This is a genomic window from Pseudomonas sp. B21-031 (assembly GCF_024748985.1).
GTDB lineage: Bacteria > Pseudomonadota > Gammaproteobacteria > Pseudomonadales > Pseudomonadaceae > Aquipseudomonas > Aquipseudomonas kermanshahensis.
The window spans coordinates 1373322-1488664 of sequence record NZ_CP087181.1; the positions used below are offsets into that span (position 1 = coordinate 1373322).

The 115343-nt window shown below is 61.5% G+C and carries 93 protein-coding genes and 1 pseudogene (2 of these 94 cut by a window edge); 60 read left to right on the forward strand and 34 right to left on the reverse strand.

The features are described from left to right. The 3 genes from LOY53_RS06250 to nirD all read left to right on the forward strand — a co-directional run. Positions 1 to 2972, forward strand: the 3' portion of a protein-coding gene (locus LOY53_RS06250) for a bifunctional nitrate reductase/sulfite reductase flavoprotein subunit alpha (protein ID WP_258703723.1). Its footprint begins 1060 nt before the window's first position; only the last 2972 of its 4032 coding nucleotides appear in the window; its start codon lies off the left edge, out of view; its stop codon occupies positions 2970 to 2972. 286 nt (positions 2973 to 3258) lie between these two features. After that, positions 3259 to 5811: a nitrite reductase large subunit NirB gene (gene nirB, locus LOY53_RS06255; protein WP_258703724.1), complete on the forward strand. Its 2553-nt coding sequence runs from the start codon at positions 3259 to 3261 to the stop codon at positions 5809 to 5811. After that, complete coding sequence (gene nirD, locus LOY53_RS06260; RefSeq protein WP_099453195.1) at positions 5811 to 6173, forward strand: nitrite reductase small subunit NirD; 363 nt, start codon at positions 5811 to 5813, stop codon at positions 6171 to 6173. The genes nirB and nirD overlap by 1 nt, the downstream gene beginning before the upstream one ends. A gap of 70 nt (positions 6174 to 6243) precedes the next feature. Here the strand turns inward: nirD and LOY53_RS06265 are convergent, their stop codons facing one another. The 4 genes from LOY53_RS06265 to LOY53_RS06280 all read right to left on the reverse strand — a co-directional run bounded on the left by LOY53_RS06265 (position 6244) and on the right by LOY53_RS06280 (position 10184). Next, positions 6244 to 7194 carry a 2-hydroxyacid dehydrogenase gene (locus LOY53_RS06265; protein WP_252826992.1) on the reverse strand — a complete coding sequence of 317 codons (951 nt, stop codon included), beginning with the start codon at positions 7192 to 7194 and terminating at the stop codon, positions 6244 to 6246. 25 nt (positions 7195 to 7219) lie between these two features. Next, a complete protein-coding gene (locus LOY53_RS06270; RefSeq protein WP_085272779.1) occupies positions 7220 to 7984 on the reverse strand; it encodes an SDR family oxidoreductase in 765 nt (254 codons plus the stop codon). 17 nt (positions 7985 to 8001) lie between these two features. Then, positions 8002 to 8712 (reverse strand): fumarylacetoacetate hydrolase family protein, encoded by a 711-nt coding sequence (locus LOY53_RS06275; RefSeq protein WP_085272780.1) that lies wholly within the window; start codon positions 8710 to 8712, stop codon positions 8002 to 8004. Between the two features lie 128 nt (positions 8713 to 8840). Beyond that, on the reverse strand, positions 8841 to 10184 hold the full coding sequence (locus LOY53_RS06280; RefSeq protein WP_027595897.1) for an MFS transporter: 1344 nt from the start codon (positions 10182 to 10184) through the stop codon (positions 8841 to 8843). 349 nt (positions 10185 to 10533) lie between these two features. Between LOY53_RS06280 and LOY53_RS06285 the strand changes: the two genes are divergently transcribed. Together LOY53_RS06285 and pcaQ are read left to right on the forward strand one after the other, a co-directional pair. Next, on the forward strand, positions 10534 to 11463 hold the full coding sequence (locus LOY53_RS06285) for an AraC family transcriptional regulator (protein ID WP_027595898.1): 930 nt from the start codon (positions 10534 to 10536) through the stop codon (positions 11461 to 11463). A gap of 10 nt (positions 11464 to 11473) precedes the next feature. After that, the gene (gene pcaQ / locus LOY53_RS06290; RefSeq protein ID WP_258703725.1) at positions 11474 to 12406 is read left to right on the forward strand and encodes a pca operon transcription factor PcaQ; all 933 of its coding nucleotides are present in this window, start codon (positions 11474 to 11476) and stop codon (positions 12404 to 12406) included. Between the two features lie 7 nt (positions 12407 to 12413). Here the strand turns inward: pcaQ and LOY53_RS06295 are convergent, their stop codons facing one another. Next, a complete protein-coding gene (locus LOY53_RS06295) occupies positions 12414 to 13709 on the reverse strand; it encodes a hypothetical protein (RefSeq protein WP_258703726.1) in 1296 nt (431 codons plus the stop codon). 334 nt (positions 13710 to 14043) lie between these two features. On the opposite strand from LOY53_RS06295, the gene LOY53_RS06300 reads away from it, so the two are divergent. The 4 genes from LOY53_RS06300 to LOY53_RS06315 all read left to right on the forward strand — a co-directional run bounded on the left by LOY53_RS06300 (position 14044) and on the right by LOY53_RS06315 (position 16317). Beyond that, on the forward strand, positions 14044 to 14790 hold the full coding sequence (locus tag LOY53_RS06300) for an FKBP-type peptidyl-prolyl cis-trans isomerase (protein ID WP_027595900.1): 747 nt from the start codon (positions 14044 to 14046) through the stop codon (positions 14788 to 14790). 279 nt (positions 14791 to 15069) lie between these two features. Further along, positions 15070 to 15510 carry a YkvA family protein gene (locus LOY53_RS06305; protein WP_027595901.1) on the forward strand — a complete coding sequence of 147 codons (441 nt, stop codon included), beginning with the start codon at positions 15070 to 15072 and terminating at the stop codon, positions 15508 to 15510. A 100-nt stretch (positions 15511 to 15610) separates the two neighbouring features. After that, positions 15611 to 15952 carry a helix-turn-helix transcriptional regulator gene (locus LOY53_RS06310; RefSeq protein WP_085272782.1) on the forward strand — a complete coding sequence of 114 codons (342 nt, stop codon included), beginning with the start codon at positions 15611 to 15613 and terminating at the stop codon, positions 15950 to 15952. Next, a complete protein-coding gene (locus LOY53_RS06315; protein ID WP_027595903.1) occupies positions 15949 to 16317 on the forward strand; it encodes a hypothetical protein in 369 nt (122 codons plus the stop codon). The genes LOY53_RS06310 and LOY53_RS06315 overlap by 4 nt, the downstream gene beginning before the upstream one ends. 176 nt (positions 16318 to 16493) lie before the next feature. On the opposite strand, the gene LOY53_RS06320 is transcribed toward LOY53_RS06315, so the two are convergent. After that, positions 16494 to 18575, reverse strand: coding sequence for a carboxy terminal-processing peptidase (locus tag LOY53_RS06320; RefSeq protein WP_172961350.1), 2082 nt, complete (start codon positions 18573 to 18575; stop codon positions 16494 to 16496). A 140-nt stretch (positions 18576 to 18715) separates the two neighbouring features. On the opposite strand from LOY53_RS06320, the gene LOY53_RS06325 reads away from it, so the two are divergent. Beyond that, positions 18716 to 19678, forward strand: a complete 963-nt coding sequence (locus tag LOY53_RS06325; protein WP_252826993.1) for an NAD(P)H-quinone oxidoreductase — start codon at positions 18716 to 18718, stop codon at positions 19676 to 19678. Positions 19679 to 19747: 69 nt separating this feature from the next. On the opposite strand, the gene LOY53_RS06330 is transcribed toward LOY53_RS06325, so the two are convergent. From LOY53_RS06330 to LOY53_RS06355, 6 genes are all read right to left on the reverse strand, one after another. Then, positions 19748 to 20401, reverse strand: coding sequence for an HAD family phosphatase (locus LOY53_RS06330; RefSeq protein ID WP_099453201.1), 654 nt, complete (start codon positions 20399 to 20401; stop codon positions 19748 to 19750). Positions 20402 to 20415: 14 nt separating this feature from the next. Continuing rightward, on the reverse strand, positions 20416 to 21405 hold the full coding sequence (locus LOY53_RS06335; protein WP_027595907.1) for an ABC transporter ATP-binding protein: 990 nt from the start codon (positions 21403 to 21405) through the stop codon (positions 20416 to 20418). A 1-nt stretch (position 21406) separates the two neighbouring features. Continuing rightward, positions 21407 to 22201, reverse strand: coding sequence for an ABC transporter permease (locus tag LOY53_RS06340; protein WP_027595908.1), 795 nt, complete (start codon positions 22199 to 22201; stop codon positions 21407 to 21409). Continuing rightward, the gene (locus tag LOY53_RS06345) at positions 22191 to 23030 is read right to left on the reverse strand and encodes an ABC transporter permease subunit (RefSeq protein ID WP_027595909.1); all 840 of its coding nucleotides are present in this window, start codon (positions 23028 to 23030) and stop codon (positions 22191 to 22193) included. The genes LOY53_RS06340 and LOY53_RS06345 overlap by 11 nt, the downstream gene beginning before the upstream one ends. Then, on the reverse strand, positions 23027 to 23833 hold the full coding sequence (locus LOY53_RS06350; protein WP_027595910.1) for an alkaline phosphatase family protein: 807 nt from the start codon (positions 23831 to 23833) through the stop codon (positions 23027 to 23029). Before LOY53_RS06350 ends, LOY53_RS06345 begins: the two co-directional genes overlap by 4 nt. A gap of 143 nt (positions 23834 to 23976) precedes the next feature. Then, a complete protein-coding gene (locus tag LOY53_RS06355; protein ID WP_252826994.1) occupies positions 23977 to 25041 on the reverse strand; it encodes an ABC transporter substrate-binding protein in 1065 nt (354 codons plus the stop codon). A 328-nt stretch (positions 25042 to 25369) separates the two neighbouring features. On the opposite strand from LOY53_RS06355, the gene LOY53_RS06360 reads away from it, so the two are divergent. Beyond that, a complete protein-coding gene (locus tag LOY53_RS06360) occupies positions 25370 to 26083 on the forward strand; it encodes a UTRA domain-containing protein (RefSeq protein ID WP_099428539.1) in 714 nt (237 codons plus the stop codon). A gap of 38 nt (positions 26084 to 26121) precedes the next feature. On the opposite strand, the gene LOY53_RS06365 is transcribed toward LOY53_RS06360, so the two are convergent. From LOY53_RS06365 to minC, 7 genes are all read right to left on the reverse strand, one after another. Continuing rightward, on the reverse strand, positions 26122 to 28275 hold the full coding sequence (locus LOY53_RS06365; protein ID WP_027595913.1) for a mechanosensitive ion channel family protein: 2154 nt from the start codon (positions 28273 to 28275) through the stop codon (positions 26122 to 26124). 44 nt (positions 28276 to 28319) lie between these two features. Continuing rightward, on the reverse strand, positions 28320 to 28487 hold the full coding sequence (locus tag LOY53_RS06370; protein WP_167334464.1) for a hypothetical protein: 168 nt from the start codon (positions 28485 to 28487) through the stop codon (positions 28320 to 28322). Positions 28488 to 28697: 210 nt separating this feature from the next. After that, entirely contained in the window at positions 28698 to 29987 is a 1290-nt protein-coding gene (locus LOY53_RS06375; RefSeq protein WP_027595914.1) for a M18 family aminopeptidase, read from the reverse strand. A gap of 153 nt (positions 29988 to 30140) precedes the next feature. Then, complete coding sequence (locus LOY53_RS06380; protein ID WP_027595915.1) at positions 30141 to 30776, reverse strand: RluA family pseudouridine synthase; 636 nt, start codon at positions 30774 to 30776, stop codon at positions 30141 to 30143. 156 nt (positions 30777 to 30932) lie between these two features. Further along, positions 30933 to 31187 (reverse strand): cell division topological specificity factor MinE, encoded by a 255-nt coding sequence (minE, locus tag LOY53_RS06385; protein ID WP_003252572.1) that lies wholly within the window; start codon positions 31185 to 31187, stop codon positions 30933 to 30935. A gap of 3 nt (positions 31188 to 31190) precedes the next feature. Continuing rightward, entirely contained in the window at positions 31191 to 32003 is an 813-nt protein-coding gene (gene minD / locus LOY53_RS06390) for a septum site-determining protein MinD (protein WP_027595916.1), read from the reverse strand. A 99-nt stretch (positions 32004 to 32102) separates the two neighbouring features. Continuing rightward, entirely contained in the window at positions 32103 to 32855 is a 753-nt protein-coding gene (gene minC, locus LOY53_RS06395) for a septum site-determining protein MinC (protein ID WP_027595917.1), read from the reverse strand. 111 nt (positions 32856 to 32966) lie between these two features. On the opposite strand from minC, the gene LOY53_RS06400 reads away from it, so the two are divergent. Together LOY53_RS06400 and LOY53_RS06405 are read left to right on the forward strand one after the other, a co-directional pair. Further along, positions 32967 to 33902, forward strand: coding sequence for a lipid A biosynthesis lauroyl acyltransferase (locus LOY53_RS06400; protein ID WP_027595918.1), 936 nt, complete (start codon positions 32967 to 32969; stop codon positions 33900 to 33902). 127 nt (positions 33903 to 34029) lie between these two features. Beyond that, a pseudogene (locus LOY53_RS06405) lies at positions 34030 to 35177 on the forward strand (patatin-like phospholipase family protein). Between the two features lie 53 nt (positions 35178 to 35230). Here LOY53_RS06405 and LOY53_RS06410 read toward each other — a convergent pair. Together LOY53_RS06410 and LOY53_RS06415 are read right to left on the reverse strand one after the other, a co-directional pair. Then, positions 35231 to 35974 (reverse strand): VacJ family lipoprotein, encoded by a 744-nt coding sequence (locus LOY53_RS06410; protein ID WP_374707410.1) that lies wholly within the window; start codon positions 35972 to 35974, stop codon positions 35231 to 35233. 73 nt (positions 35975 to 36047) lie between these two features. After that, positions 36048 to 37346, reverse strand: a complete 1299-nt coding sequence (locus LOY53_RS06415; protein ID WP_099453207.1) for a serine/threonine protein kinase — start codon at positions 37344 to 37346, stop codon at positions 36048 to 36050. Between the two features lie 191 nt (positions 37347 to 37537). Between LOY53_RS06415 and LOY53_RS06420 the strand changes: the two genes are divergently transcribed. Further along, positions 37538 to 37906: a hypothetical protein gene (locus LOY53_RS06420; RefSeq protein ID WP_027595922.1), complete on the forward strand. Its 369-nt coding sequence runs from the start codon at positions 37538 to 37540 to the stop codon at positions 37904 to 37906. Positions 37907 to 38014: 108 nt separating this feature from the next. Here LOY53_RS06420 and LOY53_RS06425 read toward each other — a convergent pair whose 3' ends face one another. Next, positions 38015 to 39580, reverse strand: coding sequence for a beta (1-6) glucans synthase (locus LOY53_RS06425; protein WP_258703727.1), 1566 nt, complete (start codon positions 39578 to 39580; stop codon positions 38015 to 38017). A 196-nt stretch (positions 39581 to 39776) separates the two neighbouring features. Between LOY53_RS06425 and LOY53_RS06430 the strand changes: the two genes are divergently transcribed. The 3 genes from LOY53_RS06430 (at position 39777) to LOY53_RS06440 (ending at position 42851) form a co-directional block, all read left to right on the forward strand. Continuing rightward, positions 39777 to 40637: a glycine betaine ABC transporter substrate-binding protein gene (locus LOY53_RS06430; RefSeq protein WP_099428543.1), complete on the forward strand. Its 861-nt coding sequence runs from the start codon at positions 39777 to 39779 to the stop codon at positions 40635 to 40637. 241 nt (positions 40638 to 40878) lie between these two features. Further along, the gene (locus LOY53_RS06435) at positions 40879 to 41190 is read left to right on the forward strand and encodes a DUF485 domain-containing protein (RefSeq protein WP_027595925.1); all 312 of its coding nucleotides are present in this window, start codon (positions 40879 to 40881) and stop codon (positions 41188 to 41190) included. Further along, positions 41187 to 42851 (forward strand): cation acetate symporter, encoded by a 1665-nt coding sequence (locus LOY53_RS06440; RefSeq protein WP_027595926.1) that lies wholly within the window; start codon positions 41187 to 41189, stop codon positions 42849 to 42851. Before LOY53_RS06435 ends, LOY53_RS06440 begins: the two co-directional genes overlap by 4 nt. A 69-nt stretch (positions 42852 to 42920) precedes the next feature. On the opposite strand, the gene LOY53_RS06445 is transcribed toward LOY53_RS06440, so the two are convergent. Further along, complete coding sequence (locus tag LOY53_RS06445) at positions 42921 to 43073, reverse strand: DUF3309 family protein (RefSeq protein ID WP_003252624.1); 153 nt, start codon at positions 43071 to 43073, stop codon at positions 42921 to 42923. 206 nt (positions 43074 to 43279) lie between these two features. Here LOY53_RS06445 and LOY53_RS06450 point away from each other — a divergent pair, with 206 nt between their 5' ends. Next, positions 43280 to 44089 carry an SDR family oxidoreductase gene (locus LOY53_RS06450; RefSeq protein WP_258703728.1) on the forward strand — a complete coding sequence of 270 codons (810 nt, stop codon included), beginning with the start codon at positions 43280 to 43282 and terminating at the stop codon, positions 44087 to 44089. A gap of 120 nt (positions 44090 to 44209) precedes the next feature. After that, a complete protein-coding gene (gene csrA / locus LOY53_RS06455) occupies positions 44210 to 44398 on the forward strand; it encodes a carbon storage regulator CsrA (RefSeq protein WP_027595928.1) in 189 nt (62 codons plus the stop codon). A 5-nt stretch (positions 44399 to 44403) separates the two neighbouring features. Here csrA and LOY53_RS06460 read toward each other — a convergent pair whose 3' ends face one another. The 5 genes from LOY53_RS06460 to mnmC form a co-directional block, all read right to left on the reverse strand. Continuing rightward, on the reverse strand, positions 44404 to 44631 hold the full coding sequence (locus LOY53_RS06460) for a YheU family protein (RefSeq protein ID WP_027595929.1): 228 nt from the start codon (positions 44629 to 44631) through the stop codon (positions 44404 to 44406). An 81-nt stretch (positions 44632 to 44712) separates the two neighbouring features. Then, positions 44713 to 45897 carry an osmoprotectant NAGGN system M42 family peptidase gene (locus LOY53_RS06465; protein ID WP_252827003.1) on the reverse strand — a complete coding sequence of 395 codons (1185 nt, stop codon included), beginning with the start codon at positions 45895 to 45897 and terminating at the stop codon, positions 44713 to 44715. 100 nt (positions 45898 to 45997) lie between these two features. Next, a complete protein-coding gene (gene ngg / locus LOY53_RS06470; RefSeq protein ID WP_252827004.1) occupies positions 45998 to 47743 on the reverse strand; it encodes an N-acetylglutaminylglutamine synthetase in 1746 nt (581 codons plus the stop codon). A 3-nt stretch (positions 47744 to 47746) separates the two neighbouring features. Beyond that, positions 47747 to 49534, reverse strand: coding sequence for an N-acetylglutaminylglutamine amidotransferase (locus LOY53_RS06475; RefSeq protein WP_258703729.1), 1788 nt, complete (start codon positions 49532 to 49534; stop codon positions 47747 to 47749). A 367-nt stretch (positions 49535 to 49901) separates the two neighbouring features. Next, positions 49902 to 51869, reverse strand: coding sequence for a bifunctional tRNA (5-methylaminomethyl-2-thiouridine)(34)-methyltransferase MnmD/FAD-dependent 5-carboxymethylaminomethyl-2-thiouridine(34) oxidoreductase MnmC (gene mnmC, locus LOY53_RS06480; protein WP_258703730.1), 1968 nt, complete (start codon positions 51867 to 51869; stop codon positions 49902 to 49904). A gap of 121 nt (positions 51870 to 51990) precedes the next feature. Between mnmC and pap the strand changes: the two genes are divergently transcribed. Beyond that, the gene (gene pap / locus LOY53_RS06485; protein WP_252827007.1) at positions 51991 to 53484 is read left to right on the forward strand and encodes a polyphosphate:AMP phosphotransferase; all 1494 of its coding nucleotides are present in this window, start codon (positions 51991 to 51993) and stop codon (positions 53482 to 53484) included. Between the two features lie 269 nt (positions 53485 to 53753). Continuing rightward, positions 53754 to 54719, forward strand: coding sequence for a DMT family transporter (locus LOY53_RS06490; protein ID WP_099428549.1), 966 nt, complete (start codon positions 53754 to 53756; stop codon positions 54717 to 54719). Positions 54720 to 54852: 133 nt separating this feature from the next. Here LOY53_RS06490 and LOY53_RS06495 read toward each other — a convergent pair whose 3' ends face one another. Next, entirely contained in the window at positions 54853 to 56247 is a 1395-nt protein-coding gene (locus LOY53_RS06495; RefSeq protein WP_099453215.1) for a class II fumarate hydratase, read from the reverse strand. Positions 56248 to 56401: 154 nt separating this feature from the next. Between LOY53_RS06495 and LOY53_RS06500 the strand changes: the two genes are divergently transcribed. From LOY53_RS06500 to LOY53_RS06530, 7 genes are all read left to right on the forward strand, one after another. Next, the gene (locus tag LOY53_RS06500) at positions 56402 to 56926 is read left to right on the forward strand and encodes a DUF2059 domain-containing protein (protein ID WP_027595937.1); all 525 of its coding nucleotides are present in this window, start codon (positions 56402 to 56404) and stop codon (positions 56924 to 56926) included. Between the two features lie 10 nt (positions 56927 to 56936). After that, a complete protein-coding gene (locus LOY53_RS06505; protein WP_085272798.1) occupies positions 56937 to 57233 on the forward strand; it encodes a BolA family transcriptional regulator in 297 nt (98 codons plus the stop codon). A 193-nt stretch (positions 57234 to 57426) separates the two neighbouring features. Continuing rightward, positions 57427 to 58359 carry a rhodanese-related sulfurtransferase gene (locus tag LOY53_RS06510; protein ID WP_252827009.1) on the forward strand — a complete coding sequence of 311 codons (933 nt, stop codon included), beginning with the start codon at positions 57427 to 57429 and terminating at the stop codon, positions 58357 to 58359. A gap of 3 nt (positions 58360 to 58362) precedes the next feature. Next, positions 58363 to 58995 (forward strand): DsbA family protein, encoded by a 633-nt coding sequence (locus LOY53_RS06515; RefSeq protein ID WP_252827010.1) that lies wholly within the window; start codon positions 58363 to 58365, stop codon positions 58993 to 58995. Next, positions 58988 to 60820, forward strand: a complete 1833-nt coding sequence (locus LOY53_RS06520; RefSeq protein ID WP_027595941.1) for an ABC transporter ATP-binding protein — start codon at positions 58988 to 58990, stop codon at positions 60818 to 60820. The genes LOY53_RS06515 and LOY53_RS06520 overlap by 8 nt, the downstream gene beginning before the upstream one ends. Positions 60821 to 60951: 131 nt before the next feature. Beyond that, the gene (locus tag LOY53_RS06525; protein WP_252827011.1) at positions 60952 to 63408 is read left to right on the forward strand and encodes an EAL domain-containing protein; all 2457 of its coding nucleotides are present in this window, start codon (positions 60952 to 60954) and stop codon (positions 63406 to 63408) included. 62 nt (positions 63409 to 63470) lie between these two features. Beyond that, complete coding sequence (locus LOY53_RS06530) at positions 63471 to 64256, forward strand: TenA family transcriptional regulator (RefSeq protein ID WP_099453217.1); 786 nt, start codon at positions 63471 to 63473, stop codon at positions 64254 to 64256. A 125-nt stretch (positions 64257 to 64381) separates the two neighbouring features. On the opposite strand, the gene LOY53_RS06535 is transcribed toward LOY53_RS06530, so the two are convergent. From LOY53_RS06535 to ubiG, 3 genes are all read right to left on the reverse strand, one after another. After that, complete coding sequence (locus LOY53_RS06535) at positions 64382 to 65122, reverse strand: YciK family oxidoreductase (RefSeq protein ID WP_027595944.1); 741 nt, start codon at positions 65120 to 65122, stop codon at positions 64382 to 64384. Positions 65123 to 65276: 154 nt separating this feature from the next. Then, a complete protein-coding gene (gene mupP, locus LOY53_RS06540; RefSeq protein ID WP_027595945.1) occupies positions 65277 to 65948 on the reverse strand; it encodes an N-acetylmuramic acid 6-phosphate phosphatase MupP in 672 nt (223 codons plus the stop codon). A 2-nt stretch (positions 65949 to 65950) separates the two neighbouring features. Beyond that, the gene (ubiG, locus tag LOY53_RS06545) at positions 65951 to 66649 is read right to left on the reverse strand and encodes a bifunctional 2-polyprenyl-6-hydroxyphenol methylase/3-demethylubiquinol 3-O-methyltransferase UbiG (RefSeq protein ID WP_027595946.1); all 699 of its coding nucleotides are present in this window, start codon (positions 66647 to 66649) and stop codon (positions 65951 to 65953) included. Between the two features lie 110 nt (positions 66650 to 66759). Between ubiG and mtnA the strand changes: the two genes are divergently transcribed. From mtnA to rpsA, 7 genes are all read left to right on the forward strand, one after another. Then, complete coding sequence (gene mtnA / locus LOY53_RS06550; protein WP_252827013.1) at positions 66760 to 67836, forward strand: S-methyl-5-thioribose-1-phosphate isomerase; 1077 nt, start codon at positions 66760 to 66762, stop codon at positions 67834 to 67836. A gap of 356 nt (positions 67837 to 68192) precedes the next feature. Further along, positions 68193 to 70955 carry a DNA gyrase subunit A gene (gene gyrA, locus LOY53_RS06555; protein ID WP_258703731.1) on the forward strand — a complete coding sequence of 921 codons (2763 nt, stop codon included), beginning with the start codon at positions 68193 to 68195 and terminating at the stop codon, positions 70953 to 70955. A 263-nt stretch (positions 70956 to 71218) separates the two neighbouring features. Next, complete coding sequence (gene serC, locus LOY53_RS06560; RefSeq protein ID WP_027595949.1) at positions 71219 to 72304, forward strand: 3-phosphoserine/phosphohydroxythreonine transaminase; 1086 nt, start codon at positions 71219 to 71221, stop codon at positions 72302 to 72304. Further along, the gene (pheA, locus tag LOY53_RS06565) at positions 72304 to 73398 is read left to right on the forward strand and encodes a prephenate dehydratase (RefSeq protein WP_027595950.1); all 1095 of its coding nucleotides are present in this window, start codon (positions 72304 to 72306) and stop codon (positions 73396 to 73398) included. Before serC ends, pheA begins: the two co-directional genes overlap by 1 nt. A 157-nt stretch (positions 73399 to 73555) precedes the next feature. Continuing rightward, positions 73556 to 75796, forward strand: coding sequence for a bifunctional prephenate dehydrogenase/3-phosphoshikimate 1-carboxyvinyltransferase (locus tag LOY53_RS06570; RefSeq protein ID WP_252827014.1), 2241 nt, complete (start codon positions 73556 to 73558; stop codon positions 75794 to 75796). Next, positions 75793 to 76479: a (d)CMP kinase gene (cmk, locus tag LOY53_RS06575; RefSeq protein WP_027595952.1), complete on the forward strand. Its 687-nt coding sequence runs from the start codon at positions 75793 to 75795 to the stop codon at positions 76477 to 76479. The genes LOY53_RS06570 and cmk overlap by 4 nt, the downstream gene beginning before the upstream one ends. A gap of 123 nt (positions 76480 to 76602) precedes the next feature. After that, complete coding sequence (gene rpsA / locus LOY53_RS06580) at positions 76603 to 78279, forward strand: 30S ribosomal protein S1 (RefSeq protein ID WP_003252673.1); 1677 nt, start codon at positions 76603 to 76605, stop codon at positions 78277 to 78279. A gap of 147 nt (positions 78280 to 78426) precedes the next feature. Here the strand turns inward: rpsA and LOY53_RS06585 are convergent, their stop codons facing one another. After that, positions 78427 to 78882: an REP-associated tyrosine transposase gene (locus LOY53_RS06585; RefSeq protein ID WP_258704157.1), complete on the reverse strand. Its 456-nt coding sequence runs from the start codon at positions 78880 to 78882 to the stop codon at positions 78427 to 78429. A 571-nt stretch (positions 78883 to 79453) separates the two neighbouring features. Between LOY53_RS06585 and ihfB the strand changes: the two genes are divergently transcribed. From ihfB to LOY53_RS06710, 25 genes are all read left to right on the forward strand, one after another. Next, complete coding sequence (gene ihfB, locus LOY53_RS06590) at positions 79454 to 79750, forward strand: integration host factor subunit beta (RefSeq protein ID WP_003252675.1); 297 nt, start codon at positions 79454 to 79456, stop codon at positions 79748 to 79750. A gap of 18 nt (positions 79751 to 79768) precedes the next feature. Further along, complete coding sequence (locus LOY53_RS06595; RefSeq protein ID WP_258703732.1) at positions 79769 to 80032, forward strand: lipopolysaccharide assembly protein LapA domain-containing protein; 264 nt, start codon at positions 79769 to 79771, stop codon at positions 80030 to 80032. Positions 80033 to 80135: 103 nt separating this feature from the next. After that, positions 80136 to 81578: an MBL fold metallo-hydrolase RNA specificity domain-containing protein gene (locus tag LOY53_RS06600; RefSeq protein WP_258703733.1), complete on the forward strand. Its 1443-nt coding sequence runs from the start codon at positions 80136 to 80138 to the stop codon at positions 81576 to 81578. 254 nt (positions 81579 to 81832) lie between these two features. Beyond that, positions 81833 to 82885, forward strand: a complete 1053-nt coding sequence (locus LOY53_RS06605; RefSeq protein ID WP_258703734.1) for an LPS O-antigen chain length determinant protein WzzB — start codon at positions 81833 to 81835, stop codon at positions 82883 to 82885. 336 nt (positions 82886 to 83221) lie between these two features. After that, on the forward strand, positions 83222 to 84535 hold the full coding sequence (gene wbpA / locus LOY53_RS06610) for a UDP-N-acetyl-D-glucosamine 6-dehydrogenase (protein ID WP_258703735.1): 1314 nt from the start codon (positions 83222 to 83224) through the stop codon (positions 84533 to 84535). A gap of 71 nt (positions 84536 to 84606) precedes the next feature. After that, complete coding sequence (gene wbpB / locus LOY53_RS06615; RefSeq protein WP_258703736.1) at positions 84607 to 85557, forward strand: UDP-N-acetyl-2-amino-2-deoxy-D-glucuronate oxidase; 951 nt, start codon at positions 84607 to 84609, stop codon at positions 85555 to 85557. A gap of 73 nt (positions 85558 to 85630) precedes the next feature. Continuing rightward, positions 85631 to 87523: an acyltransferase family protein gene (locus LOY53_RS06620; protein WP_258703737.1), complete on the forward strand. Its 1893-nt coding sequence runs from the start codon at positions 85631 to 85633 to the stop codon at positions 87521 to 87523. Continuing rightward, a complete protein-coding gene (wbpD, locus tag LOY53_RS06625; RefSeq protein WP_258703738.1) occupies positions 87520 to 88107 on the forward strand; it encodes a UDP-2-acetamido-3-amino-2,3-dideoxy-D-glucuronate N-acetyltransferase in 588 nt (195 codons plus the stop codon). The genes LOY53_RS06620 and wbpD overlap by 4 nt, the downstream gene beginning before the upstream one ends. Further along, the gene (locus tag LOY53_RS06630) at positions 88104 to 89192 is read left to right on the forward strand and encodes a DegT/DnrJ/EryC1/StrS aminotransferase family protein (RefSeq protein WP_258703739.1); all 1089 of its coding nucleotides are present in this window, start codon (positions 88104 to 88106) and stop codon (positions 89190 to 89192) included. Before wbpD ends, LOY53_RS06630 begins: the two co-directional genes overlap by 4 nt. A gap of 60 nt (positions 89193 to 89252) precedes the next feature. Further along, a complete protein-coding gene (locus LOY53_RS06635; protein WP_258703740.1) occupies positions 89253 to 90599 on the forward strand; it encodes a lipopolysaccharide biosynthesis protein in 1347 nt (448 codons plus the stop codon). A 12-nt stretch (positions 90600 to 90611) separates the two neighbouring features. Continuing rightward, positions 90612 to 91856 (forward strand): hypothetical protein, encoded by a 1245-nt coding sequence (locus LOY53_RS06640; RefSeq protein WP_258703741.1) that lies wholly within the window; start codon positions 90612 to 90614, stop codon positions 91854 to 91856. Continuing rightward, positions 91853 to 92743: a glycosyltransferase family 2 protein gene (locus LOY53_RS06645; RefSeq protein ID WP_258703742.1), complete on the forward strand. Its 891-nt coding sequence runs from the start codon at positions 91853 to 91855 to the stop codon at positions 92741 to 92743. The genes LOY53_RS06640 and LOY53_RS06645 overlap by 4 nt, the downstream gene beginning before the upstream one ends. A 22-nt stretch (positions 92744 to 92765) precedes the next feature. Beyond that, positions 92766 to 93902 carry an N-acetyl sugar amidotransferase gene (locus LOY53_RS06650; protein ID WP_258703743.1) on the forward strand — a complete coding sequence of 379 codons (1137 nt, stop codon included), beginning with the start codon at positions 92766 to 92768 and terminating at the stop codon, positions 93900 to 93902. Beyond that, complete coding sequence (gene hisH / locus LOY53_RS06655; protein WP_027595966.1) at positions 93899 to 94513, forward strand: imidazole glycerol phosphate synthase subunit HisH; 615 nt, start codon at positions 93899 to 93901, stop codon at positions 94511 to 94513. Before LOY53_RS06650 ends, hisH begins: the two co-directional genes overlap by 4 nt. 14 nt (positions 94514 to 94527) lie before the next feature. Next, entirely contained in the window at positions 94528 to 95310 is a 783-nt protein-coding gene (locus tag LOY53_RS06660; protein WP_027595967.1) for an AglZ/HisF2 family acetamidino modification protein, read from the forward strand. Between the two features lie 31 nt (positions 95311 to 95341). Beyond that, the gene (locus tag LOY53_RS06665) at positions 95342 to 96376 is read left to right on the forward strand and encodes a polysaccharide biosynthesis protein (RefSeq protein ID WP_099428565.1); all 1035 of its coding nucleotides are present in this window, start codon (positions 95342 to 95344) and stop codon (positions 96374 to 96376) included. Between the two features lie 3 nt (positions 96377 to 96379). Continuing rightward, positions 96380 to 97492, forward strand: coding sequence for a UDP-2-acetamido-2,6-beta-L-arabino-hexul-4-ose reductase (gene wbjC / locus LOY53_RS06670; RefSeq protein WP_099428566.1), 1113 nt, complete (start codon positions 96380 to 96382; stop codon positions 97490 to 97492). 27 nt (positions 97493 to 97519) lie between these two features. Beyond that, positions 97520 to 98650, forward strand: coding sequence for a non-hydrolyzing UDP-N-acetylglucosamine 2-epimerase (gene wecB / locus LOY53_RS06675; protein ID WP_258703744.1), 1131 nt, complete (start codon positions 97520 to 97522; stop codon positions 98648 to 98650). Positions 98651 to 98663: 13 nt separating this feature from the next. Next, positions 98664 to 99917 carry a glycosyltransferase family 4 protein gene (locus LOY53_RS06680; RefSeq protein ID WP_258704158.1) on the forward strand — a complete coding sequence of 418 codons (1254 nt, stop codon included), beginning with the start codon at positions 98664 to 98666 and terminating at the stop codon, positions 99915 to 99917. Next, on the forward strand, positions 99914 to 100879 hold the full coding sequence (locus tag LOY53_RS06685; protein ID WP_258703745.1) for an SDR family oxidoreductase: 966 nt from the start codon (positions 99914 to 99916) through the stop codon (positions 100877 to 100879). The genes LOY53_RS06680 and LOY53_RS06685 overlap by 4 nt, the downstream gene beginning before the upstream one ends. Then, positions 100876 to 101895, forward strand: coding sequence for a glycosyltransferase family 4 protein (locus LOY53_RS06690; protein ID WP_258703746.1), 1020 nt, complete (start codon positions 100876 to 100878; stop codon positions 101893 to 101895). Before LOY53_RS06685 ends, LOY53_RS06690 begins: the two co-directional genes overlap by 4 nt. A gap of 54 nt (positions 101896 to 101949) precedes the next feature. Continuing rightward, the gene (locus tag LOY53_RS06695) at positions 101950 to 103947 is read left to right on the forward strand and encodes a nucleoside-diphosphate sugar epimerase/dehydratase (protein WP_258703747.1); all 1998 of its coding nucleotides are present in this window, start codon (positions 101950 to 101952) and stop codon (positions 103945 to 103947) included. Between the two features lie 370 nt (positions 103948 to 104317). Then, a complete protein-coding gene (locus tag LOY53_RS06700; RefSeq protein ID WP_258703748.1) occupies positions 104318 to 111820 on the forward strand; it encodes a type I polyketide synthase in 7503 nt (2500 codons plus the stop codon). A gap of 8 nt (positions 111821 to 111828) precedes the next feature. Then, positions 111829 to 113181, forward strand: coding sequence for an aminotransferase class I/II-fold pyridoxal phosphate-dependent enzyme (locus LOY53_RS06705; protein WP_258703749.1), 1353 nt, complete (start codon positions 111829 to 111831; stop codon positions 113179 to 113181). A gap of 294 nt (positions 113182 to 113475) precedes the next feature. Further along, positions 113476 to 114219, forward strand: a complete 744-nt coding sequence (locus LOY53_RS06710) for a hypothetical protein (RefSeq protein ID WP_258703750.1) — start codon at positions 113476 to 113478, stop codon at positions 114217 to 114219. Positions 114220 to 114598: 379 nt separating this feature from the next. On the opposite strand, the gene LOY53_RS06715 is transcribed toward LOY53_RS06710, so the two are convergent. Then, positions 114599 to 115343, reverse strand: partial view of a phytanoyl-CoA dioxygenase family protein gene (locus tag LOY53_RS06715; protein WP_258703751.1) — the 3' portion only. Its footprint extends 299 nt past the window's final position; the window shows 745 of its 1044 coding nt (coding positions 300–1044); the start codon falls outside the window, past its right edge — the gene reads right to left on this strand; the stop codon is at positions 114599 to 114601.

Sequence of the window (115343 nt, forward strand, 5' to 3'; positions counted from 1 at the left end):
CGGCGTTGGTGGCGGCCGACCGCGCCTTTGTCGAAAACCAGTGGCAGCTGGCCCCAGGCAGCCTGCGCAGCGAAGGCGGCGAGGGCACCGTGGCGCTGTTCGAGCAGATGAAGCGCGGCGAGGTCAAGGCGTGCTGGATCATCTGCAGCAACCCGGTGGCCAGCGTCGCCAACCGCCAGCAGGTGATCGACGGCCTGCGCCAGGCTGAACTGGTGATCACCCAGGATGCGTTTCTCGACACCGAGACCAACCGCTACGCCGACATCTTGCTGCCGGCCGCGCTGTGGGCCGAAGGCGAGGGCGTGATGATCAACAGTGAACGCAGCCTGACCTTGATGCCCCGCGCCGTGGCACCCCCAGGCCAAAGCCTGCCGGACTGGCAGATCATCGCCCGCATCGCCTGCGCCATGGGCTATGCCGAAGCCTTCGACTACCCCAATGCCGAAGCGGTGTACGACGAAATCCGCCGTTTCCACAACCCGGCAACCGGCTACGACCTGCGCGGTATCGGCTACACCGAGCTGCGCGCGCAGCCGCGCCAGTGGCCCTGCGCGCCAGGCCATGAGGCCCCGCGCAGCCCGCTGCGTTACCAGAACGACGGCAGCAGCCAGCCGCTGTTGCTCGATGCCCAGGGCAAGCCCCCGGCGCTGGCGTTTCCGACGGCCAGTGGCAAAGCGCGCTTCTTCGCCCGCCCATGGCTGCCTGCGCCCGAGCTGCCCGACGCGGACTACCCAATGGTGCTCAACACCGGCCGCGTGCAGCACCAATGGCACACCTTGACTAAGACCGGCAAGGTGCCTGCGCTGAACAAACTCGAGCCCGGCCCCTTTGTCGAGCTGCACCCTGACGATGCCGCGCGCCTGGGTATTCGCGACAAGGACCAGGTGGCCATCCGCTCGCGGCGGGGGCAGGCGCTGTTGCCGGCGCGGGTCAGTGATCGGGTCATGCCGGGCAACTGTTTCGCCCCCTTCCACTGGAACGATGTGATGGGCGATCAGTTGGCGATCAATGCCGTGACCTGCGATGCCGTCGACCCGCTGTCGCTGCAGCCGGCCTTCAAACACTGCGCCGTGGCCCTGCAGCGGGTTGCCGGCGAACGTATCGACGCCGTTGACCTGAGCGCCGCCACTGCCAACCCGGAGCCTGCCCGCATGCCGACCGCCACCCTGTCCCGTCTGCTTGGCTTGGACACCCTGCCAGCCCCGGTGCTGGCCGAGGAGGAGCGTCATTACGTGCAGGGCTTTTTGCTCGGCCTGGACCAGGCCCGCGCTGAAGGTGTGCCCAGCCTGCCGACCAGTGCGCCGCTGGCCGCAAGCCGGCGGCTGTTCGTCGATGGGCTATTGGCGGGGTTGTTCGCCCAGCCTTCGGTACAGCCCAGCCCGGCGCTTGCGGCGCCCCAGCATCAGGTGCTGTGGGCCTCGCAAACCGGTAACGGTGAGGCACTGGCCGAACGCTGTGCCGAACGCCTGCGTGGCGCCGGCCTCGCCGTGCAGCTCAGTTGCATGGCAGCGGTCAGCCCGCAGCAGTTGCACGGCGCGGCCAGTGTCGTACTGATCGCCAGTACGTTCGGCGATGGCGATGCGCCCGACAGTGCGACGGCGTTCTGGCAAGCCCTGCAAAGCGAGGAGGGCGCCCATTGTGCCGACGTGCCTTATGCCGTGTTGGCCTTGGGTGACTCCAGTTACGACCAGTTTTGCGGGTTTGGCCGCAAGCTCGATCAGCGCCTGGCCGAGCTGGGCGGGCGGCGGTTGTTGCCACGGGTGGACTGCGAGCCGGACTTCGATGAGGCATTCGCCACCTGGCTCGACGCCTTGTCATCACAGTTGGGCAGCGCCGCCGCGCCCCAGGCAAGCAGCGCACCCGCGCCCGTGGAGGCCTACAGCAAGCAGCAACCCTGGTCGGCCACCTTGCTGGAAAACCGCGTGCTCAACGCCCCAGGTGCCAGCAAGGAGACCCGCCAACTGGTGTTCGATCTGTCGGGCAGCACGTTTACCTACCAGCCGGGCGATGCCTTGGGCGTATGGCCGCGTAACTGCCCGGCGTTGGTCGAGGAGTTGCTGGCACTGATGCGCCTTGATGGCCAGGCCCTGGTTGAGGTCAAAGGCCAGCCTGCGCTGCCGTTGGCCGTTGCCATGCAAGCCCACCTGGAAATCGCCAAGGTCACCCCTGCGCAGTTGCAGGTGTTCAGCCAGACGGCGGCGGGCCTGCGCCGGCTGCTTCAGCCTGAGCACAAGGCCGAGCTGCAGCGCTGGTTGTGGGGGCGGCAGTTGGCAGACGTACTGCGTGAGTTCCCGCAAGACCTGCCATTGGCCACCTGGCTTGACCTGCTCAAGCCGTTGCAGCCGCGCTTGTACTCGATCAGTTCCAGCCCGTTGGCGCACCCCGGCCAGGTTCACCTGACGGTCTCGACGGTGCGTTACGGGCAGCGCAAAGGGGCCTGCTCGACCTTTCTGGCCGACCGTGCGCAAGGCATCAAGGTGGCGATCTTCCCGCAGGCATCGAAGCATTTTCGCCTGCCTGAGGACGACAGTGTGGCGGTGATCATGGTCGGCCCAGGCACGGGTATCGCGCCGTTTCGGGCGTTTCTGGAAGAACGCGAAGCGCGTGGGGCCAGTGGGCAGAACTGGCTGTTCTTCGGTGAGCAGTCTGCCGCCAGCGATTTCTATTACCAAGCGCAGTTGCAAGCTTGGCAGGCGACCGGCCATGTGCGCCTGGATACCGCTTTCTCGCGCGACCAGGCCGAGAAAATCTATGTGCAGCAGCGCATGCACGAGCAGGGCGCTGACCTCTGGCGGTGGCTGGAAGCGGGCGCGTTCTTTTATGTGTGCGGCGATGCCCAGCGCATGGCCAAGGATGTGGACAGCGCCTTGCGCGCGATCGTCGCGGAGCATGGCGGTATGAGCGGGGCTGCGGCGGATGCGTATGTAGAGGGGTTGAGCAAGGCCAAGCGCTATCGGCGCGATGTGTATTGAGTGCACCGGGATGGGGAGGGGTGCACCTTGGCTGTGCGGTTAGGGGTGCCTGTACCGGCCTTTTCGCAGCACAAGGCTGCTCCTACAGGGGGCGCAGAACCGGTAGGAGCAGCCTTGTGCTGCGAAGAGGCCCCACCAGGCAGTCTTTGGCACACTCCCTGCTTTACCAGCTTCACAACACGCCCCACTGATCAACGGCGATCAACCAGGGGCACACCCTGATGAGTACAGGCAAAGGCGCCTGGAGCTTCGGCTCCAGGCGTTTTTTTTTGATCGAGGATCGGCTATGAAGGCAACAGCGAACGGCGGACAACGCGAGAAACTGGTCATTGTCGGCAACGGCATGGTCGGCCACCACTGTGTCGAGCAACTGATCGAGCGGGGCGCTTTGGAGCGGTTCGAGGTGCGGGTGTTCGGCGAAGAACGCCAACGTGCCTACGACCGTGTGCACCTGTCCGAGTACTTCGGCGGCAGCTGTGCCGAAACCCTGGCCCTGTGCGAGCAAGGCTTCTATACCCGCCAAGGCGTGCACCTGCACCTGGGCGAGCCTGTGCTGGAGATCGACCGCGCGCGCTGCGAAGTGGTCACCGCCGAAGGCCGCTATGGCTACGACCAGTTGATCCTGGCCACCGGCTCATACCCTTTCGTGCCTCCGATCGAAGGCTCCAGCGGCAATGCCCGCTTGGTCTACCGCACCCTCGACGACCTCGACGCCATCCGCGCCGCCGCCCAGGGTGCCCGCCGAGGCGTGGTGGTCGGCGGGGGCTTGTTGGGCCTTGAAGCAGCCAATGCGCTGAAATCGCTGGGCCTGGAAGCCCATGTGGTGGAGTTCGCCCCTCGGCTGATGCCGGTGCAGTTGGACGGCGAGGGCGGCGCGGCGCTCAAGGCGCAGATCGAGGCCTTGGGCGTGGGCGTGCACCTGTCCCGCGCCACCCAGTCGATCAGCGCCGGTGAGGCGTATCGCTACCGGATGAACTTCGACGGCGGCGAGCACCTGGAAACCGACCTGATCGTGTTCTCTGCCGGTATCCGCCCGCAAGATGCCCTGGGCCGCGCGTGCGGGCTGGAGATTGCCGCCCGTGGCGGGGTGGTGATCGACAATCACTGCCGCACCCATGACGCCCGCATCTTCGCCATCGGCGAGTGCGCCTCATGGAATGGCAGCGTGTTCGGCTTGGTCGCGCCGGGCTACAGCATGGCGCGCAACCTGGCGGCGCTGCTGGTGGGCGATGAAGCGGTGCCGTTCACCGGCGCCGACATGTCGACCAAGCTCAAGCTGCTGGGCGTGGATGTCGGCTCGATCGGCGATGGCCATGGCGCTACGCCGGGCTCGCGCAGCTACCGCTTCATCGACGAAACCAATGCGGCCTATCGCCGGCTGGTGGTGGATGCCAGTGGCAAGCATGTGCTCGGCGCGGTACTGGTCGGTGACAACAGCTACTACGATACCCTGCTGCAGTACGCGCAAAACGGCATCGCCTTGCCTGCCGACCCAGCCGCCCTGATTTTGCCGCAAACGGGCGGCGCGCCGGCCTTGGGCGCCGATGCGCTGCCCGACAGCGCGACCATCTGCTCGTGCCATAACGTCAGCAAGGGCGCCGTCTGCGCCGCTATCGACAGCGGCTGCAGCGACCTCGCTGCGGTCAAGGGGTGCACCAAAGCGGCCAGCGGTTGCGGCGGCTGCGCGGCCCTGCTCAAGCAGGTGTTCGAGCACGAACTGACCGCCCGCGGCGTGACCGTCGACAAAAGCCTGTGCGAACACTTTGCCTACACCCGCCAGGAGCTTTACGGGCTGGTGCGGGTTGGCGGCATCCGCACCTTCAATGACCTGCTCGCGCGCCATGGCAAAGGCCACGTCGGTTGCGATATCTGCAAGCCGGCGGTGGGCAATATCCTCGCCTCGTGCTGGAACCAGCCGATCATGGACCCGGCGTTGGTACCGCTGCAGGACACCAACGACACCTTCATGGCCAACATGCAGAAAAACGGTACCTACTCGGTGGTGCCGCGCATCCCTGGGGGCGAAATCACCCCGGACAAGCTGATCGTGATCGGCCAGGTGGCAAAAAAGTACGACCTCTACACCAAGATCACCGGTGGCCAACGTATCGACCTGTTCGGCGCCCAGCTGCACGAGTTGCCGCTGATCTGGGGCGAGTTGATCGAAGCCGGTTTCGAGACGGGCCATGCCTACGGCAAGTCGACCCGCACGGTGAAGTCGTGCGTGGGCAGCACCTGGTGCCGTTACGGTGTGCAGGACAGCGTCGCCATGGCCCTGCGCCTGGAAGACCGCTACAAGGGCCTGCGCAGCCCGCACAAGCTCAAGTTCGCGGTGTCTGGCTGCACCCGCGAATGCGCCGAGGCGCAGAGCAAGGACATCGGCGTGATCGCCACGGACAAGGGCTGGAACCTGTACGTGTGCGGCAACGGCGGCATGCGCCCGCGCCACGCCGAGCTGTTTGCCACCGACCTGGACGACGAGACCCTGGTGCGTCTGATCGACCGCGTGCTGATGTTCTACATCCGCACTGCCGACAAACTGCAGCGCACCTCGGTCTGGCGCGAAAGCCTGGAGGGCGGGCTGGACTACCTCAAGCAGGTGATTCTCGACGACAGCCTGGGCCTGGCCGCCGAGCTTGAGGCGCAGATGCAGCATGTGGTCGACCACTATGAATGCGAATGGGCCAATGCCCTCAACGACCCGGAGAAGCTCAAGCGCTTCCGCACCTTCGTCAACGACCACCGCGCCGACCCGGACGTGCACTTCGTCCGCGAGCGCGATCAGCGCCGCCCAGCGGCACCGCTGCACCTGATCCCCACTGCCGAGGAGGCTGTCTGATGAACCTGACCAATACTGCTGTAGCCCACCAGACGAACTGGCAGACAGTCTGCCAAGCGCGCGACCTGGTGGCCGATTCCGGCGTGGTGGTGTGGCACGAGGGCGCCCAGGTGGCGCTGTTCTACTTGCCGGGTCAGGAACAGCCACTGTATGCGCTGGACAACCGCGACCCGCGCTCGGGTGCCAACATCATTGGCCGCGGGTTGGTGGGTAGCTTGCAGGGTGAGTTGGTGGTGGCGGCGCCGCTTTACAAACAGCATTTCAGCCTGCACAGCGGGGAATGCCTGGAAGATGCCGGGCAGCGGCTGCGGGTGTGGCCGGTGCGGCTGAACGGGGAGGCTGTGGAAGTGGCGGTGGCCTGATCCGCATCGTGCAACTGTACCGGCCCTTTCGCGGGCAAGTCGGACCGCGTAAGGGGCCGGTACAGGCCGCTTAGATAACCAACCCCTGTGGTGTACGCCCGGCAAACACATCCACCAGGCTTGCCACCACCATTTCGCCCATGCGCGTGCGGGTCTGCACGGTGGCGCTGGCTCGGTGCGGCTGCAGCACCACGTCCTCGCGCTCGAACAGCGCCTCCGGCACCCGAGGTTCATCGGCAAACACATCCAGCGCCGCCCCGGCGATCTCACCCGCTTCAAGTGCCGCGATCAACGCGGGCTCGTCCACCAACTTGCCACGGGCGATATTGATCAGGTAGCCGTCTGGGCCAAGCGCCTGCAGCACCTTGCGCCCCACCAACGCCTCGCCTTGGTCGGCGGCCGCCGCCAGAATCAGCGCATCGCTGTCTTTGGCCAATTGCTGCAAGTTCGGCTCGAAGCCATAAGGCACGTCCTGTGGCTGCAGGTCGGTGTAGCGAATCGGGCAGCCAAACGCCGCCGCCCGCTGGGCCACCGCGCGGCCGACGCGGCCCATGCCGACGATACCCACACGCATGCCCGACACCTGCCGCGCCAGCGGCAATGGCGCCAGCGGTGTGGCGCTGGTGGCCCAGTGGCCGGCGCGGACGAACCGGTCACCGCTGCACAGCCCTCGGCACACGCCAATCAGCAAGCCGATCGCGAGGTCGGCGACATCCTCGGTCAGCGCGCCGAGGGTTGCAGTCACCTGGATACCCCGATCACGCGCATAGGCCAGGTCGATGGCATCGGTGCCAACGCCATTGACCGCGATCACTTCCAGCTTGGGCAGGCGCGCCATCAGCGCTTGGCTGATGCCGGTATGGCCGCCGGTAACCACGGCGCGGATGTTGTTGCCATGCGCGCTGACATAGGCTTCCTTGTCGGCTTGCTCGTAGTACCGGTGCACGGTGAACAGCGCTTCCAGGCCCTCACGGACTTCAGGGATGAGGATCGGGCTCAGTTGCAGGACTTCAGGTTTCATCGGTCACTCCTTAAAAGGCAAGGTGTCAGCCACGGCCGACGAAGGGCATGTTGCTGGCCATCACGGTCATGTTGAGCACGTTGGCGTCCAACGGCAGGGCGGCGATGTAGCGCACGGCATCGGCCACATGGCGCACGTCGAGCATCGGCTCGGCGGCAATCTCGCCATTGGCCTGGCGCACACCGCGGGTCATGCGCTCGGACAGTTCGGTCAGGGCGTTGCCGATGTCCACCTGGCTGCACACGATGTTGTAGGGGCGGCCATCCAGGGCCAGGGCTTTGGTCAGGCCCAGCACCGCGTGCTTGCTGGCGGTGTAGGGCGCCGTGAAGGGGCGTGGGGTATGCGCCGAAATCGAACCGTTGTTGACGATTCGCCCGCCCTGCGGCTGTTGCCTGCGCATCAGGCCAAAGGCCGCACGGGCGCAGAGGAACACGCCGTCGACATTGGTGGCGATGACATTGCGCCAGTTCTCCAGCGGCAGTTCGTCGATGGGCACGGCAGGCGCGTTGACCCCGGCATTATTGAAGATCAGGTCGAGGCGGCCATGCACCTCCTCGATGGTGGCGAACAGCTGGGCGACGCTCTGTTCGTCGCGCACATCGGTGGGCACCGCGAGGGCCTCGCCACCGGCTGCTCGGGCCTGTTCTGCCAACGCCTGCAAGGGTTCGGCACGCCGACCGGCGAGGACCAGGCTGAAGCCATCAGCCAGCAGCCCCAGGGCGACGGCGCGGCCAATGCCGCTGCCGGCACCGGTGACCAAGGCGATTTTCTTGTTGTGTGTTTGGCTCATCTGTTTGCTCCAGAAATTCAGGCGGCGTGGGCGGTGTGGCGTGCGGGACGAGGGCCAACGCGCAGTTGCAACTCGCCGATGCCGTCGATGCCGGCATGGATCACATCGCCAGGGTTGAGCGGGGCAACGCCTGGCGGGCTGCCGGTCATGATCAGGTCACCGGGGCGCAGCGGCAGTTGCCGGGACAGGCGGCTGATCACCTCGGCCAACGGCCAGGTCTGCTGGCTCAGCCGGGCGCGCTGGCGCTCCTCGCCGTTGACCTTCAGCCACAGCGCAGCGTCCAGTGGCCAGCCCAGTTCGCTGGCCGGCACCAGGGCAGTCATCGGGGCGGAGGCTTCGAATACCTTGGCACCCTCCCAGGGCAGCCCTTCGCTTTTGGCCTGGCGCTGGCGATCACGCAGGGTCAGGTCCAGGCCAGCGGCAAAGCCATAGACGTGCTCCAGAGCGTGCTCTGGGCTGATGTCGGCACCGCCTTTGCTGATCGCCACCACCCACTCGATTTCATGGCAAAACTCTTCAGTCTGCGGCGGGAAGGGCAGTTCGCCCTGTGCCTCAACCACGTTGCTGGCCGGCTTCATGAAAAAGACCGGCTCACGGGGCGCTGGGTCGGTGGCCTGCGGCCATGGGTAGTTGCGGCCCAGGCAGAACACGCGGCCAACCGGGAAGCGCGCGTCGCTGCCTTGGATGGGCAGGCTGACGATGGCTGGCGGGTCGAACAGGTAAGTCATGGGTCAATCCTCTGTGCTGGAGTGGCCAGCCTAGCCAGCGGCTGGCAGGCAAAGTTGGACGATAAAAGGGACGGTTTGGATAAAAACGGGGGATCTGCGGTGGTGCTTCCGGCACTCACCGCGCTTGCTTATGCCGCGGTCTTGAGCTCGATCCGGTACAGCTTGCCGAGCAACAGCGAGTAGGACAGCGTGCCCATCAACGCCACCCCGCCGATAAACCAGAACGCCAAGGCAAAGGAGCCACTGGCCTGCACGATCGCGCCAATCACGATCGGGGTGACGATGCCGCCGATGTTCGCGGCCAGGCTGGTGACCCCGCCGGTCAGCCCGATCAGTTGCTTGGGTGCCACTTCCGAAACCGCTGCCCACGACGACGAGGCGATGCCCTGGGCAAAGAACGCCAGCGTCAGCACGGCGATACACAGCACGTTGGAGTCGGTGAAGTTGACCAGCACGATCGACATGCCCAGCATCGACCCCACCACCAGCGGCAGCTTGCGTGCAAAAGACAGCGAGTAGCCCCGGCGGATCAGCAGGTCGGAAACGATCCCCGCCAGCAAGATGCCGACCGTGGCGCCAATGAACGGCATCACCGCGAAGATGCCGACTTTGATCAGCGTCAGCTGGCGCTCTTCGATCAGGTAGGTGGGGAACCAGGTGAGGAAGAAGTACAGCGCTGAGGTGCTGGCGAACTTGCCTAGGCAGATGGCCCACACCTGGCGGTAGCGGAACAGTTCGGCGACCTGGCGCCAGTCGAAGCGGGTGCGCTCCTGGCTGCTTCTGACCAGCCCGCCGCCGTCCTCGATGTAGGCCAGTTCTTCCTTGCTGACCTTCTTGCAGTTGAGCGGGTCGCGGTACAGGAACAACCACACCACGCCAAAGACGATACCAATCAGGCCGGTGCTGTAGAACACATGGCGCCAGTCATAGGTGGTCGCCAGCCACAGCAATGCCCCAGTGAACAAGGCTGTGCCCAGGTACTGGCCGCACACGTAGATGCTGCTGGCCATGCCCCGTTCGCGGGCAGGGAACCACACGGTGACGGCGCGGCTGTTGGCGGGGAAGGCCGGTGCCTCCATGGCACCGACGGCCAGGCGCAGGCCGAACAGCGAGGTGAAGCCGCTGGCCAGGCCCTGGGCGACAGTGACAGCCGACCAACTGATCAGCGAGACGCCGTAGGTCAGGCGCGAGCCGAAGCGGTCGGCAATGAAGCCGGCGGGCACCAACGCCAGGGCGTAGGTCCAGGCGAACGCGGAGAAGATCAAGCCCATCTCGACTTTGTCCAGGCCCAGGTCCTTGGCCATGAAGGGCGCCGCGATGGAGATGTTGACCCGGTCGACGTAGTTGATGATGGTCGCCAGCAGCAGCAGCGAGAGCATGAACCAGCGACGGCGGGTGGGTAGGCGTTGCGATGCGACCGCGTCCACTGCGAACGCAGGCGCCGCAGTGCGGGAAGTAGGCGTGCTCGACATGAGTCGACCTCGTTTGTTGTTGTTGGTAGAGGTTGGGCTGCAGTCCCTTTTTTAAGGTGGTCGTACAACATCGGAAAATCAACGGCGGTTTTAGACCGTTTTTTTCACTCGGAACGGGGTAGGGCTGCGCTGTCCAAAAAACTCAGCGGGCCGGGTTTTGTCTGCTTTTTTTGCTTTGGGTGGCGGTTTTAAAGGGCTGCGTCGATTTTTGCCGAATGCGTTTTTTGCAGTGGGCTTCAAAATTATGAGTTTCGACGTCGTACAACTCATTGCCAGGCAAGCCGCTTGCCGTTCAGAATTCCCGCATGGCAGGCAACGTCAGCGCCAAGCCCCCAGACCGGAGACCCCCATGCCCCCCAAGCGCGAAGTCCCGACCTACGTCATGCAACAGCGCAGCGAGCTGATGGATTTCTACATCCGCGACCAGCGCGGCCGGCCGGCCGAAACCGCGCCACACCGACACGAGTATTTTCAGATCCAGGTCAATTTCGGCGGCGATACGGTGCAGCACATCGGCAGCGTGCAGCGCCCGTTCAAACGCAACACCCTGGCCTTCATCCTGCCGCACCGGGTGCATGTCATCCCGCACCCGGACGACAGCGATTTCGTGGTCATCAACTTTTCCCAGACATTCCTGCTGCCGCACCTGCCTTGCGACCCCATGGACCTAGAAGAAGTGTCGATACTGCAGGCCCCTGAACTGTCACCGTTCCGCTTCCAGGAGCACCTGGATTTTCACCTCGCCGAGGCCGATTTCAGCGAGGTGCGGCGTATTCTCGGGCAGATGCGTGAACTCGATGCCAACCGCCGCTTCGGCAGCCGTGAAATCCTCAAGGGCCTGCTGCTGCAACTGATCGGCCAGGTGTGTGGCTTGTACGCCGACCCCCTGCGCGAGCTGGCCGAGAGCAATGCTGCGCAACTCAGCCGGCGCGCCGCGTTGGGGCGCATGAGCGAGTACCTGCGCAGGCACATCGACGACCCCGACCTCAACCTGCAGAAGGTCGCCGCCGCCACGTACCTGTCGCCCACCTACCTGACCCATTGGCTGCGCAAGGAAATCGGCAAGACCTTCAGCGAATTGGTGTTGGAGCGGCGCATGCACGCTGCGCGCAATTACCTGCTTAACGGCAGCCGCCCGGTCGGCGAGGTGGCTCGGCTGTGCGGCTTTGCTGATGAAGCGTACTTTTCGCGGCGCTTCCGGCAGATCCATGGCTTGCCGCCGGGGCAGTTTCGCCGCCAGCAGCGCGACCCGGATACACCGCAGGTAGCCATGCGGTAAGCTTGAGGCCATGAACCTCGACACCCGCATCAAGTACCGCCACCTGCTGTGCTTCCTGGAGATTGCCCGGCAGGGCAGCCTGGCCAGGGCCGCAGACATCCTCGCCATCAGCCAGCCCGCGATTTCCAAGACCCTCAAGGAACTCGAAGCGCTGCTGGAAACACGCCTGTTCGAACGCAGCCGGCAGGGCGTCGAGCTGACCCCGGCCGGCACCCGCTTCATGCGGTATGCCGGCCCCAGCGTGCAGGCGCTGCGCGATGGCGTCAGCAGCCTGCGCGGTGAGGCGCGGGCGCCGTCACAGGTGCGCATTGGCGTGCTGTCCACGGTCGAAGGCTTGTTGATGCCCGAGGTGCTGTGCCGCCTGCATCAACGCCATGAGGCGTTGCTGATCAGCGTGGTGACCGGTGCCAGCGCGCAGTTGCTGGGCCAGCTACGCCTGGGTGAGCTGGAGCTGGTGGTGGGGCGCATGACCGACAGCCCTCAAATTCAGGGCCTGTCGTTCGAGCACCTGTACAGCGAATCGATGAGCCTGGTGGTGCGGCCGGGGCACCCGTTGCTGGCCAACACGCCTATCGAGCGGGCACAGGTGGGGCGTTACCCCTTGGTGTTGCCGCCCCCTGGCACCACCATTCGCCAGCACGCCGACAGCCTGTTCGTCCAATGCGGTATCCAGATGCCCGCGCAACGCCTGGAAACCCTTTCGCTGGCCCTGAGCCGCCGCTACCTGCTGGGCAGTGATGCGGTGTGGGTGGCGCCACGGGATGCGGTGCTGATCGACCTGGGCCGTGGTGAGCTGGTCGAGCTCGACCTGGGCGTGCGCGAGCCGGGCGGGTCGGTGGGCCTGTGCCGCAACGCGGCGCTAGAGCAGAGCGTGCCAGGGCAGTGGGTGTGCGAGGTGCTGCGTGAGGTGGCGGGGCAGTACCGTGAAGGTAGCTACCCCTGAGCCGCCGTCAATTTACCGCTAGAGCCAGTACCACAGCATCCACTCGGTCTGGCCCCATAGCATTCACCTCTCCGCAGACCAGCATGCGCTTGGCAGTGGAAACGAAGGCAATCGATGAGTTGCCGTCCATGTAAAACCCAGGGTTTGGCGCCAGGGCCCCAAACGAGCCGTACCCCAATGGCGGAACGAACGTGGTGTCGAGCTTGCCGTTGGTGAGGTAACGGACCGCTCGGTTATGGGTAAAAAAGCTGCCGACGCCCATAAGGCTATCCTCAACTTCGTGGATGTGGTGCCACATGCCACCGGCAGCGTCGAAACGCACGGGAATGCCTGCATTGAAGGCTTCGTCGGGGCGGCCGGTTGCCGTCAATCGGGTCATTTGGGGCTGCATGCTTCCATCCTCAAACATGTGCCCTCCGCACAGTGTAATGAGCGATGAGGCCTCACCGATCGAAACCCCACGGTACAAAGTGGCATTTTCTGAACGGACATGGCCTTGCTCGCCAAAGGACGTATCCACAACGCCTTTGTTGTTGATGGAACTCAATAGTGAAAAGATGGCGTCGCCTTCACCTCTCATGCTCAGCAGCAGGATGCTTTCTCTTTTCAAATGCGTGGCGACGACAAGGCTGTTGATGCCCGCGCCATAGCCGGGTAACTGCGGCTCAAGGTGCAGAACACCTGCCTCACCGAAACGCTGGTTGAGCTTGCCGTCATGTGACAAGGCGACCAAGACCGTGTTGAATTCTGGCGTGTGGCAGGCGATAACGTAGCCATCTGTCATCGTCGCTGCGAAGCGGAAATGAAGCCGTTCAGCAAGCAGCTGATCGCTGTCGACGAAGCCGCTACCGGCAAAGTTCGGGTCAGGTTTCCCCGCGTTATTGAACCGCCATAGTCGATTCGGGCCGTCGGAATTTGAACCTAGGCACAGGAGGTTTCCATTGGCGTCTTCCATAAGGCTGTGGGGTTCAAACTTGCCATTTTCCCCCTCGGTAGAAAAATCGACGGTGAATGTCTCATCTCGCTGCCCGTTGCCATCCAGCAGCCAGATACCGCTGTTGAATGCCAACGTGTCTCTGTTCGCCTGAAATGCACACGCATAGTATCGATCTGGTCGCGTACGGCTTTTCAGTACGTCTGTGCATACGCCGATTGAACGCGCCTCCTGCTTGAGCAAGCGGGCGTAGCCCTGTTCACCAAAGTCGACATCCACAGGTGCATCAGCAAGCGTGCTACTTGCGCTGAGCGGGCTGCGCTTGGGCGTTGAATGCTGAAGCAAAGCGGCACTCATCGAACGCTTCATAGGGGAGCTCTCCATTTCGCCAAAGGTGACGACTGTGAGCACCATTAGAGGGGAAGGGCCTGAACCGATCTACTGGCAGAAATGACAGGTATCGTCACGCAAAAGCCTTAAGGCCCGAATGGAACCCGAAAATAATTTTCGACAAAAGCCGGGCGATTCCAGCGCAGAGGGTCAATACTGGCCAGTGGCTCTAATGGGTCAGATGAATAACCCTTTAAGTACTGAACTTCCTTAGCAAAACCCGCTCCTATGCCGGTAGCCATTGGTCATGGCCGCCTGCTAAGCTCGCGGCTTTACCCTGATTGCCCTTATGGCGCATGAACAAGGAAATAGCATGAAACAGCATCGTTTGGCGGCTGCGGTTGCCCTGGTAGGCCTGGTATTGGCTGGCTGCGACCAACAGGCCAGCAGCCCCGAGCTGAAGACTCCGGCACAGAAAGCCTCCTACGGTATCGGCCTGAACATGGGCAAGAGCCTGGCTCAGGAAGGCATGGAAGACCTTGATTCGAAAGCGGTCGCCCTCGGCATCGAAGACGCCGTCAGCAAGAAAGAGCAGCGCATCAAGGACGAAGAGCTGGTAGAAGCCTTCACCTCGCTGCAGAAGCGCGCCGAAGAGCGTCTGGCCAAGGCCAGCGAAGAAGCCGCCTCCGCCGGCAAGAAGTTCCTCGAAGAAAACGCCAAGAAGCCGGGTGTGGTCACCACCGCTTCCGGCCTGCAATACGAAGTGATCAAGAAGGCCGACGGCCCGCAGCCTAAGCCGACCGACGTGGTGACTGTTCACTACGAAGGCAAGCTGACCGATGGCAAGGTGTTCGACAGCTCCGTCGAGCGCGGTAGCCCGATCGACCTGCCTGTCAGTGGCGTGATCCCAGGTTGGGTCGAAGGCCTGCAACTGATGCACGTCGGCGAGAAGTACAAGCTGTTCATCCCGGCCGAACTGGCCTACGGTGCCCAGAGCCCGAGCCCGCTGATCCCTGCCAACTCGGTACTGGTGTTCGACCTTGAGCTGATCGCCATCAAAGACCCGGCCCAGCTGCAGGGTGCCGAGCCAGAAGCGCCAGCAGAAGAGCCTGCCAAGTAACACTGGCTGGTTTACGTAAAACGCCCGTCTTGACGGGGCGTTTTCGTTTGGGGCAATCGGCTGAGAAGAACCTCTGGCGGCTGATACTGTCCGAGCAATAGCAGCGTGATGAAGTAGGATGCTTCTGACGCAAATCGTTTGCGAATCTGAAACGACTGTGTAAAAAACGCCCGATCTGACCGGGACCCTTGCCTAGTGGGCACCTGACGTCAGAAACTTCGCCCTGTTCACAAGGTTATCCACAATAAATGTGGATAACCTGTCCCTCTCGGAGGCTCCATGAGCGCACCCTGGAATTTCGCCCGTTTTCTGCCGTTGGCCGAGCGCCTGCTCAGCCGCGGGCGGTTGCCGGCCCTGCTGTTCGCCGTGGCCCGCAAAGGCCCACGGATCGGCCAGCTGCGCGAGGATGTAAAGCTGCTGCAGTCGCTGTGCCTGGCCTGGTGGCGCGGCGAGTACCGTGCCATCAGCCCCAAGGCGCTGGTGACCATCGTTGCCGGCCTGCTGTACTTCGTCAGCCCTATCGACGCTATCCCCGACTGGCTGCTGGGCGTGGGCTTTCTTGACGACATCGCCGTGCTGGGTTGGGTGTTGAAGACCGTGGCCGATGAGCTGGCGCGTTTCAAAGCCTGGCGCGACAGCCAGGCCCCAGAGCGCTTGCGCGTGGTGGAACGCTTGCCGGATACCCCCGAAGCCCTGCGCCTGGAACGCAATACGCAGTGAAATCAGCCTGAGCTGCACAGACTCCCGTACTTGGTAATATAATTGGCATAAGGATTATGCCTACGGATTACATGCCGTAATCCTAAGTAAGGGGGTTGTAATGGGTATTCAGGTTATTAGCCGGGACGGTCAGCCCGAGTACGCCGTCGTTCCCTGGGAGCAATACCAGGCACTGCTGAAGGCAGCGGGGCAGCCGCCCGTCGAGGCGGGTGTCAGTGAAGTGCAAAGCGATGCTGCCAGTGCGGCACCTTTACCGGCGTTCAGCGAGGTGGCACAGATTCGTGAGGCGAAGGGCATCGCCCCTGAGCTCCTGGCGCGCAATGTGGGTGTGAGTCCCGCGTACCTGGCCATGATCGAGTCAGGCGAGCGTCAGCCGGACGCTGCCATCCGCCGCGCCCTGGCCTGGCACTTGGGTGTGGCGGGTTGGAGCGAACCCTCATGAGCCAGGTCAGGATCAGCCGCCAGCACTGGCAGAGCCTGCTGGACGAGCTTGACCTGGCCCGTCGTCAACGTCATCTGCTGACGTACCGTGCGCTTATCGAGCGCTTGCAATTGCCCAGCCCGGCCATGCAGACGCTGACCGCCGCGCTGGAGTACCTGGCGGTGCTCGACGCCCGTGCCGAGCAGCCTTTGCGCAGTTCGCTGGTAATCAGCCAGGGTGCCAGCCGCCTGCCGCGCACCGGTTTTTTCGAGTGTGTAGAGCGGCTTGGGCGTTTTGCCGGGCCGGTCGACGGCATGGAAGCGGCGTCCTGGCATGCCTCGGAAGTGGTGCGGGTGTTCGAGTACCGTTACCCCGAAGAAGCCTGATTCAGCCGAGCGCAGTACTTTGTAGGAGCAGCCTTGTGCTGCGAAGAGGCCAGTGAAAACACCAAAGATCTGCGGTGTGCTCACTGGCCTCTTCGCAGCACAAGGCTGCTCCTACATACACAGAAAAGGGCCGGGTGCTTTCACACCCGGCCCTTTTGGTTAACGCAGGCCTAGCCTCAGTGCTTGGCCACCTGCGAGCTTGCGCTCAGGTAGTCGAGCAGAATGCGCCCTGTCTCGGACAGGTAGGCGTCGTCTTCCGGCTTGGTGTTTTCATCTTCAGCCGGCAGTGCGTCTTCGTCTTCTTTCTTCAGCTCTTTGAGCGGCTCTTCACCTTTGGCCTTGCGGCGGATGTTTTCCAGGGCCAACTGCTTGCCCTCGATCTCATCGTGGCGGGCACGGCGTTCTTGCTCGTTGAGGCTGACGGTCTTCTCGTTCATCAGCTTCTGGGCCAGGGCCAGGCGGTCGCGGATGTAGGTGAACTCGGCATCCTTGGCGCTGCGCGCTTCATGCTGTGCCTTGAGCTGGGTCAGGTACGGCTTGAACGGGTCGGCCGCTGGCTTGACCACCGGGCGGATGGTGTCCCACGGCATCGCCTCGGGCAGGGCGCTCTCGCCGATTTCCTTGGTGTCGATGATCGATGGGTAGTCAATGTCCGGCAGCACGCCCTGGTGCTGGGTGCTCTGCCCAGACACCCGGTAGAACTTGGCCAAGGTCAGTTTCAGCTCCCCATGGTTGAGCGGTTGGATGGTCTGCACGGTGCCTTTGCCGAAGGTCTGGCCACCGACGATCAGTGCCCGGTGGTAGTCCTGCATGGCACCGGCGAAGATCTCCGAGGCCGAGGCCGACAGGCGGTTGACCAGCAGTGCCAGCGGGCCTTTGTAGAAGGCGCCCGGGTTTTCGTCCTCGAGCACGTCGACGCGGCCGTCGCTGTTGCGCACCAGCACCGTCGGGCCCTTGTCGATGAACAGGCTGGTCAGCTCGGTGGCTTCCTGCAGCGAACCGCCGCCGTTGTTGCGCAGGTCGATGACTACGCCATCGACTTTCTCTTTTTGCAGTTCGGTGAGCAGCTTCTTCACGTCGCGCGTGGTGCTCTTGTACTCCGGATCACCGGCACGGTAGGCCTTGAAGTCCAGGTAGAAGGCCGGGATCTCGATGATACCCAGCTTGTAGTCACGGCCATCCTGCTTGAGCTTGAGCACCGACTTTTTCGCGGCCTGCTCTTCAAGCTTGACGGCTTCGCGGGTGATCGAAACGATCTTGCTGGTCTGGTCGCTCGGGGCATTGCTGGCCGGGATGATCTCCAGGCGCACCACCGAGCCTTTCGGGCCACGGATCAGCTTGACCACTTCGTCCAGGCGCCAGCCGACCACGTCGACCATTTCCTTGTTGCCCTGGGCCACGCCGATGATCTTGTCGGCCGGGGCGACCTGCTTGGTCTTGGCGGCAGGGCCTGCCGGCACCAGGCGGACGATCTTGACCTGGTCGTTGTCACTTTGCAGCACCGCGCCGATGCCTTCGAGCGACAAGCTCATGTTGATGTCGAAGTTTTCTGCGTTGTCCGGCGACAGGTAGTTGGTGTGCGGGTCGTAGGACTGGGCGAAGGTGTTGATGTAGGCCTGGAAGATATCCTCGGCACGGGTCTGGTCCAGGCGTGCCAGCTGGTTCTTGTAGCGCTTGGTCAGGGTTTCCTGGATCTGCTTGGGCTCTTTACCGGCAATCTTCTGGCGCAGCACTTCGTCTTTGACACGCTTGCGCCACAGGTCGTCGAGCTCGGCCTGGTTCTTCATCCACGGGGCGTCCTTGCGGTCGATCAGCAAGGTTTCCTTGGTGGTGAAGTCGATCTTGTCGACGCCTTTGTTCAGCTCGGCCAGGGCAAAGTCCAGGCGCTGCTTGACGCGATCAAGGTAGCGTTTGTAGATGGTGAAGCCAGGGTCGAGGTTGCCGCTTTTGAGGAAGTCGTCGAACTGCGTCTTCCACTTGTCGAACTCGGCGATGTCGGCCGCGGTGAAGTAGCTGCGCGCAGGGTCCAGCAGCTTGATGTAGCTGTCGTAGATGATCACCGAGCGGGCGTCATCGAGCGGTGGCTTGCTGTAGTGGTGGCGCTTGAGCAGTTCCACCACATTAAGGCTGGCGACGATCTCGTCGCGGTCCGGCTGCAGGCTGTCCCACTTGTTGGCGGCCGCCGCATTGCCGCCGAGCGTAAGGCTGCCGAGGCCAATCATCAGGGCCAGGGCGGTGCTTGGGAGGAAATGCTTCATGCTGATTCGACGTGGAGGCAATTGATCACGCATAGTAGGCCGTCTTTTCCGTTGCCGGTTCCATGGAGCCGGACAAATACTGCAAAAAGCCCGGGGCGAGGGTTCCCCAGGCTCAGTCATGATTCAACTATGGAGGCACTGTGAAGGCATTGCAAGGCGAAGACGGACATGTGGAGTGGGTCGAGGCCGAGCGCCCGGCCCTTGACGCGGGCCAAGTACGCATTCGCGTGGCTGCTGCGGGGCTGAACCGCGCCGACCTGTTGCAAATGAAGGGGCTGTACCCGCCACCGCCTGGCGCCAGCCCTTATATGGGCCTGGAGTGCGCCGGTATTATCGAAGAAGTCGGGCCGGGCGCCGATTGGCGTGTGGGCGAGCGGGTGTGTGCGCTGCTGGCCAGCGGTGCGATGGCTGAAGAAGTGGTGGTCGATGCCCGCCATGTGCTGCCGGTGCCTGAAGGCCTGAGCCTGCACGAAGCGGCGGCGCTGCCTGAGGTGTACGCCACGGCGTGGTTGAACATCTTCCAGCTGGGCGCCGTCAAAGCCGGCGAGAAAGTGCTGGTGCACGCAGGGGCCAGCGGCGTGGGTTCGGCGGCGATCCAGTTGTGCAAGGCGTTTGGCAACCCGGTGTATGTGAGTGTTGGCTCGCAGGATCGCCTGGCCTACTGCGAAGCGCTGGGCGCTGCCGGCGGCGTGGTGCGTAACCAGAACCTCGATGCGCTGGAAGGCGTTGGGCCGTTCGACGTGATTCTCGACCCGGTGGGTGCCAGTTATGGGGAACTCAACCTCAAGCTGCTGGCGCGTGACGGGCGTTGGGTGATCATCGGCCTGATGGGCGGACGCAAGTTCGAGCTGGACCTGGCACAGGTGCTGGGTAAGCGCCTGGAAATCACCGGCTCAACGCTGCGCAACCGTGACGACGGGTTCAAGGCCGAGTTGCTGCGTGAGTTGCTGCAGCAGGTGTGGCCGCTGTTCGCCGAAGGGCGGTTGTCGGCGCAGTTGGTGGATACCTACCCGGTGGAATTTGCCCAGGCGGCGTATGCCGAGCTTGAGACTAACCAAGTGTCGGGCAAGCTGGTGATGGTGATCGACCCGAGCCTGGTGTAAGCCGGCTCGGCCTCTTCGCGGGGCAAGCGGGCTTGTCCCGCGAAGAGGCCAGTATGTTCAGCGCAATGATCAGCGCCAAGTCAGAATCGGCCACCCATTGACCTCTGCATGCTCGCGCAACACCGCATCTGGGTTCACCACAACCGGATGGTCCACCTTCAACAACAACGGCAGATCATTCCGCGAATCGGAATAGAAACTCGCCCCTTCCAGATTCTCCTGCTCCTGATCCAACCACTCCAGCAATCGGGTGATCTTCCCTTCACGGTAGGTCAGCACCCCATGGGTCTTGCCGGTGTACACCCCATTCACCGCCTCCAGCTCGATCGCCAGGTACTCGTCCACGCCCAACCGCGCCGCAATCGGCCCAACCAAGTGCGTACCCGAAGCGGAAATGATCAGAATACGGTCGCCACGCTTGCGATGCTCCGCGATGCAGCGGCAGGCGTCGCCGAAAATGATCGGCTCGATAACGTCCTCCACCCACGGCTCCACCAGGTGCTCGACCTCTTCCAGGGTACGCCCGGCAATCGGCTCCAGGCTGAAGGCCATGTAGTCCTCCATCGCCAGGTGGCCCTTGCCGTAGGCCTCCATCAATTCATGGTCGCGACGCAGGAAGTCCTTGCCGTCGACCCAGCCCAGCCGGGCCATCTGCTCGCTCCACAGTGACGCGCAGTCGCCGTGGATCAGGGTTTCGTCCAGATCGAAAATTGCCAGTGCCATTGTGTTGAATCTCCTTAAGCCACTTCCCGCAGCGCCGTGGGGTCGATCGACAAGGATACCCGCTGGCCGTCTGGATGCAGATCGGCAGACGAGCGGTTGAGCACGTCGACCACCAGTTCCACCTCACGCACTCGCACTCGGTAACGGATGACGTTGCCCAGCAGGCTGTGGCTGCGCACTTCACCGTCCAGCTCGCCATTCAGGCCCAGGGTGATGGATTCGGGACGGATGGCCAGGCGGCTGGCCACCGGGCGTTGCAGCAGGCGGCTGGCGCTTTCCGGGTCGAGCAGGTTGTAGTTGCCGATGAAGCCCGCAGCAAACAGGTCCACGGGCGCGGTGTAGAGGGTTTCGGCATCGCCGCTCTGGACGATGCGGCCTTGGTTCATCAGGAAAATGCGGTCTGACATCGTCAAGGCCTCTTCCTGGTCGTGGGTGACGAAGATGGTGGTCAGCCCCAGTTCGCGCTGGATCGCACGAATCTGCTCACGCAGGTGTTTGCGGATGCGCGCATCCAGCGCCGACAGCGGCTCGTCGAGCAGTAGCAGGCGCGGGCGGGTCACCAGTGAACGGGCCAGGGCCACGCGCTGGCATTGGCCACCCGACAGCTGGTGCGGGTAGCGCCCGGCGAAGCTGCCCAGTTCCACCAGGTCGAGCACCTCACGCACCCGCGCCTGGCTCTCGTCGGCCTTGACCTTCTGCATGCGCAGGCCAAAAGCGACGTTTTGTTCCACGGTCATGTTGGGGAACAGCGCGTAGCTCTGGAACACCATGCCGATGCCGCGTTTTTGCGGGCTCAGGGGCACGATGTCCTGGCCATCGAGCAGGATGCGCCCCCCGTCCACCGGGGTCAGCCCGGCGATGCAGCGCAGCAGGGTGGACTTGCCGCAGCCGGAAGGGCCGAGCAGGGTGACGAACTCGCCGCGTTCGATCTGGCAGTCGATGTTTTCGAAAACCGGTGTGCCGGCATAGCGTTTGTGCAGTTGCTGTACGCTGACGAAGCTCATGTCAGGTCTTGTCCTTGTTCAGGCGGTTGGCGACCCAGGTGAGTACCAGCACGAAGGCGAAATAGGAGATCACCAGCGCGCTGTTGAAGTGGCCGCTGCTGTTGCGCATGTTGTTCAGGTACACCTGCAGCGTCTCGTAGCGGGTGCCGACCAGCAGGTTGGCGAACACGAACTCGCCGAACAGGAACGAGAACGACAGCAGCAGGGCCACCATCAGGCCTTTGCGCAGGTTCGGCAGCACCACCAGGAATGCCGCTTGCCAGGTGCTGGCCCCGAGCAGTTGGGCGGCGTCCATCAGGTCGCGCAGGTTGATCGCCTGCAGGTTGTTGGTGATTGCCCGGTACATGAACGGCAGGGCGATGGTGAAATAGCAGCCGATCAAAATCCACGGGGTGCCGACCATGGCCATGGGCCCGCTGCCATACAGCTGCAGCAACCCCACCGCGGACACCACCGGCGGCACCGCGAACGGCAGCAGGATGAGGATGTTCATCAGCGCGTCGAGCTTGGGGAAGTGGTAGTGCACCACGAACAGCAGCGGCAGGATCAGCACCACCGACAGTATCAGTGCGCCCACGCACACCAGCAGCGACTGGCCGAACGCTGCCAGAAAGCGCGGTTCGCTCCACAGCGCCACGTACCACTTCAGGGTCAGGCCGCTGGGCAGCAGGCTGGCTGACCAGCTGGTGGCCACGGAGTAGAGCAGGGTGCCGGCCAGCGGCAACAGCAGGATGAGGAACAGCAGGTACACCACCAGGCGGTGGTAGAGGCTGCTGGCGTTGGTTTCAGCGCGCATGGTAGCTCCTTTTCAGCAGCCATTGATGGACCACCGTGACCAGCGTCATCAGCCCCACCAGCACCATGGCTAGGGCACTCGCAAGGTTAGGGTCGAGGCTGATGTCACCGGCCACCAGGCCAGCGATGCGGATCGGCAGCACGTTGAAGTTGCCGGTGGTCAACGCATACACCGTGGCATAGGCGCCCAGGGCATTGGCCAAGAGGATGACGAAAGTGCCGAGCAACGCTGGGGTCAGCACCGGCAGGCCGATATGGCGCCAGAACTGCCAGTGGTTGGCGCCGAGCAGGGCGGCCGACTCACGCCAGTCTTCACGCAAGGCGTCGAACGCCGGGTACAGCAACAGCACGCCCAAGGGGATCTGGAAGTAGGTGTACACCAGGATCAGCCCGCTTTTGGAGTAGATGCTGAAGTCTTCCAGCAGGCCGATCTGTTTAAGCAGCAGGGTCAGTGCGCCGTTGAAACCCAGCAGGATGATGAAGGCGAAGGCCAGTGGCACGCCGGCGAAGTTGCTGGTCATGTTGGCGAAGGCACTGACAAAATCGCGCAGCCGCGAATCCACCTGGCGCAGCGAGTAGGCCCCGAGGGTAGCGATGACGATACCGAACAGGCTCGACCAAAAGCTGATCTCCAGGCTGCGCTGCAAGGCCTGCAGGTAGAACTTTGAGGCGAACACCTTGCTGAAGTTTTCCAACCCCCAGCCCGCCTCGGACTGCACGCTGTTGATCGCCACCCAGGCCAGCGGGGCGATCTGGAAGATGATGAAGAACACAGCGAATGGCAGCAGGCAGAGCAGGGCAAGGTAACGGCCGCGATGGCTGGCATTCACTTGAGCAGCTCCCGGCACACGGTCTTGTCGTGGGCCACGCCAAGCAGCTCGCAGATGGTGCCGCACAACTCGGTTTGCAGCGGCTTGGCAGCAGGGTCGAGGCTGAAGCCATCGCCAAAGACGAACAGCGGGACCTCGCGTTCCTCGGCCAGCAGGCCATTGTGCGAGCGGTCGTTGTTCATGCCGTGGTCGGCGGTGACCAGCACCTGATAGCCCTCTTCGAGCCAGCGCGGCAGGTAGTCGGCCAAGAGGATGTCGGCGCTGCGTGCCGCGTTGCGGTACTGGCTGCTGTCCAGGCCATGGCGGTGGCCGACGTCGTCGATGCTCATCGGGTGCACCAGCAGGAAGTTCGGTGCATGCCGGCGGCGCAGGTATTCGGCGTCGGCCAGCAGGTGTGAATCGGGGTAGCGGTCGTCCCAGTAGAACAGGCCGTGCTGGATCGGCAGCTTCGGCGCATGGGTGTGGCGATCGCGCTGCGCGTCGAACGGTGAGCGGTTGTACAGCTCGCTCATCCAGTGATAGGCCGCCGCCGCAGTACCCAGCCCCGCTTCGCGGGCGTAGTGGAACACGCTGCGCTGGTTGGACAGGCGGTTGACGTTGTTGTGCACGATGCCGCTGTCGATCGGCGTCACACCGGTGAGGATGCATTCGTACAACGGGCGCGACAGTGACGGTAGCTCGCATTCCACGCGGTACAGCGCGGCGCGATCGGCCTCGACGTAGGCGTGCAGGTGGCCCATGGCGTGGTGGGCGACCTGGTGGTTGAGGCCGTCGAGCAGGACCAGGATGACGTTGTGTTGCATGGTGGCTCCAGTCATTACCGCGTTGTTCACTTCGCGGGCAAGCCCGCTCCCACAGGACCACCACAGCTGCGAACACTGTGAGGTCCCTGTGGGAGCGGGCTTGCCCGCGAAAGGGCCGGTTCAGGCGCTAGAGATCTAGCCCCTTACTCCATCTCGATGATCACTTGCTCCTGCCACTTCTGCGGCAGCGCCTTGGAGGTCGCTTCCCACACCTCGGCATTCTTGATCGGCTGCGCAGCCTTGTACTGCTCATTTGGCAGCAGCTTGGCCTGCACATCGGCCGGCAGCTTCAGGTGCTCGGCGCGGATCGGCCGGGCGTGGCCGATGGCCAGGTTAGTCTGCCCGGCATCGCTGAAGATGTACTCACGCGCCAGCTTGGCTGCGTTCGGGTGCTTGGCGTACTTGTTGATGATGGTGGTATAGCCCGAGGTGATCGAGCCGTCCGACGGGATCAGCACTTCGAAGCGCTTGGGGTCGATCTGATCACGGTAGCTCAGGCCGTTGAAGTCCCACACCACGCCCACTTCAACCTCGCCCTTCTCCAGGGTCTGGATGGTCGGGTTGGCCAGTGACAGGCGCTTCTGCTTGGCCAGTTTGGTGAACAACTGCAGGCCCGGCGCAATATTGGTTTCGTCGCCCTTGTACGCGATGGCGGCAGCCAGCACGCCGTTGGCGGCCTGGGCGGCGGTGCCGACATCGCCAATGGCAACCTTGTACTTGCCTTTCTCCAGGTCATGCCAGGTTTTCGGGCGTTCTTCTTCTTTCACCAGGTCCTTGTTGATGATGAAGGCGATGGTGCCGGTATAGGCCAGCGCCCAGTGCCCGTCCTTGTCCTTGGCCCATTCGGGTACCTGGTCCCAGGTGCTCGGCTTGTACGGTTGGCTCACGCCCTTGGTCACGGCAATCGGGCCAAAGGCGGCACCGACGTCGCCGATGTCGGCACTGGCATTGTCTTTTTCGGCATCGAACTTGGCGATTTCCTGGGCCGAACTCATGTCGGTGTCGCTGTGCTTGAGGCCATATTTATTGGCCAGGTCCTCCCAGGTGCCTTTCCAGTTGGCCCAGGCATCGGGCATGCCCACGCTGTTGACGGTGCCTTCCTTGCGGGCGGCGTCTTCCAGGGCCTTGAGGTCGGTGCCGGCGGCCATGGCCGTGGTACACAGGGCGATGGCCGAACCGAGCAGTGACGCCATGAAGAACTTTTTCATCCGAAGCTCCTTGGGTGGGTGCCTGTTGCGATCGTTGTCGTGAATGAGGCAGTTGTCAGCGACCTTTGGTCTAGGTCAGCAAACCTTGAGCCAAGGTAGGCCGCTTGCGTGACAGTTTGATGTAGGGGGAGGCTTCAACCGGGGGTTCCGGCTGCCTGAAAATACAGCGTAGACCAGATCGCAGGCCCTGATTTAGCGGGCTTGGCCCGAAACTGGCAAAGCCCGTGTGGTGCCTTTGTCACAGGATGTTCATCAGCCCTGCCTAGGCTTGCACTACTCTCCAATTGCCCCGTCATGGGGCTGGCCTAGTCCAGATAGGTAACCTTTGATGCAACCGATGCCCCCGCGTGCGGTAACAGCCATCTGCCACGCCCTGCAGGAGCAGATCGAACACGGCCTGCTGGCGCCGGGTGGCAAGCTGCCGGCCGAGCGCAAACTCAGCGAGGTGTTCGACACCACGCGCATCACCCTGCGCGAGGCCTTGGCACAGCTGGAGGCCCAGGGGCTGATCTACCGGGAAGAGCGCCGCGGCTGGTTTGTCGCCCCACAGCGGCTGACCTATGACCTGATTGAGCGTAGCCACTTTCATGCGATGGTGCGTGACCAGGGGCGTGTGCCGAGTACCGAGCTGTTGTCGGCGCGGCTGCAGCCGGCTTCTGCCGTTGTCTGCGCGCGGCTGCAACTGCCGGCGTTGTCCAGTGTGGTGCGGATCTGCCGGCTGCGGCGTATCGATGGGCGGGCGGTGCTGTATGCCGAGCACTACCTGAATCCGCGGTATTTTCCCGGCATTCTCGAACAGGACCTGGCGCAGTCGCTGACCGAGATTTATGGGCGGGTATACGGCATCGGCTATGGGCAGGTGTGCTTCGAGATTCTGCCGACGGCGCTGCCGATCGAGGCAGCGGCCGCGTTGAAGGTGTCGGTCGGCAGCCCGGGGCTACACATCACCCGGGTCAACAGTGACCAGCAGGGGCACCTGATCGACTGTGACCTGGAGTATTGGCGGCATGATGCAATCCGCATCCGCGCCCAGGCGGGGTAATGGGGTGGCTTCTTCGCGGGCTTGCCCGCGAAGAAGCCCTAACTGGACGAGCTGGTTTCGCTCATACCGCCACCGCCCGCCGTCACCACCTGCACCGACAACCGCGGCGTCGCCAGGTCCAGCCCCGCTTCATCCAGCTGGCGCTTCAACGCCAGGTTGAACGCCCGCGACACTTCCCATTGCTTGATCGGCGCGGTCTTGAAGCGCGCTCGCAAAATCGCCGAGCCCGACTCGAAGCTCTCTACGCCCTGCAGCTCCAGCGGCGACCAGATATTACGGCGCATCAACGGGTCGTTACGCAGTTTCTGCCCCACCTCGCGGATCAGCGTGATGGCCTGGTCGATGTTCATGCTGTGCGGGATCGCCACGCGGAAAATCGCGTAACCGAACTCCCGCGAGTAGTTCTTGATGCTCTTGATTTCGCTGAACGGGATGGTGTGCACGATGCCGTCGATGTCGCGCAGGCGCACGGTGCGGATGGTCAGGCCTTCGACTGTCCCCAGGTGCCCACCGACATCCACGTAGTCGTCGATGGCCAGCGAATCTTCGATGATGATGAACAACCCGGTGATCAGGTCGGCCACCAGGGACTGGGCGCCAAAACCGATGGCCAGGCCGATCACACCGGCACCGGCCAGCAGCGGGGTGACGTTCATGCCCATGTTGGCCAGGGCAACGATCACCGCGATGATGAAGATGGCCACGAACATGACGTTGCGGATCAGCGGCATCATGGTTTGCGCGCGGGCGTTGGCCAGCCCGCGGCGCGAGCGTACCAAGGCGTGGTGCACGGCCGTGTCGGCCAGAATCCACACCAGCCAGGCGGCGATCAGCGTGCCGGCCAGGCCCAGCAGGCGAAGGCTCACCTCGTGGCCGTCGCCTTCGGCGAAGGTGATCATCGACAAGCCCCACACGCGCAGCCCCAGCTCGATGAACAGCAGCCAGATGAACAGGTGCACCAGGGCATAGGCGAAGTTGCGCAAGCGCTCGGTGTACACCGCTTGGCGCTTGTTGGCGCGTTTGGGGTTGGCCGCGTGGCGGCGCACCAGGCCGTTGAGCACCATGCACACCACCACCAGCACCGTGCACATCAACGACTGGCGCAGGGCGGTACTGGTGTCGCCGGCCGAGACGAAGGTCGCGAACAGCGAAATACCCACCAGAATCAACGCGGGCGCGAACCAGAAGCTGCCGAGGATCTCGATGGTGTCGCTCAGGGTGCGCCGGGTCAGGCGCCGGTCCAAGGGTTGGTTGCGGATCAGGTGGGCGATCGGGCGGCGGAACCGCAGGATGAACAGCCCGGTGCAGATCGCCGCGATGACGTTGGCCAAGGTGGCCAGGGCATGGGCCAGGTGGGTGCCGAGGGCGACGGTCAGCCTAGGGTCGCTCATGGCCTCACCGAAGGCAGCAAAGCTACCGATCAGCCACAGCGGGCGGAAGGCCTGATGCCGCAGGATATGCAGGGCGCGGTGGCGGTGTGGGCCGTCGAGCAGCGAGAAGGCGATCACGCAGATGGCCGAGAAGCAGGTGCCGACCACCAACGCATACGCCAGCACCATGGCCATCGACTTGCCCAGCGACGAGGGCAGGGCGAAGCTCAGGTACACGGTGAACACCAAGGCCACTAGCCAGGGCCCGAGCTTGCGCAAGGCAAAGCGCACCAGGTCCCAGGTGCGTGGGTGCTGGGGCAGCTCTTCGGTGAGGCCGAAGCGTAGCCGCACCCGGTGGCCAATCCAGTTGAAGGCGTATGCCAGCAGGCTCCAGACCGCGATGATTGCGGCAAAGCCGAACAGGATCGCCGGCCACTGGTGCACCGGGACCACCAGTTCGGTCAGTTCTGCCTGGGCTTGCTCGATTTCCGCCGCCCAGCGGTGGAAGGGGCTGGCATCGCCGCTGAACTGCTGTTCGAAGTCATGCAAAGCACCACCGATCAGGCCCAGCACGCCCTGTTCGACGGTGGGTTGTGATTGCTTGGTGGCGTCGCGCAGTTTTTTCAGGTCGGCCAGCAACTTGGCGCGTTGCTGGTCGTTTTCGAGGTTCTTGATCACCTCGTCCAGCGACTTGCCCAACGGCTCGGTGGCCTCAGGCTGCGCAGGCGCGCTGGAGCCGAGCAGGCTCGGCAGGCCCGCGGCCTGAACCGGGGTGATGAACAATAACAGCAGCAGGGACAGGCAACGCAGAAGGGCAGGCACCGGGAAATCTACCTCAGGTCAAACGATGGACCGAGTGTAGAGGTTTATGTGGGCAGTTTCTCCAGGATCTTCCAGCAGGTGAGGCCGAAGATGCCCAGTGTGCCGATCCACATCATCAGCACACCGATGTTGCGCTCGCGCAGGCTGAAGCCGATGGTCAGCAGCAGCAGGAACAGAAACACCGGCACGAACAGGGACAGAAAGGGAGACATGGACAGCAATCCTTTTGCAGTGGGGCCATGTAATAAGCATAGCGGGTAGCAGGCGAAGCGGGTTGACCTTGAGCAAGGTGGCCGGACGCGCTGCCTTTTTTGCCTTGTGTAGGAGCAGCCTTGTGCTGCGAAGAGGCCGGTACATAATGCCCCGTTTTATGGGGCTGTACCGGCCTCTTCGCAGCACAAGGCTGCTCCTACACGATGGCGTTATGGCAGGTCGCGGCTGCGGTAGAACGCCGTCAGCACTTTCACCAGGTGCGCCAGGTCATGGCTGCCGCACAACTCGCGGATCGAGTGCATGGCAAAGGTCGGCAAGCCGATATCGACCGTGCGCACACCCAGGTTGCTGGCGGTGATTGGGCCGATGGTCGAGCCACAACCCATGTCGCTGCGCACCACGAAGCTCTGCACCGGTACTTCTTCGGCCATGCACAGGTGGCGGAAGAACCCGGCGGTTTCGCTGTTGGTGGCGTAGCGCTGGTTGTTGTTGACCTTGATCACCGGCCCGGCGTTGAGCTTGGGCCCGTGGTTGCCGTCGTGCTTGTCGGCATAGTTGGGGTGCACGCCATGGGCGTTGTCAGCCGACACCATCAGCGAGCGCTGAATGGTCCGCACATAGCTGTCACCCTCGGGCAGCAGGCGTTGCAAGGTCTGCTCGAGCATGGGGCCGTCGGCGCCACAGGCCGAGCACGAGCCGACTTCTTCGTGGTCGTTGCACACCAGCACGCAGGTTTCGTCGCTGTCGGCAGCCAGCAGCGCTTGCAGGCCGGCATAGCACGACAGCAGGTTGTCCAGGCGGGCACCGGCGATGAAGTCGCGGTTGATGCCGATCAGCGCAGCATCTTGGGTGTCGTAGAAGCTCAGCTCGTAGTCCAGCACCACGTCGGCATTGAGCTCGTGCTCACGCGCCAGCTGTTCGGTGAGCAGTGCGCGGAAGTCGATGCGCTCGTCGCCGGCGACCTGGGCCAGGATGGGCGGCAGTTCGTTCTGCGGGTTGATCTGCCAGCCTTCGTTGGCGGTGCGGTTGAGGTGGATCGCCAGGTTGGGGATCACCGCGATGGGCAGCTTGAAGTCGATCAGCTGGCTTTCGACCTTGCCGTCACGGCGGAAGGTGACCCGGCCGGCCAGGGACAGGTCGCGGTCGAACCAGGGCGCCAGCAGCGCACCGCCGTAAACCTCGACGCCCAGCTGCAGGAAGCCTTGGCGTTGCAGCTCGGGTTGCGGCTTGACGCGCAGGCACGGGCTGTCGGTGTGGGCACCGACCATGCGGATACCGCCAAGCAGGGGTGCTTGCTTGCCCAGTTTGATAGCGATGATCGAGGAGTCGTTGCGGGTGACGTAATACCGACCACCCGGCACCGTTGACCAGCTGTCGCGCTCGTCCAGGCGCTGGTAGCCGGCGGCCTCGAGGCGCTGGGCCAGGCTGGCGGTGGCATGGAAGGGCGTGGGGGAGGCCTTGAGGAAATCGATCAGGCCAGTGTTCAGTGCTTCGCGCATAACTCACTCCAGACAGCAGTGGCGCGAGTTTAACGCAGATAGATCACAAATTGTGTCGGCCTCTTCGCGGAGCAAGCCCGCTCCCCCAGGTACCCCACAAACCCTGTAGGAGCGGGCTTGCCCCGCGAAAGGGCCCGCTAAGCCCTAGCGTCATCAGAACGGTGCCGGGCACTCGAACTTCAACCGCTCCCCGCTGACCGGGTGAGTGAAGCTCAGCATTGCCGCATGCAGGCACAACCGGTCATAGGCCGCCAAGGCTTCAGGGTTGGCATACAAGCGGTCACCCAGCAGCGGGTGGCCGATCGACAGCATGTGCACGCGCAGTTGGTGCGAGCGCCCGGTAATCGGCGTCAACTCGACCCGGCAGTGGTCGCCGCACCGCTCCAGGACGCGCCAGAAGGTCAGGGCATGCTTGCCTTGCTCATGGTCCACCACATGCCGTGGCTTGGTTGGCGGGTCGTAGCGCAGGGGCAGGTCGATGCTGCCGCTGTCCAGCGCCGGCTGGCCCCAGCACAGGGCGGTATAGGCCTTTTCGGTCTCGCGGTCGTGGAACTGGCGCGACAGCTCGCGGTGGCTGTCGGCATCGCGGGCCAGCAGGATGATGCCGGAGGTTTCCCAGTCCAGACGGTGCACGATCAGCGCATCGGGGTAGCCGTTTTCCTGCAGGCGGGTGATCAAGCAGTCCTTGTTGTCATCGGCACGGCCGGGCACCGACAGCAGCAGGGTTGGCTTGTTGACCACCAGGATGGCGGCGTCTTCGTGGAGGATCTGGACGTTTGACAGCGGCATTGCGTGGTCTCGGTTAAATCGGGGAAAACCATTGGGGCCGCGTTGCGGCCCATCGCCGGCAAGCCAGCTCCTACAGGTACAGCGCGGACCCTGTAGGAGCTGGCTTGCCGGCGATGGGCTGCAACGCAGCCCCAATGATCACGCCAGAACGCTGAATCAGCGATCTGGCAAGGTGATGTTCAGCTCCAGAATCGAGCAGCTGCCTTGGTTTTCCAGCTCGATGTGCACATCATCGTTGCCGATGTTCACATACTTGCGGATCACTTCGAGCAGTTCTTTCTGCAGTGCCGGCAGGTAGTCCGGTTCGCTGCGCTGGCCGCGCTCATGCGCCACGATGATCTGTAGACGCTCTTTCGCCACCGACGCGCTGGTCTGTTTCTGTCTGCCACGAAAGAAGTCAAAAAGGTTCATGGTTTACTTGCCTCCAAACAGGCGCGCGAAGAATCCTTGCTTCGGCACTTCGATGAACCGCAGGGGCTTTTCTTTGCCCAGCAGACGGTCGACGGTATCGCTATAGGCCTGGCCGGCATCGCTCTGATCGTCGAGGATGACCGGGATGCCCTGGTTGGAAGCCTTGAGCACTGCCTGGGACTCGGGAATCACGCCCTTGAGCTTGATCGCGAGGATGTCGGTAACGTCGTCGATGCTCAGCATCTCGCCTTTCTCGACGCGCTCAGGGTGGTAACGGGTGATCAGCAGGTGTTCCTTGATCGGCTCTTCGCCGTTCTCGGAGCGGCGCGACTTGCTCGACAGGATGCCCAGCATGCGGTCCGAGTCACGTACCGAGGAAACCTCAGGGTTGGTCACGACGATGGCTTCGTCGGCGAAGTACATCGCCAGGTGCGCGCCTTTTTCGATACCGGCCGGGGAGTCGCAGATGACGTACTCGAAGTCATTCTTGAGTTCCATCAGCACTTTCTCGACGCCTTCCTGGGTCAGCGCGTCCTTGTCTCGGGTCTGGCTGGCGGCCAGGACGTACAGATTCTCGAGGCGCTTGTCCTTGATCAGGGCTTGCTGCAGGTTGGCTTCGCCGTTGACCACGTTGACGAAGTCGTACACCACGCGGCGCTCGCAGCCCATGATCAGGTCGAGGTTACGCAGGCCCACGTCGAAGTCGACGATGACTGTCTTGTGGCCGCGCAGTGCGAGGCCGGTGCCGATGGCGGCGCTGGTGGTGGTCTTGCCCACACCCCCCTTGCCGGAAGTAACGACGAGAATCTTGGCCAAGGTGTTTCACCCCTAAATAAGTCGGGACAGGTGTCCCAGCAATATGCAAAAAACGGCAACAGGTAAAAAAGTTGCTCTAAAAATGACGGCAAGTATCCGTTAAAGACGGGTGATGTTCAACACGTCACCAGACAGGCTGACTTGCACGCCGAAGCCCCACAGCGGGTCGCGGCGCAGGTCTTCGCAGACCTTGTACTGGCCCGCGATCGAGACCATTTCCGCCGTCATCTGCTGGCAGAAAATGCGTGCTTTGGTGTTGCCTTTGATGCCCGCCAGGGCGCGGCCGCGCATGGCGCCGTACACATGGATGTTGCCATCGGCCAGAAGTTCCGCACCCGGGCTGACCGACGCGGTCACCACCAGGTCGCCGCCTTGGGCGTAGATCTGCTGGCCGCCACGCACCGGCGAGGTAATGATGCGGGTCGGGCGGATTTCCGGTTCGGCTGCCGGCGCCGGCGCCGGCTCAGGCTTTTTCACCTCAGGCTCGGGCTCCAGCGGCCGTTCGCGCGCGCCGGACGGCGGCAGCACCGGCAGGTCGATGGCGATCGCCGCGGCGATGTCCTCGATGCGGTTGGCGCGGATCGCCAGGGTACGCAGGCCATGGTGGCGGCAGATACGCATCAAGCCGGGCAGGTCGATGGCGCCTTCGCTGGCCGGCAGCTTGTCCAGCGCCAGCACCAGCGGCGTGTTGCTGAAAAAGTTGGGTGCCTGCGCGACTTTGGCCGCCAATTGGCGGTCGAGGGCTTCAAGGTCATTACGCGCCAGTTCCAGCACAGTGATGGCGAGCATGCTGCCCTTGAGCTGGAACACGGAGGCGGTGTCGGGGGTCTGGTTTAGGCTCATGGTCTGCATAGACGGCTTGTTGCGAAAAAAGTGCCCTGACTTATAACGAGAACACCCGTTGCCCGCAACATGCGCTGATCCGTTGTAGAATGCGCGGCCTTTGTCTTTCCGGAAGCTTCAATGGAACGCCCGCGTTTTCGCCCCTATTTCCTTCACCCCAGATTTTGGGGCCTGTGGCTGGGCCTGGGCCTGCTGTGGCTGATCGTCCAGCTGCCTTACCGGGCCCTGCTGTGGGTCGGCACTGCCCTGGGCGCAGTGATGTACCGGGTTGCCGGCGAGCGTCGACGCATCGCCGCGCGCAACCTTGAACTGTGTTTCCCTGAAATGTCCGACGACGAACGGCAGCGTTTGTTGAAGGCCAACTTCGCCTCCACCGGCATCGCCTTCTTTGAAATGGCCATGAGCTGGTGGTGGCCCAAGGCCAGGCTGGCGCGCTTGGCACATATCGAAGGCCTCGAGCACCTGCAGGCTGCCCAGCAGGCAGGGCAGGGCGCGATTCTGATGGCCGTGCACTTCACCACCCTGGAAATCGGCGCCGCGCTGCTGGGCCAGCAGCACACCATCGATGGCATGTACCGCGAGCACGGCAACCCGCTGTTCGACTTCATCCAGCGCAGCGGCCGTGAGCGGCACAACCTCGACTCGTTGGCGGTGGAGCGTGAAGACGTACGCGGCATGCTCAAGCTGCTGCGTTCGGGCCGGGCGATCTGGTATGCGCCCGACCAGGATTATGGCGCCAAGCAGAGCCTGTTCGTGCCGCTGTTCGGTATCCCGGCGGCGACCGTGACCGCCACTACCAAGTTCGCCCGCCTGGGCAAGGCGCAGGTCATCCCCTTTACCCAGAAACGCCTGGAAGATGGCAGCGGCTATCGTTTGGTGATCCATCCGCCGCTGGCGGACTTCCCCGGGGAGAGTGAAGAAGCGGACTGCCTGCGCATCAACCAGTGGATCGAGGGTGTGCTGCGTGAGTGCCCCGAGCAGTACCTGTGGGCGCACCGGCGCTTCAAGTCGCGGCCCGAGGGGGCGCCTAGGCTGTATGACAAGAAGAAACGCTGATGCCAGGCCCGGCCTCTCCTTGTAGGAGCAGCCTTGTGCTGCGAAGAGGCCGGGGAATGCTGCCCATTAGCTTTAGGGCTGCACCGGCCTCTTCGCAGCACAAGGCTGCTCCTACAGGAAGGATGCCATGGCTCCACCTCCGGTAACCGGTCTGATCCTCTCTGGCGGCGGCGCCCGTGCCGCTTATCAGGTCGGCGTATTGGCCGGCATCGCTGAACTGCTGCCCCCGGGCGCGCCCAACCCCTTCCCGGTCATCGTCGGCACGTCGGCTGGCGCCATCAATGCGGTCACCCTCGCCAGCGGCGCTACCCGCTTCACCGAAACCGTGCGCAACCTCACCGCCTTCTGGCAAAACTTTCGCAGCCACCTGGTGCTGCGCAGCGACTGGCCGGGGTAATCCGCCAGGCCAGCCGCTTCGTCAGCCACAGCCTGCTGGGCCTGGGTGGCCACGCGCCGGTGGCGCTGCTCGACAGCAGCCCCTTGCGCGGCCTGCTGCAAGCGCACCTGGACCTGGACGGCATCGGCCACGCCCTGGCCACCGAACAGCTGCGCGCTGTCGCAGTAACGGCATTCGGCTACGAGTCGGGGCAGGCGGTGACCTTCTACCAGGGCCGCGGCGCCATCGAGGCGTGGTTGCGCCACCGCCGCATCGGCGTACCCACGCCGTTGACCATCGACCACTTGTTGGCCAGTGCGGCAATCCCGCTGTTGTTCGCGCCGGTCAGGCTGGGCGATGAATACTACGGTGACGGCGCGGTGCGCCAGTCGGCACCGATCAGCCCGGCGTTGCACCTGGGGGCCAGCCGGGTGCTGGTGGTCGGGGTTAGCGGCAACCCTCAGCGGCCATCGCCGCCGCGGCCCACCCAGCGAGTGTTCAGTGGCCAGCAGCCGAGCCTGGCGCAGATTGGCGGTCACATGCTCAATAGCACCTTCATCGACAGCCTGGAAGACGACATCGAACTGCTGCAGCGGCTCAACCACCTCAGTCACTTGCTGCCTGCCCACCTGGATGCACGGCGCCTGGGGCTGGCCCCGGTGGAAGTATTGGTTGTGGCGCCCAGCCAGCCGCTGGACGAAATCGCTGCGCGGCACCGGCGTGAATTGCCGGCGGCGTTGCGGCTGTTCTTGCGCGGGCCGGGGGCGACGCGGACCAGTGGGGCAGGGGTGCTGAGTTATTTGCTGTTCGAGGCGAGTTATTGCAGTGAGCTGATCGAGCTGGGGCGCAGGGATGCTTTGGTCAAGCGGCGCGAACTGGAGCAGTTTCTGGGGATTTGATGCAAGCAGTGCTGGCCTCTTCGCGGGCTTGCCCGCGAAGAGGCCAGTAGCTATTACTCAGCAATCTGCAGCTTGCGCGCCTGGGTATACACATACCGAACCTTCTCATACTCGAACGGCGAGTTGAGCTGGCCATAGCGGAATTTGGTGGTATAGCGCTTGTCCACCACCTGAAGGGCAAAGATTTCCGGGTGATCGGTACTGGTTTCCGGCACATTGAGGAAGTTGACCGCCTGCTCGCCCGCATAGTCCACCACCAGCCCGGTGGTATCGCGCAGGTTCGAGGGGCCCAGCACCGGCAGCATCAGGTACGGCCCGTCCGGCACACCATAAAAGCCCAGCGTCTGGCCAAAGTCTTCACTCTGGCGCGGCAGGCCCATCTTGGTCGCCGGGTCCCACAGCCCACCGACCCCGATCAGGGTGTTGAACATCAACCGCGCGGTGATTTCTGCCGAGCGCTTGGCCTTGAGTTGCAACACGCTGTTGAACAGGTTCGGCACATCGCCCAAGTTGTTGAAGAAGTTGCTCACCCCGGTGCGCACGAAACGCGGTGTTACATACTGATAGCCGCTCACCACGGGCAGCAGCACCCATTGGTCCAGGCGGTAGTTGAAGTGGTAGATGCGCCGGTTGATCGATTCCAGTGGGTCGTAGACGTTCAGCGCCTCCAGGGTGGAGCGTTCGAACTCGCGCTGGTCCAGGCCTGGGTTGAATTTCAATGCCCGCAACGGGTCGATGAAACCATCGGCCTCCGGTGGCAGCGGCGCGGCGGTAACCTGCGGGTCGGCCTCGACCACGCTGGCGCGCGGTGCGACCTCCGCGGCCAGGGCGTTGCCAGCGACGAGCAGGGCAGTGGCGAAGAGGAGTTTGTTAACCACGGAAGAACTCCAGCATGGCGTCGCTGTTGACGCGGTAGTTGAGGTTGCCGCAATGGCCGCCATGGGGGTAAAGGGTCAGGCGGTCGCCGAACACCTTGCGCAAGAAGCCGATATCGCCAGGGCCGAGGATGACGTCGTCGGCGTTGTGCATCACGGCAATTTTCGGGCTGTCGCGCAGGTAGTCTTCCAGCGCATACAGGCTGACCTGGTTAACCAACTGCAGGATGCTGTTGCCATCGGTGCGGGCGCGCCACATCGGGATCACCTGCTCGGTCATGTAGCAGTCGAAGTCGCACTGCAGGGCACGCTTGAAGAACGGCGTGAGGCTGCTGCCCTCGGTGATCGGGAACTTCGGTGGAATGATCAGGCCGCGGCGGTTGATCAGGTCGGAGGTAAAGGCGATATCGGCTGCCGAGAAGCGGAACGAGGTGCCGATCAGCATGGCCATCTGCTCGTTGGACAAGTGCTGGCGCGACTGCTGGAAGTCGTACAGCAGGGCTTCGTTGAGGTCGATATAGCCCTTGTCCTGGAAGTAACGGGTCAGCTTGGTGAGCATCAGCTCGTAGAACGTGGTGCTGCGGTCGATGCCCTTGACCTGAGTTTGCACCAGTTTGTCGAGGTTGTTGATCGAGGTGTACAGGTTGACCGGCGGGTTGAGCAGCAGTACACGCTTGAAGTTGAAGCTGCGCCGGGTCTCGTCCAGGTGGCTGACGAACGCCGCGTCCAGCGCGCCGAGGCTGTAGCCGGTGAGGTAGAACTCGCTGATCGGCAAACGCGGGTGCTGGGCGCGCACGGCCTGCATCACCCGGTACATGTCCTCAGCGTCTTCCTGGCTGATACCTGGGGTGGCGAAGCGTGAGGCCGCACTCATGAAGTCGTAGCTGGTGGGCGAGGACAGTTGCACCACGTGGTAGCCGGCTTGGTAGTACAGCTTTTTCAGGTATTCGTTGATGCTGCTGGAGTAGGGGGCGCCGGTGCCAGCGATCAGGAAGATCAGCGGCGCCTTGTGGTCCTGACGGGCCAGGCGGTACTTGAGCTTTTTTACCGACCAGAAGTTGTCGGGCAGGGTGAACTCACGCTCGGGGCGCAGGTTGAGGCTGTAATCGTCCTGGTCGATGTCCTCATCGCTGGGCAAGGTCGGGCGTTGCTCCGGCGGCGTGGTGGCGATGGTCGCCTCGAACGGGTTGGTCAAGGGGTAGCCATAGCTCGCGGCGTCGATATCCCGCGCCGAAGCGGCCACAGCCATGAGCAGGCCGCCGAGCAGGGCAGCGAGGCGCAAAGATCGATGCATGTAACCCCCAAAAAGAAATACAAGGTGTTGCAGTGTGCAGGCTAGGACCACGGCAGTATGGGCAAAGTTGCCAAGTGCGGTGGTCTTTGGTGTGCTTGTTATCTGCAACATAGCTGCAGGAAGGTGATTTTGCCTTACAACCGGCCTTGGGCGATCATGCACGATTTCGATTTCCGCTATTGGAGAACTGGATGTCTCGTTCGCTGCCGGTCATAGCCTTGCTGTTGTTTCTGCCTGCGTGGCTGGCCGCCAGCTATGGCGTGCGTTATGGGTTGATGGAAGACGCGCAGTGGGTTGGGCTGTGTGCGGCGCCCGAGGCGTTCTGGCAGTGCCAGGTGCGCTCGCTGCTGGGGCTGGGTATTCATTTTCAGGTCATTGCCTGGAGTGGGCTTGGCCTGGCGCTGGTGGCGCAGGTGGTTGCGGGTCGGGTTGGGTGGTGGCTGGCGGGGCTGGCGTTGGTGTTCGCGATACCGGCGCTGGTGCTGTATACCGCCAGCATTGCAGTGTTTGCCGTGGTGCTGGCGGGGTTGCGGCTGGTGCGGCAACCGCGTCGCGGCTGATAGGGTCCGCTGTGCGGCCCATCGCCGGCAAGCCAGCTCCTACAGGTACAGCGCAGACCTGTAGGAGCTGGCTTGCCGGCGATGGGCCGCGCAGCGGACCCGGCAATATCAACCCGCACGCAGCCTCAAGCTCCGCCACAACGCCGCGGCCATCAACACGCTCACCACCGCCCACCCCCAGGCCTGCTGATTCTCCAGCCCTTCCAGGAACAACTGCGGCGCCACCCCCGCCCCCACAATAAACGCCAGCAATGCCACTTCGGCCCGCCGCGCCAGCACCGGCCGCACCAGGTAAACCACTGCCGGCAACGCCAGTGCAGCCGTAGGGAAACTGCGGTAACGCGGGTCGAACACCAGCGCCAGCATGCTCACCGCCGCCGCAAAGCCCGCAGCAAGCAACAGCCAGCCCGCTCGGGCCTCAAGCCAGGCAAAAACACGCTCACGCCAGCCTTCGCGGCGGGCCAAGGCCAGGGCGGCGTGGGCCAGCACCAGCAGGTTGAGCGCCGCCAGCAGCCCGGCCCACAGCCACTCCCCAGCAAAGCGTGCGTGGCTGCGCATCAGCTCGCCCCACAGCCCCAGGCAACCCGCGCCAAACGCGGCCAGCAACGGCAACAGCAGGGCTGCCATGGGGGTAGCGGGGCGCCCGGCCACCGCCAGCATGACCAGCATCAACACCGCGCTGGCCAGCAGCCACTGCGGCCAGTAGTGCAGGTTGCTGACGGGCCCTTCGAGCACGCCTTTGTCCTGCCGGTCGGCATCGTAAAGCCCCCAGTAGCCGCCCACGGCGCCTTCGCTGGCGCGCTTCCATGGCTGGTCGAATGCCTCGATCAGGTTGTACCGCCAGCCATTGCTTTCGGCCATCGCCACAAAGCCACGGATAAAACGCGCCTCGTTGGCCCGGCTGGGCACGGCGGTTTCCCGTTGGCGGCCTTCGCTGGGCCAGCCGGTCTCGCCGATCAGAATGTCCTTGGGCGCAAAGCGCGTACCGAATACACGGCGCACATCGGCGACATGGGCCAAGGCATCGTCGATGCCGCGCGGGTCATCCTCCCAGTAAGGCAGCAAGTGGATGGTCAAAAAATCCACCTCCGGGGCCACCTGAGGGTGCTGGAGCCAGAATTCCCAGACGTCGGCATAGGTCACCGGCACCTTGACCTGGCGCTTGACCTTGGCGATCAGCTCGGCAAGGCGCGTGCCGGTGACTTCCTTGCGCAGCAGCGCCTCGTTGCCGACGATCACCGCGCTGACGACATCGGGGTTGGCGTTGGCGGCGGCGATCAGCAGGTCCACTTCTTTTTCGGTGTCCACCGGGTTGGCGTTGACCCAGGCACCTAGCATCACCTTCAGGCCATGTTTGCGTGCCAGCTGCGGAATCGCCTCAAGGCCGGTCATCGAATAGGTGCGGATGCACTGAAAACGCTCGGCCAGCAAGGCCAGGTCGGCGTCCATGCGCGCCGGGCGCAGGCGAAACGGCTGGTCGAACGGCGACTGGTCCTTGTCGAAGGGGGTGTAAGAAGCGCACTGCAGTTTGTGCGTGGGGCTGGCCGCATCGGGCAGGTGCACCGGCTTGCCGAGCCCGTACCAGAGCGTTGCCAGCCCGATCAGGGCAAGCAGGCAGGCTAGCAGGTACAACGGCAGGTGCAGGCGGGTGGGGCTGGGCATCGGGCGGTCCATCGTCAGGCGCAAAAGGGTAGATAGTAGCCCGGCGCCAATCCTTTGGCATGCAAGGATCGCGCAGATTGGCGTGAGCCCATGGCGCTAATGGCACAGTGCTGTCGCCTATGGTTGGTTACAGGTCGTACAGGGAGCAGGTCACAAGTTGTTGCAGGAAGATGATGCAATCTCCGAGACCTGACGAGGGGATGCTTTGATGGCAACTTTGAACAAGATGCGACGTTTCCTGGGTGTGGGCACCGCCCTGGTAATGGCCATGAGCGCTGCACAGGCAATGGCCAAAGAAGTAAGCATTGGTTACGTGGATGGTTGGGCCGACAGCGTGGCGACCACCAACGTGGCCGCCGAAGTGATCAAGCAGAAGCTCGGCTACGACGTGAAGTTGCAAGCCGTGGCCACGGGCATCATGTGGCAGGGCGTGGCGACCGGCAAGCTCGATGCGATGTTGTCGGCCTGGTTACCCGTGACCCACGGCGAGTACTGGACCAAGAACAAAGACAACGTGGTCGACTACGGTGCCAACTTCAAGGATGCGAAAATCGGCCTGATCGTCCCTGAATACGTGAAGGCGGTGAGCATCGCCGACCTCAAGACCGACAGCAGCTTCAAGCAGAAGATCGTCGGCATCGACGCGGGCTCTGGGGTAATGCTCAAGACTGACCAGGCCATCAAAGACTACGACCTGACAGGTTACAAACTGCAGGCCAGTTCCGGCGCTGCGATGACCGCCGAACTGGGCCGTGCCTATGCCAAGCAGCAGTCGATTGCCGTGACCGGTTGGGTGCCGCACTGGATGTTTGCCAAGTGGAAGCTCAAGTTCCTCGAAGACCCGAAAGGCGTGTATGGCGCTGCCGAAACTGTCAACAGCATTGGCAGCAAGGAACTGGCGACCAAGGCGCCGGAAGTGGCGGAGTTCCTCAAGAAGTTCAGCTGGCAGTCCAAGGACGAGATCGGCGAAGTGATGCTGGCGATCCAGGAAGGCGCTAAGCCTGAAGCGGCGGCCAAGGACTGGGTGGCCAAACACCCGGATCGGGTCAAAGAGTGGACCGGTAAGTAACCGGCAACACGCTCACCTGTAGGAGCAGCCTTGTGCTGCGAAGAGGCCGGTACAGCCCCAGAAAAACGGGGCAATCTGCACCGGCCTCTTCGCAGCACAAGGCTGCTCCTACAGGTGTTTTGTTACTTAATCGGTAAAACACTGTTGCATCTAAGACTAAGGTCGTCTGGTTGGCGTCCAACGGCAGCATAAAGTGAGGGTGTGGGTTTCATCCCCTATCTGTGCTGCTAGGACAAAAACAATGAACGACAGCATTTACCTCTCGATACAAAACAGCCCGCGCTTCAAGGAGCTGGTTACAAAACGCGAACGGTTCGCCTGGATTCTCTCGGCGATCATGCTCGGTCTCTACTGCGCCTTCATCCTCCTGATCGCCTACGGTCCTCATGTACTGGGCGCCAAGCTCAGCCCTGAGTCGTCGATTACCTGGGGCATCCCCCTGGGCGTCGGCCTGATCGTTTCGGCATTTGTCCTGACCGCCATCTACGTGCGCCGTGCCAACGGTGAGTTCGATGAGCTGAACAAGGCCATCCTGAAGGAGGCGCAACAATGATTCGCCACGCCAAAGCCCTGGCCGTTCTGGCCTGCGGCGTTTTCGCACCCGCCGTGTGGGCCGCCGATGCCCTGACCGGCGAGGTGCAGAAACAGCCGCTGAACGTGTCGGCGATCGCCATGTTCGTGGCCTTCGTCGCCTTCACCCTTGGGATCACCTACTGGGCCTCCAAACGCAACAAATCGGCGGCGGACTACTACGCCGCCGGCGGCAAGATCACGGGCTTCCAGAACGGCCTGGCAATTGCCGGTGACTACATGTCGGCGGCCTCGTTCCTGGGGATTTCCGCCCTGGTATTCACCTCGGGGTACGACGGCCTGATCTACTCCATCGGCTTTTTGGTCGGCTGGCCGATCATCCTCTTCCTGATCGCCGAACGCCTGCGCAACCTGGGCAAATACACCTTCGCCGACGTGGCCTCGTACCGCCTCGGGCAGAAAGAAATCCGTACCCTGTCGGCCTCCGGTTCGCTGGTGGTGGTGGCGTTCTACCTGATCGCGCAGATGGTCGGCGCCGGTAAGTTGATCGAGCTGCTGTTTGGCCTCGACTACCACGTGGCGGTGATCTTGGTCGGTATCCTGATGTGCCTGTACGTACTGTTCGGCGGCATGTTGGCCACCACCTGGGTACAGATCATCAAAGCCGTGCTGCTGCTGTCCGGTGCCAGCTTCATGGCACTGATGGTGATGAAACACGTCAACTTCGACTTCAACACCTTGTTCTCCGAAGCCATCAAGGTGCACGCCAAAGGCGAGGCGATCATGAGCCCTGGCGGCCTGGTCAAGGACCCGATCTCGGCGTTCTCCCTAGGCCTGGCGCTGATGTTCGGTACCGCTGGCCTGCCGCACATCCTGATGCGCTTCTTCACCGTCAGTGACGCCAAGGAAGCGCGCAAGAGCGTGCTGTACGCCACCGGCTTCATCGGCTACTTCTACATCCTCACCTTCATCATCGGCTTTGGCGCGATCCTGCTGGTCAGCACCAACCCGGACTTCAAGGACGCCGCAGGCGCCTTGTTGGGCGGTAACAACATGGCCGCGGTGCACCTGGCCAATGCCGTGGGTGGCAGCGTGTTCCTGGGCTTCATCTCGGCGGTGGCCTTCGCCACCATCCTGGCGGTGGTTGCGGGCCTGACCCTGGCCGGTGCCTCGGCGGTATCCCACGACCTGTACGCCAGCGTATGGCGCAAGGGCAAGGCCAACGACAAGGACGAGATCCGCGTGTCGAAGATCACCACCATCGCCCTCGGCGTGCTGGCGATCGGCCTGGGCATCCTGTTCGAGAAGCAGAACATCGCCTTCATGGTGGGCCTGGCGTTCTCGATTGCTGCCAGCTGCAACTTCCCGGTACTGCTGCTTTCGATGTACTGGAAGAAACTGACCACCCGCGGCGCCATGATCGGCGGCTGGCTGGGCCTGGTGAGTGCAGTGGGCTTGATGATCCTTGGCCCAACCATCTGGGTACAGATCCTCGGCCACGAGAAGGCGATCTACCCGTACGAGTACCCGGCGCTGTTCTCGATGCTGATTGCCTTCGTCGGTATCTGGTTCTTCTCGGTCACCGACAAGTCCAAGGCGGCTGAGAACGAACGTGCGCTGTTCTTCCCGCAGTTTGTGCGTTCGCAAACCGGCTTGGGCGCTTCCGGTGCGGTTTCGCACTGACCGCTGAGGCCTAAAAAAAAACCGCGATACGGGTGATGCCCGTATCGCGGTTTTTTCATGCTTGGCCGGCTAGATCATGCCTAGCAGCAACAACACCAGCAGAATCACCAACACCACGCCGATAATGCCGGAAGGGCCATAGCCCCAGCTGCGCGAGTGTGGGAAGACGGGTAAGCCACCAATCAGCAGCAGGATCAGGATGATGATGAGGATCGTGGTCATGGCGGAGTCCTTGCGTGGTTAGGGGTCAAGGGCCTCGGACTGCTGGCCTCTTGTTAAATCGGACCGGTGCGCTTGGCTAAAGATTCCATTTGTTCGGTACTGACCGCTTGGTCATGCCCTTTCATTCACTACCCTGATGAACCCTCCCTCTCGGCAATGCCTTGATTAGACTCGCCTGACAACCCATCAGCACAAGGCCTGCCACCATGCAAAACCGCATCATGATCACCGGCGCCGGGTCCGGCCTCGGCCGCGAGATCGCCCTGCGCTGGGCACGCGAGGGCTGGCGCATGGCGCTGGCCGATGTCAACGAGGCCGGCCTGCGCGAAACGCTGGAGCTGGCCCGGAAAGCCGGTGGCGACGGATTTATCCAGCGCTGTGATGTGCGCGACTACAGCCAGCTCACGGCGCTGGCCCAGGCCTGCGAAGAGCGCTTTGGCGGCATCGATGTAATCGTCAACAACGCCGGCGTCGCCTCGGGCGGCTTCTTCGCCGAGCTGTCGCTTGAGGACTGGGACTGGCAAATCGCAGTCAACCTCATGGGCGTGGTCAAGGGCTGCAAGGCCTTCCTCCCGCTGCTGGAGCGCAGCCAAGGGCGGATCATCAACATCGCCTCGATGGCCGCGCTGATGCAGGGCCCGGGCATGAGCAACTACAACGTCGCCAAGGCCGGTGTGCTGGCCCTGTCGGAAAGCCTGCTGGTGGAATTGCGCCAAGTGCAGGTGGCGGTGCACGTGGTGTGCCCGTCGTTCTTCCAGACCAACCTGCTGGATTCGTTCCGTGGCCCGAACCCGGCCATGAAGGCCCAGGTCGGCAAGCTGCTGGAGGGCTCGCCGATCAGCGCGGTCGATATCGCCGAGTACATCCACCGGCAAGTGGCTGCCGGCGAGTTTCTGATCTTGCCCCACGAGGCCGGGCGCCAGGCGTGGCAGCTCAAGCGCGAGGCACCTGAGCGGCTGTATGACGAGATGGCCGACATGGCGGTGAAAATGCGTGCTAAGGCGCCTGCACGATGATCTGTCTGTAGGGGAAATTACCCGTGGATGTAGGTTGCTTCTGAATTGGACTGGAACTATTGAGTAGCCTTAAGTACCCGAGGCACGCTCCGGTTTTCCCTTACGCTGGAGGATCGGATCATGCTGGTAATAGGGCGCGAAGTAGGCGAAGTCATCACCATTGGCGATGACATCCGCATCATGGTGGTCGAGACGCGGGACGGGATGGTGCGTTTTGGGGTGAGTGCGCCCCGCGAGGTGCCGGTGCACCGCGCCGAGGTGTACAAGCGCATCAAGGAGGGGGAGGTGCGCAAGGGGCGTGGCGCGTGAGGGCGTCAGTCGAGCAGCTCGCGTGGCACATCATGTTTGGCCAGGAGCTGGCATTGCTGGCTTTCCGGGTCGAACAGGATGAACGCCTGGCCCTTGGCCAATGCCTGGCGCACCCGCAACACGCGGGTTTCGAGGGGGGTGTCGTCGCCGTTGTCGGTGCCGTCGCGGGTGACGAAGTCCTCGATCAGCAGGGTCAGGGTGTCGGCTTGCAGTTGGTCGTAGGGGATTAGCATGGCGCGCGATTCTGGGGGTTGAGTGTGGGCATGCTACGCGAAACGTTCGTGCATTTGGGGCCGCTGTGCGGCCCCAAACTATCAGCCTTTATTCCCAACCAGGCTATCCACCGCCGGCACCCGCGTATCGCTCTCCATCTGTGCATCGTGCTCCAGCTGATGGCTGAAGCGCTCGAGCGAGGCATTGGCCGGCTGCGAATCACTGGCAAACACCGGTGGGCTCAGCAAATACGCTGACAGCAACCGGCTCAGCGCCGCCAGGCTGTCGATATGCGTGCGCTCGTATCCGTGCGTGGCATCGCAGCCAAACGCCACCAGCGCGGTCCGGATGTCATGCCCCGCCGTCACCGCCGAATGGGCATCGCTGAAGTAGTAACGGAACAGGTCGCGCCTGACCGGTAGGTCGTGGTCGCCGGCCAGCTTCAGCAGGTGACGCGACAGGTGGTAATCGTAAGGCCCCGAAGAGTCCTGCATGGCCACGCTCACCGCATGCTCGCTGGAGGCCTGGCCTGGCGCTACCGGGGCAATGTCGATGCCGACGAATTCGCTGACGTCCCAGGGCAGGGCACCTGCCGCGCCGGAGCCGGTTTCTTCGGTGATGGTGAACAGCGGGTGGCAGTCGATCAGCGGCTGTCGGCCACTTTCCACCACCGCCTTGAGCGCCGCCAGCAATGCGGCTACGCCCGCTTTGTCGTCCAGGTGGCGGCCGCTGATGTGGCCGCTTTCAGTGAACTCTGGCAACGGGTCGAAGGCGACGAAATCGCCGATCGAGACCCCCAGGGCTTCGCAATCGGCGCGGGTCGCGCAGTAGGCATCCAGGCGCACTTCCACGTGGTCCCAACTGATAGGCATCTGGTCGATGGCGGTGTTGAACGCATGCCCGCTGGCCATCAGCGGCAACACGCTGCCGCGGAACACGCCGGTGTCGGTGAACACACTGACCCGGCTGCCCTCGGCAAAGCGGCTCGACCAGCAGCCCACTGGCGCCAGCGCCAGGCGGCCGTTGTCCTGCAACTGACGCACGCTGGCACCGATGGTGTCCAGGTGCGCCGAAACGGCGCGGTCGGGTGAGCTTTGCCGGCCTTTGAGGGTGGCGCGGATGGTGCCACGGCGGGTCAGCTCGAAGGGGATGCCCAACTCATCCAGGCGTTCGGCCACGTAGCGCACGATGGTGTCGGTGAAGCCGGTGGGGCTGGGGATGGCGAGCATCTCCAGCAGAACGCGTTTGAGGTAGTCGAGATCGGGTTCGGGTTGGTGTTCGGACATGGGTACTCCTTACTGGCCTCTTCGCGGGGCAAGCCCGCTCCCACACGTAAACCTGAAACCTATGGGAGCGGGCTTGCCCCGCGAAAGGGCCATCATTGATTTACGCCAGTCCCCGGCTATGCGGGAACAACAAGTCGATAAACCGCTCAGCCGTTGGCTGCGGTTCATGATTGGCCAGGCCGGCGCGTTCGTTGGCCTCGATGATCACGTACTCCGCCTGTTCGGCATCACGCACCATGAAGTCCAACCCCACCACCGGAATCTCCAGCGCCCGTGCCGCGCGCACTGCCGCATCGGCCAGCACGGGGTGCAGGCGCTCGGTCACGTCCTCAAGGGTGCCGCCGGTGTGCAGGTTGGCAGTACGCCGCACCGCCAGGCGTTGGCCGGCAGGTAGCACGTCGTCATAGCCCAGCCCCGCCGCACGCAGGGTGCGCTCGGTTTCATCGTCTAACGGGATGCGGCTTTCACCGCCGGTCGCGGCCTGGCGCCTGCGGCTCTGGGCTTCGATCAGCGCGCGGATGTCGTGCTTGCCATCGCCCACTACCTGGGCCGGGTGGCGTATGGCAGCCGCCACCACTTCGAAGCCGATCACCACGATGCGCAGGTCAAGGCCGGCATGGAAGCTCTCCAGCAGCACACGGCTGTCGAACTGCTTGGCGTGGGCCACTGCGTGGGTGAGTTCGTCGAGGGTGGTGAGGTTCACCGCCACACCTTGGCCTTGTTCGCCATCCACCGGCTTGACCACCACCGCGCCATGCTCGTCGAGAAACGCCAGGTTGTCGTCGGCGTTGCCCGCCACTTGCTGCGCTGGTACACGCAGTCCGGCGTTGCTCAGTGCTCGCTGGGTCAGGCACTTGTCTTGGCACAGGGTCATGGTCACGGCGCTGGTCAGGTCGCTTAGCGACTCCCGGCAACGAATGCGACGCCCGCCCAGGCTCAAGGTGAACAGCCCGCCTGCGGCGTCCTCGACCTGCACTTCGATACCACGGCGCAGTGCCTCGTCGACGATGATCCGTGCATAAGGGTTAAGCCCTGCTTCAGGGCCGGGGCCGAGGAACAGGCGTTCGTTGATGCCGTTCTTGCGCTTGACGGCGAAGGTCGGCAGGTTGCGAAACCCGAGTTTCTCGTACAGGCGCTTGGCCTGGCGGTTGTCATGCAGCACCGACAGGTCCAGGTAGGCCAGGCCGCGGCTCATGAAGTGCTCGATCAGGTGGCGCACCAGCACTTCACCCACGCCAGGGCGGGTGCAGTGCGGGTCCACGGCCAGGCACCACAGGCTGCTGCCGTGCTCGGGGTCATCGAACGCCTTGGCATGGTTAAGGCCCATGACGCTACCGATCACCGCGCCGCTGTCTTCATCCTCGGCCAGCCAGTAAACCGGGCCGCCGAGGTGACGTGGCGTGAGCCGGTCAGGGTCGACCGGCAACATGCCGCGCGCTTGGTAAAGGGTATTGATCGCCTGCCAGTCCCCCAGGTTTTGCGCCCGCCGTACGCGAAAACCGCGAAACACCCGCTGCGCCGGGCGGTAGTCGGTAAACCACAGGCGCAGGGTGTCGGAGGGGTCGAGAAACAACTGCTGCGGCGCCTGCGCCAGTACCTGCTGCGGTGCGGCCACGTACAGGGCAATGTCGCGCTCGCCGGGGCGCTCGTCCAGCAGTTGCTCGGCGAGTGAGACGGGGTCTGGGTAGGTATGGCCGATCAGCAGCCGGCCCCAACCGCAGTGCACGGCACGTGGCTGGTCGTGGGGCTCGCTGCCATCGCCGGCCAGGCGCGCCTGCAAACGCTCGTAGGACGGTGCCTGGCCGCGCAACAGGCGCTGGCCGTAGGCGATTTCGTGGGCTTTCATCGGTCAGATTCCTTGTTCGCTCAGCCACAGGTTGAGCGCCGCCAGCTGCCACAGCTTGGAGCCTCGCAGCGGCGTCAACTGGCCGTGCGGATTGCTCAGCAAGCGGTCGAGCATGGCCGGGTTGAACAGCCCTCGGTCTTGGCTGGGGTCGGTCAGCAGTTCGCGCACCCAACCCAGCGTTGCGCCTTCCAGGTGCTTCAGGCCTGGGACCGGGAAGTAGCCCTTCTTGCGGTCGATCACCTCATGCGGGATGACCCGTCGGGCGGCCTGCTTGAGCACCTGTTTGCCGCCATCGGGCAGCTTGAAGCGTGCCGGGATGCGTGCCGACAGTTCCACCAGGCGGTAATCGAGGAACGGCGTACGCGCTTCCAGGCCCCAGGCCATGGTCATGTTGTCGACCCGTTTGACCGGGTCGTCGACCAGCATCACTGTGCTGTCCAGGCGCAAGGCCTTGTCGACTGGGTCGCTGGCGCCAGGGCGGGCGAAGTGCTCGCGGACAAAGTCGCCGGCGGCATCGGTTTCCAGCAGCCAAGGAGCTTGCACGGTGTCACGGTACTCGGCGTGGCTGCGGTCGAAGAACGCGTCGCGGTACGCACCAAAGGCATCCTCGGCGCCATCCACCTGTGGGTACCAGTGGTAGCCAGCGAACAGTTCGTCGGCGCCTTGGCCGCTTTGCACGCCTTTGCAGTGCTTGGCCACTTCCCGCGACAGCAAGTAGAAGGCAATGCAGTCATGGCTGACCATCGGTTCGCTCATGGCGCGGAAGGCGGCCGGGAGCTGGTCGATGATTTCATGTTCGGCGATGCGCAACTGGTGGTGGCGGGTGCCGTAGTGGCGGGCGATCAGGTCGGAGTACTCGAATTCGTTGCCGCGTTCTCCGCCGGCATCTTCGAAGCCGATGGAGAAGGTCGACAGGTCGTCCACACCGGCTTCACGCAGCAGGCCGACCAGCAAGCTGGAATCGACCCCGCCAGACAACAGCACGCCAACGTCCACCGCGGCACGCTGGCGGATCGCCACGGCATCGCGGGTGGCGTCGAGTACCCGGGTGGTCCAGCCTTCGAGGTCCAGTTCACGCTCGTCGGGGTGGGCGCCGTACTGCAGTTGCCACCACGTCTGGCGTTCGATTTCGCCGTGGCGGTCGACGCGCATCCAGGTGCCCGGCTCAAGCTTTTGCACATTGGCCAGCAGCGTGCGCGGCGCGGGCACCACGGCGTGGAAGTTCAGGTAGTGGTTGAGCGCTACCGGGTCGATCATCGGGTCGATGTCGCCGCCCTTGAGCAGGGCAGGCAAGGTCGAGGCAAAGCGCAGGCGCTCGCCGTTGCGCGACAGGTACAGCGGCTTGACGCCAAGGCGGTCGCGGGCCAGGAACAGGCGCTGGTTGTCGCGCTCCCAGATGGCCAGGGCGAACATGCCATTGAGCTTGGGCAGCAAGGCCGCGCCCCAGGCGTGGTAGCCCTTGAGCAGCACTTCGGTGTCGCCATCGGACCAGAACGTGTAGCCCAGGTCTTGCAGCTCCTGGCGCAGTTCGGGGAAGTTGTAGATGGCGCCGTTGAAGGCCAGCGACAGGCCGAGGGTGTTGTCGACCATCGGCTGAGCCGAACCGTCGGACAAGTCCATGATTTTCAGCCGGCGGTGGCCGAGGGCGATCGGGCCCTGGCTATGGAAGCCCCAAGCGTCCGGGCCGCGAGGCGCCAGATGGTGGGTGATGCGCTCCACCGCGGCCAGGTCGGCCGGGCGAGGGGCTTGGTCGAGGGGGGTGAAACGTAACTCTCCTGCTAATCCGCACATAAGTCCTTACCGGTTTTTCCGTTGGGGAGGCGGTGCCCAGAATCAGGGCGCCGTAAGGAACTGACCGGTGAGGTTTGTAGGAGTTTTAGAACGATCTGTTATATGGGTGGGGTTGATGGGGGGTTGGTTTGGCATTTGTTGCGCCGGTGAGATCGAGCGCCGCACGCGCGGCGCTTCGCAGCACAAGGCTGCTCCTACAGGTGTATGGCGTGATATCGAGCCGGACAAACAAGGCGGTCGCGCGCCGCCTTCACAGGCGTGACTGGCCCGAAAAAGAGGTAGGAGCAGCCTTGTGCTGCGAAGCGTCGCGCAAGCGGCGCTCGATCTCAAAGGCGCAACCTATCCCCAGGCATGCACCCCAGCCCTATCACTTACCCCGAACCAACCTGCGCAAGGCAAACCGGTTCGGATGGCACGCCTCAGCCACCGCCCGTGGCACTGGCAACGGCTCCCCGCACACCCAGGCCGCAATCAATTCGCCCGACAGCGGGGCCGTGATCAACCCCCGCGACCCATGCCCGCTGTTCACATACAGCCCGTCGAGCCAAGGGCACTCCACCTCCGGCACCTGGCGCGCGTCCTTGCCCAGTACGGCGAAGGCTTCGGCAAAGGCCTGCGGGTCGGCCATGGGCCCGACGATTGGCAGGTAATCCGGGCTGGTGCAGCGAAACGCCGCCCGGCCCTGCAACTGCTCAGGGTGAAGCGCAGCGGTGTCCAGGCGCTGGGCCAGGTCCACAGAAATATCGTCCAGCAGCGCCAGGTTGCCCTTGTGCTCGGCAACGGTCGGCGCCAGGTCGTCACTGTGGAAGTCGAAGCTGGCGCCTAGGGTGTGTTCGCCCTCGCGCGGCGGCGCCACATAGCCGTCCGCACACACCACCGTGCGCAGGGCGCGGCTGCTCTCGGTGGCCGGCAGGCGGGTGATCTGCCCGCGGATACGCTTGAGCGGCAGTTGTGCGCAGGGCGCGAAATGTCGCACGTCGGCAGCACCGGCCAACACCACCAGCGGCGCGCTGGCCAGCAAGCGTTCGCCGTCCCAGGCCTGCCACAGGTGATCGACCTTGCGCAGTTCGATCACCTCATGGTGCACCCGAAGCTGGATCCTGGGGTGTTGCAACTGCGCCTGGCACAAGGCCGGCGGGTGTACCCAGCCGCCTTCCGGATAGAACAGGCCACCTGCGGGCAATGCCACCCCGGCAATGGCTTCGGCCTGGTCACGGTCAAGTGCGTGCAGCAGGTCGTGGTCGAACGCCTCGGCCAGTTTGCCCTGGCGTTCGGCCTCCTTGCTGTCGAACGCCAGCTGCAGCACCCCGCAAGCATCCCAGTCGCTGCCGCGTTGCAAGTGCGCTAGCTGGCGCCGGGTGTAGCCGAAGCCGGCCAGGATCATCTGTGAAAGGGCCGTACCATGGGCAGACAGCTTGAGGTACAGCACCCCTTGTGGGTTACCGGAGGCTTCCTGAGCAGGCGCCGCATGGCGCTCCAGTACCGTGACCTGCCAGCCACGCCTGGCCAGGCTCGCGGCACTGGCACTGCCCGCCAGCCCGGCGCCGATCACCAAGGCCTCGCGTGGCCCCGCAGCACTGCGCGGGCGGCCATACCACGGCAGCTGTTTACGCGTGGCGGTCGGCCCGGTGTAGGCACCGCTCATCACCTCCCACTTTTTGCCGATACCCGGCACCTTCTTCATGGCGAACCCGGCCTCGACCAGGCTACGCCGCACCCAACCGGTGGTGGTGAAAGTGCCCAGCACAGTACCTGGGTGTGACAGCTGCGCCAGTTGCGCGAACAGCTCTGGGGTCCACATGTCGGGGTTTTTGGCCGGGGCGAAGCCGTCGAGGAACCACACGTCGATGCGCGCATCAAGCGGCGGCAATTGCTCAAGCACATCGCCAATCAGCAGGGTCAGGGTCACCCGGCCGTTGGCGAAGGTGAACTGCTGAAACCCTGGGTGCACAGCCACGTACTGCTCAAGCAGTGGCTCGGTATAGGCCGCCAGCTCTGGCCACAGGCGCACCGCCCGGGCCATGTCGTCGTGGCCGAGCGGGTATTTTTCGACACTGACGAAATGCAGGCGGGCGTCGGCGTGGGCGTGCTGGTCGAATAACTGCCAGGCACAGAAAAAGTTCATGCCGGTGCCGAAACCGGTTTCGCCGATCACCAGGCAGGTGTGCGGGGCCAGGTCGGCGAAGCGCTCGGCCAGGCGCGTCTGGCCGAGGAAGACGTGTTTGGTTTCTTCGATGCCTTCGTTGACGGCGAAGTACACGTCGTCGTACTGCCGCGAATGGGGGCGGCCCTGGTCGTCCCAGTCGATCTGGGCATGTTGGAGGAGGGTGGACATGGTGGGCTCGGTTGCAGCGGATGGCGGGATTTTATGCCATCTGCGGTTTTTACGCTGGTTGCACGAACACAGCCCCAGCACAAATCCGCTAGTCTTGGTTATCCAATGAAGGAGCCACTGCATGTTCGAATCCGCTGAAATCGGTCACAGCATCGACAAGGAGACCTACGACGCCGAAGTGCCCGCCCTGCGCGAGGCGCTGCTCGAAGCCCAGTACGAGCTCAAGCAGCAGGCGCGCTTCCCGGTGATCGTGCTGATCAATGGCATCGAAGGCGCCGGCAAGGGCGAGACGGTCAAGCTGCTCAATGAGTGGATGGACCCGCGCATGATCGATGTGCTCACCTTCGACCAGCAGACCGACGAAGAACTCGCCCGGCCACCGGCTTGGCGCTATTGGCGGGCCTTGCCGCCGAAAGGGCGGATGGGCGTGTTTTTTGGCAACTGGTACAGCCAGATGCTGCAGGGCCGTGTGCATGGGGTGTTCAAGGACGCCGTGCTCGACCAGGCCATCACCGGTGCCGAACGCCTGGAACAGATGCTGTGCGACGAAGGCGCGCTGATCATCAAGTTCTGGTTCCACCTGTCCAAGAAGCAGATGAAAGCCCGCCTCAAGGCGCTCAAGGACGACCCGCTGCACAGTTGGCGCATCAGCCCGCTGGACTGGCAGCAGTCCGAGACCTACGACCGTTTCGTGCGCTTTGGCGAGCGGGTGCTGCGCCGCACCAGCCGTGACTACGCGCCCTGGCACGTGGTCGAGGGGGTCGACCCTTACTACCGCAGCCTGGCGGTGGGGCGCATTCTGCTGGACGGCCTGCAAACCGCCCTCGCCAACAACCCCAAGGGCAAGCACCAGGGCAACGTCGCGCCGTTGGGGCGCAGCATTGACCAGCGCAGCCTGATCGGTGCCCTGGACATGACCCTGCGCCTGGACAAGCAGGATTACCAGGAACAGCTGGTCACCGAGCAAGCGCGCCTGGCCGGCCTGCTGCGCCACAAGCACATGCGCCGGCATGCCCTGGTGGCGGTGTTCGAAGGCAACGACGCGGCTGGCAAGGGCGGCGCGATCCGCCGCGTGGCGGCGGCGCTGGACCCACGCCAGTACCGCATCGTGCCGATTGCCGCGCCCAGCGAAGACGAACGCGCGCAGCCGTACCTGTGGCGTTTCTGGCGGCACGTTCCGGCGCGGGGCAAGTTCACTATCTTCGACCGCTCCTGGTATGGGCGGGTGCTGGTGGAGCGGGTCGAGGGGTTCTGCAGCCCGGCCGACTGGATGCGTGCCTACAGCGAGATCAACGATTTTGAAGAGCAGTTGGTGAATGCCGGTGTGGTGGTGGTCAAGTTCTGGTTGGCGATCGACCAGCAGACCCAGCTGGAGCGTTTTGAAGAGCGTGAGCAGATCCCCTTCAAACGCTACAAAATCACCGAGGATGACTGGCGCAACCGCGAAAAATGGGACCTGTATACCGAGGCAGTGGGCGACATGGTCGACCGCACCAGCAGCGAGATCGCGCCATGGACTCTGGTCGAGGCCAATGACAAGCGCTGGGCCCGGGTGAAGGTATTGCGCACCATCAACGAGGCGCTGGAAGCAGCGTTCGCCAAGGACAAGAAATAGCCACCTGTGCCCGTTGGTCATTGGGGCTGCTGTGCAGCCCATCGCCGGCAAGCTGGCTCCCACAGGTTAGGGCGTGGATCTCAGGAGGCGGTGTATCTGTGGGAGTCGGCTTGCCGGCGATGGGGCGCGCAGCGGCACTTTCGGACTGCCCGTCCAGCCATGCCGCGGTGGAATGACCTGATGAATTCTTTTCCCGGCACTTAGCCCCGCGCCAGCCGCCAAGCCCGTAGAATCCAAGCACCCCCACCACGGGCTTGATCGAGGGTTTTATGCACACCACTTCCGGACGCTGGGTCTATGGCCTGCTGTTGGCACTTCTGACCGCGCTGTTGTGGGGCATCCTGCCGATCAAGCTCAAGCAGGTGTTGCAGGTGATGGACCCGATCACCGTCACCTGGTACCGCCTGTTGGTGTCTGGCGGGCTGTTGTTCGCCTGGCTGGGGGCCAAGCGCCAGTTGCCCTCGTTCGGCAAGCTCGGGCCCAAGGGCAAGGGGTTGGTGGCCGTGGCCGTGCTTGGCCTGATGGGCAACTACGTGCTGTACCTGATCGGCCTTAAGCTGCTTAGCCCAGGCACCGCGCAACTGGTGGTGCAGGTAGGCCCGGTGCTGTTGCTGGTGGCCAGCGTATTCGTGTTCAAGGAGCGCTTCAGCCTGGGGCAGGGGCTGGGCCTGGTGGTATTGATCGGCGGTTTCGGGCTGTTCTTCAACCAGCGCCTGGAAGAGCTGCTGACCTCACTCGGCACCTACACCACTGGCGTGCTGACCATTTTGCTGGCGACCAGCATCTGGGTGTTCTACGCCTTGAGCCAGAAGCAGCTGCTGACGGCATGGCATTCGCAGCAGGTGATGATGGTGATCTACCTGAGCTGCGCCGCGCTGCTCACGCCGTGGGTACACCCACTGGAAGCATTGCAACTGACGCCGCTGCAAGGCTGGCTGCTGTTGGCCTGTTGCCTGAATACCCTGGTGGCGTATGGCGCCTTTGCCGAGGCACTGGCGCACTGGGAGGCCTCAAGGGTGAGCGCGACGCTGGCGTTGACGCCGTTGGTGACCTTTGTGGCGGTGGCGCTGGCGGCCTGGGTGTGGCCCGACTATGTGCATGCCGAGGACATCAATGCCCTGGGGTATCTGGGGGCGGTGACGGTGGTGCTGGGGTCGGCGCTGGTGGCGCTGGGGCCTTCGTTGGTTGCCGGTTGGCGTGCCAGAAAGGCGCGATTGGCGCAGGTCCATCAATAGAATGCGCTAACCACCGTCCTTGTAGGAGCAGCCTTGCGCTGCGAAGAGGCCAGTGAAAATAGCGAAAAATCACTGTGTTTGCACCGGCCTCTTCGCAGCACAAGGCTGCTCCTACAGGGGAGGGGGGATCGGGTCAGCCTTTACCCCCGGGCGCCAGCATGTTCTCCGGCCTGACCCACTGATCGAACTGTTCATTGGTCAGGTACTTCAACGCCAACGCCGCCTCGCGCAAGGTCGTGCCTTCGGCATACGCCTTCTTGGCAATCTCCGCCGCCTTGTCATAGCCAATATGCGGGTTCAATGCCGTCACCAGCATCAACCCTTGCTCCAGGTGCGCCGCCATCTGCTCGGCATCCGGCTCGATCCCGGCCACGCAGTGCTGCTGGAAGTTGCGGCAGCCATCAGCCAGCAGTTCGACCGACTGCAGCAAGTTGTGGATGATCACCGGTTTGAACACGTTCAACTGCAAGTGGCCTTGGCTGGCGGCAAAACCGATCGCCGCGTCGTTGCCCAGCACCTGGCAGGCCAGCATGGACAGCGCCTCGCACTGGGTCGGGTTGACCTTGCCGGGCATGATCGAGCTGCCCGGCTCGTTGGCCGGCAAGCGCACTTCCGCCAGCCCGGTGCGGGGGCCGGAGCCAAGCAGGCGCAGGTCATTGGCAATTTTCATCAAGGCCACGGCCAGGGTCTTCAGCCCCCCCGCCAGGCTCGTCAGCGGTTCATGGCCGGCAAGGGCGGCGAACTTGTTGGGCGCGGTGACGAATGGCAAGCCGGAAAGGGCCGCCAGCTCGGCCGCGATGGCTTCGGCAAAGCCGTGTGGCGCGTTCAGGCCGGTACCGACGGCCGTGCCGCCCTGGGCCAGTTCGCAGACTGGGGGCAGGGTGGCGCGAATGGCGCGCTGGGCGTAATCGAGCTGGGCGACGAAGGCTGAGACCTCCTGGCCGAAGGTGATCGGCGTGGCGTCCATCATGTGCGTACGGCCGGTCTTGACCAGTTTGAGGTGGCGCGCCGACAGTTCGGCCAACCCCGAGGACAACTCGGCGATCGCCGGCAGCAGTTTTTCATGCACCGCCTGGGCCGCGGCAATGTGCATGGCGGTGGGGAAACAGTCGTTGGAACTCTGCGAGCGATTGACGTGGTCGTTGGGGTGCACGGGCGTTTTGCCGCCACGGCCCTTGCCGGCCAGTTCGTTGGCGCGCCCGGCGATGACTTCGTTGACGTTCATGTTGCTCTGGGTGCCGCTGCCGGTTTGCCAGACCACCAGCGGGAACTGATCGTCATGCTGGCCGTCGAGCACTTCGTCGGCGGCCTGTTCGATCAGCCGGGCGATATCGGCCGGCAGGTCGCCGTTGCGGTTGTTGACCCGTGCCGCGGCTTTCTTGATCAGCGCCAGGGCGTGCAGCACCGCGAGCGGCATGCGTTCCTTGCCAATGGCGAAGTTGATCAGCGACCGCTGGGTCTGCGCACCCCAGTAGGCGCCCTCAGGAACTTCGACCGGGCCCAGGCTGTCTGTCTCGATACGGCTCATTCTGCGCTCACTCCTTTGTGGTTCGAAATCGCAGTTTAGGCCCTGATTCGACAGAGCGGTTCCATCGCTCGTCGTGCCCACTTGAGCACATCGCCACCACAGCGCAGAATGCTCTACTCTGAGGTACCCGCCTCCCTCTCTTGAAGGAAATGCAATGACCCGTCTCCGTGTCCTTTGTGCCGCCGTCGCCCTGGCCTGTGCCAGCGGCCAGGTACTCGCTGCCACCGCCAGTCACAACGCTGCCGCCGAGAAATTCCTGACCCTGGCCAACGCCGACAAGCTGGGCACCCCGGTCTATATGCAGGTCCAACAAATGTTCGCCCAGCGCTTCGCCCAAACCAAGGCGCCTGCGTCCAAGCAACCGGTGCTGCAAAGCTACCAGGCCAAGGCCAACGCCGCCCTGGACAGCGCCATCGGCTGGAACAAGCTGAAGCCGAAAATGGTCGACCTGTACACCGCCACCTTCACCGAGGCCGAGCTCAAGGACCTGGTCAAGTTCTACGAGTCGCCGCTGGGTAAGAAAGTCCTGCGCGAAATGCCTAAGGTTACCCAGCAGTCGGCCCAGCTGACCCAGCAGAGCCTGGAGCCTGCGGTACCGGTGGTCAACAAGCTGCTCGAAGACATGACCAAAGAGCTTGACCCGAACGCTGGCAAGGCCGCCGCCCCCGCCAAGAAGTGAGTAACGCGTGATGAGCATGCAGCACCGCATCGAGCAACAACTGGCCGCGCTGGCGCCGCAACACCTGGAAGTGCTCAATGAAAGTCACATGCACAGTCGTGGTCAGGAGACCCACTACAAGGCAGTGATCGTCAGCGAGCAGTTTGCCGGGCTGAACAGCGTCAAGCGTCACCAGAAGGTCTACGCCACCATGGGCGAGCTGATGGGCCAGATCCACGCCCTCGCGATCCACACCTACACCGCTGAAGAGTGGGCCAAGGTCGGCGTCGCACCGGCCTCGCCGGTGTGTGCGGGCGGCGGGCACTGAATCCTTTCTAGCGTTCTGGTAGAATCCGCAACAATCCCAAAGGGGGCCGCTTTGCGGCCCATCGCAGGCAAGCCAGCGCCCACACCCTGTACCTGTGGGCGCTGGCTTGCCTGAGATGGGCTGCGAAGCAGCCCCCTGTTTTTGTTACCCCGGTCCGCCCCTTACGAGGGCAACCACCTGGAGATTCACGTTCATGTCACAACCGATCGTCGTCGCGGCGCTGTACAAATTCGTCACCCTGCAAGACTACGCCGAGCTGCGCGAGCCGCTGCTCAAAGCCATGCTCGACAATGACGTCAAAGGCACCCTGCTGCTGGCCAACGAAGGCATCAACGGCACCGTGTCGGCCACCCGCGAAGGCATCGACGGCCTGCTGGCCTGGCTGCGCAACGACCCACGCCTGGTGGATGTCGACCACAAGGAATCCTACTGCGACGAACAGCCGTTCTACCGCACCAAGGTCAAGCTGAAGAAAGAGATCGTTACCCTCGGTGTGCCGGGCGTGGACCCCAACCAGCAGGTGGGCACCTACGTCGAGCCCAAGGACTGGAACGCCCTGATCAGCGACCCTGAAGTGCTGCTGATCGATACTCGCAACGACTACGAAGTGGCCATCGGCACGTTCAAGGGCGCCATCGACCCCAAGACCGAGACCTTCCGTGAGTTCCCCGAGTACATCAAGGCCAACTTCGACCCGAGCAAACACAAGAAAGTGGCGATGTTCTGCACCGGCGGTATCCGTTGCGAAAAAGCCTCCAGCTACATGCTCGGTGAAGGCTTCGAGGCGGTCTATCATCTTAAAGGTGGCGTCCTGAAGTACTTCGAAGAAGTGCCTCAGGAAGAAAGCCTGTGGGACGGCGACTGCTTCGTCTTCGACAACCGCGTCACGGTGCGCCATGACCTGAGCGAAGGCGAGTACGACCAGTGCCATGCCTGCCGCCACCCGATCAACGCAGAGGAGCGTGCGTCCGAGCACTATTCGCCAGGTGTCAGCTGCCCGCACTGCTGGGACAGCCTGAGCGAAAAAACTCGCCGCAGCGCCATCGACCGGCAGAAGCAGATCGAGCTGGCCAAGGCCCGCAACCTGCCGCACCCGATCGGTTACAACTACAAAGCCGAGGCCTGATGCATGTCTGCACGCCTGCTGTATGTGATGGACCCTATGTGCTCCTGGTGCTGGGGTTTTGCGCCGGTGGCCGCGGCCCTGATCGCCCAGGCGCGTGAAGCCGGCGTGCCGACCCGCCTGGTGCCAGGCGGCCTGCGCACCGGCGGCAGCGCCCTGGATGCGTCGACCCGCAAGTACATCCTCGAGCATTGGCAGGCGGTGGCCGACGCCACCCGCCAGCCGTTTCGTTTCGAGGGAGCCATGCCCGACGGTTTCGTCTACGACACCGAACCTGCCTGCCGCGCCCTGGTCACCGCCCGTGAGCTGGACGCCGAGCGTGTCTGGCCACTGCTGGCGCTGATCCAGCGCGCGTTCTACGAGGCCGGCATCGACGTTACCACCGCGCCGCACCTGGTTGAGCTGGCCGAACAGGCGGGCTTCGACCGTGCGGTGTTTGCCGAGGCCTTTGCCCGCGCCGACACGCGTGTAGCCACCGCAGCCGATATTGCGTGGGCGCAAGACTTGGGCATCGCCGGTTTCCCCACCCTGCTGGCCGAGCGTAACGGCCAGCTGGCGCTGCTGACCAACGGCTACCAGCCGCTGGAGCGCCTGCAACCCTTGCTCGGCCGCTGGCTGCAGCAGGCTGCCTGTGCTTGATGTGCCCGGGTCGCCCGACCCTGTGCCAGGGAAACCCCACAGTGCGGCCGATCGACTGAGCTGGGCGGAAATCCGCCGCCTGGCGCTGCATCACAAGAAAAACCTCTGGTCTGCCAACCTGATTGCCGTGCTCGCGGCGTGCTGCAGCGTGCCGATCCCTTTGCTGCTGCCGCTGCTGGTGGATGAAGTGCTGCTGGGCCACGGCGACGCCGCGCTGAAGTGGATGAACCACCTGCTGCCGGCCAACTGGCAGGTCGCGGCCGGCTATATCGGCCTGATGCTGGCGCTGACGTTGTGCCTGCGCCTGGCCGCCCTGGCCTTCAATGTGGTGCAGGCCAAGCTGTTTGCCGGGCTGGCCAAGGATATCGTCTACCGCCTGCGTATTCGGCTGATCGAACGGCTCAAGCGGATTTCCCTCAAGGAATACGAAAGCCTGGGCAGCGGCACGGTGACCACTCACCTGGTCACCGACCTGGACACCCTCGACAAATTCGTCGGCGAGACCCTCAGCCGCTTCCTGGTCGCCATGCTGACCCTGACCGGCACGGCGGCCATCCTGATCTGGATGCACTGGCAACTGGCGTTGCTGATTTTGCTGTTCAACCCGCTGGTGATCTACTTCACCGTGCAGTTGGGCAAGCGCGTCAAACACCTGAAAAAGCTCGAAAACGACAGCACCGCGCGCTTTACCCAGGCGCTGTCGGAAACCCTCGACGCCATCCAGGAGATCCGCGCCGGCAACCGCCAGGGCTATTTCCTGGGGCGTCTGGGCGTGCGCGCCCGGGAGGTGCGTGACTACGCCGTGGACTCGCAATGGAAGAGCGATGCCAGCGGCCGCGCCAGTGGTTTGTTGTTCCAGTTCGGCATCGACATCTTCCGCGCCGCGGCGATGCTCACGGTGCTGTTTTCCGACCTGTCGATCGGCCAGATGCTGGCAGTGTTCAGCTACCTGTGGTTCATGATCGGCCCGGTGGAACAACTGCTCAACCTGCAGTACGCCTATTACGCAGCCGGTGGCGCCCTGAGCCGGCTCAACGAGCTGCTGGCGCGTGCCGACGAGCCGCAGTACCCGGCGGCCAGTGACCCGTTCGTGGGCCGCGAAACAGTGGGCATCGAAGTGCGCGACCTGCGCTTCGCCTATGCCGACGAGCCGGTGCTCGAGCACCTCGACCTGTCCATCGCCCCAGGCGAGAAGGTGGCCATCGTGGGAGCCAGCGGTGGCGGCAAGAGCACCTTGGTGCAGCTGCTGCTTGGCCTGTACAGCGCCCAGGCGGGGACCATCCGCTTTGGCGGTGCCAGCCTGCAGGAAATCGGCCTGGAAACCCTTCGTGAAAACGTCGCGGTGGTGCTGCAGCACCCTTCGTTGTTCAACGACAGCGTGCGCGCCAACCTGACCATGGGCCGCGAGTGCAGCGACGAAGCCTGCTGGCAGGCGCTGCGCATTGCCCAGCTGGACGCCACCATCGCCGCCTTGCCGCAAGGCCTGGACAGCGTGGTGGGGCGTTCCGGCGTGCGCCTGTCCGGGGGCCAGCGGCAACGGCTGGCGATTGCCCGGATGGTTTTGGCCGAACCCAAGGTGGTGATTCTCGATGAAGCGACGTCGGCGCTGGATGCCGCCACCGAGTACAACCTGCACCAGGCCCTGGCGCGCTTCCTCAGCGGACGCACCACGCTGATCATCGCCCACCGCCTCTCGGCCGTGAAACAGGCCGACCGGGTGCTGGTGTTCGATGGCGGGCATGTGGCCGAAGATGGTGACCATCAGCAGCTGATTGCCGAGGGTGGTTTGTACGCCAAGCTGTACGGGCATCTGCAGCAGACCTGAGCCCCTTGTTACGGGTGGTGCGAATCGCCCGATTCCTTGTCATAAAAAACCCCTCCACGCAGATGGCAAATGGCCTACGCTGTGCTTGTCTGGGTTGATTCGAGCCTTATCTGCTCTGTGACAGGGACTCCATGAAGGGACATCGCACTCTAGAAGCGCCGAAGTTGCTGGGTATCATCTGGCCCTTCATTGCCGTCGTGATCTTCCAGGCGGCATTGGCCGGTCTCAGCCTCTATACGCTATCGGCGGTACGCGCCTATGTCGCGGGCGAGAGCTTGTGGTCCAAGGCTCAGAAAGACGCCATCTACTACCTCAACCTGTACGCCGACAACCGCGACGAAGGCACTTACCAGCGCTACCGCCAGGCCATTACCGTGCCCCACGGCGATCACCAGTTGCGTGAAGTGCTCGACCAGCCCAATCCAGACTTGAACGCCGCGCGCGATGCCGTGTTGCAGGGTGGCAACCACCCCAACGACGTCGAACGCATCATCTGGTTCTATCGCAACTTCCGCAGCATCAGCTACATGCAGACGGCCATCGACTACTGGGACATCGGCGACCGCTACCTGGGCCAGCTGGATGTGCTGGCGGGCGAGATGCGCACAGGCTTTGCCGGTGGCCAGGTCGATGCCGGTACGATCAGCGACTGGAAGGCCCGCATCGTCGCCATCAACGAAGGGGTGACGCCGGCCGCCAGGGCCTTCAGCGATGCGCTGGGCGAGGGCTCGCGCATGCTGCTGCAGGTGCTGCTGATCACCAACCTGCTGACTGCCTTGTTCCTCATTACCATTGCCTGGCGCCGCTCCAGCAAGTTGCTGGCCCAGCGCCAGGCGTTCGCCAGTGCCCTGCAGGCCGAAAAGGAGCGCGCGCAGATCACCCTGCAGGCGATTGGCGATGCGGTCATCACCACCGACGTCGATGGCTATATCGGCTACATGAACCCGGCGGCCGAGCAACTCACCCACTGGCAGGCCGGCCAAGCCCAAGGGCTGCCACTTTCGGCGCTGTTCAGCCTGGTGGACGAGCAGGCCGAAGAGGACGGCCGCAGCCTGGTCGAGCAGGTGCTCAGCGGCAGCCTGAAGGGCGGCGCCGAGCATGCCCGGCTGATCCAGCGCCTGGACGGCAGCACCGTGTCGATCAACCTAGTGGGCTCGCCCATCGTCAATGACGGGCAGGTCAGCGGCATCGTGCTGGTGCTGCACGACATGACCCAGGAGCGCCAATACATCGCCAACCTCTCCTGGCAGGCGACCCATGACGCCTTGACCGGCCTGGCCAACCGCCGTGAGTTCGAATACCGCCTGGAGCAAGCGCTCAACGGCCTGGCACGCCAGGCTGGGCGGCATTCACTGATGTTCCTCGACCTCGACCAGTTCAAGCTGGTCAACGACACCTGTGGTCACGCGGCGGGCGACGAGTTGCTGCGTCATATCTGCGCCGTGTTGCAGTCGGGGCTGCGCGAAGGTGACACCCTGGCCAGGCTGGGTGGCGATGAGTTTGGCGTGCTGCTGGAAAACTGCCCGCCGGACCAGGCCGAGCGTATTGCCGAGCAACTGCGCCAGATGGTCCAGAGCCTGCACTTCGTGTGGAAGGGGCGCCCGTTCGTCACCACCGTCAGCATTGGCCTGGTGAACATGGCGCAGGCCCCCGGTACCCTGGAGGCCTCGCTGCGCGCCGCCGACATGGCCTGCTACATGGCCAAGGAAAAGGGCCGCAACCGGGTGCAGGTGTACCACGCCGACGACAGCGAGCTGTCCATGCGCTTTGGCGAGATGGCCTGGATCCAACGTTTGCACGTGGCCCTGGAAGAAAACCGCTTCTGCTTGTATGCCCAGGAAATCGCCGCGCTGAAGACCATCGAAGGCCCTGGCCATATCGAGATTCTGCTGCGCCTGCACGACGAGAGCGGCCGCACCATCTTGCCCAGCAGCTTCATCCCCGCCGCCGAGCGCTATGGCCTGATGACCGCCCTTGACCGCTGGGTGGTGCGCAATGTGTTCCAGGTGATTCGCCAGTGCCTGGACGAAGGGCGCGAAGGGCCGCTGTCCATGTGCGCGATCAACCTGTCGGGGTCGAGCATCGGCGACGACAACTTCCTCGAGTACTTGCAGCGCTTGTTCGTCGAGTACGCCATCCCGCCACGCATGATCTGCTTCGAGATCACCGAAACCAGCGCCATTGCCAACCTCGGCAGTGCCATTCGTTTCATCAACGAACTGAAAGGGCTGGGGTGCCGGTTCTCGCTCGACGACTTCTGTGCCGGCATGTCGTCGTTCGCCTATTTGAAGCATTTGCCTGTGGATTTCCTCAAGATCGACGGCAGTTTTGTCAAGGACATGCTCGACGACCCGGTCAACCGGGCCATGGTCGAGGTCATCAACCACATCGGCCATGTCATGGGTAAGCGGACGATTGCCGAGTTTGTCGAAACCCCCTTGATCGAACAGGCCCTGCAGGAAATTGGCGTGGATTACGCCCAGGGCTACCTGATCGAACGGCCCCAGGTGTTCACCTGTGACAGCCTGCAGCGCCAACGGATCGCCGCACGGCCTCTGTTGCAGCGGGCACCTGGCACGTTTCGTTAGCTAGACAGCGGCTTTCGCTGACACAACACGTCCGAAAAATCACAAGGAACAAGGAGCTGAAAGTGATTGATGCATTCGTTCGTATCGGGCCATTGATGGACCCCGCCAGTTACCCTCAATGGGCCCAGCAACTGATTGAAGAGTGCCGCGAAAGCAAGCGCCGGGTGGTCGAGCATGAGTTTTACCAGCGCTTGCGTGATGGCCAGCTGAAGCCTTCGACCATCCGCCAGTACCTGATCGGCGGCTGGCCCGTGGTCGAGCAGTTCTCCCTGTACATGGCTCATAACCTGACCAAGACCCGCTATGGCCGCCACCCCGGCGAAGACATGGCGCGGCGCTGGTTGATGCGCAACATCCGCGTCGAGCTCAACCATGCCGACTACTGGCTGCACTGGTGCCATGCCCATGGCGTTCACCTGCATGACCTGCAGGCGCAGGAGGTGCCGCCCGAGTTGAATGGGCTCAATGACTGGTGCTGGCGGGTGTGTGCTACTGAAAACCTGGCGATTTCCATGGCAGCGACCAACTACGCCATCGAAGGCGCGACGGGGGAATGGTCGGCGGTGGTGTGCGCCAATGACACCTATGCCCAAGGTTTCCCGGAGGAGCAGCGCAAGCGCGCCATGAAGTGGCTGAAGATGCATGCGCAGTACGACGATGCGCACCCGTGGGAGGCGCTGGAAATCATCTGTACCTTGGCGGGGGAGAACCCGACGCTGGGGTTGCGTACCGAATTGCGCCGGGCGATCTGCAAGAGTTACGACTGCATGTACCTGTTCCTGGAGCGCTGCATGCAGCTGGAAGGGCGTCAGCAGGGGCGGGTGCGGCCGGCGTTGGCGGCGGGTTGATGGTCTACTGTGCTGGCCCTATCGCCGGCAAGCCGGCTCCCACAGAATTTCACCAAGCCAGAAGGCAATGATACCCCTGTGGGAGCCGGCTTGCCGGCGATAGGGCCAGTACAGGCCACCCAAAATCACTGGGCGTTGAACGCCTGCCCATTCACCCCAGTGCTGTCTGGCCCCATCAGGTACAGGTACACCGGCATGATCTCTTCAGGCAGCGGGTTGTTCTGCGGGTTCTCGCTCGGGTAAGCCTGGGCCCGCATCGCCGTGCGCGTGGCGCCCGGGTTGATGCTGTTGGAGCGCACCGGCGCAACCCCTTCCAGTTCGTCGGCCAAGGTCTGCATCAGGCCTTCGGTGGCGAACTTCGACACCCCGTAGGCGCCCCAGTAGGCCCGGCCTTTGCGCCCGACGCTGCTGGAGGTGAACACCACCGAGGCGTCCTCCGACAGCTTGAGCAGCGGCAGCAGGGTGCTGGTGAGCATGAAGGTGGCATCGACGTTGATGTGCATCACGCGCATGAAGTTGTCACCCGACAATTGCTCCAGTGGCGTGCGCGGGCCGATGATCGAGGCGTTGTTGAGCAGGCCATCCAGGCGCCCGAACTGGTCTTCGATCATGACGGCCAGCTCGTCGTACTGGTGGGGCAGGGCGGTTTCCAGGTTGAACGGGATTACCACCGGTTGTGGGTGCCCGGCGGCCTCGATCTGGTCGTAGACCTCGTTGAGGTTGGCCTCGGTCTTGCCCAGCAGCAGCACGGTGGCACCGAGCGCGGCGTAAGCCTTGGCAGCAGCGGCACCGATACCGCGGCCGGCACCGGTGACCAGGATGACCCGGCCTTGCAGCAGGTCGGGGCGGGCGGTGTAGTCGAACATTGTGTGGTCCTTCGAGTTCGTTGGCGCGGCACCTTACCCTGTGGGAGCGGGTTTACCCGCGAATGCGTCAGGTCAGGCAATCAAGCTGCCTGGTCCGGCCCTTTCGCGGGTAAACCCGCTCCCACAGGGACAAGGTAGGGGCTTGGAGTGAGGCTCAGCAGCCGCACAGCGCGCTGTCGATCACCTTGCGCAGTTCCAGCGGGTGGTCCACCACCACGTCGGCACCCCAGTTGTTCGGGTTGTCCTCTGGATGAATATAGCCGTAGCGCACCGCCGCCGTGCGGGTGCCGGCATCGCGGCCAGACTCGATGTCGCGCAGGTCGTCGCCGACGAACAGCACGCTGGCCGGGTCCAGGTTCAAGGTTTTGCAGGCCAGGATCAGCGGCTCGGGGTCGGGCTTGCTGTTTTTCACGTGGTCCGGGCAGATCAGCAGCGCCGAGCGCTCGGCCAGGCCCAGGCGCTGCATGATCGGCTCGGCAAAACGTACCGGCTTGTTGGTGACCACCCCCCACAGCAGGTTGCCTTTCTCGATGTCGGCCAACAGCTCGGCCATGCCGTCGAACAGCTTGCTGTGCACCGCACAGTCGCGCTGGTAGCGCTCGAGAAACTCCAGGCGCAAGGCCTCGAAGCCTTCAGCCTCCGGGTCCATGGCGAAGGTGGTGGCGACCATGGCACGGGCACCGCCGGAAATCACCCCGCGAATCAGGTTGTCGTCCACGGCCGGCAAGCCGCGCTCGGCGAGCATGGCCTGGCAGATGGCGATGAAGTCCGGCGCCGTGTCGAGCAGGGTGCCGTCCATGTCGAAGAGTACTGCTCGCAAACGCATGCTCATTCCTCGCGCAGGGTCTGGATCATGTAGTTGACGTCCACGTCGTTGCAAAGCTTGTAGTGCTTGGTCAACGGGTTGTAGGTCAGGCCGATGATGTCCTTGACTTCAAGGCCGGCAACACGGCTCCAGGCACCCAGCTCGGACGGGCGGATGAACTTCTTGAAGTCGTGGGTGCCGCGCGGCAGCATCTTCAGGATGTACTCGGCGCCGACGATGGCCAGCAGGTAGGCCTTCGGGTTGCGGTTGATGGTGGAGAAGAACACCTGGCCGCCAGGCTTGACCATGCGGTAGCAGGCGCGAATCACCGACGAAGGGTCGGGGACGTGCTCGAGCATTTCCAGGCAGGTGACCACGTCGAACTGCCCAGGCATCTCTTCGGCCAGTGCTTCGGCGGTGATCTGCCGGTATTCAACCTCGACGCCGGACTCCAGTTGGTGCAACTGGGCCACCGCCAGCGGGGCCTCGCCCATGTCGATGCCGGTTACCGAGGCGCCACGCAGGGCCATGGATTCGCTGAGAATGCCGCCGCCGCAGCCCACGTCCAGCACTTTCTTGCCAGCCAGGCCGACCCGCTCGTCGATCCAGTTGACGCGCAACGGGTTGATTTCATGCAGCGGCTTGAACTCGCTTTCACGGTCCCACCAGCGGTGGGCCAAGGCTTCGAACTTGGCAATTTCGGCGTGGTCGACGTTGCTCATTTAAGAGTCCTCTGAAACTTCGCTAAATTGGGCCGGAGTATACCCGAGCGCTCAAGCCCGAGGGTCGCTATAATCGCCGGCTTTTGATATCCGAACGACGGGGAGAGGCGATGCGCGAGCGACTTTTGGCGGCGGAGAAGGTGACCGCGATCCGCTGGCAAGGCGGCGTTCTGCATCTGCTCGACCAGCGCCTGCTGCCCGCGCAGGAGGTCTGGCTGGCCTGCGACAATGTCGCGCAGGTGGTGGACGCGATCCGTGACATGGCCGTGCGCGGTGCGTCGGCCATCGGCATTGCCGCGGCCTACGGCCTGGTCCTCGCCCTGGAAGAGCGCCTGGCCGAGGGTGGCGACTGGGAGCTGGACCTGGAAGAAGACTTCCTCAGCCTGGCGGAGGCGCGCCCCACCGCCGCCAACCTGTTCTGGGCGCTGAACCGCATGCGCGAGCGCCTGCAGCGCTTGCGCCCGGAAGAAGACGTGCTGGCGGCGCTGGAAGCTGAGGCGGTAGCGATTCATGAAAGCGACCGTGAAGCCAACCTGACCATGGCCCAGTACGGCATCGAACTGATTCGCCGTCATCAGGGCAACGCCCAGACCCTGCTCACCTATGGCAATGCCGGCGCCCTGGCCAGTGGCGGTTTTGGCACCGCGCTGGGGGTGATCCGCGCGGGTTATCTGGAGGGCATGGTCGAGCGGGTGTATGCCGGCGAAACCCGCCCCTGGCTGCAAGGCTCGCGCCTGACCGCCTGGGAGTTGGCCAACGAGGGCATTCCGGTGACGTTGTGCGCCGATTCGGCCCTGGCCCACCTGATGAAGAGCAAGGGCATCACCTGGGTCGTGGTCGGTGCCGACTGCATTGCGGCCAATGGTGACGTGGCCAGCAAGATCGGCACCTACCAGCTCGCGGTCAGTGCCATGCACCACGGCGTGCGCTTCATGGTGGTGGCGCCGAGCACCAGCATCGACCTGAACCTGGCCACCGGCGAGGACATCCCGCTTGAGGAGCGCGATGCAGACGAGCTGCTGGATTACGCCGGCACCCGCGTGGCGCCGCAGGTGGAGGTGTTCAACCCGGTGTTCGACGTGACCCCGGCCGACCTGATCGACGTGATCGTGACCGAGAAGGGCATCGTCGAACGCCCGGATACCGCCAAGCTGGCGCAGTTGATGTGCCGCAAGCGTTTGCACTGAGGGGTGTGGCTGCACAATTCTCTGTAGGAGCAGCCTTGTGCTGCGAAGAGGCCAGTACCGGCGCCGGCTATTTCTGCTGTTTGCATCGGCCTCTTCGCAGCGCAAGGCTGCTCCCACATGGACCTTGCATAACCTGTAGTGTCAGAGCCTGCCACATCTCCCCACCCGCACTGCCTTTGTGATAACATCCGGCAGTTTCCAAGACCGCCCATCACGGCGGCCAAATTTGCGCAGATCCATGGCACAACTCATTGATTTGTCGTAAGTCGTCGCAGCACTGCGCGTCGCGACGGCGAGCTTCGTTCGGCCCTTGATGGCGCTGCGAAGTTTCACCAGAAAAAGGAATCAGGCTTCTCATGGGCGAACTGGCCAAAGAAATCCTCCCGGTCAATATCGAAGACGAACTGAGACAGTCTTACCTCGACTACGCGATGAGCGTGATTGTCGGGCGAGCGCTGCCCGATGCGCGTGACGGCTTGAAGCCCGTGCATCGTCGCGTTCTCTTTGCGATGAGCGAACTGGGCAACGACTGGAACAAACCGTACAAGAAGTCCGCCCGTGTGGTCGGTGACGTGATCGGTAAGTACCACCCGCACGGCGACACTGCGGTCTACGACACCATCGTGCGTATGGCCCAGCCGTTCTCGCTGCGTTACCTGCTGGTCGACGGCCAGGGCAACTTCGGTTCGGTCGACGGCGACAACGCCGCGGCCATGCGATACACCGAAGTGCGCATGGCCAAGCTGGCGCACGAGCTGCTGGCCGACCTGCACAAAGAAACCGTCGACTGGGTGCCCAACTACGACGGCACCGAGCAGATCCCGGCAGTCATGCCGACCCGTATTCCCAACCTGCTGGTCAACGGTTCCAGCGGTATCGCCGTGGGCATGGCGACCAACATCCCGCCGCACAACCTCGGCGAGGTCATCGACGGCTGCCTGGCGTTGATCGACAACCCGGATGTCACCATCGATGAGCTGATGCAGTTCATCCCGGGCCCAGACTTCCCGACTGCCGGCATCATCAATGGCCGCCAGGGCATCATCGAGGCCTACCGCACCGGCCGTGGCCGCATCTACATGCGTGCCCGTTCCGAAGTCGAAGACATCGACAAGGTCGGTGGCCGCCAGCAGATCGTCGTCACCGAGCTGCCGTACCAGCTGAACAAGGCGCGTCTGATCGAGAAGATCGCCGAGCTGGTCAAAGAGAAGAAGATCGAAGGCATTACCGAGCTGCGTGACGAGTCCGACAAGGACGGCATGCGCATCGTCATCGAGCTGCGTCGCGGCGAGGTGCCGGAGGTGGTGCTCAACAACCTCTACCAGCAGACCCAGCTGCAGAGCGTGTTCGGCATCAACGTCGTGGCCCTGATCGACGGCCGCCCGCGTCTGCTCAACCTCAAGGACCTGCTCGAAGCGTTCGTCCGCCACCGCCGTGAAGTGGTGACGCGCCGTACCGTGTTCGAGCTGCGCAAGGCCCGTGAGCGTGGCCACATCCTTGAAGGCCAAGCGGTCGCGCTGTCCAACATCGACCCGGTCATCGCTCTGATCAAGGCCTCGCCGACGCCGTCGGAAGCCAAGGAAGCGTTGATTTCCACTGCCTGGGAATCCAGCGCCGTGCAGGTCATGGTCGAGCGCGCCGGCGCCGATTCCTGCCGCCCTGAAGACCTCCCGGAGCAGTTCGGCCTGCGCGAGGGCAAGTACTACCTGTCGCCGGAACAGGCCCAGGCAATTCTTGACCTGCGTCTGCACCGCCTGACCGGCCTGGAGCACGAGAAGCTGCTGGCCGAGTACCAGGAAATCCTCGAGCAGATCGGCGAACTGATCCGCATCCTCAGCAGCGCCGAGCGCCTGATGGAAGTGATCCGCGAAGAGCTCGAAGCCATCCGCGCCGAATACGGCGATGCGCGCCGCACCGAGATCCTCAACGCCAGCCACGACCTCAACTACGGCGACATGATCCCGGAAGAAGAGCGCGTGGTGACCATCTCCCACGGTGGCTATGCCAAGACCCAGCCACTGTCCGCCTACCAGGCCCAGCGCCGTGGCGGCAAGGGCAAGTCGGCGACCGGCGTGAAGGACGAGGACTACATCGAGCACCTGTTGGTCGCCAACAGCCACGCCACCCTGTTGCTGTTCTCCAGCAAGGGCAAGGTGTACTGGAAGAAGACCTACGAGATCCCTGAAGCGTCCCGTGCTGCCCGTGGCCGTCCGCTGGTCAACCTGCTGCCGCTGGAAGAGGGTGAGCGCATCACTGCGATGCTGCAAATCGACCTCGAGGCCTTGCAACAAAGCGCCGACCTGGACGAAGAGCTGGAAGAGACCGATGACACCGTGCTCGAAGGTGAGCTGGTAGAAGCCGAGGAAGTCGACGAAGAAGACGGCGACACCCCGGAATGGTCTGCTGAGCCGACCGGTGCCTATATCTTCATGGCCACCGCGTCCGGTACCGTCAAGAAGACCCCGCTGGCCCAGTTTGCCCGCCCACGCACCAGCGGCCTGATCGCCCTGAAGCTGAAAGAAGGCGACACCTTGATTGCCGCGGCCATCACCGACGGTGCCAAGGAAGTCATGATGTTCTCCGACGCCGGCAAGGTGATCCGCTTCGCTGAGAGTGTGGTGCGCGAAATGGGCCGTACCGCCCGTGGTGTGCGCGGCATGAAGCTGGGCAAAGGGCAGCAGATCATTTCGATGCTGATCCCTGAGTCTGGTGCGCAGATCCTCACCGCGTCCGAGCGTGGTTACGGCAAGCGTACCCCGCTGTCCAAGTTCCCGCGTCGCGGCCGTGGTGGCCAGGGCGTGATCGCCATGGGTACCAAGGGGCGCAACGGTCTGTTGATCGGCGCTATCCAGGTTCAGGAAGGCGAAGAGATCATGCTCATCTCCGACCAGGGCACCTTGGTGCGCACGCGGGTTGGCGAAGTGTCCAGCCTGAGCCGTAACACCCAGGGTGTGACGCTGATCAAGCTGGCAGCTGACGAAACGCTGGTGGGCCTGGAGCGGATCCAGGAGCCTTCCGAAGAAGAGCTCGACGAACTGGTCGAGGTGGATGCGCAAGGCGAAGCGCCGGAGGCTGTCGATGACGACAGCGCGGGCGCCGAAGAGGCACCGCAAGAGTAAGCAAGCGCAACAACCCGAGCGGGGCGACCAAGGTCGCCCCGTTTGACTGATTAGAGGCAGTCAATGGGGCCGCTATGCGGGCCATCGCCGGCAAGCCGGCTCCCACAAGTAAAGCGCATGTCGTGAGCTTTTCGACATGCCTGTGGGAGCTGGCTTTCCGGCGATGGGCTGCACGGCAGCCCCATTACAGCCAGCCTGTCCCCGTAGGGGGGTACGGGCCTGCAAGTTACGATTTGTTCTATTTTGGCAGAGCGAGAGTGGATGTGAGCAAACGAGCCTTTAACTTCTGCGCAGGCCCTGCTGCGCTTCCTGACGCTGTCCTGCAGCGCGCCCAGGCCGAAATGCTGGACTGGCGTGGCAAGGGCTTGTCGGTGATGGAAATGAGCCATCGCAGCGACGATTACGTGGCCATCGCCGAGAAGGCCGAGCAGGACCTGCGCGACCTGCTGTCCGTCCCCTCCAACTACAAGGTCCTGTTCCTGCAGGGCGGTGCCAGCCAGCAGTTCGCCGAGATCCCGCTGAACCTGCTGCCGGAAAACGGTACCGCCGACTACGTCGAAACCGGTATCTGGTCGAAGAAGGCCATCGAGGAAGGGCGCCGTTTCGGCAACATCAATGTCGCTGCCAGCGCCAAGCCTTACGACTACCTCGCCATCCCAGGCCAGAACGACTGGAACCTGACCAAGAACGCTGCCTATGTCCACTATGCGTCCAACGAGACCATCGGTGGCCTGCAGTTCGACTGGGTGCCAGAGACCGGTGACGTTCCGCTGGTGGTCGACATGTCGTCCGATATCCTCTCTCGCCCGATCGACGTCTCGCAATACGGCCTGATCTACGCCGGCGCGCAGAAAAACATCGGCCCGAGCGGCCTGGTGGTGGTGATCGTTCGCGAAGACCTGCTGGGCCACGCCCGCAGCAGCTGCCCGACCATGCTCGACTACAAGGTGTCAGCCGACAACGGCTCGATGTACAACACCCCGGCCACCTATTCCTGGTACCTCTCGGGCCTGGTGTTCGAGTGGCTCAAAGAGCAGGGTGGCGTCGAGGCCATGGAGCAGCGCAACCGCGCCAAGAAAGACCGCCTGTACGGCTTCATCGACGCCAGCGACTTCTACACCAACCCGATCAGCGTCAACGCCCGTTCGTGGATGAACGTGCCGTTCCGCCTGGCCGACGAGCGCCTGGACAAGGCCTTCCTGGCCGGCGCCGACGCCCGTGGCCTGCTCAACCTCAAGGGTCATCGCTCGGTCGGCGGCATGCGTGCCTCGATCTACAACGCCCTGGGCCTGGAAGCGGTTGAAGCGCTGGTTGGCTACATGGCTGAATTCGAGAAGGAGCACGGCTGATGTCCGAACACGAGCTCAAGGCGCTGCGCGTGCGCATCGACAGCCTCGACGAGAAGATCCTCGAGCTGATCAGCGAGCGCGCCCGGTGCGCCCAGGAAGTGGCGCGGGTCAAGACCGCCTCGCTCGCCGAAGGCGAAAAGCCGGTGTTCTACCGCCCCGAACGTGAGGCTGCGGTACTGAAGCGGGTCATGGAGCGCAACAAGGGGCCGCTGGGCAACGAAGAGATGGCGCGGCTGTTCCGCGAAATCATGTCGTCCTGCCTGGCCCTGGAAGAGCCGCTGAAAATCGCCTACCTGGGCCCTGAAGGTACCTTCACCCAGGCAGCGGCGATGAAGCACTTCGGCCATGCCGTGATCAGCCGCCCGATGGCGGCCATTGACGAAGTGTTCCGCGAAGTGGCGGCCGGTGCCGTCAACTTCGGCGTGGTGCCGGTGGAAAACTCCACCGAGGGCGCGGTCAGCCACACGCTGGACAGCTTCCTTGAGCACGACATGGTGATCTGCGGTGAAGTCGAGCTGCGCATCCACCACCACCTGCTGGTGGGCGAGAGCACCAAGACCGACAGCATCACCCGCATCTACTCCCACGCCCAGTCGCTGGCCCAGTGCCGTAAGTGGCTGGATGCGCACTACCCGAACGTGGAGCGCGTGGCAGTTTCGAGCAACGCCGAAGCGGCCAAGCGGGTCAAGGGTGAGTGGAATTCGGCAGCGATCGCCGGTGATATGGCGGCGAACCTGTACGGCCTGACCCGTCTGGCCGAGAAGATCGAAGACCGTCCGGACAACTCGACGCGCTTCCTGATGATCGGTAACCAGGAAGTACCGCCGACTGGCGACGACAAGACCTCGATCATCGTGTCGATGAGCAACAAGCCAGGGGCTTTGCACGAGCTGCTGGTGCCGTTCCACGAGAACGGTATCGACCTGACCCGCATCGAGACCCGCCCGTCGCGCAGTGGCAAGTGGACGTACGTCTTCTTCATCGACTTCGTCGGCCATCACCGCGACCCGTTGATCAAGGCAGTGCTGGAGGCGATCAGCCAAGAGGCTGTGGGGCTGAAGGTGCTGGGGTCTTATCCGAAGGCGGTGCTGTAAATGAGCTTGCCGGGGCCGCTTTGCGCCCCATCGCAGGCAAGCCAGCTCCTACAAGGATTAGCGCTGTACCTGTAGGAGCTGGCTTGCCTGCGATGGGGCGCAAAGCGGCCCCCGGCGGCCCACACACTGTCTTGATTTCTGAACAGGGTTCGCACTCGTGGTAAATGCAGTAACAACCAAACCCGTACCGCTCATCGGTCGCCTTGTCGTCGTAGGCCTGGGCCTGATCGGCGGCTCCTTCGCTAAGGGCTTGCGCGAAAGCGGCCTGTGCCGCGAAGTGGTCGGCGTCGACCTGGATGCCCCCTCGCGCAAGCAGGCCGTGGCCCTGGGTGTGGTCGACCGCTGTGAAGAAGACCTCGCCGCCGCCTGTGTCGGTGCCGATGTCATCCAGCTGGCTGTGCCGATCCTGGCCATGGAAAAGCTGCTGGCACGCCTGGCACAGCTCGACCTTGGCGATGCCGTCATCACCGATGTCGGCAGCGCCAAGGGCAATGTGGTGCGCGCCGCCCGTGAAGTCCTGGGTGAGCGCCTGTCGCGCTTCGTCCCCGGCCACCCGATTGCCGGTTCCGAGCAGAGCGGGGTAGAGGCCTCCAATGCCGCCCTGTTCCGTCGCCACAAGGTCATCCTCACGCCGCTGCCGGACACCGACCCCGCCGCCCTGGCCACGGTCGACCGCCTGTGGCGCGCATTGGATGCCGATGTCGAGCACATGCCGGTCGAGCGCCATGACGAAGTCTTGGCCGCCACCAGCCATCTGCCGCACTTGCTGGCCTTCGGCCTGGTCGATTCGCTGGCCAAGCGCAATGAAAACCTCGAGATCTTCCGGTACGCTGCGGGAGGCTTCCGCGATTTCACGAGAATCGCCGGCAGCGACCCGACCATGTGGCACGACATCTTTCTCGCCAACCGCGAAGCCGTCCTGCGCACGCTTGATACATATCGCAGCGATCTCGACGCCTTGCGCGACGCGATCGATGCAGGGGACGGGCACCAGCTGCTGGGTGTATTCACCCGCGCACGCGTTGCCCGCGAGCATTTCAGTAAAATCCTGGCCCGCCGGGCCTATGTGGACGCTATGAACGCCAACGATCTGATTTTCCTGGCCCAACCGGGTGGCCGCCTGACCGGGCGAATCCGCGTACCGGGCGACAAGTCGATTTCTCACCGCTCGATCATGCTCGGCTCGCTGGCCGAAGGCACGACCGAGGTCGAAGGGTTCCTCGAAGGTGAGGATGCGCTGGCGACCTTGCAAGCCTTCCGCGACATGGGGGTGGTCATCGAAGGCCCGAACCAGGGGCGCGTAACCATCCACGGCGTCGGCCTGCACGGTCTCAAGCCGCCACCTGGGCCGATCTACGTGGGTAACTCCGGCACCTCGATGCGCCTGCTCTCTGGCCTGCTGGCCGGTCAGCCGTTCGACGTGACCATGACCGGTGATGCCTCGCTGTCCAAGCGCCCGATGAACCGCGTGGCCAACCCGCTGCGCGAAATGGGCGCAGTGGTCGAGACTGGCCCTGAAGGCCGTCCGCCACTGACCATCCGTGGTGGTAACAAGCTCAAGGCGCTGACCTACACGCTGCCGATGGCCAGTGCCCAGGTCAAATCGTGCCTGCTGCTCGCCGGTCTGTATGCCGAAGGCAAGACCACGGTCACCGAACCTGCACCGACCCGTGACCACACCGAGCGCATGCTGCGCGGCTTTGGTTATGCGGTTGAGTCCAATGGCCCGGTGGCTTCGCTGCAGTCTGGCGGCAAGCTGACGGCTACCCGCATCGAAGTGCCTGCCGATATTTCGTCGGCGGCGTTCTTCCTGGTCGCGGCCTCGATCGCTCAAGGCTCGGAGCTGGTGCTCGAGCATGTCGGCATCAACCCGACCCGTACCGGCGTGATCGACATTCTGCGCCTGATGGGCGGCGACATCACCCTGGAAAACCAGCGTGAAGTGGGTGGCGAGCCGGTGGCTGACCTGCGTGTGCGCGGTGCTCAGCTCAAGGGTATCGACATCCCCGAAAACCTGGTGCCGCTGGCCATTGACGAGTTCCCGGTGCTGTTCGTTGCCGCGGCCTGTGCAGAAGGGCGCACGGTGCTGCGTGGCGCCGAAGAGCTGCGGGTCAAGGAATCGGACCGCATCCAGGTCATGGCCGATGGCCTGATCAGTCTGGGCGTGAAGTGCGAACCGACCCCCGACGGCATCATCATCGACGGTGGTCAGATCGGCGGCGGCGAAGTGCACGGCCACGGTGACCACCGTATCGCCATGGCCTTCAGCGTTGCCTCGCTGCGTGCCACTGCGCCGATTCGCATCCATGACTGCGCCAACGTCGCCACCTCGTTCCCTAACTTCCTGGCGCTGTGTGCCGAAGTCGGTATCCGCGTGGCTGAAGAGGGCAAGTCGTGAATTCGCAAGCAACAGTCATCACCATCGACGGGCCAAGCGGCTCGGGCAAGGGCACGGTCGCCGGTCTGCTGGCTCGCGAGCTGGGCTGGCGCCTGCTGGACTCCGGCGCGCTGTACCGTTTGCTGGCCTTCAATGCCAACAATCACGGCGTCGACCTGACCAACGAAGAGCTGCTCAAGCAGCTTGCCGCCCATCTGGATGTGCAGTTCATCGCAGCCGAGCCCGGTAAGCTGCAACAGATCATCCTCGAGGGTGAAGACGTCAGCAGTGTCATCCGCACCGAAACCGTCGGCGCAGGCGCCTCGATGGTGGCCTCGTTGCCTGCCGTGCGGGACGCGTTGCTGTTGCGTCAGCGTGCATTCCGCGAGGCTCCGGGCCTGATCGCCGATGGTCGCGACATGGGTACCGTGGTGTTCCCGGACGCGCCCTTGAAGATTTTCCTGACCGCCAGCGCCGAGGAACGGGCACGTCGTCGTTACCTGCAGTTGAAGGGCAAAGGCGAAGATGTTAGTCTGTCGAGTCTGCTGGATGAGATTCGTGCACGTGATGAGCGTGACACCCAACGTGCAGTGGCCCCGCTGAAACCAGCGGCCGATGCCATTCAGTTGGACTCTACCGAGTTGTCCATCGAGCAGGTGCTGCAACGTATCAGGAGTGAGATCGCGCTTCGCGACCTTCACTGATAGCCAGGAGAGCAGGCAGGTGCACCAGTCAACGTCCTGCCGGCTTTCCTTTAAATAACGAAACCCACATTGTCTGGAATGTGGCGATGGGCGTCTGTTTCGCCCGAATCTACAGGAATTAAAATGAGCGAAAGCTTTGCAGAACTCTTTGAAGAAAGCCTGAAAACCCTCAATCTTCAGCCGGGTGCGATCATCACCGGTATCGTTGTCGACATCGACGGCGACTGGGTTACCGTACACGCTGGCCTGAAGTCCGAGGGCGTCATCCCGCTCGAGCAGTTCTACAACGAAGCTGGCGAGCTGACCATCAAGGTCGGTGACGAAGTTCACGTTGCGCTGGACGCGGTCGAAGACGGCTTTGGCGAAACCAAACTGTCCCGTGAAAAAGCCAAGCGCGCCGAGTGCTGGATTGTTCTGGAAGCAGCTTTCGCCGCCGAAGAAGTGGTCAAGGGCGTTATCAACGGTAAGGTTAAGGGCGGCTTCACTGTCGACGTTAACGGCATCCGTGCGTTCCTGCCGGGCTCCCTGGTTGATGTCCGCCCAGTGCGCGACACCACCCACCTGGAAGGCAAAGAGCTGGAATTCAAGGTCATCAAGCTCGACCAGAAGCGCAACAACGTTGTCGTTTCCCGTCGCAGCGTGCTGGAAGCCGAGAACTCCGCCGAGCGCGAAGCCCTGCTGGAAACCCTGCAGGAAGGCCAGCAAGTCAAAGGTATCGTCAAGAACCTCACCGACTACGGCGCATTCGTGGACCTGGGCGGTATCGACGGCCTGCTGCACATCACCGACATGGCCTGGAAGCGCATCAAGCATCCTTCCGAAATCGTTAACGTTGGCGACGAAGTCGACGTTCGCGTTCTGAAGTTCGACCGTGAGCGCAACCGCGTTTCGCTGGGTCTGAAGCAGATGGGCGAAGATCCGTGGGTTGCTATCACTGCCCGCTACCCAGAAGGTACTCGCGTACAAGCTCGCGTTACCAACCTGACCGACTACGGCTGCTTCGCTGAGCTGGAAGAAGGCGTTGAAGGTCTGGTACACGTTTCCGAAATGGACTGGACCAACAAGAACATCCACCCGTCGAAAGTCGTTCAGGTTGGCGACGAAGTGGAAGTTATGGTTCTGGACATCGACGAAGAGCGTCGTCGTATCTCCCTGGGCATCAAGCAGTGCAAGTCCAACCCATGGGAAGACTTCTCCGGCCAGTTCAACAAGGGTGACAAGATCACCGGTACCATCAAGTCGATCACCGACTTCGGTATCTTCATTGGTCTGGACGGCGGCATCGACGGCCTGGTTCACCTGTCCGACATCTCCTGGAACGAAACCGGCGAAGAAGCCGTACGTCGTTTCAAGAAGGGCGACGAGCTGGAAACCGTCATCCTGTCGGTCGACCCAGAGCGCGAGCGCATCTCCCTGGGCATCAAGCAGCTGGAAGACGATCCGTTCTCCAACTTCGTTGCTGTCAATGACAAGGGCGCTATCGTCAAGGGCATCGTGAAAGAAGTTGACGCCAAAGGCGCCATCGTCACCCTGGCCGACGACATCGAAGCCACTCTGAAAGCTTCCGAAATCAGCCGTGACCGCGTTGAAGACGCGCGTAACGTTCTGAAGGAAGGCGAAGAGATCGAAGCTAAGATCATCAGCGTTGACCGTAAGTCCCGCGTTATCAGCCTGTCGATCAAATCGAAAGACGACGCTGAAGAGCGCGAAGCTATCCAGAGCCTGAAAAACGCTCCGGAAGCTGCTGCCGACACCACCATGGCTGCGCTGCTGCGCGAAGCAATGGCCAAACAGAACTAAGTTCTGTTGGATCGGTAAGAAAAAGGGCGACCCTCGGGTCGCCCTTTTTTTATCTGTGATTTTTGTGGTGGTGCCTAAATCGAGCGGCCCAAAACAAACGTAGGAGCGAGCGTTGCTCGCGATGCGCCGCGCGGGCGGTGCTCGATCTCAAACCCACACTGCATCCCAGTGCGGATAATCGCCAATCCTGGCGACCAATCCCGCCCTGACCGGATTGGCTATGATGTATCGGGCAACCCTCAAAACATCTTCATCTTGCCGCAAAGCCCGGTCGTGATAACCCGCCTGCCAGACCGGTGAAACCTTTATCCCTGCCTTGCGCAGTGCATGACTGGACCGGCACTTTACGCGTTGCATAAGTGCACTAAGCGTCACTTCCCCTAATTCAAGCAACCAATGCACATGGTCAGGCATCACAACCCAGGCTAATGACCGGCAGTGGTTTTTTTCTTCGGCATGGCGAAGGTTCTGGATAATCATGCGCGCTAAATGAAAGTCCTGAAACAGTGGCCGACGTTGGTGTGTGACCGTGGTCAACATATAAAGCCTGCCTGGCTCAGAGTATCTTGCGCGGCGAAGCATGCAGCCATGAGGTTTGGGCATCGTGTTCTTCCGTGAACTATGGTGTTTCCAATCAGCGTAGTTGCCGACCTGTGGCGCTGGGCGATGGAAGATTGTCAGCATGTATATGCCATGAGTTGAATGGCTGGGTCTGCGGGGGCGTGGGGCGGGCATTTGACGTGAGTTGTGTGGTGGTGCGTAGATCGAGCGCCGCCCGCGCGGCGCATCGCGAGCAACGCTCGCTCCTACGTTTGTTTTCGGCCAGTAACGACTGTGACAGGCGCACGCGAACGCCTTGTTTGTTCGACTTGATATCGAGTCATGCACCAAGGCGGTCGCGCGCGTTTGCCCCAGGAATAATTGGCCCGAAACAAACGTAGGAGCGAGCGTTGCTCGCGATGCGCCGCGCGGGCGGCGCTCGATCTACGCGTCACCCCAAAACTCACGACGTACCCCTTCAACCACGCGCATCCCAGCCAATCCGCGACAAATTTCTTTTCACTTCAATCTTGAATTTTTTTATTAAGTCAAGAACCGCCCTGTTCAAATCCCTCCCAGCGTGCTACAAACTGGTTAAGCAATGATCTAGCTGCTTGATAACGAAGGGAAAAATATGACGAAGTCGGAGCTGATCGAACGTATTGTCACCCATCAGGGGCTGCTCTCCTCGAAAGATGTGGAGTTGGCCATCAAGACCATGCTTGAGCAGATGTCGCAGTGCCTAGCGACGGGCGATCGCATCGAGATTCGCGGTTTTGGCAGCTTCTCGCTGCACTATCGCGCACCCCGCGTCGGTCGCAACCCCAAGACTGGCCAGTCGGTCAGCCTGGAAGGCAAGTTCGTGCCGCACTTCAAGCCGGGCAAGGAATTGCGTGACCGGGTCAATGAAGAAGATGAGGCCGAGGCCTGATTAAAAAGGAGCAGTCTGATGCGTAACCTCAAGCGCGCCCTGGCGGCGTTGTTCGTGCTGCTGTTGGCGGCTGTGGTGCTGTTCTTCGTGCTCGAGAACCAGCAGGCGGTCTCGCTGGTCCTGTTTGGTTGGTCTGCCCCTGAAGTACCGGTTGCGGTACTGGTACTGGCCGCGCTGGTCATCGGGTTGGCTATCGGCCCACTGCTCGGCGCCTACGGCGTGCAGCGCAGCAAGCGCAAGATTCGCGCGTCTGCCCGACAAGCGGCATTAAACGGTAATTGAGGTAAATTCCTACCTCTATTGAGGAAAGCCTCACCTATGCCCGCATCGGCTGTCATGAAGTAATAGCACACTTCATTTTCGGCCCAGGCGAGTGTGCAGCAGCATGGATTTCCCCGTTCTTTCTCATCACGGCGCCACCCGAGGCGTAACTGGTTCTTGCCACCAGCTTCACCTAGATCCCGCGACCAGCCTGCTGGTCGATTGTGGCTTGGAGCAGGGTGATGATGCATCGCCTGGCGCGGATCCCGCGTCCATTGGTTTTGGTGCCAGCTTCGATGTGAGCAGTGTTCAGGCGCTGATCGTCACGCACGTGCATCTCGACCATGTCGGCCGCATCCCCGCGCTGCTGGCGGCGGGGTACCGAGGCCCCATCCTGTGTAGCGAACCCTCTGCCAAGCTGCTTCCGCTGGTGCTGGAGGATGCCTACCGGCTGAGCATCAGTCGTGAACCGAAGCACGTTCAGCGCTATCTCGCGATGCTAGATGAGCTGATCGTTCCGCTGCCTTTCGAGCAATGGCATGCTCTCATCGAGCGTCCCGGTCTTGGCTGTCGCATTCGCTTGCAGCGCGCCGGGCATCTATTGGGTTCAGCCTATGTCGAATGCGACGTGGAGCACGGGGAGGTCAACACCCGCTATGTGTTCTCCGGCGACCTAGGGCCCTCCACCAATCCCTTGCTGCGGCCAGTGCAGCCCCCAAAGCGCGCTGACGTGCTGGTGCTCGAAAGCACCTATGGTGATCGCCTACACCCCAGTACCGACGACCGTCGAGAAAAACTGGAAGCAGTCATCGATCGGGCATTGGCTGATAACGGCACGATCCTCATCCCTGCCTTCAGCCTGGGGCGTACCCAGGAATTGTTGTACGAACTCGAAGACATCCTTCATCGCAAGGCCCTGCTGAGCGCGGGTCAAGCGCCGGGTGATAGTCCTCTTGATTGGTCACAATTGCCCATCATTCTTGATTCACCCTTGGCTCATCGCATCACCAGCGTTTACCGCGACCTGCATGAATACTGGAATGAAGAAGCCCGGGCGCGATTGGCTGAGGGGCGTGACCCGCTGGGCTTTGGTCAGCTGATTAGTGTGGATACCCATGCTAGGCATCAGCAGGTGGTGAATTACCTCAAAAGCACCGGGCGCCCGGCGATTGTCATTGCAGGCAACGGCATGTGCTCGGGTGGGCGGATCGTCAACTACCTCAAGGCCATGCTTGGGGATCCGAGGCATGAGGTGCTGTTCGTCGGGTATCAGGCCAAGGGTACGCCGGGGGCGGTGATTCAGGCCAGTGAGGGGGCGGAAGGGTTTGTGCAGATTGATCTGGATGGGGAGGCTTATGAGATTCGGGCGAAGGTGATGACGTTGAGTGGGTATTCGGGGCATGCGGATCAGGCAGGGTTGCTGGCCTTTGCGTCGCGGATGGGGTCGATGCCATCCGAAATTGTGCTTGTGCATGGTGGTGCAGAATCTAAGAAAATCCTTGGTTCCGTATTGGGGCAAGCGTTTGCGCTTCGCAAAACAAACACCAAAATAACAATACCGCTCTGACCGCTCGGCTGGAGGTGTGGGGGAGGTTTTGAAGCTGGGGAACAACTGACATCATAAGGACTCTATCAGTGCTTGTTCTTACATCTTGACCCGGCGCGCAGGGTAGGGTGCAATCAAGCATGGCATGCAGGCAGATTGACGCTACGTTTGTTGTGGGCATGGGTGATAGGGCTATTTGGCCCTGTGCATGACTCGCGCTGCGGATGAGTTTAATGTTGTATGGTGTTAGACGGACCCTAGGATAATCAGAATAAATGCATAACGAACCTCAGCGCCCTAGTCGTGATGATGAAATCGAACTTTTTGAATTGGTACAGGGCGTTTGGCTCCAGAAGCTGTGGGTAGGGGTGGTGGCGGCACCTATCGTTGCCGCAGGGGTTGCATACGCTTTGCTGGCTACGCCTGTGTATGAGGCGAAAATGTTTGTTGAGCCGCCTACCCAAAACGATATAGCTCAGCTGAATTTTGGCCGCGGCGGCGATTCTGGGTTGATTCCTTTGACGGTGAAAGAGGTATATGAGACGCACCTCCAGGCTTTGCAATCGGAGGGGGTGCGTACCAGGTTTTTCCGTGACGTGTACCTGCCTAGCCTGAACGAAGAAAATCGCCGGGGATCGCGTGACTCGTTGTATAGCGATTTTGGCAGTGTTCTAACGGTAACGCCTGCGGGGAAGGGGTCCACCACCCGGTATGCAGTTACTGCATCCATTCCAGATCCTCAGCAGGCCGTGAAGTGGGTTGTGGCTTACAACGCGCTTGCAGCGGAGAGCGCCAAGCGAGAAGTGCTGGATAGCAACCGCAGTGAGATGATGATCAAGGCGGACAACCTGCAAACCCAGATCGAAGGCGCGAAGGCCAGTGCAAGGAAGGAGCGAGAAGATCGGATTGCTCAGTTGAGGGAGGCTTTGATTGTCGCCAAGTCCATTGGCTTGGAGAAGCCTCCCGTGATTTCGCAGTCGTTATCGACCGAGGTCTCGGCCGCAATGGGTGGCTCGCTCACCTACATGCGCGGTAGTAAGGCACTCGAAGCTGAAATCGCGAACCTTGAATCGCGAGCATCGGACGAGCCGTTTATCAATGGCTTGCGCCCTCTGCAAGAAAAAGTAATGTTCTACCGCAATGTGAAGCTCGACCCTTCCTTGATACAGGTGTATGAGCAGGATGGTGCAGTGGAGCTTCCCGACCGGCCAATCAAGCCGAAGAAGTCGCTTATTGTTGTATTGAGTGTAGTGATGGGGCTCGGTGCAGGTGTTCTTGCAGCCATCGCCAGGAGCCTCTGGGTTCGACGGCGGCGGGTCCAGAGCTAAGCGAGCGTTCGCCAGTTCACGCTTCAGTTAATTTGATTGTTATCAAAATAGCGTTAAATGGAGGTTGGTTGTGCTTCCGTTCAAGGAAAAAGAAGGGAGGCATGGCCGTGGTAGCTCCAGTCGCTGCAAGGGTGTAGTGTGGTAGCCCGCTGATCATGAGTTTGGCAAACTAGGTAGGCTGTTGTTGCCGATTTTTTGGTGGGGCATGGGGCGTCAAGCCTAGAGCCATACTGTTTTAGCCGGAATTCATCCGGTGTTGGGTGAATTGGGCATCTTTAACACCCCGTCTCCTGCCTCTTGTGCAGGCGGGTAATATAGAAGGGTGAGTCACGCGATATGACTGATATCAAGAAGCAGGCGGTTGAAAAGTTCAAGAGCAAATCGGCTTTGGTCGGTATCGTCGGTCTGGGGTATGTCGGTCTACCTCTGATGCTGCGTTATAACGCTATTGGCTTCAATGTGTTGGGCATAGATATTGACGAGGTCAAAGTTGATCGCCTCAACGCAGGGCAAAGCTACATCGAACATATCCCCAGCGAAAAAATAGCCCAAGCCCGCCAGCTCGGCTTCGAGGCTACCACTGATTTTAGTCGCGTCTCACAGTGCGATGCTTTGATTCTTTGTGTCCCTACGCCACTTAACAAGTATCGTGAGCCGGACATGAGCTTTGTCATAAATACGACCGATGCTATCAAACCCTATCTACGGGCCGGTCAAGTGGTTTCGCTGGAAAGCACAACCTACCCAGGCACCACTGAGGAGGAGCTGCTGCCTCGTGTTGAGGAAGGCGGCTTGAAAGTAGGTGAGAATATCTTCCTCATCTATTCGCCAGAGCGCGAGGACCCGGGCAACGTAAACTTCGAAACACGTACCATTCCCAAGGTGATTGGTGGGCATACTCCGAGTTGCCTCGAAGTAGGTGTTGCATTGTACGACCAAGCGATCGACAAAGTTGTTTCAGTAAGCTCGACCAAGGCGGCTGAGATGACCAAGCTGCTGGAAAACATTCATCGCGCAGTGAACATCGGTTTGGTCAATGAAATGAAGATCGTCGCGGATCGTATGGGGATCGATATCTTCGAAGTGGTCGACGCAGCGGCCACCAAGCCTTTTGGTTTCACTGCCTATTATCCCGGTCCGGGGCTTGGCGGGCACTGTATTCCGATCGATCCCTTCTACCTGACTTGGAAAGCTCGAGAGTACGGCGTGAACACCCGATTCATCGAACTTTCGGGAGAGGTGAACCAGGCGATGCCGGAATATGTGCTCAGCAAATTGATGGATGGGCTGAACGACGCAGGCAAAGCGCTCAAAGGTAGCCGCATTCTGGTGCTGGGCATTGCGTACAAGAAAAACGTTGATGACATGCGCGAGTCACCTTCGGTTGAGATCATGGAGTTGATTCAGGCCAAGGGGGGGGGCGTTGCCTACAGCGATCCGCATGTTCCTGTGTTTCCGAAGATGCGCGAGCATCATTTCGAGCTCAGCAGCGAACCGTTGACGGCGGAAAATCTGGCTTCCTTTGATGCCGTGATCCTGGCCACCGACCATGACAAATTCGATTATGCGTTGATTGAAGCCAAGGCCAGGCTGATCGTTGACAGTCGGGGCAAATACCGCGCCCCTGCAGCTCATATCATCAAAGCTTGAACCGCTAATAGCTGACCCTCCGTCCGGGCGCATGGCGCCGGAGGGATTCAACAGTTTCCGAAGGAAGATTCATGAAGAACTTTGCTCTGATCGGTGCCGCCGGCTACATTGCCCCTCGACACATGCGTGCCATCAAGGACACCGGCAACCGCCTGGTTTCCGCCTACGACATAAACGACTCGGTCGGCATCATCGACAGCATCTCGCCGCAGAGTGAGTTTTTCACCGAGTTCGAGTTCTTCCTTGAGCATGCCCACACGCTGAAGCGCGATCCGGCAACGGCGCTGGATTATGTTTCCATCTGTTCGCCAAACTATCTGCACTATCCACATATTGCAGCAGGGCTGCGTCTGGGGTGCGATGTCATCTGCGAGAAACCGCTGGTTCCGACGCCGGACATGCTCGATCAGCTTTCGCTGATCGAACAGGAAACGGGCAAGCGGCTCTACAACATCCTGCAATTGCGTCACCATCAGGCAATTCTCAACCTGAAAGACAAAGTTGCAGCAGAAAACCGCGCGCACAAGTATGAGGTCGATCTCACGTACATCACGTCGCGAGGCAAGTGGTACCTGCAGAGCTGGAAGGGTGATCCTCGTAAATCATTCGGTGTTGCTACCAACATCGGTGTGCACTTCTACGACATGCTGCACTTCATCTTCGGCAAGCTCCAGCGCAATGTTGTGCACTACTCTTCCGAGCATAAAGCGGCGGGTTACCTCGAGTACGAGAAAGCGCGTGTGCGCTGGTTCCTTTCGGTCGATGCCAATGACCTACCCGACGCGGTCAAAGGCAAGAAACCGACCTATCGCTCGATCACTGTCGATGGCGAGGAAATGGAGTTTTCCGAGGGCTTTACCGATCTGCATACCACCAGCTATGAAGAAATTCTTGCTGGTCGAGGCTACGGCATTGAAGACGCTCGCCATTGTGTCGAGACCGTGAACGTCATTCGTAGCGCTGTTATTGTGCAAGCCAAGGATAACGAGGCGCATCCGTTCGTTCTTGGGCTGGCTCGCTGACAGCGTACTTGCACCGGGTGGTCGACAGGCCACCCGTTCCTCAGTGATGTATTCCTAGCAGGGTCTTGGCCGCTTGCCTAATAATAAAGAATCATTGCTTCGCGACTTGACCTCGTTACGGCCACGTAAGGATTTGCGGCTGGACGTTCAAGGCTTGCGTGCGGTAGCAGTTCTGGCTGTCCTCGCCTACCACACAGACAGCGTATGGCTCAAAGCAGGCTTTGTTGGCGTCGACGTTTTTTTCGTCATTTCTGGATTCATCATCACGGCCCTTCTGACGGAACCTGAATATAAAATCCACCTGCTGTCGTTTTATAAAAACCGTATCAAGCGCATCGTGCCTGCGTATGCCGTCATGTTGGCAGTCGTCTGTGCGGTATCGTCAGTTTTATTTTTAAGCAGTGATTTCGAGTTTTTTCACCAGAGCCTGCAATCGTCCGCGCTGTTTTTCAGCAATCATTACTTTGCAGATTTCGGCAGCTATTTTGCCCCGCGAGTGGAAGAATTGCCTTTGCTGCATACTTGGTCGCTGGCGATCGAGATGCAGTTCTATCTATTTTTCCCATTAATAATTTTATGTTTACCTCAGCCCTGGCGGGTTCCAGGTTTGTCGCTAATCGCAGCCATACTATTCTTGTGGAGTGGCATGAGTGGGCCGAGCAGCGAACAGGGCGGCCACTATTTTTCCCTGCTTGCCCGTGTGCCCGAGTTCATGGTTGGTGCAGTCTTGGCAGTCGCTTTACGGGATCGAGAGCTCCCTGCATCACTTTCGACGTTTTTGGGACTGCTTGGTGCATCGGTACTTGCAACTAGTTTTTTGTTGATCGACAAAGTCCACTTCCCTGGTTTTCTATCTGTCGTACCCTGCATTGGCGCGGCGCTGGTTATTGCAGCACGGCGAGGCCCTGTCAGTAGCTTGCTGTCTTCGCGTCCACTGGTCTGGGTCGGAGCCATCTCCTATTCCCTCTATCTCTGGCACTGGCCTGTTCTGGCATTCATCCGCTACTACATTGGACAATACGATCTCGATGCGGTTTGGCTGTCGACGGCTCTGGTCGCATCGTTTTTCTTGGCCTGGTTTTCCTACCGGTATATCGAAATACCTGCGCGTAGCATGTCGGGTTTTCGGCATCTTGCATCGCGGTGGGGGCTTGCGGCGGGCGCAATCGTTTTGATTACAGTGTTAGGGATTAAGCTAAACCCGCTGTTGGTAGACCCGGTGCCTTTGGCGCAGGCTCGTTATGCTGATCCTGAGCTGATCTGCCATGGCCAGCAGGTGGGCGAGTGCAAGCGGGGTCTGGAAGGCGCTCCGGCATCAATACTTGTTATTGGTGACAGTCACGCTGCCCAATTGAACTACTTTCTAGATCAAGTAGGCACCGAGCAAGGCGTCGCTTACCGCGTACTCACGGCGAGCAGCTGCGTACCGATACCGGGCTTCGATGTTGAGCGATTGCCTGAATATGCTCGTGAGCCTTGTCGTTCGCAGATTGCAGCAGTGCAGCAGGCTGTAGAGGCGGTGGATAAGGTCATCATTGCGGGTATGTGGCAATATCAGATGCCAAACCCTGCCTTCGTTGCGGCGTTTCAGCGATTCCTGGACGATGCCGTTGCGGATCATAAACAGGTCGTTGTGCTGGGGCAGGTGCCGATGTTCCGATCTGACGTGCAGAGGGTGCGGCGATTCAGGGAGCTTGGCCTACCGGCCACGCTCTCATTCAACGAGGGTTGGAGGGTCGCCAATCGTCAGGTAGAGATGCTTGCTGCGGGTAGGCTGGGCGTGCACTATCTTGATCTTTCCGAATCAGGCTTTTTTGAGGACGCACCGTTTGAAGGCGGCGAGCTTATTTATCTGGATAATCACCATCTAAACGAAATTGGGGCGCGTCGTTACGGACATTTTGCAAGTGAGAAATTGCAACGGTTGTTCGACCAGGCTCCATCCCGTGTGAGTGTAAAACAATGAATTATTATCAGCATTCCAGTGCCATCGTTGATGAAGGTGCTCAAATCGGGAAGGGCTCCCGTGTCTGGCACTTTGTTCATGTCTGTGCCGGTGCGAAGATCGGTGAGGGCGTTTCGCTTGGTCAAAACGTCTTTGTTGGAAATAAGGTCGTGATTGGTGATCGCTGTAAGATCCAGAATAACGTTTCCGTGTATGACAATGTAACCCTGGAAGAGGGCGTCTTCTGTGGCCCGAGCATGGTATTTACTAACGTTTACAATCCGCGCTCGTTGATTGAGCGTAAAGACCAATACCGCAATACGCTAGTGCAACGCGGCGCCACGCTAGGAGCCAACTGTACGATCGTCTGTGGCGTCACCATCGGCGAATTTGCATTCATCGGTGCGGGCGCTGTCATAAACAGGGATGTCCCCGCCTATGCACTGATGGTTGGCGTGCCGGCTCGTCAGATAGGTTGGATGAGTGAGTATGGCGAACAGTTGGATCTGCCGGTGGTGGGTGATGCAACCGTGAGCTGCGAGCACAGCGGCGCGATCTATTCGCTGCACGGTAATGTTCTTGGTAAAAAGGAAGTTGTGAAATGATCGAGTTCATCGACCTGAAAAAACAACAGGTACGCATCAAGGATAAGTTGGATGCGGCGATTCAGCGTGTCCTCAGTCATGGTCAATATATTCTTGGTCCTGAAGTCGCCGAGCTCGAAGAAAAGCTGGCTTCTTTCGTAGGTGCGAAGCATTGCATTACCTGTGCAAACGGTACAGATGCATTGCAAATTGCGCTTATGGCTTTGGGCGTCAAAGCCGGTGATGAGGTCATCACGCCGGGGTTTAGCTACATCGCGACCGCAGAGGCTGCCGCAGTACTTGGGGCAAAGGCTGTCTATGTGGATGTAGATCCCAAGACCTATAATATGAATCCGGACTTACTGGAAGCTCGGATTACTGAGAATACCAAGGCGATCATTCCCGTTTCCTTGTATGGTCAATGTGCAGATTTTGACGCGATTAATGCAGTCGCCAACAAGTATGGGATACCTGTCATCGAAGACGCGGCGCAGAGCTTCGGTGCGACCTACAAAGGTAAGCGCTCGTGCAACCTTAGTACTGTTGCGTGTACGAGCTTTTTCCCCAGCAAGCCGTTAGGCTGCTATGGAGATGGCGGTGCCATGTTTACTAATAATGATGAACTGGCAGTGATATTGCGGCAGATTGCCCGCCATGGTCAGGATCGTAGGTATCACCACATTCGTGTAGGAATGAACAGCCGCCTGGATACGCTACAAGCTGCGGTGTTGTTGCAAAAGCTGGATATCTTTGATGAAGAGATTCAGCTCCGTGAGGCGGTCGCGAAGCATTATACCCGGTTGCTGAATACCGTAGGCGTTCAGAGCACGCCATTCATTGCTGAGCGGTCAAAGAGTGTCTATGCGCAGTATACGATCAGGGTCAATGAGCGCGACGCCCTTCAAGTAAAGCTGAAGGCTGCGGGTGTTCCGACAGTTGTACATTACCCAATTCCGCTCAACCGACAGCCCGCAGTGGCGAATGAAAATGTCGTTCTTGCTGTTGGAGATGAGGTGGCACAACAGGTCCTCAGTCTTCCAATGCATCCTTATCTTGAAATTGCTGAAATAGAGGCGATCGTCGACGCAATCGAGGCTGCCTTGTGAAGGGGGTTTCTCCAAACGCCGCTGTTGGAAGGGAAACGGTGCATGCCGCTCGCTAGAATCATGAGTCGATACAAGGGCAGTGACTTTCTCAGGTCGGTTACGTTGCTGGTTGGCGGGACTGCGGTCGCCCAACTGTTGATGGTTTTGCTGTTGCCGGTATTGACGCGTCTGTACTCCCCTCAAGATTTCAGTACGCTTTCGGTGTATCTGGGCTTGCTGAGTATCTTTTCCGTAGTTGCTACGTTGAGATTTGAGCTGGCAATTCCTCTGCCTGCGGATAATGAGGATGCGGCGAACATTTTGGCGCTCGGGTTGGTGTGCTCAGCCGTCACGGCTTTGCTAGTTGCACTTGTTCTTTACCTCTGCTCCGCTGAATTGGCGAACTGGCTCGGCGCTCCCGAGCTCAGTCGGTACTTCTGGATATTACCCATTGGCATATTACTGTCAGGCGCTTATAGCAGCTTTCAGTTCTGGATGGGGCGTAGGCAAAACTTCAGGGCGGTTGCCAAGACCAAGATGCAGCAGGCGTTCTTTGCAGGGGCAGTGCAGTTGACCTACGGTTGGTTCTCTGGGGGGGCTTTGGGGCTGATCCTGGGACAGACCATAAACAATGGTGCTGGCGCAATGGGCCTGGTGTGGCAATCCTTGCGGTCGGATGCTCGTCTGTTGTCAAGCATCCGTCCTGCACGGATGAAACAGATGTTTGGCGCTTATAGCAGGTTTCCGAAATATTCGACGCTAGAGGCCCTCTGCAATAATGCATCTATACAGATCCCAGTCATTATGATTGCGGGTCTCGCTATTGGTCCAGAAGCGGGTTTTCTGCTTTTGGCCATGCAGATAATGCAGGCCCCCGTCAGCTTGATCGGCAGCGCAGTCTCGCAAGTATATATTTCCAAAGCACCCGAAAAACTCAGAGAAGGTCAGTTGCCTGGTTTTACCCAGGACACGCTTAAGGGGATCGTCCAGTTGGGCGTCTTGCCACTTGTGATTGGAGGCGTTTGTAGTCCTTATCTGTTTTCCTTCATTTTTGGTGAAAGTTGGGAGCGCACGGGTGAAATAGTCGTTTACATGATTCCATGGATCGCCATGCAACTGCTTGCGTCGCCGGTCTCCATGGTGCTGCATACGACAAATAATCAGCCTTTGGCCATGGGGTTGCAGCTTTTTGGCGTTGTCGTACGAGTGGGGGCTGTGGCTATAGCATCGGTGATAGCGCCTTTGCAATTGACGGAAATTTACGCGGCTACGGGCTTTCTGTTCTACTTTGTCTACCTGTTGGTTGTGCTGAAAGTTGCAGGAGTTGCTCCGTCCGCATTTTTCGGGCGTAATCGTATAATTTTGCTTTCCGTATTGGTTATCTACCTTGCTCAGTTCATGTTTATGCTGATCGGTCCAGTGGTCTGACAGGGAGGAAAGATGTTTTTTTATAATCTAACTAGCGCCCGGTTCTCTGTTTATATAGTGGTCTTTGTCTTGTCGGTCGTCTATATGTGGATGCCGTTTATTGTTAATTTTGTTTTATTGCCAAGTGATTATTTTCTCAAGTTAGCATTCATGACTTTGTTTTCGCTGGTCGGCATGTTGCTCGGTTATTATGCGCCGCTTTTCGATCAGCGATTCAAGGTTGGCGCGATGCGTGTGGTCATCAGTGCCAATACAGTCCATGGATTGGTGTGGTCAGTATTCCTCTCCTTTCTGTTTGTCACCTTATATACGGCTCCTGCGATCCCGCTGGTGTCAGCCATTTTAGGTGCTACAGGTGAAGAACTCAGCGCTCAACGAGGGGCATTTCTAAAAGGTCGAGAGGGTGTCGAGGTTGCGCTGATCTATATCAGTACTATTTTCGTCAGTGCCTTCCTGCCATACAGTCTCGCGCGTATGTTTATCGATAGGCATCGCTGGCGGTATGTGCTGTTGCTTGTATTTTTCGCCTATTCATTAAGTTTCTTGCAGAAGGCGCTTTTTCTCAATGCGCTGCTGCCGCTGTTGTACGTTGCGTCGCAGAAAAAAAAGATCAGTCTTGCAGGGGCTTTACTGCTTGCTGGAGGCTGTGGGCTGCTGTTGTATATTGTGACGCTATTGTCCATGGGTACGGAGACTCAAGGGAGTGGTGCAGTCATCGGGGGCGGCGTGTTCAGCGCTGAGTTTTACAGCTCCAAGTATCTTCCGGTAGGTCCTGTTGACCATTTGATATGGCGTATTGTGGCGGTCCCAATGTTTACTGCGTCCGACACGTTGATCGTGCTTAAAGAGCAGTTCAGTAACCAACCCCTGCTCGGCGCGACCAGCACGTTTTTCTCCAGTTTGTTCTCGCTGGAGCGTGTGCCTCTCGAAAAGCTGGTTTTTGAGTATGAGTGGGGTTGGAATGAAACGGCTAACTCCAACGCTGTCTATTTTACAGAGGGGTACGCCAACTTTGGTTGGGTGGGTGTTTGGGTGTATTCTTTTTTTGTGGGTCAGACATTTAGGTGGTTCAGGAAGTCGGAGGACCATGCGTTTAAAGCGCTGTGGATGATCTATTTCCTGGGCTTGTTCACGGGGGGGCTCATTGGTACCCTCCTTAGTAATGGCTATATATTAATGTTTGCGGCTTGCCTGTTTTTGAGGGTTAGGTCGTCCGGTCAGGTCAAGAGTGTGCAGTATTCGGAGAGTACGCCATGAGCCAGTTAGATGTCAGTGTGGTAATAGCAGTCAAGAATGAAGAAGTCTATGTTGAATCGGCGGTGCTGAGCGTTCTTGAACAGACGGGATTGCACTTTGAGGTGTTGGTGGTTGATGACGGCTCGACCGATCGTACCTTGGAGATACTCACTAAGCTCGAGGCCGCGCATCCCGATCTGCGCGTGCTCAAAAACCCGAAAGCAGGGAAGTGCTCAGCGTTCAACTTCGGTGTCGCGAATGCGCACGGTCGGTTTGTGTGTATCTATGCGGGTGACGACATCATGCCCGCGGGTAGCTTGGCGGCTCGATATGCTAAGGTGCAGGGCTATGCCACTACCACGCCGGTCGTGGGCCTGTGCAAGCTGATTACCATGTCTGAAGACAAAAAATTCGACGGTCACCTAGTGCCTAAGCGGGCCGGCCAAGGCGGCTTGACTGGCGTGTCCTATATGATGAATAGACTGGTAGTCGAAAAAATATTTCCGGTGCCGGAAACGCTGCCCAACGAAGACACTTGGATGGAATTGGCCGTCACGTCATTTAATTGGACGCTGGTCCATTCGGATATTGTGGGTTGCCAGTGGCGGGTGCACAGCGGTAATAGCATCAATATGCAGGTTGATTTTTCAACCTATAACAAAAAGTTAACGCCTCGTATGGCCGCTATTCGAATTTTCTATGACCGTTATGGTGACGAGCTTTCGCCTTCCTCCAAGGGGAAACTCTACCAGAAGGTGCGTTGCGAAGAATTTCGTGCCAAGGGTGATATTATCGGGATTTTAACAACGCAGACTGACTTGGTTAGCCGCTTGCGGGCGCTGTCGGCTAGCAATAGTTTCTTTTATACTGTGCGGAAGCGTTTGTATGGCCTCCTGTCGGGTTGGTAATTAATAATTAAGGGGTGGTGTCTTGGGGATTTATAAGATTTGCGCTTCTTGCATCATGGACACCTCTGATCCGAATATTTCGTTCGATGATCATGGTGTTTGCGAGTACTGCAATAATTTCAAAAGCAACATCAAGCCGAACTGGGATACGGGTTCGGCTGGTGAAGCCGAGCTGATGCGCATCGCCGAAAAAATCAAGAAAGACGGCAAGGGTAGGGACTATGACTGCATCATCGGTCTGAGTGGCGGCCTGGACAGCTCCTACCTCGCTTACGTCGCAAAGGAAAAGATGGGCCTGCGCCCGCTGCTTTTCCACGTTGACGCCGGCTGGAACACGGACCAGGCCGTTGGCAACATCGAAAAACTGGTTGATGGCCTGGGCCTTGAGCTGTTCACCGACGTCATCAATTGGGAGGAGATGAAAAGCCTGCAGGTGGCCTTCCTCAAGGCGCAGGTTCCCGACCAGGACATTCCTCAGGACACCGCGTTCTTTTCAGGCCTGTACAAGTTTGCCAAGGCCAACAAAATCAAGTACGTGCTCACCGGCGGCAACTACTCCACCGAATGCTGCCGCGAACCTGAGGAGTGGGGAGCCTACCCAGGCATTGATACCACGCTGATCAACGACATCCATGGCAAGTTCGGTTCGCGTAAGCTCAAGACGTTCCCTCTGGTAGACGTATTGTCCTACAAGATCTACTACCGTTATGTACTGGGCATGCAGGTCGTACGCCCCCTGAACCACGTCCCCTATGTGAAGCGGGATGCTGAAGATACGCTTGAGCGCCTGTTTGGTTGGAAGCGCTTCCAGCACAAGCACCATGAGTCGCGTTTTACCCGTTTTTACGAAGATTACTGGATGCCGCGCAAATTCGGGTACGAAAAGCGACGCGCGCATTTTTCCAGCTTGATCATGACCGGTCAGCTGACTCGGGAAGCCGCACTCGAACGCATCGCCAAGCCCGAGCTTGACGAAAACTTCCTCAAATCCGAATTCGAGTACGTGGCACACAAGCTGGACTTGACTGTCCCAGAGCTTCAGGGCATTTTCGAGGGTCAGAACAAGACCTTCCATGACTACAAAAACAAGCGTTTCTTGATCGGCATAGGAGCTCGTGTGCTCAGTGCAATCGGATTGGAAAGAAGGCTGTTCAGATGATCACCATCATTGACTACGGTCTGGGCAATATCCAGGCCTTCGTTAACGTCTACCGACGGTTGCACATCCCTGTGGCAGTTGCTCAGACCGCAGCACAGCTGGATGGCGCGACCAAATTGATCCTGCCCGGGGTTGGGGCCTTCGACCATGCGATCGAACGGCTGGATGCTTCGGGCATGCGCTCGACCCTGGAAACTCTGGTGCAAGAGCACAAGGTGCCTGTACTGGGGATCTGCGTGGGGATGCAAATTCTCGCTAACAGCAGTGAAGAAGGTAGCCTCCCTGGTCTAGGGTGGGTGCCCGGCTGTGTGCGTTCGTTCAAATCGGTCCCTGACCTTACTGACCTGCCGCTGCCCCACATGGGCTGGAACGATGTGGCATCGCTCGGTGACAACGCGCTGTTCAAAGGCTTCGAAGAGGAGGCGCGGTTCTACTTCCTGCATTCGTTCTTCTTCGATTGCGAGCACGTGCAGCACCGCGCTGCGATGTCCTCGTATGGCCTGGAGTTCAGCTGCGCCGTGCAGGCAGGGAACGTGTATGGCGTGCAGTTCCACCCCGAGAAAAGCCATCACTTTGGCGTCGGCCTGTTGAAAAACTTCGCGGAACTGTGAGCGGAAACTGACAAATGCTAAGACCCAGGATCATTCCATGCCTGCTCATCCAAGACGGTGGGCTGGTGAAGACGGTCAAATTCAAGGATCCGAAGTACGTCGGAGATCCCATCAATGCGGTGAAGATCTTCAACGAAAAGGAAGCCGATGAGCTGATCGTGATCGACATAGACGCGACAGCGCATGGCGTCGAGCCCAATTACACGCAAATCGCCAAGCTCGCTGCTGAGTGCCGTATGCCCTTGTGTTATGGCGGTGGCATCCGTACGGCGCTGCAGGCCAAGAAGATCATTCAGCTAGGCGTCGAGAAGGTCGCCATCAGCTCGGCGGCCCTCGAAAACCCTCAGTTGGTTACCCAGATCGCCGAGGAAATTGGCAGCCAGAGCGTGGTGGTGGTCCTGGATCACAAATCGCGGCTGTTAAGCAAACACCAAGAGGTCTGGACGCATAACGGCACGCGAAACACGAAACGCAGTGTGTTGGAAGTGGCGCAGGAGTTGGAGAAGCTCGGTGCTGGGGAAATTGTCCTCAATTCGATCGAGAACGATGGAAAGATGAAGGGGTATGACCTGGACCTGGCAGCTAAATTGCGGGCAGCGGTGCATATCCCTATCACCATCCTGGGCGGTGGTGGTTCGCTCGAGGATATGGCAAGCGTGGTCAAGACGTGCGGCGTGGTCGGTGTGGCGGCAGGTAGCTTCTTTGTATTCAAGGGCGCCTATCGCGCGGTGCTGATCAGCTACCCAAGTGCTCAGCAGAAAGACGACATCATTTATTCCGCTCTCCGAGCCCGATAACTATTCACGCGCGTTGCAAGGGTCAGATCATATGTTCAAGGGTAAAACACTTCTCATCACCGGCGGTACCGGCTCTTTCGGCAATGCGGTCCTCAAGCGGTTTCTCGACAGTGACATCGCTGAAGTGCGTATCTTCAGCCGCGACGAGAAGAAGCAGGACGATATGCGCAAGCGCTATGACAGCGCCAAGCTGAAGTTCTACATTGGCGACGTGCGGGACTATCAGAGTGTCCTGAACGCCACCCGCGGTGTCGACTACATCTTCCATGCGGCCGCGCTGAAGCAAGTTCCCTCCTGCGAATTCCACCCGATGGAGGCCGTTAAGACTAACGTCATCGGTACCGAGAACGTCCTTGAAGCTGCCATTCAGAATGAAGTGCGGCGGGTGGTTTGCCTCAGTACTGACAAAGCGGTGTATCCGATCAATGCCATGGGTATTTCCAAGGCCATGATGGAAAAGGTCATGGTCGCCAAGTCGCGCAATGTCGACGAGGCCAAGACCGTCATTTGCGGCACCCGTTACGGCAATGTCATGGCATCACGCGGCTCGGTGATCCCGCTGTTCATCGACCAGATTCGCGCAGGCAAGGCCCTGTCCATCACTGATCCGAACATGACCCGCTTCATGATGACCCTGGCGGATGCCGTGGACCTTGTGCTTTACGCTTTCGAGCACGGCAATAACGGTGACCTGTTCGTGCAGAAAGCGCCAGCTGCCACGGTTGAAACGTTGGCTTCAGCACTGACTGCGTTGTTGGGGCAACCTGAGCATCCGATCCAGGTGATTGGTACTCGTCACGGCGAGAAGCTCTACGAGGCATTGCTCAGCCGTGAGGAGATGGCCTGTGCCGAAGACATGGGTGACTACTTCCGTGTGCCGCCAGACCTGCGTGACCTGAACTACAGCAAGTATGTCGAGCAGGGTGAAGAGAAGATCTCCCACACGGAGGACTACAACTCACACAACACCCAGCGTCTGGATGTAGCCGGGATGCAAGCATTGCTGCTCAAGCTCGATTTCATCAAAGCCATCCAGCGTGGCGAGCATGCCACGCCGGAGGAATGACAGATGAAGGTACTGGTAACCGGAAGCAATGGCTTCATTGCGCGTAACCTGCTTGTCCATCTGGCAGAGCGCAAAGACGTCGAGATCAGCCTTTTCGTGCGAGGTGAGGATGTGCAGGCACTGCAGGGCAAGGTCGCCCAGGCAGACTGCATCTTCCACTTGGCAGGGGTCAATCGCCCCGAGGACCCCGCTGAGTTCGGCAGTGGTAATAGTGAACTCACTCAACAGGTGTGCGATGCGGTCAAGGCGTCAGGGCGGAAGATCCCGGTGCTGTATACCTCGTCGATCCAGGCTGAGCGAGATAACCCTTACGGCCTCAGCAAGCTCGCAGCCGAGCAGGCACTGACCGCGCTTGGCCAGGAAAGCGGCAACCCGATTTACATTTTCCGCTTGCCCAATGTTTTCGGTAAATGGGCTCGGCCGAACTATAACTCGGCCGTCGCCACCTTCTGCCATAACATCGCTCACGACCTGCCCATCCAGATCCATGACGAATCTGCTGCGCTCAACCTGGTCTATGTGGATGACGTGGTCAGCAAGTTCATGGCCATTATGGACGGCGAGGCAGTCGCCAGTGGTCAGGTGGACGTCGAGCCGGTTTACAGCACCACAGTGGGTGCCTTGGCCGAGCAACTGCGCAGCTTCCGCGCCAGCCGCGCCACCTTGATTACCGAAAACGTCGGCGTTGGCTTGACCCGTGCGTTGTACTCCACCTACCTGAGCTACCTGCCGCCCGCATCGTTTACCTATGAGGTGCCCAAGTATGGTGACCCGCGTGGTGTTTTCGTTGAAATGCTGAAAACCCCCGAAGCCGGGCAGTTTTCGTATTTCACAGCGCACCCAGGGATCACGCGGGGAGGGCATTATCATCACTCCAAGACCGAGAAGTTTCTGGTTATCAAAGGCACGGCCAATTTCCGCTTCCGTCATGTAGTGTCAGGCGAGTTTTATGAACTGCAGACCAGCGGTGAGGCGCCAACCATTGTTGAGACAGTGCCTGGTTGGACCCATGACATCACCAACATTGGTGATGACGAAATGATCGTCATGCTCTGGGCCAATGAGATCTTCGACCGCGAACACCCGGATACTTATGCGCTGCCGGTTTGCCCATGACCCGGTTGGCTCAGGACTGAGAATGCTATGAAAAAACTTAAAATCGTCACCGTTGTAGGCACGCGTCCCGAAATCATTCGTTTGTCCAGGGTCCTGAGCGCGCTAGACGAACATTGCGAGCACGTACTGGTGCATACCGGCCAGAACTATGACTACGAGCTGAACGAGATCTTTTTCCAGGATCTGGGTATTCGCAAGCCCGATCACTTCCTGAATGCCGCGGGCGCTTCGGGTGCAGAAACCATTGGCAATGTGATCATTGCGGTGGACCGTGTGCTCGCTGAAGTGAACCCTGAAGCGCTGTTGGTGCTGGGCGATACCAACAGCTGCATGGCTGTGATTTCGGCCAAGCGACGCAAGATTCCGACGTTCCACATGGAAGCCGGCAACCGTTGCTTCGACATGCGCGTGCCCGAGGAAATCAACCGCCGCATCGTTGACCATACCGCTGACATCAATCTCACTTACAGCACCATCGCCCGAGACTACCTGCTTCGCGAAGGCTTGCCAGCAGATCGCGTGATCAAGACCGGCAGTCCAATGTTTGAAGTCCTCAATCATTACCGTGACGGTATCGAGGCGTCCGATGTGCTGGAGCGGCTTGGGCTCGAGGCTGGCAAGTTCTTTGTCGTCAGCGCCCACCGTGAAGAAAACATCGATTCCGACAAGAACTTCATGAAGTTGGTCCACACGCTCAATACGGTAGCCGAGCAATTCGATCTGCCGGTCATCGTCTCGACGCATCCCCGTACCCAGAAACGGGTCGATGCCATGGGGGTCACCTTCCACGCTAATGTACGCTTGCTCAAACCGCTGGGCTTCAAGGACTACAACAAGCTGCAGTTGACCTCCAAGGCTGTGCTTTCCGACAGCGGCACGATCAACGAAGAAGCGTCGATTCTTAACTTCCCAGCGTTGAATATCCGCGAAGCGCATGAGCGCCCCGAAGGGATGGAAGAAGCCGCAGCGATGATGGTCGGTCTCGATTGCGAGCGTGTTTTGCAGGGGCTTAATATCCTTGAGAGCCAACTGCGGGGCGATCAGCGTAGCTTGCGACTGGTCGCCGACTACAGCATGCCGAACGTGTCGGACAAGGTGGTGCGTATCGTCCACAGTTATACGGACTATGTGAACCGTACGGTCTGGAAGCGGTACTGATTCTGTGGAAGGGATATCGCAAAAAAAACTGAAGGTTCTAGTCGTTACCCAGTACTTCTGGCCGGAGAACATGCGGGTCAATGACCTGGTGCGCGACTTCGTCGAAAAGGGGCACGAAGTCACGGTACTCACCGGGTGGCCAAACTACCCCGAAGGGACGGTTTTTCAGGACTTCAAAGATAACCCTGGGCGCTTCGCCAACTATGAAGGGGCTGAGGTCGTAAGGGTGCCGTTGGTGCCACGCGGCAAGCGCGCCATCCAATTGGTCCTCAATTACCTCTCATTTCTGGTCTGTGCCTCTGTGTTGGGTGCCTTCAAGCTGAGGCGCCGGCGTTTTGATGCGGTGTTTGTTTACGCGGTGTCGCCTATTCTTTCCGCAATACCTGCGGTTGTGATAGGGCGCCTTAAGCGTGCCCCGGTTTTTGTCTGGGTGCTCGATTTGTGGCCAGAAACGTTGCGCGCTGTGAATGTCATCCATAGCCCGAAGTTGTTGGGGCTGGTTGGAAAAGTAGTCTCGTGGATCTACAACCGCACTGACTATTTGCTGCTGCAATCACATGGTTTTTTCGACAACGTACGTCGCTATTGCACCAAACCTATCGATGACGAGCGCCTGGTGTATTTCCCCAGTTGGGCCGAGGATGATTTCTCGGCTAAAACCGTGGAACCTTCAGCGCTAATAGAGCGTGATGAGTCGGTGTTTACCGTGGTGTTTGCCGGTAACGTTGGCGAGGCGCAGGACTTCCCCGCGATTCTCGATGCTGCAGAGGCGCTGCGTGGAACGGTTGCCGTGCGCTGGGTCATCGTAGGTGATGGCCGCATGAGCGGCTGGCTCGAGGAACAGGTGCGCAGCCGATCGCTGGATAACGTGCTGCTGCTTGGCAGGCATCCGCTGGAAGCGATGCCGCCACTGTTCGCTCAGGCCGATGCATTGTTGGTGTCCCTGCGGACCAATGATGTTTTCGAGAAGACCATTCCTGGAAAAGTTCAGGCTTACTTGGCATCCGGGCGGCCGGTTCTTGGCATGATCAATGGCGAGGCGGCACGCGTTATTGAAGCCTCGGGTGCAGGTTTTGCGTGTGAGTCCGGCAGTGGCACAGGGTTGGCTACGATTACCGGCCGCTTGGCAGCTCTGCCCGCAGAACAGCGGCAGCAAATGGGGGAGGCAGGGCGACGATACTATGAGCAGGAATTCGCCAAGCCAGCACTGTTGACGCGCCTTGAACAGCTCTTCAGCAATGCCACATTGAGAAGGTCAGGACGATGAGTCATAAGGTTTTTCTCACCGGAGCCAGCGGCTTTGTGGGAAGTGCAGTACTGCGGCGGTTGTTGGCTGACGGTGAGCACGTGATTGCCGCTGTTCGTCGCGGCAGTGGTGCGCTGTCATCACCCGTGCGAACGATCGCCTTCGAGTCATTCGAGGATGACAACGCGTGGGAAGGGGCGCTTACCGAATGCGACGTGGTGGTGCATAGCGCTGCCCGTGTTCATGTGATGAATGACACTGAAGTCGACCCACTGGCTGCGTTTCGTCGTGTCAATGTAGAGGGGACGCTTGCGCTGGCCCGCCAGGCCATTGCAGCTGGGGTCAAACGGTTCGTATTTATCAGCTCGATCAAGGTCAACGGTGAAGAGACCCAGCCAGGCAAGCCTTACACGGCTGATGACCTGCCGCAGCCGCAAGATCCTTACGGTGTCTCCAAAATGGAAGCCGAGGTCGGGTTGCAGAAGCTAGCGCAACAATCTGGCCTGGAGGTAGTGATCATTCGCCCTGTATTGGTTTACGGCCCAGGGGTGAAAGCCAACTTCCTGAACATGATGCGTTGGCTCGATCGAGGCATACCGTTGCCATTCGGGGCGATCGATAACCGTCGCAGCCTAGTTGCTTTGGATAACCTTGTGGATCTGGTCGTAACGTGCATAGGCCATCCGGCCGCCGCGAATCAAACCTTCCTGGTCAGTGACGGCGAAGACTTGTCCACTACCGCATTGCTGCGTCGCATGGCGCAGGCACTTGGCAAAAGCGCCCGGCTGCTGCCGGTGCCTGCATGGGTGCTGACTACAGGTGCCAAGGCCCTGGGCAAGGGAGGGTTGTCTCGAAGGCTGTGTGGATCATTGCAGGTGGATACTGGCAAAACTCGCAATTTGCTCGATTGGCATCCGCCAGTGAAGGTGGATGCGGCGCTTCTGGCCGTTGCCAGGCACTATCAGGAAAACGATAAGAAATGATGCTTTTGTGGTGTCTTCCTGCAGTATTGATACTGTCACTGCTGCTCACCGCCGGTTTGCGCCGTTACGCATTGGCGCGAAGTGTCATCGATATTCCGAATGCGCGCAGTTCCCATACGGTACCGACGCCCAGAGGCGGCGGCGTGGCCATAGTGCTGACGTTTTTGCTGGTTGTCGTTGGGCTGATGCTGTTGGGGGTAGGTCAACTGAGCGTGCTTGTTGCGCTTGCAGGTGGCGGTGGTTTGATCGCGATCATTGGCTTTATGGATGATCATGGGCATATTGCAGCGCGTTGGAGGCTGTTGGGGCATTTTCTTGCCGCTGCTTGGATACTGGGCTGGATGGGCGGACTTCCACCTTTGCCACTGTTCGGCTGGTCGTTGGACCTCGGCTGGTTGGGCGGCTTGCTTGCTGTTGTCTATCTGGTGTGGTTGCTCAACCTGTATAACTTCATGGATGGCATCGACGGTATCGCGAGCGTGGAAGCTATCACCGCTTGCCTGAGCGCCGCGTGGCTATACTGGCTTGCAGGGTTCGATACCGCCGCTGTCCTTCCTTTGCTGCTCGCCGCCGCCGTAGCGGGTTTTCTGTTCTGGAACTTCCCGCCAGCGAAAATCTTCATGGGTGATGCAGGCAGCGGATTCATAGGTATCGTGTTGGGAGGGCTATCGCTTCAGGCCGCCTGGATGTCACCCCCTATGTTCTGGTGCTGGTTGATACTGCTCGGTGTGTTCATCGTGGATGCAACCTACACCCTGGTCAGGCGGTTGCTGCGCGGTGACAAGGTCTATGAGGCCCACCGAAGCCATGCCTACCAGTTTGCTTCGCGCCGGTACGGTAAGCATCTGCCAGTGACCTTGACCGTTGCTGCTATCAATCTCTGCTGGTTGCTGCCCATCGCCTTTTGCGTGGTGCACTTCGGGCTGGATGGCGCACTTGGCGTTATTCTGGCCTACGTACCCCTGGTGGTGTTGGCCATGAGGTTTCGTGCAGGCGAATTGGAAGATCGGGTGTAGCGTTATGTTGCAGACGCAGTGTAAGGGTCTGTGAGGAAAGCCCTCAGAGGAATTATGGATAAGGTGCGTAGAAAACTACTGGCTCTACCGCGCAGGCACAAGCGGCTTGTTCAGGTGCTGACGGATATCGTACTGATATGGGTAGCCTTGTGGCTGGCCTTTGTGGTCCGCCTCGGTATCGATGAGCTGGCAAACCCGATCATCGATCACACATGGCTGTTCCTGTGTGCCCCCGTGGTGTCGATCCCGCTGTTCATTCGCTTCGGCCTCTACCGTGCGGTGATGCGCTACTTTGGCAATGACGCACTGATCGCAATCATCAAGGCCGTTACGTTGTCAGCCTTGATTCTTGGTTTCATCATCTATTGGTCAAGCAACCATCAGAACGTGGTGCCACGATCCATCACCTTCAATTACTGGTGGCTGAGCCTGATCATGGTTGGCGGGTTGCGTTTGGCCATGCGTCAGTACTTTTTGGGGGATTGGTTCTCGGCTGCCGTGCAGCATGTACCCTTCACCAATCGTGACGATGGCCTGCCAAAAGTAGCGATTTATGGTGCAGGCTCCGCAGGCAATCAACTTGCTGTTGCGTTGCGCATGGACAAGGCCATGCGCCCCGTCGCCTTTATTGATGATGACGCCAGCATTACTGACCGTGTCATCGCGGGGTTGCAGGTTTACCATCCCGACCAGTTGCAACGGCTGATCGACGATACCGGCGCTCAGGAAATCCTGCTGGCACTGCCGTCATCGACCCGCACCCGCCGTCGGGAGATCCTTAACTTCCTCGAAGACTTCCCGCTGCATGTGCGCAGTGTGCCCAGCTTCATCGACCTGGCGAGCGGCAAGGTCAAGGTGGATGATATTCAGGAAGTGGACATCGCCGACCTGTTGGGCCGTGACCCGGTGCCCGCACAAAGCGACCTGCTTGAACGTTGCATTGCTGAACAAACCGTGTTGGTCACCGGTGCCGGTGGCTCGATCGGCTCCGAGCTGTGCAGGCAAATTCTTTCCCAGTCCCCGAAAACGCTGCTGCTGTTCGATCACAGCGAATTCAACCTCTACAGCATTCTTTCTGAACTGGAACAGCGCATAGCCCGTGAGTCGCTGTCTGTTTGCCTGCTGCCGATCCTGGGTTCGGTACGTAACCAGGCGCAGATGCTCGACATCATGAAAACCTGGCGGGTCGATACGGTTTACCATGCTGCGGCCTACAAGCATGTACCGATGGTCGAGCACAATATCAGCGAAGGCTTGCTGAACAACGTCATTGGTACCTTGCACACCGCGCAAGCAGCATTGCAGGCGGGGGTCGCCAACTTTGTGCTGATTTCGACCGACAAGGCGGTACGCCCGACCAACGTGATGGGCAGTACCAAGCGCCTTGCCGAGATGACCCTGCAGGCCCTGAGCCGCGAGTTGGCGCCCGTGCTGTTTGGCGATGGGGGCAATGTTTCGCAGGTCAACAAAACCCGCTTCACCATGGTCCGGTTCGGCAACGTGCTGGGCTCATCGGGCTCGGTAATACCGCTGTTCCATAAGCAGATCAAGGCCGGCGGCCCGCTGACCGTTACCCATCCGAAAATCACCCGCTACTTCATGACCATTCCCGAAGCCGCGCAGTTGGTGATCCAGGCGGGTTCGATGGGCAAGGGCGGGGATGTGTTCGTGCTCGACATGGGCGAGCCGGTGCGGATTGTCGAGTTGGCCGAGAAGATGATTCACCTGTCCGGTTTCAGCGTCCGTTCCGAACGCAACCCCATGGGTGACATCGCTATCGAGTTCACCGGGTTGCGGCCGGGCGAGAAGCTTTACGAAGAGCTGTTGATCGGTGACAACGTGATAGCGACCCGCCACCCGATGATCATGAGTGCAAGCGAGGACTTCCTCCCTTGGGACGAGCTCAAGGATGCGCTGAACCAGTTGCTGGGCGCGGCGTCTGCAGATGATTTTGTACGGGTGCGTCAGTTGTTGCGTGAAACCGTGATCGGCTATACCCCGGAAGGGGAAATCGTTGACTGGATTTACCAGCAGCGGCGCTTGGATCTGTAAGCATCCTCTGTGACACAAGGCCGCTCCTTATAGCAGCGGCCTGTTCTACACAATAAGCAGTGCCAGCCATGAGGGCCGCAATGGCCCTCATTAGAGCGGGTCAGCACAACCGCCCAGCGTTAATGTGAACCCCGCAGCACCCCAGGGTTTTCCCCACCCCCCCAACCCGCGTATCATCCCCACACACAAATCTGAATATCCCCACGCCTGCTTCAGACCAAAAGTCTTGCGTTCCCAGCGTGCAAAGCAGCTTCAGATAACCAGACGATCATCAGTGTCATAAAACGACCTGCCAGATTCATGGCCAGGCCAGGCATGCCGGCTGTCCGACGGATGGGACGGTGCCCGATGAGATTTGAAGGAATAGGTTTTGATTAAGCGTAGAAAGGTTGCAATCGTTGGCTGTTCGTACCGCTTCCCTGGATCTTCCAATGCCAGCTTCTGGCAAAACCTGATGGAGGGGCGCGACCTGGTCACCCAGGTCGACCCTTCTCGGTGGGAGAAATCTGAGTTTCTGCACCCGGACAAGGCCAACCCTGCGACCAGCTACACCTTCGCCGCGGGCACTTTGGGCGACATCAGCGCGTTCGACGCGGGGTTCTTCAATATTTCGCCGCGTGAAGCGGGGATGATGGACCCGCAGCAGCGCATGCTGCTGGAAATGTGCTGGGAAACCTTCGAGAACGCCGGGGTCAAGCCGTCGAGCCTGCGCGGCAGCAACTGTGGCGTGTACCTGGGCATCGCCGGTGTCGAGCAGTCCTACCGGCTGGTCGAAGACCTGGCGTCGATCGATGGTGCAACCGCCACCGGCAACACGATGAGCATTGCCGCCAACCGCCTGTCGTTCTTCTACGACCTGCGTGGGCCGAGCATGGCCATCGACACCGCCTGTTCCTCTTCGCTGGTGGCCTTCCACCAGGCCTGCCAGGCCATCCTCAGCGGTGATGTCGACCAGGCGCTGACCGGCGGCATCAGCCTGCACATGCACCCGTTTGGCTTCATGATCTTTGCCAAGGCGACCATGCTGTCGCGCACCGGGCGCTGCCAGTCGTTCGATGAGAATGGCGATGGCTATGCGCGTTCGGAAGGCGGTGGGTTGTTCCTGCTCAAGGACTACGACCAGGCCGTGGCCGATGGCAATACGATTCTGGCCGTGGTCGCGGCCAGTGCGGTGAACACCGACGGGCGTAAGTCCAGCCTGACCCTGCCCAACGCCGAAGCCCAGGCCGCGCTGCTCAAGCAGACCTACGCCAAGGCGGGCATCAGCCCCGACCAGCTCGATTACCTGGAAGCCCATGGTACCGGTACCTCGGTCGGTGACCCGATCGAAACCCGTGCCATCGGCGAAGCCCTGGCCCAGGCGCGTGGTAATGGCAACCCGTTACCGATTGGCTCGGTCAAAAGCAACCTTGGCCACCTGGAGGCCGCGTCCGGTGTGGCGGGCCTGATGAAGGCGCTCAACTGCCTGACCGAACGCACCGTGCCGGCCACCATCGGGGTTAAGGCGCTTAACCCGAATATCGCGTTTGGTGACCTGAACCTGCAGGTGGTCACCGAGCCGCTGCCGCTCAAGCCTGAAGGCCAACTGACGGTCGGCGTCAACTCGTTCGGCTTTGGCGGTGCCAACGCACACGTCATCCTGCAGAGCCCCGAACCACAGGCTGCGCCGGCTAAAGCTGCCGAGGCGCGACGTGTGCCGCTGCTGCTCAGCGGCAAGACCGAACAAGGCCTGCGCGCCACCGCCGAGCGCTTTGCCGCGTACCTGGCCGCCCACCCGGAGCTGGATTATTACGACGTGGCCTACCAGGCCATGTATCGCCGGGATGCGCACAGCCATCGTCTGCTGCTGGTCAGCGACAATGCCGCCGAAGCCGCCCAGGCCCTGGACGACTATGCCCAGGACCCAACCCTCAGTGAACTGAGCGCGGTGCTCGAAGCCGGCCAGGCACTGGAAGCCGCCTCGGCGCCGGTGTTCGTCTACTCCGGTAACGGCTCGCAGTGGCAAGGCATGGGCCGGGCGATGCTCGGTCAACCGCTGTTTGCTGCTGCGGTGGATGAAGTGGATGCGTTGTTCCAGCCGCTAGCGGGCTATTCGTTGCGCGCCGAGCTGCTGGGTGACAACGGCGAAGGCCGTTATGCCCGCACCGAAATCGCCCAGCCGGCGCTGTTTGCCTTGCAAGTGGCGGTGACCCGTGTGCTGGCCGCCGAAGGCATCCACCCTGTCGCGGTGATCGGCCATAGCGTCGGCGAAGTGGCCGCGGCCTGGGCCAGTGGTGCCCTGAGCCTGGAAGACGCCACCCAAGTGATCTACCACCGCAGCCGCCTGCAAGGGCTGACCCGCGGTACCGGGCAGATGACCGCCGTGGGGCTGTCGGGTGAAGCCGCTGGCGAGCTGATCACTGAACTGAAGCTGGACGGCCGCCTGGTCGTCGCCGGTGAAAACAGTGCCCGTGGCGCCACCCTGGCAGGTGAGGTCGACGCCCTGACGCTGCTGGAAGAAACCCTTGCCGAGCGCCAGGTGTTCGCCCGCCGCCTGGACCTGGACTACGCCTTCCACTCGCCAGCAATGAACCCGATCGAACAGGCCGTCATCGACGACCTGGCGCACATCCGCCCGCGCGCCACGCAGATCCCGTTCTACTCCACGGTGGTCGGCGGTGAGCTGGACGGCGAGCGGCTGGGCAACCACTACTGGTGGCAGAACATCCGCTTCCCGGTGCTGTTCCAGGGCGCCTTGGACGCGCTGGTGCGCAACGGCCATAACCTGTTTGTCGAAATCGGCCCGCACGCGATTCTGCGCAGCTACGTCACCGATGTGCTGAACCAGTGCGAGCAGCCTGGCCAGGTGGTCGGCACGCTCAAGCGCAACGACCACAGCCCGCTGCTGCTGGAGCGCACCGTGGCCCGCCTGCTGATTGCCGGCGTCGAGCCGCAGTGGGCAACGCGCTTCCCGGTTGCCGGGCGCCAGGTACGCCTGCCGAACTATGCCTGGCAGCGTGATCACTTCAGCTTGCCGGTGAGTGCCGAGTCGCACAGCCCCTTGAACCGCAAGCGCGTGCACCCGTTGCTGGGTTACCCCGTCGTCGACCAGCCGCTGACCTGGGAAAACCGCCTGGACACGCAATTGTTCCCGACCCTGGCTGACCACAAAGTGGGCGAGTCGGTGCTGTTCCCCGGTGCCGGTTTCACCGAATTGGCCCTGGCGGCGGCGCAGTTGCACCAGCCAGGTGAGTTCGTTGACGTCGAAGAGCTGGAAATCCACAACCCGCTGCTGCTGAGCAGCGAGGGCAGCAAAAAAGTCCGCGTGCACATCGAAGAGGCCGACGGCACGCTGCGCATCATTTCGCGCAACCTGGCGCAGCATGAAGACTGGGTGCAGCACGTGGTCGCGCGCCTGCCGGGCGAAGCCCGTGGCGTCATGCTGGACACCCGTGCGCCGGCGCTGCCACAGCGCCCGGCGGACTTCAGCGGCGAGCAGCACCTGGCACTGACCTGTGCGGTCGGCCTGAACTACGGCCCGGCCTACCAGACCGTCGCCGCGGCGTGGGTAGAAGAAGAGCGGGTGCTGGCGCAACTGGCCGTACCTGCCGCTATCGAGCACGAACTGGACGCGCTGCACCTGCACCCGGCGCTGCTGGACGGTGCCTTCCAGCTGATTACCGAACTGCTGGCCAGCCGCCCGGGCCGCAATAACGGGCTTGCCTTCATCCCCGTCAAGCTGGGGCGTATCGCCTTCAGCACGGCAGGTGCTGTGCCGGTGCTGGCCGAAGTACGCCAGCGCAAGCGCACCGCGCATTCGCTGTTGGTCGATTTCACCCTGTTCGATGCCAGCGGCGCTGCCGTGCTGGCGATCAAGGATGCGCGCATGCGCGCCGTGCGCCTGCAGTACGACCGCAGTGGCGATATCAAGCGCCTCGGCCACGTCGGCCTGGCCGCGCCGGGCAGTGCTGTTGCGGTGCAACGCCACGCTGTGGCGGGTACACCGGTGGCCGACGCGCTGCACAGCCTGGCCGACGAGCCGGCACAGTTGCGCTACCTCAATGAAGTCGAACCGCTGCTGGATGTGCTGTGTGCCAGCTTTGTGCTCGACCTGGTCGAGCAGGCCGGTGGCCAGCTGAGCGCCGAACAGGTGGCGCTGTGGTCCCAGGGCCAGGGCGATTACCTGGCGACCCTGCTGCGCCATGCCGAGCAGGACGGCAGTGTGCTGCACAACGCCGATGGCAGCTGGCAGTTGGTCGACAGCGACGAGCGCCCGTCGTCGGAGGCGATCTGGCAGGAGCTGTTCCAGAGCTACCCCGAGTACTTCCAGATCATTCATTCGGTGGGGCGTATTGGCCGCCACCTGCCGACCTTGCTGACGGGCGAGCAAACGCTCGAAAGCCTGTTGCCGCGCGAAACCAGCGGCAGTAGCCTGGCGCGCCTGGTGCTCGGTGCGGCTGGCCAGCAGCGCCTGCTCACCGGTATGAGCCAAACCTTGGCCTTGCGCCTTGAGCAACTGCCGGCCGGGCAGCGCCTGCGGGTGCTGGAAATCGGCTTTGGCGGCGCATCGTTTGCCGAGCTGCTGTACGCAGGGCTCGACTTCGACCGCATCGATTACGTCTACGCCGTGGCTGAGCCCGAGCTACAGCAACGCCTGCATGACGATTGCCCTGCGCTGAGCGTGCTGAGCCTGGAGCAACTGGCCGACGCCGGCCGCTTTGACTGGGCACTGGTGCCGACCGACCTCGCCGCACTCGGCGCAGTGGGCGATGCCTTGCGCCAGGCCAGCGCGCAGCTTAACCCCCATGGCCAACTGGCGCTGCTGGGGCAATACCCGGCGCGGTGGGCTGACTTTGTCTTCGGTGGCGAGCCTGACTGGTGGCTGGCTGGCCCGCAGCACGCGCTTTCGCGTCAGCAGGCCCCGGCCTTCTGGAGCCATGAACTGCAACGCCACGGCCTTGGCCCGCTGCACACCGTCGATGCCTTGCCTGGCAGCACGTGCGGTAGCTACGTGCTGCTGGCCGATAAGCCTGCGGGCGCTGTGCACGCCTCGGCAGAGGTGCCTGTGCAACACTGGGCGGTGCTTGCCGAAGCCGGGCAGGGCGCTGCCAAGTGCTTGGCCGCGCAACTGCGTGCCCAAGGCCAGCTCGTCAGCCTGCTGCTGCCTGGCGATGCGCAGGCGCTGGCTGCCCAGCTTAGCGCGTTGGACCAGGCGCCAGCGCATGTGCTGCACCTGGCAGGCTTGGACAGCGCCGCCGGCCTGGACAGCCAGGCTGAGCGCTGCCTGCAGGCAGCCGCACTGGTACAGGCCTGCGAGGCCCTGGCGCTGGCGCCGCAATGCTGGCTGCTGACCCGTGGCGCTGCCGAACACCTGTACGGCACCGACACCGCCGCCGACGTCGCGGCCATCGCTGACGCGGCGTTCTGGGGCTTTGGCCGCACCCTGGCCAACGAATCAGTCAACTGCCGCATTCGCCTGCTGGACCTGGCCCACGCGGCACCGATCGACCACGTGCTGCCTTCGTTGCTGCACGCCGACAGCGAAACCGAGTTGGCGCTGGACGCCGAAGGCCGCCGTTATGTGCCGCGCCTGCGTGTGTTGGCAGACCAGCCCGCCAGCGCCGACAGCGCAGCGCAGTGGGTGTGCCTGGGCTTCGACCTGCCTGGCCAGCTTCGTAACCTGCGTTGGGAGCTGCGCGAGCCGCGCCAACCGGCGGCGGACGAGCTGGACATCGCCGTGCGGGCCACCGGCCTGAACTTCCGCGACGTGATGTTCGCCCTCGGCCTGCTGTCTGATGAAGCGATCGAGAACGGCTTCTCTGGCCCAACCCTGGGCTTCGAGTTTGCCGGTGTGGTGCAAGGCAAGGGCGCTGACGTGCTTGGCGATTTCGCCCCGGGCGACCGCGTGGTGGGCTTTGGCCCGTGCAGCTTCGCCAACCGCCTGGTGACCAACGCCAACGCTGTGGCACGCATCCCAGAGGGCATGTCGTTCGAAGCGGCAGCGACCATTCCGAGCACCTTCTTCACCGTGTACTACGCGCTGCACCACCTGGCACGCGTAGAGCCGGGCGAGAAAGTGCTGATCCACGGCGCAGCGGGCGGCGTGGGCATCGCCGCGATCCAGATCGCCAAGTGGCTGGGTGCCGAGATCCACGCCACCGCCGGCAGCGACGAGAAGCGCGACTTCCTGCGCCTGCTGGGCGTGGACAACGTCTACGACTCGCGTTCGCTGGCCTATGCCGACCAAGTACTGGCCGCAACCGGCGGGCGTGGCGTCGATGTGGTGCTCAACTCGCTGGCGGGCGAGGCGATCAACCGCAACCTGCGTGTGCTGAAGCCGTTTGGCCGCTTCCTCGAACTGGGCAAACGCGACTTCTACCAGAACACCCGTATCGGCTTGCGCCCGTTCCGCAACAACATCAGCTACTTCGGTATCGACGCCGACCAGCTGATGAGCGAACGCCCGCAACTGACCCGTCGCCTGTTCGCCGAAATGATGGCGCTGTTTGCGCAAGGCATCCTGCACCCGCTGCCATTCCGCGAGTTCGACGCCAACCAGGTGGTCGAAGCCTACCGCTACATGCAGCAGGCGCGGCAGATCGGCAAGGTCGTGATCACCTACGCCAACCCGATCGAACGCACGGTCGACACCCGCGAACAACCGCTGCGTAGCGTGCAACTGGCAGCCGATGCCAGTTACCTGGTCACCGGTGGCCTGGGTGGCTTCGGCCTGCGCACGGCGCAATGGTTGATCGACAAAGGCGCGCGCCACCTGGTGCTGCTGGGCCGCCGTGGCCCGGCCAGTGCCGAGGCCCAGCCGCTGTTGGCGCTGTGGCAGGCTCAAGGTATTGATGTGCAGGCAGTGGCATGCGATATCACGGATGCAGGCCAGCTGCGCGCAGTGTTCGAGCGCATCGCAGCCAGCCCATGGCCGCTGCGTGGCCTGGTGCATGCGGCGACAGTGATTGACGACAGCCTGATCCGCAACCTCGATGGCGACCAGCTGCGTCGCGTGCTCGAACCCAAGGCCAAGGGCGCGCAGTACCTGCATGAACTGACCCAAGCGTTGCCGCTGGACTTCTTCGTGATGTTCTCGTCGGCCACCACCCTGTTCGGCAACCCCGGCCAGGCCAACTACGTCGCCGCCAACCATTGGCTCGAAGCTTTGGCGCGCCACCGTCGTGCCCAAGGGCTGGCGGCCACTGCAGTGCTGTGGGGCGCGATTGACGACGTCGGCTTCCTGGCCCGCAACAGCCAGATCAAGGATGCCCTGCAAAGCCGCATGGGCGGTGCTGCCCTGCGCGCCGAGGCGGCCCTGGCCCAGCTCGAAGCCATGCTGCTGAGCGGTGACAACGGCCAAGGCGTGCTCGAACTGGACTTCAAAGCCTTGTCGCGCTTCCTGCCGACCGCCACTTCGCCACGCTTCAGCGAACTGGCCCGTGCCCACGGCGGTGACCAGGAAGACGACAACGGCGGTGAAGACATCCAGCGCATGCTGGCCGAGCTTGACGATGCTGAATTGCTCGAGCGCTTTGCCGAGATGCTCAAGCACGAAGTGTGCGAGATTCTGCGCCTGCCGCCAGCGCGCCTGGATGCACAGCGCCCGCTGCAGGAGCTGGGGCTGGACTCGCTGATGAGTGTCGAGCTGGTGGTGGCGTTGGAAGAGCGCTTCGGCATTCGCCTGCCGGTCATGGAACTCAGTGACAGTTCCAGCATCGATAAGCTCAGCGTGCGCTTGCTTGAGCTGTTGCGCGGTGAAGCCGGCACTGGCGAAGACCAGCTGGCGCAAAACGTGCTCGCCCGTCATGGCAGCGAACTCAGCGCCGAACAAGTGGCTGAACTGAATGCAGAACTGGCCGAGACCAGTGTGGCACCTAACCGATTGATTGACTAAGAGCTCAGATGACAGCCAAAACCCCGACCGGCCTTGGTGGCGACGCCAAGCAACGCCTGATCCAGCAAGCCCTTGCGCGGCGCCGTAACACAGGCGCCGAAGGCGCGGAAGGTGCCACCCTGGAGCAGGTGCAGCAGGCTGCATTGAAGGTGCCTGAAGCGTTTTACCGTTTCGACCAGCACCCGGGTTACCAGCACCTGCGGGTGATGCAACAAACCGCGCAGCGGCTGGGGCTGAGCAACCCGTTTTTCCGCTTGCACCAAGGCACCGCCGGCGCGCAAACCCAGATTGGCGAGCGCGAGTACCTGAACTTCGCCAGTTACAACTACCTGGGGTATTCCGGCCACCCCAACGTTGCCGAGGCGGCCAAGGCGGCGATCGACCGCTACGGCACCTCGGTGTCTGCCAGCCGCCCGGTCTCGGGTGATCGCCCGCTGCACCGTGAGCTGGAGCATGGGTTGGCCAGGCTGTACGAGGTGGACGACGCCGTGGTGATGGTCAGCGGCCATGCCACCAACGTCACCACCATCGGCTACCTGTTCGGGCCGCGCGACCTGGTGGTGCATGACGAGCTGATTCACAACAGCGTCCTGCAGGGCATTCAGTTGTCCGGTGCACGGCGTTTGAGCTTTGCGCATAACGACTGGCAGGCGCTGGACCGCCTGTTGAGCGAGCAGCGCCAGCACTTCGAGCGGGTGCTGGTGGTGGTCGAAGGCATCTACAGCATGGACGGCGACTATCCTGAGCTGCCCCGGTTCGTCGACATCAAGCGCAAGCACAAAGCGTTTCTGATGGTGGATGAAGCGCATTCGCTGGGCGTGATGGGGGCCACGGGTAAAGGTATCCGTGAGCACTTTGGCCTGGCGGGCGATGACGTCGACATCTGGATGGGCACCTTGAGCAAGACCTTGGCCAGTTGCGGCGGGTATATCGCTGGCAGCACGGCGCTGATCGAGCACCTCAAGTTTCTGGCCCCGGGCTTTTTGTACAGCGTCGGCATGCCGCCGGCGGTCGCGGCGTCGGCCTTGGCGGCGTTGCAGCTGCTGGCGGCGGATAACGAGCGGGTTGCCCAGGTGCAGGCGCGGGGCGAGCTGTTCTTGCGCCTGGCGCGTGAAGCGGGCCTGGACACCGCCACCAGCACCGGGCTTGCGGTGATCCCGGTGATTACCGGCAGTTCGTTCAAGGCGGGGCGGTTGTCCAGTGCCTTGTTCGAGCGAGGCATCAATGCTCAGCCGATCGTCTACCCGGCAGTGCCGGAGCAGGCGGCGCGGGTGCGCTTCTTTGTCTCGTGCGAGCATACACCCGAGCAGATCCAGCACACCGTGGCGGTGGTCGCTGAAGAGATGGCGCGGCTGGGGTAATCCGGCAAGGCCTGAGGGGCTGCTTCGCAGCCCTTTTGGCGTGCCATCAATGGGCCATCAATGATAGCCGGAATCTGGCCACTGCAAAGCCGCTAATCATATTAAATCGAAGCAAGAAAAGCCGAACTTACTTCGAGCGCTCTAGTGTTAAACATCTAAATAATTCCTCTTTAAAACGGCACGCAAAAGTGTCTGTGTAAAGTTTGCGTAACGCCTGCAACTTCAAAAAATACGACTATCGTGATCATTAACCGGGCCACCCCCTGGGCCCGTCGTGTATCCGATGGAGTACTTATGAGCAGAGTGACTCTTGCTGCTGTTGTATCGGCGTGCGTCTGCGCCGTGCCAACCGTTTGCGATGCGACTTCTCACACTGCACCGGCTTTTGCTTTTGGCTTACAGGGAAGCTACACCGAACAGGAATTCACCGGGCACGGTAAAACCGACACGGAACATATGCCAGAAGGCGGCGCATTCATTAACTTCGGCAATAAAATGACGTCAACCGACGGGTTCATTTACCAGGCAGAACTCAGCGGACTCTATAGCAAGCACCAGAACCAGAAGGTCAAGGACGGGCAGGCCGACCTCGACCTGGGCTGGCGTATTGCGCTAGCTGAGCGCCATTCTATCGACCTGCTGGTGGGCGGCGGTTACAAATGGAACCGCCTGCAACCGAACAACAGCAAGTACGACATCGACCTCACCAACCGCACGCCCTTTGCCAAGGTGGCGCTGGGTTACAACTACCGGTTCAATACCGCGACCCTACGTTTTGAAGCCGGCATGCGTAAGCTGATTAATGGTGATTCGCAATTGGAAATCCATGGCATCAGCAACGAGAAAGTAGACGTGAAAGACAGCACTCACCCGTTTGCCGAAATGAGCGTGCTGTTTAATCAGGACGGCGTGGTGCCGGTGATTGCCGCGTTGTATTACAGCCGCTTTGACTATGAGTTGGACGGGCAGTTTGTAATGACCCCAACGGATACTCAGGTGCGGGATGAATACGGTATAAAACTTGGCGTCAGCTTTTAATCTTGCACACGCAAAGGCTTTGCAATAATTAATGGACTAACGCTGAGCCAACCGCCAGCTGCAATCCTTGTAGGAGCAGCCTTGTGCTGCGAAGAGGCCGGTGCTAGCACAATCAATCTTCGTTGCTGCCACTGGCGTCTTCGCAGCACAAGGCTGCTCCTACAGGTGTTTGTGCTGACCGAAGGATAACTGAGCACACGCAAGGGCAATGGACTAACGCTGAGCCAACCGCCAGCTGCAATCCTTGTAGGAGCAGCCTTGTGCTGCGAAGAGGCCAGTGACAGCACAATCAATCTTCGTTGCTGCCACTGGCGTCTTCGCAGCACAAGGCTGCTCCTACAGGTGTCTGTGCTCACCGAAGGAATAACTGAGCACCGCTTTAAATATGCGGCGACTCATAGGCATTCAGCTGCTCCACAAACCGCCAATGGCTCTTCTTGTCAAACCCCATCCAGCGCTTCAGGCGGATGTCCCAACGCATGTGATGGTTGGCAATCCACGGCAGGGCAAACAGGTGCGCGCCGCGCCAAGGGATGAACGGGTTGCGCCGCAAGCTGGCGTAAATTTCTACCCGGTGGCTGGCCTGGTGGCTGGCGCAGCGGGCGTGGAAGCCGGATGTGTCGGCCACCACCAGGGTGTTGGCGGGCACCGCAAAGCGGCGCGGCTGCGGTAGGCCGAGGGCGGCGAGGTCGGGGGTGTCGATACGGAACGAGCCCTCGCGGTGCATCTGTTCGGTCGAGCGGGCAGCGCCCAGGCTCTGCTGATACTCCCAGGCCAGGCGCTCGGGCGTCAGGCGGTGCGACCTCGGCACATAACTGAACGGCCCTTGATCGTCGGCCACGTCATCCAAGAATAACCACGCCTTGGCGGTGGGGTGGAAGGTGTCTGCGTGCAAGCGGGTTTGCGGGTCTTGGTCGGCATTGACGGCATCGATGATGATCGACTGCAGCTGATAGGTAATGCCGCCCGTGTTGGACGATGCATAGGCAATCAGGTCCCGTACCCCACGGTCCGCGACAAACGCCGCACTGGCCGGGTTGCTGGCCAGCACATCCTGGTCAAGGCTGACCCGGCGGGTAACCGCACGCCCTTGGCGCATCTCCCAACCCGTGCTGCGCAAGGCA

Excerpts from the sequence above, each read along its gene's own strand:
- nirB (WP_258703724.1), top strand. The coding sequence starts at position 3,259 with ATGAAGGCAACAGCGAACGGCGGACAACGCGAGAAACTGGTCATTGTC.
- nirD (WP_099453195.1), top strand. The coding sequence starts at position 5,811 with ATGAACCTGACCAATACTGCTGTAGCCCACCAGACGAACTGGCAGACA.
- LOY53_RS06265 (WP_252826992.1), bottom strand. The coding sequence starts at position 7,194 with ATGAAACCTGAAGTCCTGCAACTGAGCCCGATCCTCATCCCTGAAGTC.
- LOY53_RS06270 (WP_085272779.1), bottom strand. The coding sequence starts at position 7,984 with ATGAGCCAAACACACAACAAGAAAATCGCCTTGGTCACCGGTGCCGGC.
- LOY53_RS06275 (WP_085272780.1), bottom strand. The coding sequence starts at position 8,712 with ATGACTTACCTGTTCGACCCGCCAGCCATCGTCAGCCTGCCCATCCAA.
- LOY53_RS06280 (WP_027595897.1), bottom strand. The coding sequence starts at position 10,184 with ATGTCGAGCACGCCTACTTCCCGCACTGCGGCGCCTGCGTTCGCAGTG.
- LOY53_RS06285 (WP_027595898.1), top strand. The coding sequence starts at position 10,534 with ATGCCCCCCAAGCGCGAAGTCCCGACCTACGTCATGCAACAGCGCAGC.
- pcaQ (WP_258703725.1), top strand. The coding sequence starts at position 11,474 with ATGAACCTCGACACCCGCATCAAGTACCGCCACCTGCTGTGCTTCCTG.
- LOY53_RS06295 (WP_258703726.1), bottom strand. The coding sequence starts at position 13,709 with ATGAAGCGTTCGATGAGTGCCGCTTTGCTTCAGCATTCAACGCCCAAG.
- LOY53_RS06300 (WP_027595900.1), top strand. The coding sequence starts at position 14,044 with ATGAAACAGCATCGTTTGGCGGCTGCGGTTGCCCTGGTAGGCCTGGTA.
- LOY53_RS06305 (WP_027595901.1), top strand. The coding sequence starts at position 15,070 with ATGAGCGCACCCTGGAATTTCGCCCGTTTTCTGCCGTTGGCCGAGCGC.
- LOY53_RS06310 (WP_085272782.1), top strand. The coding sequence starts at position 15,611 with ATGGGTATTCAGGTTATTAGCCGGGACGGTCAGCCCGAGTACGCCGTC.
- LOY53_RS06315 (WP_027595903.1), top strand. The coding sequence starts at position 15,949 with ATGAGCCAGGTCAGGATCAGCCGCCAGCACTGGCAGAGCCTGCTGGAC.
- LOY53_RS06320 (WP_172961350.1), bottom strand. The coding sequence starts at position 18,575 with ATGAAGCATTTCCTCCCAAGCACCGCCCTGGCCCTGATGATTGGCCTC.
- LOY53_RS06330 (WP_099453201.1), bottom strand. The coding sequence starts at position 20,401 with ATGGCACTGGCAATTTTCGATCTGGACGAAACCCTGATCCACGGCGAC.
- LOY53_RS06335 (WP_027595907.1), bottom strand. The coding sequence starts at position 21,405 with ATGAGCTTCGTCAGCGTACAGCAACTGCACAAACGCTATGCCGGCACA.
- LOY53_RS06340 (WP_027595908.1), bottom strand. The coding sequence starts at position 22,201 with ATGCGCGCTGAAACCAACGCCAGCAGCCTCTACCACCGCCTGGTGGTG.
- LOY53_RS06350 (WP_027595910.1), bottom strand. The coding sequence starts at position 23,833 with ATGCAACACAACGTCATCCTGGTCCTGCTCGACGGCCTCAACCACCAG.
- LOY53_RS06355 (WP_252826994.1), bottom strand. The coding sequence starts at position 25,041 with ATGAAAAAGTTCTTCATGGCGTCACTGCTCGGTTCGGCCATCGCCCTG.
- LOY53_RS06360 (WP_099428539.1), top strand. The coding sequence starts at position 25,370 with ATGCAACCGATGCCCCCGCGTGCGGTAACAGCCATCTGCCACGCCCTG.
- LOY53_RS06370 (WP_167334464.1), bottom strand. The coding sequence starts at position 28,487 with ATGTCTCCCTTTCTGTCCCTGTTCGTGCCGGTGTTTCTGTTCCTGCTG.
- LOY53_RS06375 (WP_027595914.1), bottom strand. The coding sequence starts at position 29,987 with ATGCGCGAAGCACTGAACACTGGCCTGATCGATTTCCTCAAGGCCTCC.
- LOY53_RS06380 (WP_027595915.1), bottom strand. The coding sequence starts at position 30,776 with ATGCCGCTGTCAAACGTCCAGATCCTCCACGAAGACGCCGCCATCCTG.
- minE (WP_003252572.1), bottom strand. The coding sequence starts at position 31,187 with ATGAACCTTTTTGACTTCTTTCGTGGCAGACAGAAACAGACCAGCGCG.
- minC (WP_027595917.1), bottom strand. The coding sequence starts at position 32,855 with ATGCAGACCATGAGCCTAAACCAGACCCCCGACACCGCCTCCGTGTTC.
- LOY53_RS06400 (WP_027595918.1), top strand. The coding sequence starts at position 32,967 with ATGGAACGCCCGCGTTTTCGCCCCTATTTCCTTCACCCCAGATTTTGG.
- LOY53_RS06415 (WP_099453207.1), bottom strand. The coding sequence starts at position 37,346 with ATGCATCGATCTTTGCGCCTCGCTGCCCTGCTCGGCGGCCTGCTCATG.
- LOY53_RS06420 (WP_027595922.1), top strand. The coding sequence starts at position 37,538 with ATGTCTCGTTCGCTGCCGGTCATAGCCTTGCTGTTGTTTCTGCCTGCG.
- LOY53_RS06425 (WP_258703727.1), bottom strand. The coding sequence starts at position 39,580 with ATGGACCGCCCGATGCCCAGCCCCACCCGCCTGCACCTGCCGTTGTAC.
- LOY53_RS06430 (WP_099428543.1), top strand. The coding sequence starts at position 39,777 with ATGGCAACTTTGAACAAGATGCGACGTTTCCTGGGTGTGGGCACCGCC.
- LOY53_RS06435 (WP_027595925.1), top strand. The coding sequence starts at position 40,879 with ATGAACGACAGCATTTACCTCTCGATACAAAACAGCCCGCGCTTCAAG.
- LOY53_RS06440 (WP_027595926.1), top strand. The coding sequence starts at position 41,187 with ATGATTCGCCACGCCAAAGCCCTGGCCGTTCTGGCCTGCGGCGTTTTC.
- LOY53_RS06445 (WP_003252624.1), bottom strand. The coding sequence starts at position 43,073 with ATGACCACGATCCTCATCATCATCCTGATCCTGCTGCTGATTGGTGGC.
- LOY53_RS06450 (WP_258703728.1), top strand. The coding sequence starts at position 43,280 with ATGCAAAACCGCATCATGATCACCGGCGCCGGGTCCGGCCTCGGCCGC.
- csrA (WP_027595928.1), top strand. The coding sequence starts at position 44,210 with ATGCTGGTAATAGGGCGCGAAGTAGGCGAAGTCATCACCATTGGCGAT.
- LOY53_RS06460 (WP_027595929.1), bottom strand. The coding sequence starts at position 44,631 with ATGCTAATCCCCTACGACCAACTGCAAGCCGACACCCTGACCCTGCTG.
- LOY53_RS06465 (WP_252827003.1), bottom strand. The coding sequence starts at position 45,897 with ATGTCCGAACACCAACCCGAACCCGATCTCGACTACCTCAAACGCGTT.
- ngg (WP_252827004.1), bottom strand. The coding sequence starts at position 47,743 with ATGAAAGCCCACGAAATCGCCTACGGCCAGCGCCTGTTGCGCGGCCAG.
- LOY53_RS06475 (WP_258703729.1), bottom strand. The coding sequence starts at position 49,534 with ATGTGCGGATTAGCAGGAGAGTTACGTTTCACCCCCCTCGACCAAGCC.
- mnmC (WP_258703730.1), bottom strand. The coding sequence starts at position 51,869 with ATGTCCACCCTCCTCCAACATGCCCAGATCGACTGGGACGACCAGGGC.
- pap (WP_252827007.1), top strand. The coding sequence starts at position 51,991 with ATGTTCGAATCCGCTGAAATCGGTCACAGCATCGACAAGGAGACCTAC.
- LOY53_RS06490 (WP_099428549.1), top strand. The coding sequence starts at position 53,754 with ATGCACACCACTTCCGGACGCTGGGTCTATGGCCTGCTGTTGGCACTT.
- LOY53_RS06495 (WP_099453215.1), bottom strand. The coding sequence starts at position 56,247 with ATGAGCCGTATCGAGACAGACAGCCTGGGCCCGGTCGAAGTTCCTGAG.
- LOY53_RS06500 (WP_027595937.1), top strand. The coding sequence starts at position 56,402 with ATGACCCGTCTCCGTGTCCTTTGTGCCGCCGTCGCCCTGGCCTGTGCC.
- LOY53_RS06505 (WP_085272798.1), top strand. The coding sequence starts at position 56,937 with ATGAGCATGCAGCACCGCATCGAGCAACAACTGGCCGCGCTGGCGCCG.
- LOY53_RS06510 (WP_252827009.1), top strand. The coding sequence starts at position 57,427 with ATGTCACAACCGATCGTCGTCGCGGCGCTGTACAAATTCGTCACCCTG.
- LOY53_RS06515 (WP_252827010.1), top strand. The coding sequence starts at position 58,363 with ATGTCTGCACGCCTGCTGTATGTGATGGACCCTATGTGCTCCTGGTGC.
- LOY53_RS06525 (WP_252827011.1), top strand. The coding sequence starts at position 60,952 with ATGAAGGGACATCGCACTCTAGAAGCGCCGAAGTTGCTGGGTATCATC.
- LOY53_RS06535 (WP_027595944.1), bottom strand. The coding sequence starts at position 65,122 with ATGTTCGACTACACCGCCCGCCCCGACCTGCTGCAAGGCCGGGTCATC.
- mupP (WP_027595945.1), bottom strand. The coding sequence starts at position 65,948 with ATGCGTTTGCGAGCAGTACTCTTCGACATGGACGGCACCCTGCTCGAC.
- ubiG (WP_027595946.1), bottom strand. The coding sequence starts at position 66,649 with ATGAGCAACGTCGACCACGCCGAAATTGCCAAGTTCGAAGCCTTGGCC.
- mtnA (WP_252827013.1), top strand. The coding sequence starts at position 66,760 with ATGCGCGAGCGACTTTTGGCGGCGGAGAAGGTGACCGCGATCCGCTGG.
- gyrA (WP_258703731.1), top strand. The coding sequence starts at position 68,193 with ATGGGCGAACTGGCCAAAGAAATCCTCCCGGTCAATATCGAAGACGAA.
- pheA (WP_027595950.1), top strand. The coding sequence starts at position 72,304 with ATGTCCGAACACGAGCTCAAGGCGCTGCGCGTGCGCATCGACAGCCTC.
- rpsA (WP_003252673.1), top strand. The coding sequence starts at position 76,603 with ATGAGCGAAAGCTTTGCAGAACTCTTTGAAGAAAGCCTGAAAACCCTC.
- LOY53_RS06585 (WP_258704157.1), bottom strand. The coding sequence starts at position 78,882 with ATGCCCAAACCTCATGGCTGCATGCTTCGCCGCGCAAGATACTCTGAG.
- ihfB (WP_003252675.1), top strand. The coding sequence starts at position 79,454 with ATGACGAAGTCGGAGCTGATCGAACGTATTGTCACCCATCAGGGGCTG.
- LOY53_RS06595 (WP_258703732.1), top strand. The coding sequence starts at position 79,769 with ATGCGTAACCTCAAGCGCGCCCTGGCGGCGTTGTTCGTGCTGCTGTTG.
- LOY53_RS06600 (WP_258703733.1), top strand. The coding sequence starts at position 80,136 with ATGGATTTCCCCGTTCTTTCTCATCACGGCGCCACCCGAGGCGTAACT.
- LOY53_RS06605 (WP_258703734.1), top strand. The coding sequence starts at position 81,833 with ATGCATAACGAACCTCAGCGCCCTAGTCGTGATGATGAAATCGAACTT.
- wbpA (WP_258703735.1), top strand. The coding sequence starts at position 83,222 with ATGACTGATATCAAGAAGCAGGCGGTTGAAAAGTTCAAGAGCAAATCG.
- wbpB (WP_258703736.1), top strand. The coding sequence starts at position 84,607 with ATGAAGAACTTTGCTCTGATCGGTGCCGCCGGCTACATTGCCCCTCGA.
- wbpD (WP_258703738.1), top strand. The coding sequence starts at position 87,520 with ATGAATTATTATCAGCATTCCAGTGCCATCGTTGATGAAGGTGCTCAA.
- LOY53_RS06630 (WP_258703739.1), top strand. The coding sequence starts at position 88,104 with ATGATCGAGTTCATCGACCTGAAAAAACAACAGGTACGCATCAAGGAT.
- LOY53_RS06635 (WP_258703740.1), top strand. The coding sequence starts at position 89,253 with ATGAGTCGATACAAGGGCAGTGACTTTCTCAGGTCGGTTACGTTGCTG.
- LOY53_RS06640 (WP_258703741.1), top strand. The coding sequence starts at position 90,612 with ATGTTTTTTTATAATCTAACTAGCGCCCGGTTCTCTGTTTATATAGTG.
- LOY53_RS06645 (WP_258703742.1), top strand. The coding sequence starts at position 91,853 with ATGAGCCAGTTAGATGTCAGTGTGGTAATAGCAGTCAAGAATGAAGAA.
- hisH (WP_027595966.1), top strand. The coding sequence starts at position 93,899 with ATGATCACCATCATTGACTACGGTCTGGGCAATATCCAGGCCTTCGTT.
- LOY53_RS06660 (WP_027595967.1), top strand. The coding sequence starts at position 94,528 with ATGCTAAGACCCAGGATCATTCCATGCCTGCTCATCCAAGACGGTGGG.
- LOY53_RS06665 (WP_099428565.1), top strand. The coding sequence starts at position 95,342 with ATGTTCAAGGGTAAAACACTTCTCATCACCGGCGGTACCGGCTCTTTC.
- wbjC (WP_099428566.1), top strand. The coding sequence starts at position 96,380 with ATGAAGGTACTGGTAACCGGAAGCAATGGCTTCATTGCGCGTAACCTG.
- wecB (WP_258703744.1), top strand. The coding sequence starts at position 97,520 with ATGAAAAAACTTAAAATCGTCACCGTTGTAGGCACGCGTCCCGAAATC.
- LOY53_RS06685 (WP_258703745.1), top strand. The coding sequence starts at position 99,914 with ATGAGTCATAAGGTTTTTCTCACCGGAGCCAGCGGCTTTGTGGGAAGT.
- LOY53_RS06690 (WP_258703746.1), top strand. The coding sequence starts at position 100,876 with ATGATGCTTTTGTGGTGTCTTCCTGCAGTATTGATACTGTCACTGCTG.
- LOY53_RS06695 (WP_258703747.1), top strand. The coding sequence starts at position 101,950 with ATGGATAAGGTGCGTAGAAAACTACTGGCTCTACCGCGCAGGCACAAG.
- LOY53_RS06705 (WP_258703749.1), top strand. The coding sequence starts at position 111,829 with ATGACAGCCAAAACCCCGACCGGCCTTGGTGGCGACGCCAAGCAACGC.
- LOY53_RS06710 (WP_258703750.1), top strand. The coding sequence starts at position 113,476 with ATGAGCAGAGTGACTCTTGCTGCTGTTGTATCGGCGTGCGTCTGCGCC.